General features: G+C 60.9%; 98 protein-coding genes, 1 tRNA gene and 3 pseudogenes (1 of these 102 running past the window's edge). 41 read left to right on the plus strand and 61 right to left on the minus strand.

All coding sequences use genetic code 11. The features are described from left to right. The first annotated feature begins 19 nt into the window (after positions 1-19). A tRNA-Met gene (locus ACQZ6J_RS21175) sits at positions 20-96 on the plus strand. 813 nt (positions 97-909) lie between these two features. On the opposite strand, the gene ACQZ6J_RS21180 is transcribed toward ACQZ6J_RS21175, so the two are convergent. Both ACQZ6J_RS21180 and ACQZ6J_RS21185 read right to left on the minus strand, forming a co-directional pair. After that, positions 910-2,883, minus strand: a complete 1,974-nt coding sequence (locus ACQZ6J_RS21180; protein WP_449085501.1) for a hypothetical protein — start codon at positions 2,881-2,883, stop codon at positions 910-912. A 566-nt stretch (positions 2,884-3,449) separates the two neighbouring features. Next, positions 3,450-4,340 carry an alpha/beta fold hydrolase gene (locus ACQZ6J_RS21185; protein WP_449085502.1) on the minus strand — a complete coding sequence of 297 codons (891 nt, stop codon included), beginning with the start codon at positions 4,338-4,340 and terminating at the stop codon, positions 3,450-3,452. A 181-nt stretch (positions 4,341-4,521) separates the two neighbouring features. Here ACQZ6J_RS21185 and ACQZ6J_RS21190 point away from each other — a divergent pair. Both ACQZ6J_RS21190 and ACQZ6J_RS21195 read left to right on the plus strand, forming a co-directional pair. After that, positions 4,522-4,761 (plus strand): annotated as a pseudogene (locus ACQZ6J_RS21190) (alpha/beta fold hydrolase); the annotation flags it as partial. Next, positions 4,761-5,212: pseudogene (locus ACQZ6J_RS21195) on the plus strand (sensor histidine kinase); the annotation flags it as partial. The pseudogenes ACQZ6J_RS21190 and ACQZ6J_RS21195, both read left to right, overlap by 1 nt. Here the strand turns inward: ACQZ6J_RS21195 and ACQZ6J_RS21200 are convergent. The 6 genes and pseudogenes from ACQZ6J_RS21200 to ACQZ6J_RS21225 all read right to left on the minus strand — a co-directional run bounded on the left by ACQZ6J_RS21200 (position 5,184) and on the right by ACQZ6J_RS21225 (position 9,255). Then, positions 5,184-5,444 (minus strand): transposase, encoded by a 261-nt coding sequence (locus ACQZ6J_RS21200; RefSeq protein ID WP_449085647.1) that lies wholly within the window; start codon positions 5,442-5,444, stop codon positions 5,184-5,186. The pseudogene ACQZ6J_RS21195 and the gene ACQZ6J_RS21200 sit on opposite strands and share 29 nt — an antisense overlap. After that, positions 5,425-6,144, minus strand: a pseudogene (locus tag ACQZ6J_RS21205) (IS630 family transposase); the annotation flags it as partial. The pseudogene ACQZ6J_RS21205 and the gene ACQZ6J_RS21200, both read right to left, overlap by 20 nt. Positions 6,145-6,871: 727 nt before the next feature. Next, a complete protein-coding gene (locus ACQZ6J_RS21210) occupies positions 6,872-7,066 on the minus strand; it encodes a hypothetical protein (protein WP_163993621.1) in 195 nt (64 codons plus the stop codon). 489 nt (positions 7,067-7,555) lie between these two features. Next, on the minus strand, positions 7,556-7,855 hold the full coding sequence (locus ACQZ6J_RS21215) for a hypothetical protein (protein WP_163993623.1): 300 nt from the start codon (positions 7,853-7,855) through the stop codon (positions 7,556-7,558). Positions 7,856-7,947: 92 nt separating this feature from the next. Further along, positions 7,948-8,148 carry a hypothetical protein gene (locus tag ACQZ6J_RS21220; RefSeq protein WP_163993625.1) on the minus strand — a complete coding sequence of 67 codons (201 nt, stop codon included), beginning with the start codon at positions 8,146-8,148 and terminating at the stop codon, positions 7,948-7,950. Positions 8,149-8,232: 84 nt separating this feature from the next. Next, the gene (locus ACQZ6J_RS21225) at positions 8,233-9,255 is read right to left on the minus strand and encodes a LacI family DNA-binding transcriptional regulator (RefSeq protein WP_163993627.1); all 1,023 of its coding nucleotides are present in this window, start codon (positions 9,253-9,255) and stop codon (positions 8,233-8,235) included. A 260-nt stretch (positions 9,256-9,515) separates the two neighbouring features. Here ACQZ6J_RS21225 and ACQZ6J_RS21230 point away from each other — a divergent pair, with 260 nt between their 5' ends. The 9 genes from ACQZ6J_RS21230 to ACQZ6J_RS21270 all read left to right on the plus strand — a co-directional run bounded on the left by ACQZ6J_RS21230 (position 9,516) and on the right by ACQZ6J_RS21270 (position 18,590). Next, positions 9,516-10,850, plus strand: a complete 1,335-nt coding sequence (locus tag ACQZ6J_RS21230) for an ABC transporter substrate-binding protein (protein WP_163993629.1) — start codon at positions 9,516-9,518, stop codon at positions 10,848-10,850. A 101-nt stretch (positions 10,851-10,951) separates the two neighbouring features. Next, a complete protein-coding gene (locus tag ACQZ6J_RS21235) occupies positions 10,952-11,899 on the plus strand; it encodes a carbohydrate ABC transporter permease (protein ID WP_163993631.1) in 948 nt (315 codons plus the stop codon). Continuing rightward, on the plus strand, positions 11,896-12,837 hold the full coding sequence (locus tag ACQZ6J_RS21240) for a carbohydrate ABC transporter permease (RefSeq protein WP_449085503.1): 942 nt from the start codon (positions 11,896-11,898) through the stop codon (positions 12,835-12,837). The genes ACQZ6J_RS21235 and ACQZ6J_RS21240 overlap by 4 nt, the downstream gene beginning before the upstream one ends. After that, positions 12,834-13,022: a hypothetical protein gene (locus ACQZ6J_RS21245; RefSeq protein ID WP_163993635.1), complete on the plus strand. Its 189-nt coding sequence runs from the start codon at positions 12,834-12,836 to the stop codon at positions 13,020-13,022. The genes ACQZ6J_RS21240 and ACQZ6J_RS21245 overlap by 4 nt, the downstream gene beginning before the upstream one ends. Before the next feature lie 3 nt (positions 13,023-13,025). Beyond that, positions 13,026-14,123, plus strand: coding sequence for an ABC transporter ATP-binding protein (locus ACQZ6J_RS21250; RefSeq protein ID WP_449085504.1), 1,098 nt, complete (start codon positions 13,026-13,028; stop codon positions 14,121-14,123). Further along, on the plus strand, positions 14,116-15,111 hold the full coding sequence (locus tag ACQZ6J_RS21255; RefSeq protein WP_449085505.1) for an ABC transporter ATP-binding protein: 996 nt from the start codon (positions 14,116-14,118) through the stop codon (positions 15,109-15,111). The genes ACQZ6J_RS21250 and ACQZ6J_RS21255 overlap by 8 nt, the downstream gene beginning before the upstream one ends. 11 nt (positions 15,112-15,122) lie before the next feature. Continuing rightward, complete coding sequence (locus ACQZ6J_RS21260; RefSeq protein WP_449085506.1) at positions 15,123-16,781, plus strand: dihydroxyacetone kinase subunit DhaK; 1,659 nt, start codon at positions 15,123-15,125, stop codon at positions 16,779-16,781. 516 nt (positions 16,782-17,297) lie between these two features. Beyond that, positions 17,298-18,134, plus strand: coding sequence for a universal stress protein (locus tag ACQZ6J_RS21265; RefSeq protein WP_449085507.1), 837 nt, complete (start codon positions 17,298-17,300; stop codon positions 18,132-18,134). Positions 18,135-18,404: 270 nt separating this feature from the next. Then, entirely contained in the window at positions 18,405-18,590 is a 186-nt protein-coding gene (locus tag ACQZ6J_RS21270) for a hypothetical protein (RefSeq protein ID WP_449085508.1), read from the plus strand. A 46-nt stretch (positions 18,591-18,636) separates the two neighbouring features. Here the strand turns inward: ACQZ6J_RS21270 and ACQZ6J_RS21275 are convergent, their stop codons facing one another. Further along, complete coding sequence (locus ACQZ6J_RS21275) at positions 18,637-19,326, minus strand: CBS domain-containing protein (protein ID WP_449085509.1); 690 nt, start codon at positions 19,324-19,326, stop codon at positions 18,637-18,639. 369 nt (positions 19,327-19,695) lie between these two features. After that, positions 19,696-20,421, minus strand: a complete 726-nt coding sequence (locus tag ACQZ6J_RS21280) for a response regulator (protein ID WP_449085510.1) — start codon at positions 20,419-20,421, stop codon at positions 19,696-19,698. Positions 20,422-20,555: 134 nt separating this feature from the next. Here ACQZ6J_RS21280 and ACQZ6J_RS21285 point away from each other — a divergent pair, with 134 nt between their 5' ends. Continuing rightward, positions 20,556-21,305, plus strand: coding sequence for a Crp/Fnr family transcriptional regulator (locus ACQZ6J_RS21285; RefSeq protein WP_449085511.1), 750 nt, complete (start codon positions 20,556-20,558; stop codon positions 21,303-21,305). 20 nt (positions 21,306-21,325) lie between these two features. Next, positions 21,326-23,248, plus strand: coding sequence for a PAS domain S-box protein (locus ACQZ6J_RS21290; protein ID WP_449085512.1), 1,923 nt, complete (start codon positions 21,326-21,328; stop codon positions 23,246-23,248). 147 nt (positions 23,249-23,395) lie between these two features. On the opposite strand, the gene hemN is transcribed toward ACQZ6J_RS21290, so the two are convergent. Genes hemN through ACQZ6J_RS21305 form a run of 3 tightly spaced genes read right to left on the minus strand, consistent with a single transcriptional unit; the run spans position 23,396 to position 27,938 of the window. Beyond that, complete coding sequence (gene hemN, locus ACQZ6J_RS21295) at positions 23,396-24,742, minus strand: oxygen-independent coproporphyrinogen III oxidase (RefSeq protein WP_163993655.1); 1,347 nt, start codon at positions 24,740-24,742, stop codon at positions 23,396-23,398. Further along, positions 24,739-26,337 carry an ATP-binding cassette domain-containing protein gene (locus ACQZ6J_RS21300; RefSeq protein WP_163993657.1) on the minus strand — a complete coding sequence of 533 codons (1,599 nt, stop codon included), beginning with the start codon at positions 26,335-26,337 and terminating at the stop codon, positions 24,739-24,741. Before ACQZ6J_RS21300 ends, hemN begins: the two co-directional genes overlap by 4 nt. Next, positions 26,334-27,938, minus strand: coding sequence for an ABC transporter transmembrane domain-containing protein (locus ACQZ6J_RS21305; protein WP_163993659.1), 1,605 nt, complete (start codon positions 27,936-27,938; stop codon positions 26,334-26,336). Before ACQZ6J_RS21305 ends, ACQZ6J_RS21300 begins: the two co-directional genes overlap by 4 nt. A 101-nt stretch (positions 27,939-28,039) precedes the next feature. Here ACQZ6J_RS21305 and ACQZ6J_RS21310 point away from each other — a divergent pair, with 101 nt between their 5' ends. Genes ACQZ6J_RS21310 through cydX form a run of 3 tightly spaced genes read left to right on the plus strand, consistent with a single transcriptional unit; the run spans position 28,040 to position 30,953 of the window. Continuing rightward, entirely contained in the window at positions 28,040-29,623 is a 1,584-nt protein-coding gene (locus ACQZ6J_RS21310) for a cytochrome ubiquinol oxidase subunit I (RefSeq protein WP_449085513.1), read from the plus strand. A gap of 23 nt (positions 29,624-29,646) precedes the next feature. Next, complete coding sequence (gene cydB / locus ACQZ6J_RS21315; RefSeq protein ID WP_449085514.1) at positions 29,647-30,801, plus strand: cytochrome d ubiquinol oxidase subunit II; 1,155 nt, start codon at positions 29,647-29,649, stop codon at positions 30,799-30,801. A gap of 20 nt (positions 30,802-30,821) precedes the next feature. Further along, the gene (gene cydX / locus ACQZ6J_RS21320) at positions 30,822-30,953 is read left to right on the plus strand and encodes a cytochrome bd-I oxidase subunit CydX (protein ID WP_163993666.1); all 132 of its coding nucleotides are present in this window, start codon (positions 30,822-30,824) and stop codon (positions 30,951-30,953) included. Positions 30,954-31,126: 173 nt separating this feature from the next. Here cydX and ACQZ6J_RS21325 read toward each other — a convergent pair whose 3' ends face one another. Then, the gene (locus ACQZ6J_RS21325) at positions 31,127-31,711 is read right to left on the minus strand and encodes an IMPACT family protein (protein WP_449085648.1); all 585 of its coding nucleotides are present in this window, start codon (positions 31,709-31,711) and stop codon (positions 31,127-31,129) included. 279 nt (positions 31,712-31,990) lie between these two features. Here ACQZ6J_RS21325 and ACQZ6J_RS21330 point away from each other — a divergent pair, with 279 nt between their 5' ends. Next, positions 31,991-32,137, plus strand: coding sequence for a DUF1127 domain-containing protein (locus tag ACQZ6J_RS21330; RefSeq protein WP_163993672.1), 147 nt, complete (start codon positions 31,991-31,993; stop codon positions 32,135-32,137). A gap of 413 nt (positions 32,138-32,550) precedes the next feature. Here ACQZ6J_RS21330 and ACQZ6J_RS21335 read toward each other — a convergent pair whose 3' ends face one another. From ACQZ6J_RS21335 to ACQZ6J_RS21355, 5 genes are all read right to left on the minus strand, one after another. After that, complete coding sequence (locus ACQZ6J_RS21335) at positions 32,551-33,747, minus strand: amidohydrolase (protein ID WP_449085515.1); 1,197 nt, start codon at positions 33,745-33,747, stop codon at positions 32,551-32,553. A 69-nt stretch (positions 33,748-33,816) separates the two neighbouring features. Further along, positions 33,817-34,596 carry an amino acid ABC transporter ATP-binding protein gene (locus ACQZ6J_RS21340; RefSeq protein ID WP_449085516.1) on the minus strand — a complete coding sequence of 260 codons (780 nt, stop codon included), beginning with the start codon at positions 34,594-34,596 and terminating at the stop codon, positions 33,817-33,819. Continuing rightward, complete coding sequence (locus ACQZ6J_RS21345; protein ID WP_449085517.1) at positions 34,593-35,561, minus strand: amino acid ABC transporter permease; 969 nt, start codon at positions 35,559-35,561, stop codon at positions 34,593-34,595. The genes ACQZ6J_RS21340 and ACQZ6J_RS21345 overlap by 4 nt, the downstream gene beginning before the upstream one ends. 5 nt (positions 35,562-35,566) lie before the next feature. Then, positions 35,567-36,502, minus strand: a complete 936-nt coding sequence (locus ACQZ6J_RS21350) for an ABC transporter substrate-binding protein (RefSeq protein ID WP_449085518.1) — start codon at positions 36,500-36,502, stop codon at positions 35,567-35,569. A 141-nt stretch (positions 36,503-36,643) separates the two neighbouring features. Continuing rightward, the gene (locus ACQZ6J_RS21355) at positions 36,644-36,781 is read right to left on the minus strand and encodes a hypothetical protein (protein ID WP_163993679.1); all 138 of its coding nucleotides are present in this window, start codon (positions 36,779-36,781) and stop codon (positions 36,644-36,646) included. Between the two features lie 28 nt (positions 36,782-36,809). On the opposite strand from ACQZ6J_RS21355, the gene ACQZ6J_RS21360 reads away from it, so the two are divergent. Continuing rightward, positions 36,810-37,643, plus strand: a complete 834-nt coding sequence (locus ACQZ6J_RS21360) for a GntR family transcriptional regulator (protein WP_449085519.1) — start codon at positions 36,810-36,812, stop codon at positions 37,641-37,643. Positions 37,644-37,781: 138 nt separating this feature from the next. Next, on the plus strand, positions 37,782-38,603 hold the full coding sequence (nadE, locus tag ACQZ6J_RS21365) for an ammonia-dependent NAD(+) synthetase (protein WP_449085520.1): 822 nt from the start codon (positions 37,782-37,784) through the stop codon (positions 38,601-38,603). Positions 38,604-38,804: 201 nt separating this feature from the next. Here nadE and ACQZ6J_RS21370 read toward each other — a convergent pair whose 3' ends face one another. Then, positions 38,805-39,605, minus strand: coding sequence for a bestrophin-like domain (locus ACQZ6J_RS21370; RefSeq protein WP_449085521.1), 801 nt, complete (start codon positions 39,603-39,605; stop codon positions 38,805-38,807). A 595-nt stretch (positions 39,606-40,200) separates the two neighbouring features. On the opposite strand from ACQZ6J_RS21370, the gene ACQZ6J_RS21375 reads away from it, so the two are divergent. Then, entirely contained in the window at positions 40,201-40,500 is a 300-nt protein-coding gene (locus tag ACQZ6J_RS21375) for a hypothetical protein (RefSeq protein ID WP_432444428.1), read from the plus strand. A 51-nt stretch (positions 40,501-40,551) separates the two neighbouring features. On the opposite strand, the gene ACQZ6J_RS21380 is transcribed toward ACQZ6J_RS21375, so the two are convergent. From ACQZ6J_RS21380 to ACQZ6J_RS21410, 7 genes are all read right to left on the minus strand, one after another. Beyond that, entirely contained in the window at positions 40,552-41,463 is a 912-nt protein-coding gene (locus tag ACQZ6J_RS21380; protein ID WP_449085522.1) for a hypothetical protein, read from the minus strand. Positions 41,464-41,783: 320 nt separating this feature from the next. Beyond that, positions 41,784-43,229, minus strand: coding sequence for a serine hydrolase domain-containing protein (locus ACQZ6J_RS21385; protein WP_449085523.1), 1,446 nt, complete (start codon positions 43,227-43,229; stop codon positions 41,784-41,786). A gap of 16 nt (positions 43,230-43,245) precedes the next feature. After that, on the minus strand, positions 43,246-44,001 hold the full coding sequence (locus tag ACQZ6J_RS21390; RefSeq protein WP_449085524.1) for an ABC transporter ATP-binding protein: 756 nt from the start codon (positions 43,999-44,001) through the stop codon (positions 43,246-43,248). Continuing rightward, a complete protein-coding gene (locus ACQZ6J_RS21395) occupies positions 43,998-44,969 on the minus strand; it encodes an ABC transporter ATP-binding protein (RefSeq protein WP_449085525.1) in 972 nt (323 codons plus the stop codon). The genes ACQZ6J_RS21390 and ACQZ6J_RS21395 overlap by 4 nt, the downstream gene beginning before the upstream one ends. Next, positions 44,966-45,847: an ABC transporter permease gene (locus ACQZ6J_RS21400; RefSeq protein ID WP_449085526.1), complete on the minus strand. Its 882-nt coding sequence runs from the start codon at positions 45,845-45,847 to the stop codon at positions 44,966-44,968. The genes ACQZ6J_RS21395 and ACQZ6J_RS21400 overlap by 4 nt, the downstream gene beginning before the upstream one ends. Next, positions 45,844-46,779 (minus strand): ABC transporter permease, encoded by a 936-nt coding sequence (locus tag ACQZ6J_RS21405; RefSeq protein WP_449085527.1) that lies wholly within the window; start codon positions 46,777-46,779, stop codon positions 45,844-45,846. The genes ACQZ6J_RS21400 and ACQZ6J_RS21405 overlap by 4 nt, the downstream gene beginning before the upstream one ends. Positions 46,780-46,916: 137 nt before the next feature. After that, positions 46,917-48,464: an ABC transporter substrate-binding protein gene (locus ACQZ6J_RS21410; protein WP_449085528.1), complete on the minus strand. Its 1,548-nt coding sequence runs from the start codon at positions 48,462-48,464 to the stop codon at positions 46,917-46,919. A gap of 929 nt (positions 48,465-49,393) precedes the next feature. On the opposite strand from ACQZ6J_RS21410, the gene ACQZ6J_RS21415 reads away from it, so the two are divergent. Genes ACQZ6J_RS21415 through ACQZ6J_RS21435 form a run of 5 tightly spaced genes read left to right on the plus strand, consistent with a single transcriptional unit; the run spans position 49,394 to position 53,972 of the window. Next, positions 49,394-50,239 (plus strand): transporter substrate-binding domain-containing protein, encoded by an 846-nt coding sequence (locus tag ACQZ6J_RS21415; RefSeq protein WP_163993699.1) that lies wholly within the window; start codon positions 49,394-49,396, stop codon positions 50,237-50,239. Between the two features lie 4 nt (positions 50,240-50,243). Next, positions 50,244-51,362, plus strand: coding sequence for an amino acid ABC transporter permease (locus tag ACQZ6J_RS21420; RefSeq protein WP_449085529.1), 1,119 nt, complete (start codon positions 50,244-50,246; stop codon positions 51,360-51,362). A gap of 6 nt (positions 51,363-51,368) precedes the next feature. Next, on the plus strand, positions 51,369-52,112 hold the full coding sequence (locus ACQZ6J_RS21425; protein ID WP_163993702.1) for an amino acid ABC transporter ATP-binding protein: 744 nt from the start codon (positions 51,369-51,371) through the stop codon (positions 52,110-52,112). Between the two features lie 16 nt (positions 52,113-52,128). After that, positions 52,129-53,166: a DmpA family aminopeptidase gene (locus tag ACQZ6J_RS21430; protein WP_449085530.1), complete on the plus strand. Its 1,038-nt coding sequence runs from the start codon at positions 52,129-52,131 to the stop codon at positions 53,164-53,166. Next, the gene (locus ACQZ6J_RS21435) at positions 53,163-53,972 is read left to right on the plus strand and encodes a M55 family metallopeptidase (protein ID WP_449085531.1); all 810 of its coding nucleotides are present in this window, start codon (positions 53,163-53,165) and stop codon (positions 53,970-53,972) included. Before ACQZ6J_RS21430 ends, ACQZ6J_RS21435 begins: the two co-directional genes overlap by 4 nt. A 33-nt stretch (positions 53,973-54,005) precedes the next feature. Here the strand turns inward: ACQZ6J_RS21435 and ACQZ6J_RS21440 are convergent, their stop codons facing one another. The 4 genes from ACQZ6J_RS21440 to ACQZ6J_RS21455 form a co-directional block, all read right to left on the minus strand. Beyond that, positions 54,006-55,124 (minus strand): ABC transporter permease, encoded by a 1,119-nt coding sequence (locus ACQZ6J_RS21440; RefSeq protein ID WP_449085532.1) that lies wholly within the window; start codon positions 55,122-55,124, stop codon positions 54,006-54,008. After that, positions 55,121-57,895 (minus strand): ribosome-associated ATPase/putative transporter RbbA, encoded by a 2,775-nt coding sequence (rbbA, locus tag ACQZ6J_RS21445; RefSeq protein WP_449085533.1) that lies wholly within the window; start codon positions 57,893-57,895, stop codon positions 55,121-55,123. Before rbbA ends, ACQZ6J_RS21440 begins: the two co-directional genes overlap by 4 nt. Positions 57,896-57,906: 11 nt before the next feature. After that, positions 57,907-58,977 (minus strand): HlyD family secretion protein, encoded by a 1,071-nt coding sequence (locus ACQZ6J_RS21450; RefSeq protein WP_449085534.1) that lies wholly within the window; start codon positions 58,975-58,977, stop codon positions 57,907-57,909. A gap of 98 nt (positions 58,978-59,075) precedes the next feature. Further along, on the minus strand, positions 59,076-60,374 hold the full coding sequence (locus tag ACQZ6J_RS21455) for an MgtC/SapB family protein (protein ID WP_449085535.1): 1,299 nt from the start codon (positions 60,372-60,374) through the stop codon (positions 59,076-59,078). Positions 60,375-61,103: 729 nt separating this feature from the next. Here ACQZ6J_RS21455 and ACQZ6J_RS21460 point away from each other — a divergent pair. From ACQZ6J_RS21460 to ACQZ6J_RS21475, 4 genes are all read left to right on the plus strand, one after another. Then, positions 61,104-67,709 (plus strand): IPT/TIG domain-containing protein, encoded by a 6,606-nt coding sequence (locus ACQZ6J_RS21460; protein WP_449085536.1) that lies wholly within the window; start codon positions 61,104-61,106, stop codon positions 67,707-67,709. A gap of 253 nt (positions 67,710-67,962) precedes the next feature. Continuing rightward, positions 67,963-69,171 carry a DUF3422 domain-containing protein gene (locus tag ACQZ6J_RS21465; RefSeq protein ID WP_449085537.1) on the plus strand — a complete coding sequence of 403 codons (1,209 nt, stop codon included), beginning with the start codon at positions 67,963-67,965 and terminating at the stop codon, positions 69,169-69,171. Between the two features lie 303 nt (positions 69,172-69,474). Beyond that, positions 69,475-70,533 carry an AraC family transcriptional regulator gene (locus ACQZ6J_RS21470; RefSeq protein WP_449085538.1) on the plus strand — a complete coding sequence of 353 codons (1,059 nt, stop codon included), beginning with the start codon at positions 69,475-69,477 and terminating at the stop codon, positions 70,531-70,533. Between the two features lie 133 nt (positions 70,534-70,666). Continuing rightward, on the plus strand, positions 70,667-71,536 hold the full coding sequence (locus tag ACQZ6J_RS21475) for a hypothetical protein (protein WP_449085539.1): 870 nt from the start codon (positions 70,667-70,669) through the stop codon (positions 71,534-71,536). Between the two features lie 71 nt (positions 71,537-71,607). On the opposite strand, the gene ACQZ6J_RS21480 is transcribed toward ACQZ6J_RS21475, so the two are convergent. Then, positions 71,608-73,473, minus strand: coding sequence for a DUF4344 domain-containing metallopeptidase (locus tag ACQZ6J_RS21480; RefSeq protein ID WP_449085540.1), 1,866 nt, complete (start codon positions 73,471-73,473; stop codon positions 71,608-71,610). A 68-nt stretch (positions 73,474-73,541) separates the two neighbouring features. Beyond that, positions 73,542-74,570: a DUF4424 family protein gene (locus ACQZ6J_RS21485; protein WP_449085541.1), complete on the minus strand. Its 1,029-nt coding sequence runs from the start codon at positions 74,568-74,570 to the stop codon at positions 73,542-73,544. Between the two features lie 579 nt (positions 74,571-75,149). Here ACQZ6J_RS21485 and ACQZ6J_RS21490 point away from each other — a divergent pair. Continuing rightward, entirely contained in the window at positions 75,150-76,238 is a 1,089-nt protein-coding gene (locus ACQZ6J_RS21490) for a lysozyme inhibitor LprI family protein (protein WP_449085542.1), read from the plus strand. A gap of 145 nt (positions 76,239-76,383) precedes the next feature. Here ACQZ6J_RS21490 and ACQZ6J_RS21495 read toward each other — a convergent pair whose 3' ends face one another. The 10 genes from ACQZ6J_RS21495 to ACQZ6J_RS21540 form a co-directional block, all read right to left on the minus strand. Beyond that, positions 76,384-76,803 (minus strand): lysozyme inhibitor LprI family protein, encoded by a 420-nt coding sequence (locus ACQZ6J_RS21495; RefSeq protein ID WP_449085543.1) that lies wholly within the window; start codon positions 76,801-76,803, stop codon positions 76,384-76,386. Between the two features lie 25 nt (positions 76,804-76,828). Continuing rightward, on the minus strand, positions 76,829-77,674 hold the full coding sequence (locus ACQZ6J_RS21500) for a lysozyme inhibitor LprI family protein (protein WP_449085544.1): 846 nt from the start codon (positions 77,672-77,674) through the stop codon (positions 76,829-76,831). A gap of 355 nt (positions 77,675-78,029) precedes the next feature. Then, the gene (locus tag ACQZ6J_RS21505; RefSeq protein WP_449085545.1) at positions 78,030-79,343 is read right to left on the minus strand and encodes an ROK family transcriptional regulator; all 1,314 of its coding nucleotides are present in this window, start codon (positions 79,341-79,343) and stop codon (positions 78,030-78,032) included. An 11-nt stretch (positions 79,344-79,354) separates the two neighbouring features. Next, positions 79,355-80,488, minus strand: a complete 1,134-nt coding sequence (locus ACQZ6J_RS21510) for an ABC transporter ATP-binding protein (RefSeq protein WP_449085546.1) — start codon at positions 80,486-80,488, stop codon at positions 79,355-79,357. A gap of 30 nt (positions 80,489-80,518) precedes the next feature. Continuing rightward, positions 80,519-81,340: a carbohydrate ABC transporter permease gene (locus ACQZ6J_RS21515; RefSeq protein WP_449085547.1), complete on the minus strand. Its 822-nt coding sequence runs from the start codon at positions 81,338-81,340 to the stop codon at positions 80,519-80,521. 8 nt (positions 81,341-81,348) lie between these two features. Next, positions 81,349-82,248: a carbohydrate ABC transporter permease gene (locus ACQZ6J_RS21520; protein WP_449085548.1), complete on the minus strand. Its 900-nt coding sequence runs from the start codon at positions 82,246-82,248 to the stop codon at positions 81,349-81,351. Next, on the minus strand, positions 82,245-83,231 hold the full coding sequence (locus ACQZ6J_RS21525; protein WP_449085549.1) for an ROK family protein: 987 nt from the start codon (positions 83,229-83,231) through the stop codon (positions 82,245-82,247). Before ACQZ6J_RS21525 ends, ACQZ6J_RS21520 begins: the two co-directional genes overlap by 4 nt. Then, positions 83,228-84,022: a 6-phosphogluconolactonase gene (locus ACQZ6J_RS21530; RefSeq protein ID WP_449085550.1), complete on the minus strand. Its 795-nt coding sequence runs from the start codon at positions 84,020-84,022 to the stop codon at positions 83,228-83,230. Before ACQZ6J_RS21530 ends, ACQZ6J_RS21525 begins: the two co-directional genes overlap by 4 nt. 50 nt (positions 84,023-84,072) lie before the next feature. Next, positions 84,073-84,945, minus strand: coding sequence for a sugar phosphate isomerase/epimerase family protein (locus ACQZ6J_RS21535; protein WP_449085551.1), 873 nt, complete (start codon positions 84,943-84,945; stop codon positions 84,073-84,075). Between the two features lie 76 nt (positions 84,946-85,021). Then, positions 85,022-86,299, minus strand: a complete 1,278-nt coding sequence (locus ACQZ6J_RS21540; RefSeq protein ID WP_449085552.1) for an ABC transporter substrate-binding protein — start codon at positions 86,297-86,299, stop codon at positions 85,022-85,024. A gap of 202 nt (positions 86,300-86,501) precedes the next feature. Between ACQZ6J_RS21540 and ACQZ6J_RS21545 the strand changes: the two genes are divergently transcribed. Then, positions 86,502-87,590 (plus strand): Gfo/Idh/MocA family protein, encoded by a 1,089-nt coding sequence (locus ACQZ6J_RS21545; RefSeq protein WP_449085553.1) that lies wholly within the window; start codon positions 86,502-86,504, stop codon positions 87,588-87,590. A 143-nt stretch (positions 87,591-87,733) separates the two neighbouring features. On the opposite strand, the gene ACQZ6J_RS21550 is transcribed toward ACQZ6J_RS21545, so the two are convergent. Then, entirely contained in the window at positions 87,734-89,065 is a 1,332-nt protein-coding gene (locus ACQZ6J_RS21550; RefSeq protein WP_449085554.1) for an NAD(P)/FAD-dependent oxidoreductase, read from the minus strand. A 461-nt stretch (positions 89,066-89,526) separates the two neighbouring features. On the opposite strand from ACQZ6J_RS21550, the gene ACQZ6J_RS21555 reads away from it, so the two are divergent. Continuing rightward, entirely contained in the window at positions 89,527-90,420 is an 894-nt protein-coding gene (locus ACQZ6J_RS21555; RefSeq protein WP_449085555.1) for a haloalkane dehalogenase, read from the plus strand. A gap of 163 nt (positions 90,421-90,583) precedes the next feature. Here the strand turns inward: ACQZ6J_RS21555 and ACQZ6J_RS21560 are convergent, their stop codons facing one another. From ACQZ6J_RS21560 to ACQZ6J_RS21600, 9 genes are all read right to left on the minus strand, one after another. After that, the gene (locus ACQZ6J_RS21560) at positions 90,584-91,177 is read right to left on the minus strand and encodes a TetR family transcriptional regulator C-terminal domain-containing protein (RefSeq protein WP_449085556.1); all 594 of its coding nucleotides are present in this window, start codon (positions 91,175-91,177) and stop codon (positions 90,584-90,586) included. Between the two features lie 123 nt (positions 91,178-91,300). Beyond that, positions 91,301-92,095 (minus strand): ABC transporter ATP-binding protein, encoded by a 795-nt coding sequence (locus ACQZ6J_RS21565; RefSeq protein ID WP_163989611.1) that lies wholly within the window; start codon positions 92,093-92,095, stop codon positions 91,301-91,303. After that, the gene (locus tag ACQZ6J_RS21570) at positions 92,092-92,865 is read right to left on the minus strand and encodes an ABC transporter permease (RefSeq protein ID WP_163989609.1); all 774 of its coding nucleotides are present in this window, start codon (positions 92,863-92,865) and stop codon (positions 92,092-92,094) included. Before ACQZ6J_RS21570 ends, ACQZ6J_RS21565 begins: the two co-directional genes overlap by 4 nt. Before the next feature lie 64 nt (positions 92,866-92,929). Next, entirely contained in the window at positions 92,930-93,874 is a 945-nt protein-coding gene (locus ACQZ6J_RS21575) for an ABC transporter substrate-binding protein (RefSeq protein ID WP_449085557.1), read from the minus strand. Positions 93,875-93,933: 59 nt separating this feature from the next. Next, positions 93,934-94,233 carry a hypothetical protein gene (locus tag ACQZ6J_RS21580; protein ID WP_449085558.1) on the minus strand — a complete coding sequence of 100 codons (300 nt, stop codon included), beginning with the start codon at positions 94,231-94,233 and terminating at the stop codon, positions 93,934-93,936. Positions 94,234-94,391: 158 nt separating this feature from the next. Continuing rightward, a complete protein-coding gene (locus tag ACQZ6J_RS21585; protein WP_449085559.1) occupies positions 94,392-96,116 on the minus strand; it encodes a dipeptide ABC transporter ATP-binding protein in 1,725 nt (574 codons plus the stop codon). Further along, positions 96,116-97,015 carry an ABC transporter permease gene (locus tag ACQZ6J_RS21590; RefSeq protein ID WP_163989604.1) on the minus strand — a complete coding sequence of 300 codons (900 nt, stop codon included), beginning with the start codon at positions 97,013-97,015 and terminating at the stop codon, positions 96,116-96,118. Before ACQZ6J_RS21590 ends, ACQZ6J_RS21585 begins: the two co-directional genes overlap by 1 nt. Next, entirely contained in the window at positions 97,015-97,980 is a 966-nt protein-coding gene (locus tag ACQZ6J_RS21595) for an ABC transporter permease (RefSeq protein ID WP_449085560.1), read from the minus strand. Before ACQZ6J_RS21595 ends, ACQZ6J_RS21590 begins: the two co-directional genes overlap by 1 nt. Positions 97,981-98,107: 127 nt before the next feature. After that, entirely contained in the window at positions 98,108-99,679 is a 1,572-nt protein-coding gene (locus ACQZ6J_RS21600) for an ABC transporter substrate-binding protein (RefSeq protein WP_449085561.1), read from the minus strand. A 157-nt stretch (positions 99,680-99,836) separates the two neighbouring features. Between ACQZ6J_RS21600 and ACQZ6J_RS21605 the strand changes: the two genes are divergently transcribed. The 3 genes from ACQZ6J_RS21605 to ACQZ6J_RS21615 all read left to right on the plus strand — a co-directional run bounded on the left by ACQZ6J_RS21605 (position 99,837) and on the right by ACQZ6J_RS21615 (position 103,279). Continuing rightward, positions 99,837-101,201 carry an amidohydrolase family protein gene (locus ACQZ6J_RS21605; RefSeq protein WP_449085562.1) on the plus strand — a complete coding sequence of 455 codons (1,365 nt, stop codon included), beginning with the start codon at positions 99,837-99,839 and terminating at the stop codon, positions 101,199-101,201. Between the two features lie 37 nt (positions 101,202-101,238). Then, complete coding sequence (locus tag ACQZ6J_RS21610; RefSeq protein WP_449085563.1) at positions 101,239-102,435, plus strand: amidohydrolase family protein; 1,197 nt, start codon at positions 101,239-101,241, stop codon at positions 102,433-102,435. Positions 102,436-102,562: 127 nt separating this feature from the next. Next, the gene (locus ACQZ6J_RS21615; protein WP_163989594.1) at positions 102,563-103,279 is read left to right on the plus strand and encodes a GntR family transcriptional regulator; all 717 of its coding nucleotides are present in this window, start codon (positions 102,563-102,565) and stop codon (positions 103,277-103,279) included. A 143-nt stretch (positions 103,280-103,422) separates the two neighbouring features. Here the strand turns inward: ACQZ6J_RS21615 and ACQZ6J_RS21620 are convergent, their stop codons facing one another. Next, on the minus strand, positions 103,423-104,001 hold the full coding sequence (locus tag ACQZ6J_RS21620) for an OmpA family protein (protein WP_432444395.1): 579 nt from the start codon (positions 103,999-104,001) through the stop codon (positions 103,423-103,425). 5 nt (positions 104,002-104,006) lie between these two features. After that, a complete protein-coding gene (locus ACQZ6J_RS21625) occupies positions 104,007-104,429 on the minus strand; it encodes a cysteine rich repeat-containing protein (RefSeq protein WP_449085564.1) in 423 nt (140 codons plus the stop codon). Between the two features lie 642 nt (positions 104,430-105,071). Here ACQZ6J_RS21625 and ACQZ6J_RS21630 point away from each other — a divergent pair. Then, positions 105,072-105,251, plus strand: coding sequence for a hypothetical protein (locus ACQZ6J_RS21630; protein WP_163989589.1), 180 nt, complete (start codon positions 105,072-105,074; stop codon positions 105,249-105,251). A 17-nt stretch (positions 105,252-105,268) separates the two neighbouring features. Here the strand turns inward: ACQZ6J_RS21630 and ACQZ6J_RS21635 are convergent, their stop codons facing one another. The 6 genes from ACQZ6J_RS21635 to ACQZ6J_RS21660 form a co-directional block, all read right to left on the minus strand. After that, entirely contained in the window at positions 105,269-106,036 is a 768-nt protein-coding gene (locus tag ACQZ6J_RS21635; RefSeq protein ID WP_163989587.1) for a DUF2092 domain-containing protein, read from the minus strand. Positions 106,037-106,165: 129 nt separating this feature from the next. Further along, the gene (locus ACQZ6J_RS21640; protein ID WP_449085565.1) at positions 106,166-106,426 is read right to left on the minus strand and encodes a DUF982 domain-containing protein; all 261 of its coding nucleotides are present in this window, start codon (positions 106,424-106,426) and stop codon (positions 106,166-106,168) included. Positions 106,427-106,514: 88 nt separating this feature from the next. Further along, entirely contained in the window at positions 106,515-106,712 is a 198-nt protein-coding gene (locus ACQZ6J_RS21645; protein WP_163989583.1) for a hypothetical protein, read from the minus strand. Between the two features lie 14 nt (positions 106,713-106,726). Beyond that, positions 106,727-107,866, minus strand: coding sequence for a hypothetical protein (locus tag ACQZ6J_RS21650; protein ID WP_449085566.1), 1,140 nt, complete (start codon positions 107,864-107,866; stop codon positions 106,727-106,729). Beyond that, a complete protein-coding gene (locus ACQZ6J_RS21655) occupies positions 107,853-109,787 on the minus strand; it encodes a mechanosensitive ion channel family protein (RefSeq protein ID WP_449085567.1) in 1,935 nt (644 codons plus the stop codon). Before ACQZ6J_RS21655 ends, ACQZ6J_RS21650 begins: the two co-directional genes overlap by 14 nt. A gap of 8 nt (positions 109,788-109,795) precedes the next feature. Then, complete coding sequence (locus ACQZ6J_RS21660; RefSeq protein WP_449085568.1) at positions 109,796-110,590, minus strand: hypothetical protein; 795 nt, start codon at positions 110,588-110,590, stop codon at positions 109,796-109,798. Between the two features lie 193 nt (positions 110,591-110,783). Between ACQZ6J_RS21660 and ACQZ6J_RS21665 the strand changes: the two genes are divergently transcribed. The 4 genes from ACQZ6J_RS21665 to ACQZ6J_RS21680 all read left to right on the plus strand — a co-directional run. Continuing rightward, positions 110,784-111,083 carry a hypothetical protein gene (locus tag ACQZ6J_RS21665; RefSeq protein WP_449085569.1) on the plus strand — a complete coding sequence of 100 codons (300 nt, stop codon included), beginning with the start codon at positions 110,784-110,786 and terminating at the stop codon, positions 111,081-111,083. 139 nt (positions 111,084-111,222) lie between these two features. Then, positions 111,223-114,228: an autotransporter family protein gene (locus tag ACQZ6J_RS21670; protein WP_449085570.1), complete on the plus strand. Its 3,006-nt coding sequence runs from the start codon at positions 111,223-111,225 to the stop codon at positions 114,226-114,228. Between the two features lie 100 nt (positions 114,229-114,328). Then, positions 114,329-114,946 (plus strand): L,D-transpeptidase, encoded by a 618-nt coding sequence (locus ACQZ6J_RS21675; RefSeq protein WP_449085571.1) that lies wholly within the window; start codon positions 114,329-114,331, stop codon positions 114,944-114,946. A 275-nt stretch (positions 114,947-115,221) separates the two neighbouring features. Then, positions 115,222-115,343, plus strand: the 5' portion of a protein-coding gene (locus ACQZ6J_RS21680) for a tetratricopeptide repeat protein (protein WP_449085572.1). Its footprint extends 1,591 nt past the window's final position; the window shows 122 of its 1,713 coding nt (coding positions 1-122); its start codon is at positions 115,222-115,224; its stop codon lies beyond the right edge, outside the window.

The following is a 115,343-nucleotide window of genomic DNA, read 5'->3' on the forward strand; positions in this document are numbered from 1 at the left end:
TTCGGGTTTATGTTGGTAACGCGGGGTGGAGCAGCCCGGTAGCTCGTCAGGCTCATAACCTGAAGGCCGCAGGTTCAAATCCTGCCCCCGCAACCAAATCCAACGCTACACTATCCAAAAATAGCCTAAAACTGCGATCCAGTGCGCTAAAGTGCTACGATCAATAGGGCTAAATCCCCAGCCCAAAACACAAATTCCAAAACCAACAGGTGCAAAGCGGGGCGCACGTTTGCGCGGATCTTGCGGCGTGCCTGCGGGATATATGATGCGGCGGCAGTTCAATGTCGCATCTCTGACAGGCCGAAAGCGCCAATTATGAGCGGATAGAGCAGACAAAGTCTCTGGATGCTGCGAAGTCTTACTGGCTTGGCGAGGTTTTAGAAAAAGGTCGTATGGAAGTGCTTGTTTCGCAGGCCGTCGTAATTGCGTGTGCTGGTGCTGGCCAGGATATTGCCTGACATCGCGAACAATAGGCGATCTAATCGATTTTCTCGCCGGCTATTCGTGCTCCTATTGCGGATCGGTATATCGGCTACCGTGCGCTGGTCAGCTATGCAAGGATAGACCCTACCGATGAGGTCGCGATGTCAATCGCGAAGGCGACCAAAACGACGTGAATGGTCGCGTCTCGAATCAGGGCGGGAAACCAATCATCGGTCTTTATGGTATCGAAGACATACTGGGCTTCTACCGCCAGTGCCTCAACTATGCTTCTTCGTGAAGAGCTCGTATTCGGACGACGGAGCGGTAAGCAAACGCAACGGCTTTAGTCACCATGACTGCGCCAGGTAACGCTCTCCGCCGCGTCCATTTGGAATTCGTTCAAATGCGTCTTCTTCACAAAGAGAGTGTTAGGCCAATACAGATTGCCGGCCGCGGAGACCTAGATTGATCCTCATTAAGCTATCGTCAAAATAGCTTGTGCCCTCCAATGCTGACATGAACATTGCCATTTTTCTGAATCGATACGGTCGGACCGATAGTGCCTGGGGGAGGCGGGATCGTGATCCCGTTTTTATCGACCTTTGGAATCGATTTATCCGCGACAGCCCCGACCATACTCCGGAGATGATCAAGTTGCTGTTTCAAAGAAGCAACAACATCTTTAAGGCGGCCGTTTTCATCCAGCAACGTCTTGATAACGTTTGTAAGATCATCCAATCCGCTTTTGAAATTACTCCAGCTTCGCAATAGTCCCGGGAGGAAATCGGTTATCTGACTTCCCATCAGACCGGCTGGAGGGTTGACGCCATGAAGGACCAAATCCGCAGCAAATATGCAGTCCCAGAACATGGATTGCTTGCCTGCATCGACGCTCACGTCTCTTTCCCAAACCCACTGGTACCGTGCTGTAGTGGAGGCGGGATCATAAGGACATGCATCTCGAATCATGGCTTCGACTTTGGCGGTGTGGCCCTGCGCAAGATAGGCGAAATAGGCGTTGTCCGGTGCCTGCGACGCGAGCTTGAGGGCGGCACCGTCCAGGCCGGGATCGGTTACCTGATATTTTTTCAGTAGAAATATTGCTGTTGCGGCAAGGTGACGGGCAGAGGGTGCCTTCCCGCCGCCCTGACCAGCTCCCGCCACCAACGCGTTTGCGGTAACATTTAGCGACGAAAAAAAATATGCTGCCGCCTTCTCGCCCATGTCAGTCGGAACCAGTAAATCCTGAAGGTTCTGTAACCCGTCAGCAAGGCTTTTTGCTTGTGCCCGCGTATTGGACAAGGTCGGCATTGGCGGAAGGGGATCAGGCGGTACAATATCCAAGCCGATCAGCTTTTGCAGGTTATTTATGCCGGAGTTGTACGCATTGTAATCCGCCACCAGGTGATCATAAGCGGAGAAAACGTTGTCGACGCTGGGTATTGGCGGAATTGGCAGAAGATTTGCAAGAATATCGCCTGGTGGGCATATAGACGCCGCCGCCGCCTGCTCGCCGACAGTCGATCCAACAAGAAAGATGAGCGAGCAATCCTCAGGCTTAAATAGGCAATTGTTGACACCATCATCACGAAGCGAACAGAACCTCTTGGGAATTCCCATGGGTCTGATCCATTCAATCCACTTTCGAAACCTGGTGCCATCATGAGTTTGAAGAACATAAAGGAGGAGGCCCAATACTTGGTCAGAGTTCAGGTTGGGCTGATCTGCTTTATCCTGGCCTCGTTTCATAATGGCAGGCGAACGCCACCATTGACCTGTCGCCGGATTCTGGGAGTCACGAACCGCATCGCACCCCACGTCTTCCCCAACCGCACATAGCAAGCCATTGAAGAGCAGCATATCGCCGTCATCGCATGGTTCCGGCTCCTTATACTTCGTCTCGTCATCATCCACCTTTGTGGGAAAAGCTCCATTCGATTGCGGCACAACGTGCCCCTCGGTGTCGCAGAATTTTACCTGCTTTCTCCAGAGCTCCATTCTTTGGTTGAGGTCCGTCGGGTCAATCGGCGTGGCTGATGGCGCGTTAGCTGACGGCAGAGCCTGACTGCCGGATTTGGCGTGATCTGCTGCTACTTGCTTTTGAGTGCCCCCGGCTGCCAGTTTTCTTTTGGCCAGGAGCCGCTTGTCGGCTTCGGAAAGTGGCCCGCATTTATCAGGATCCAAACCCGCAAGAACTGAATCTTCCCGGCAAGTATGATGCCGAACCCTATTTCTAAGTTCACTTCTTAGAATGCATTGCCCGGCATTCAGGTCCTCTTCACTGCATGTCTTGTTTGGATGCAGCAGGGCCTGCAATGGCATTCTGGTAAAAAGCTCGCAGTATCCGCGTATCCAGTCATCGTAGATGCAAAGAGAATATCCGGGAGGCGGGGCGGCTGTTGCTGATCCCACAGAAAGCAGCATAATAAGAATCGATGCAATAGCTACAAAGGCTCTCATAGAGGCGTCCCCCTTATAACTGGGCCTCTCAAAATATATCGAATATAGGGAGCCGTCCCCCATCAATTATGATTAGTTGCGTTGAGGTATATCTCTGGTAGGCGTATTAGAAGAATGCGCGATCAGCATCTTCGCACGGTGCCTGCAACGAGCATGATGGCCGCCCCACCTATGCGCGTCACTCGCATTCGGTGTGGACAAAAAGCTGGTTGTCATTTGATTAGGGCAAACAACTTAACGACACGACGATCGGAGTAGTCAAAGCTGTCTTCGAGGAGGCGGGAGTCGAATTTATCCCCGCCAACGGGGGATGGGTTGGGGTGCATTTTAAGAAGCCGGAATAATTCGCAAACGCCGGATATGACGCCAGCTGAGCACACTGAGATCTGAGCGCGTGCGGCCCCGCGCAGTGGGCCGCACGTGACAACGTAACTTACTCAATTCCAAAGATTGCGATCGAGCGGCTATGCGCCTCATCTCGGTCGTTCAACGCTGGCATTAAGCAATTCGTGATGCTCGATGCTGGGTCGGACACTTCTTCCGATCGTTCCAACCGGCTCACAAGCTTAACTTTTTTCGATTGCGTTCAAATGGCTATGGAGAAACTGGGCGACGACATCGTGAAATTTCCGTGGCTCCTCGGAGAACACGAAGTGGCCCGAGTGCTCAAATTCAACCAGCTTGCTGTTCGCTATCAGCCTATTCATCGCGCGACTGGCGCGCGGCGGGCAGACCCAATCATGTGCTCCCACTAAAATGAGGGCAGGGACGGCAATATTTGTCAAAGCTTCCCGGAGGTCGTACCCTGAAGCAATCACCGTCATGAAGTGGCGCATCATTTTGACGTCTGGTTTGGTCGCCGCCAGGAGGCGTCTGACAAGGTCCATATTTGCCGGGGCCGCATAATATGGTCCGACGAGCCTAAAGAATGCTTCAATCGTTTCCGCTGTGATTTCGCCCGAAAAGACTCTTCCAGCGGCCTCCAGGGCTTCGGGGGACGCGCGTGCCGCGAGAGACGGAGCTGACATCCCAGGCTCGTCCTGAATAGGAGCGACCGTAGGCGAGCTTCCCGAGAGTATCAATCCGCCCAGTCGGGTCGGATACCGCAACGCCATTTGCAATGCTACAAACCCGCCTGCAGAATGTCCGAGCACGAACGGTTTGCGCAGCCGCAACTGGGCTGAAAGAACTGCAACGTCGTCTGCCATCTGTTCAAGCGTTGCGGTTTCGAGGGGTGGACGTGCCGAGCGACCTTGCCCTCGCAGATCAACATATACGACCTGGGCGATATCTGCGAGTTTGCCGACGCCGTCCCTGAGGTACCCGTGATCAAACCCAAGTCCGCCATGAAGTGCGATGATCGTTGGCAGTTCGGACAGATGGCCATCGATACCTGTTGTCAGCGCACTTCTCTCCATATCGAAATAGAGTTCGGTGCCGTTCACCGTTGCGTGCAAGATGCAGTCTCCTTCGCGTTCAAATGCGCGAGCTGGATACTTGCCGGGTTCAGTAGAATATAGCTTTCAAAAACGATCCCATGAGCTTCAAATGTAATGCCAACTCTTTCGAGACCGACAATGGCCTCGTTGCCGACAGGGGCGCCGTTTGCTCTGGGATGCACCCGCCGGAGCCAAGGCATTTGCTACGATAAAACATATCCATGCAGGCGTAGTCGATGTGGAATATGCCGAGGATGGACCCGCTGACGACACGCCCGTCCTTCTTCTCCACGGCTGGCCTTATGACATCTATAGCTATGCCGAGGTGACGCCCTTGCTGGCTGCCGCGGGTTATCGCGTGATCGTTCCTTATTTTCGCGGCTATGGCGGGACCAAATTCCTCTCCAGCAAAACGGCGAGAAACGGTCAGCAGGCCGCTACGCGAAAAGTGCGCATGGCAGTCCGGAAAGAATAACTCAAATTGACATCCGCTCGTTCGTGGAAAGCCTTGCCTATGACTACCAAGATACAGGTGCCCAGGTGACTTTGACGACTTCGTCTGATTGGACTTTGGCAACACGCCCTTATGCACTGCGGCGCATTTTGCCCAACCTGATCGACAACGCCTTGAAATTTGCCGGGCAAGCGGAACTGGCGATCGAACGAGGTGGCGGAGGCACGCTTTTAATCCGGGTTATTGATCGAGGGCCGGGGATTCCGGAGCATCCCTGGGGCGCGCGTTCCAGCCATTCTTCAGATTGGAACAGTCCCGGAATCGCGACACGGGTGGAACGGGCCTTGGACTGGCGATCGCCCAGCAACTCGCACGTTCAGTCGGCGGGGATCTAAAGCGTGTCGCATTTATTCAGCCTCATAGCCGGCAGCCTTGAAGAAGTTCCTGCATTCGTTGATGGAGAAGAGGCTGATGATATCGCCAAGGGCTTTGGTGATGGCATCGAAGCTGCGTGCGGCTCGCTTTCGCAGAGGCGCCTTGGGTTTTGAGAAGGCCATCTCGATTGGGTTCAGGTCCGGCGAATAGGGCGGCAGGAAGAGGAGCCATGCGCCATGCGCCCTTCGCCTTGACCAGTTGCTCGGCCCTCTGGCTTTTGTGGAAGCCGACATGGTCGAGGATGACGATATCGCCGACCGACAGTGTCGGCACAAGCTGTGTTTCGATCCAGGTTTCGAAGATGCGGCTGCTCATCGGAGCATCGACGATCCATGGCGCGGTCAGGCCATGGCAGCGCAGTCCGGCAATGAAGGTCTGTGTCTTCCATTTCCCGAAGGGGGCATAGGCGGCAAAGCGCCTGCCTTTTTCAGACCATCCAGTGCGTTTCGTCAGGCGTGTGTTCGTTGAGGTCTCATCGATAAAGATGAGCCGCGACAAGGCCTTGTTGAAGAACCGCTTTCGGCGATTGATCCAAAGGTCACGCGCCCTGGCGCTCTCCGGTCTGCGCTGCTTGCTTGCCTTGAGGCTTTTTTTATTGCTCAACCCGAGCCGGTGCAGAAACCGTCCGACCGTGGCGCGGTGGACTTCAATGCCGCGTTCCGCGAGCGCAACGCACAGTTCGTCCAAAGTCGTTTCGCCACGGACGGACATCCGCTCGCGGACCCAATCAGCATGAGCCAGAAGCTTCGCACCACCAGGCGGGTGGCCCTGCCTGGCGGCGGTCAGAGATTCGGATGACCGATGCAGCATCATCATGTTGTTGACGAACCGAGGCGAAACCAGGAAATGCCGAGCCGCTTCGCGATTGCTATGTCCTTCATTCACAAAGGCAACGACACGCTCACGCAACTCGATGGGATGCGGCTTGCCCATGGTGCATCTCCTTCCATGAGCAAAGTGAATCACAGATCAGGCCAAATGGGAATCCTGAATCCGGTCAGTTGCGACACGCTTTAGATTTGGCGATAGAGGCTGCCCGATTGTTTCAGCTTATGAAGCTTACGTTACCCCCGTAACGAAAGTCAGCTATGCCGCGGGGCGTCGCCAAGCCGCGAAAAGTTGGCAGCGTCGGCGTCGGTAGACCGCGTCATGTGTCCACTCGACTGGCCGAAACTTTATTCCATTCAGTCGGGACGTGTTGATCGCCTATTGCCGTTTTGAACCCGAACGCCGGTTACACGCTCCGATTATCACCGTTGCGAAGCATGCGATTGCTTAGAGCAAAACCGAAAATGATGATCGCAGTCTGGAGTACCTCGGGCTCGTACTGAACGCTATGGCGTGATCTGGCGAAGATTTGGCGCGCCGGACGCGATTCGAACGTGTGGTCCCCGCCTTTAGAGGACAGTGTTTAACTTATGCCGCCAGTCGAGGAACAGTCCGCTCAACCAATCGCAGGAATCGGGTGTGGCGAGTCCCCGCAACCAATCCTTTCCAATCCACCAATACAATAGCACTCGCGCCAAGACTTCACCTGCCCAGGCGATCTAGCTCCGCGCTCCAAACCTCACCACCAACGCATCACAACTAAACAAATCGCCAAAAACAAAGAACAAGACACCAAAGACGTGCCGACAATAACTCGACAAGCCAACGCCTTTTAGTTGAGGCGGGCAATCGCGTCGTCGAGGTTGTCGATTGCCAATTGTTCGTGGGCGATCATGCGGTCGATGTCGATATCCCCGGTAGGCTCCTTCGCAGTTGCAGTCCGCATTTTCAGCTCCAGCAACTCGTTGCGATGGGCGAGCTTCTCTTCTCTAATTCTGATGAGCTTCAAGCGAAAATCATCATTCATCTCAGATCCCTCCGTTTGAGGCCAGCTATCTGACGTTCTCAAGCTGGCTCGTTTGCCCCATCGAAATTACTCGTGTCCTTGCCGCGATAGGTGGTTGGCTCGCCGGCCGCCTCATTGCATTGGGCGGGAGCTTCGAGCCACGCTGCCAATCCGGCCGGCACTGCGACATTCCATGCGCCAAGCGCCTCCACCCATGACAGGGGGTATCGCAGCGCGCTCGCCAGATTGATCGGCGTTCAGCGGATGTGCAAGAGGTATTCGGAAAATCGGTCTCTGGTCAGCTATCCGGCAATTTCGGATGCTGCTTTCACGGTGCCTGAGGACGCTTTAAAGTCAGGCAGACTACAATCCAGCCGCTCCCGATAATGGGTAGAGATGGTGAACAATCCTAACTGAAGAGGGTATAAACGGAAAACCGTCCCATCTTTCGGAGCCGTTTCAGCTAAAGAAGGCTTGGAGCAAAGCTTATGATGATAACCATCGGTGGCGTTATTTCGGCTCCGTATTCTCTTTATCCAATGCGGGGACGAAATCCGGTATTATGTCCGTAGCCTGCCGGCTCGCTCTCAAATCGTTTTCGTCAAAAGCGTATCGGCGCAGGAGGGCAAAAAGAGCCTCATTCATTCGAGCGCCGTCTAAAAGATCGGGACTGTCGCAAATGACGTTGATGGTTCGCTGAACGACGCGATCTATAGCCGCATCCGAATCGACAAATTTACTGGCCCACTGGCGAAGAAGGGCGCGAAGTTGAGGATCTTGCGGCAGGTCCGAGCGGCGTGGAAGGGGCATGTTCACTCCTCCTATCCTTGCAGGCGGGAGCTCATACAGGCCCTCGGTCGCCACCGCGCATAGGATGGAGTAGCGGCGACGGATTGATCGTATCAATTGGCGGGCAAGAGTCCAGCGCGAATTGAGCAGTCCAAGGGACGCGCCAGCACGCCTGTGACATCGCCGCTTGCACTTGTTTCGTAGCGCAACTGCTCCAGGGTCGCGCGTCCGTAGAAACGGGCGAGCTTCTCTTTGTCGATATAGCGTAGCACGGCGATTTCACCTTCAAGTCCGGCTGCGCGATGCGGCGACAAGGCCCGATCGGCGGTCACTTGAACAGTCAACGAGTTGAGGGGCGCAACTCAATGGCTGTTTCCAGCCGGTCAATCATGGCGGTCTTACAGGTTTTCCTTGAGAAGGATTTCGATCCTTATCCGCTCCTGCTCAGCCAGAGGTTCCCGCGCGTCCGCGCGAGCCCGCATGATGCGGATCGCGCTCCGCACGGCATGGCCAGGATCCTGCGCGATAACAGCGTCGATACGGTTGTCGCGCAGCGCCTCCTCGCTGAAAGGCGTGCGCTCGTGAACCACCACCGCGAGTTTTTCAAGATCGGTGTTCGCGGCGATTGCCATAAGGGGAACGCGCGCTTCGGAACTTAGAACGTAAACGGCGGTGACACCGCTGTTGTTTTCGAGCACCCGGGCAATGACCTGATTTGCCCGTCGCTCGTCCGCATGCGTCTCCACCGAAGGGAGAGACTTAAGGAAATGAAATTGTTCATTTATTATCGTATCAAAGCCGTGCCGGCGCTGTATGCTGTCCAGTGATTGCATCGTGTCCGCAACAACCATCACCTTGCCCGGCATTCCGCTGGCAAACGTGCCGATCAACTTTCCGGCTGTTGCGCCGGCCGCGAAGTTGTCGACACCGACGAAATCGGCGGCGGTGAGTTTCTCCTGGCCAGACAGAAATTTTACGACCTTGATGCCTCTTTCGAGAAGCCGTGCCAAAGCATCGCGTACTTGAGGCGACTCCGGCGCCATCAGCGCCACGCCGTCGACCTCGTCTTCGCCTATTCCGGCAAGGTATTTCGCGACGCCGTGGGCATCCTCCGTCTGGATTTGAGCATAGTCGATATCCGTCAGGTCAGCCTTCAGGGCCGTCCTCAAATCCTCCACGCGCCGTAACAGTTCCCGAAGATACAGGTCCCCAGACTTGGGCAGGATGAACCTGAACCGATAGCTCTTGTTGCGCGCCAGGCTGACAGCCGCCGGGTTGCGAATAAAGCCAATGCGTTCAATGGCTTCGTGGACGCTTCGAACGGCCTTCTTGCTCACGTTCGGGCGCTCGTTCAATACCCGATCGACAGTGGCGAGACTGACGCCGGCGGCTTCTGCAAGATCTTTTGCTGTAGGCCGCATGAGGGCTCCCAATCACGATTTGAATAGCTGACCTTTCTCCTAAAAATGGAAAAAACGCAAGAATTGATGTGCGCACCTCAAAAAAAGCTTGCATTGAGGTGCGCACCTCAGTTATCTCTTTGCCACGGTCGCCTGAGTGCCAGACCTGAAAGAAAGTCGAGGAACCGGGCCTGAGATGCGTTTTGCAGCGCCTCTCGCCGTGGCGCTTTGATTTGCCCCTCTCGATGGAGGTCGAGAGGTTTAACGGGAGGATACCGATTATGAAGTCTCTTTTGATGAGCTCGGCACTTGCTGCCGGGATATATATTGCCGTGTCCGGAGCCATGGCTTCACATGCGCAGGCCGCCGACCTCACGCTGTGCTGGGCGGCATGGGATCCAGCGAATGCGCTCGTGGAGCTTAGCAAGGATTTCGAGAGCAAGACCGGCAACAAGATGCACTACGAGTTCGTTCCATGGCCGAATTTCGCGGACCGCATGCTGAACGAGCTGAACTCCAGCGGCAAGCTTTGCGACCTGATGATCGGCGACAGCCAGTGGATCGGCGGCGCGGCGGAAAACGGACAATACATCAAGCTCAATGATTTCTTCGACAAGCAAGGAATCAAGATGGACGATTTCATCCCCGCGACCGTTGTCGGATATGCCGAGTGGCCGAAGAACACGCCGAACTACTGGGCAATGCCGGCATTCGCAGACGTCGTCGGATGGACCTATCGCAAGGACTGGTTTTCGCGCCCTGAACTGCAGGCCGAATTCAAGAAGAAGTACAACCGCGATCTCGCCGTTCCGAAGACCTGGGATGAGCTGACGGATATCGCGCAGTTCTTCCAGGGCCGCGTGATCGACGGCAAGAAGATCTACGGGGCTGCCATTTACACGGAGCGCGGCTCCGAAGGCATCACCATGGGCGCCATGAATGCGCTCTACAGCTACGGCTTCCAGTATCAGAATCCGAAGAAGCCCTACGATCTCGAAGGCTTCGTAAATTCGGCCGGAGCGGTCGCGGGTCTCGAAGAATACAAGAAACTCTACGATTGCTGCACGCCGCCCGGTCATTCCGACGCCTACATGACCGAAGACGTTGATGCCTACAAGTCCGGCCAGGTCGCCCTGCAGATGAACTTCACCTTCACTTGGCCGGGCATCAATGCTGACGCGAATGTCGGCGGCGACAAGACCGGCTACTTCCTGAACCCTGCCGGCCCCAATGGCGCGCAGTTCGCTCAGCTGGGGGGGCAGGGTATTTCCGTGGTGGCGGCTTCCGACAAGCAGGCAGAGGCGCTTGCCTACATAAAATGGTTCGGGCAGCCCGAAATCCAGCAGAAATGGTGGAAGCTCGGAGGCTACTCGGCCTTGAAGGCGGTCGTTGACGACCCGAGCTTCCCCACCAGCCAGCCCTATGCCAAGCCGTTCCTGGATTCCATGGCGATTGTCGAGGATTTCTGGGCCGAGCCGTCCTACGCGTCCCTCTTGCAGGCATCGCAGAAGCGTTTCCATGACTATGTGGTTGCAAACCAGGGCAGCGCAAAAGACGCGCTCGACGGGCTTGTGAAGGATTGGAAGGCCGTCTTCGAGGACGATGGCAAATACTGACGCCGACATCGGCTAGATCTTGGCCGTGAGCGTCGCGCAGGGCCGGCCATGTGGATCGAGCCGGCCCTGCCCATTATCATCTTCATGCCAAGGAGACGGATATGCTCCACTCACCGATCGATCGGATCGCCAGTGCGACTCCGCCTGCAATCGCGGCGCGCGTCAGAGGTCTGTCTGATCGCGCCATAGCCTGGCTCTTCGTCGCGCCGTCGATCGTCTTGCTGCTCGCCATCAACATCTTTCCACTGATCTGGACGGTTCGGCTCAGCTTCACCAATTTCCGGGTAAACCGGCCCAATGAACCGATACAGTTTGTGGGCTTCAGGAACTACATCAACATCCTGACGGACAGCGATATCTGGCAGAGCATGCAGGCGACCGCCCATTTTCTGATCTGGACCATCGTCCTGCAGGTGCTGATCGGCTTCTCGCTGGCCTACCTCATCAACAAGAAGTTCCGCGGCAACGACCTCTGGACGACGATCATCGTGCTTCCGATGATGCTCAGTCCCGCCGTCGTCGGCAACTTCTGGACCTTTCTCTACCAGCCCCAAATCGGTCTCTTCAATTATGTGGTCGGCTTCCTGATCGGGAGCGATCCCTCCAGCTTCTCGATGATTGCGAGCACGTCGCTGGCGCCCTGGGCGATCGTCATCGTGGACACATGGATGTGGACGCCTTTCGTGATGCTGATTTGCCTTGCGGGCCTGCGCTCCATTCCAAACAGCATCTACGAGGCTGCCGAATGCGACCGGGCGAGCAAGTGGCGCCAATTCTGGACCATCACCATCCCGATGGTGCTGCCGTTCCTGATGCTGGCTGTCCTTTTCCGCGGCATCGAGAATTTCAAGATGTTCGACCTCGTCGTCCAGCTGACCGGCGGCGGCCCGGGATCGATCACCGAACTGACGTCCATCAACCTGAAGCGTGCCGCTTTCGAGCAATGGCGCACCGGCTACGCATCCGCCTATGCCGTCATTCTTTTCGTCACCGTGTTCGGCCTCGCGTCGATCTACGTCAAAGCCCTGAACAAGGTCAAACAACGATGAGCAGCTATTCCGTAACCGAGCCGTCGGGACGTCAGAAGTGGTTTGCCGGTACTCTGGTCGTTCTCTATTCGGTCATCACACTTCTCCCCCTGTTCTGGATCATTGCGACCGGATTTAAATCGCCGGCCGATGCAATTGCCTATCCACCGAAACTAGTCTTCCAGCCGACGGTTGAGGGATATGTCAATCTTTTCACCACCCGTACCCGCGTGCCCGCGGACCAGATGAAGGCGCTCGGCGAGCCGACGACCTGGTACGACAAGCTGGTTCGCAAGGACGGCGTCATTATTACCGGCGCGTCGCGCTTTGCCGAACGGTTCTACAATTCCGTTATCATCGGCTTCGGCTCGACAGTGCTGTGCATCGTGCTCGGCACGGCGGCGGCCTACGCCTTCTCCCGCTTCAAGGTGCCGTTGAAGGACGACCTGCTATTTTTCATTCTATCGACCCGCATGATGCCGCCGATCGCGGTCGCGATCCCGATCTTCCTGATGTTCCGATCGCTTGGTCTCAGCGACACGCATGCCGGCATGATCCTGCTCTATACGGCGGTCAACCTGTCTCTTTCCGTGTGGCTGCTCAAGGGTTTCATCGACGAAATCCCGATCGAATACGAGGAGGCCGCCCTCATCGACGGCTACACGCGCTTCCAGGCCTTCTACAAGGTCGTCTTGCCTCAAGCCGTCACCGGCATCGCGTCAACGGCGATCTTCTGCCTGATCTTCGCCTGGAATGAATACGCGTTTGCGGTGCTGCTTACCTCCGGCAATGCACAAACGGCGCCGCCCTTCATACCGACAATCATCGGCGTCAGCGGCCAGGACTGGCCGGCGGTCGCGGCCGGTGCAACCATCTTCCTGGTCCCGGTCATGGTTTTCACGATCCTGCTCCGTAAACATCTCTTGCGTGGCATAACCTTCGGAGCGGTCCGCAAATGACGACGTTTCTCAATCGCCTGTTACGCCTGCGGCGCGACGCATGGGAGATGCTGGCGTCGGTCCTGATTGCGCTCGGTGTGGTCATGCTGATGCAGCCCCTGTCGCTATCGCTTTACTCGTACTCTTTCCTCGTGACGCTGGTTGGAACCGTGATGTTCATCATCGTCAGCCATTTTCCGGAGTGAACCATGGCACAGATCAGAATTGAGAATGTGCGCAAGGATTTCGGGGAGTTCAACGCGGTAAAGTCTTCCACTTTCACGGTCGAGGATGGTGAGTTCTTCATGCTTCTCGGTCCGTCCGGGTGCGGGAAGACGACCACCCTGCGGATGATGGCCGGTCTCGAACTTCCAACCAGCGGGAAAATCTACATCGGCGGTGAAGAGGTGGGGATGAAGCGGGCGAGCGAGCGCGACATCGCCTTCGTCTTCCAGATGTTCGCTCTCTACCCGCATATGAATGTGCGCAGGAATATTTCCTATCCCCTGGTGAGCCAAGGCATGAGAAAGGCCGAGGTCGCAGCGCGTGTCGCGGAGGTTGCAAAGATCCTGAGGATCGAAACCATTCTCGACAAGCCGGTCGGCGGCCTTTCCGGTGGTGACCGGCAACGCGTCGCGCTTGGACGCGCCATCGTTCGCAACCCAAAAGCCTTCTTCATGGATGAGCCGCTGGGCGCCCTCGACGCCGAGTTCAGGGAACATATGGCGGAAGAATTGCGGGCTCTGCACGATCGCATGGGCGCCACCACGGTCTATGTAACCCATGACCAGCTGGAGGCCATGCAGATGGGCGACAAGATCGTGGTGATGAACCACGGGGTCGTTGAACAATTCGGCAAACCGCAGCAGATCTACGACTGGCCGGCGACGAAGTTCGTCGCGAAATTCATCGGCTCGCCACCGATGAATTTCCTGGAGTTCGAAGGCTCGGTCAAAGCCGGCAGCGACCATGTCAGCCTCTCCGGGCACATGGTAAAGGTGCCGATGTCTCGTGACGACGGGCTCGGCAAGCTGGCGCTGGGTATCAGGCCCGAGCATATCCGCTTCAAGGACAGCTCTGCTTACAGAGGCCGGGTTATCGCCGTCGAATATCTCGGCACGACGCAGATCGTCACGATCGAGACCGCGCATGGTGAGATCAAGGCCCGGACCCCTTCAAACCAATCCGCACATGTCGGAGAATTGATCGGCCTGGATTTCGATTCCAGAAACCTGACGATCTTTGACTCCGCGACCGGAAACGCGCTTGTTTCCGAGGCTAACGAGGAGGTGTTGAACCGTGGCTGAGGTCATACTGAAAAACATCACAAAATCCTTCGCCGGCCACATGGCACTCGACGGGGTTTCGATGATCGTGCCCGACGGGGCGTTCGTCGTCCTCCTGGGTCCGACAGGCGCTGGCAAGACGACGACCTTGCGGATGGTGTCGGGGCTCGATCATCCCGATGCCGGGGAGGTGATGATTGGCGGCCGGTCCATGCGCGGGCTGACGCCTGCGCAGCGCAACGTTGCAATGGTGTTCCAGCAATATTCGCTCTATCCGCATCTGTCGGTACGCCAGAACCTGGAATTTCCCCTGAGGTCGCCGTTGCTGAAGACACCACAGCGCATGATCGACGAGAAGGTCAATGCGATCGCGGAAATCCTCCAGATCTCTCACAAGCTCGAGAACAAGGCGACGGCGCTTTCGGGCGGCGAGATGCAGCGCGTGTCGATCGGACGCGCGCTGGTAAGAAATCCGCAGATCTATCTGATGGATGAACCGCTGAGCTCACTTGATGCGAAGCTTCGCGCGGATCTGCGCGTCGAACTCAAAAGCATTCAGACCAGATCCGGCGCGACGCTGCTTTATGTCACCCATGACCAGGTCGAGGCGATGACGATGGCAACGCATGTCGGCGTTCTTCACGAAGGCAAGCTTGTCCAGTTCGGCCCATCGCGCGAAATCTACGAACAACCGGTCAGTATCTATGCAGCCACGCGCCTCGGGCAGCCACGCATCAATGTCGTTCCCGCCGAGCTTTTCCCGGGCGCGCCGGCCAAGGCCAGGTCGATAGGCCTGCGCCCGGAACATATCGATCAAGGTGATGGACAGGAGGCCACGGTTACGCGAGTGGAGCATCTGGGCGACCAGACGCGCCTGCATCTTTCGTTCAAGGAACACACTCTAATCACCGTCACCGACGCCCATACCGGGCTGAAGGGTGGCGATGCCATTAAAATCCAGCCAAACAAGCCGCTCTACTTCGACGCGGACGGCATGCGCTTAGTTTAAGGGAGGCGAGAATGTCACAATTTCTCAACAGCAAGGAAAACGCCGTCACCGAAGCAATCGACGGTCTTCTCGCTGCATCCGGCGGCGCGCTCAGCCGTCTCGACGGTTATCCGCATATCCGCGTCGTCGTCCGTTCGGATTGGGACAAGAGCAAGGTTGCGATCGTCTCGGGAGGCGGCTCCGGGCACGAGCCCGCCCATGTCGGCTTCGTCGGCAGGGGGATGCTGACGGCGGCGGTCTGTGGCGATGTATTCGCGTCTCCCAGCGTCGATGCGATCCTGGCCGGCATCTTGGCCGTGACCGGACCGGCCGGTTGCCTTCTCATCGTCAAGAACTATACCGGCGATCGCCTGAACTTCGGTCTGGCGGCCGAGCGCGCCCGGGCTTACGGATTGAACGTCGATATGGTCATCGTCGACGACGACATTGCGCTGCCCGACCTGCCGCAGCCGCGCGGTGTGGCGGGAACGCTCTTCGTTCACAAAGTCGCGGGCGCCTTGGCCGAAGGCGGCGCGGATCTTGTGTCCGTCGCCGAAGCCGCGCGCCGCGTCATTGCCGCCACCAGCACGATCGGAATGTCGCTCGACACCTGCACCGTTCCGGGTTCTCCGAAGGAAAACCGCATTCCCGCAGGCCACGTCGAGATCGGCCTTGGCATTCACGGCGAGGCCGGGGTCGAGCAGATCGAGTATTCCGGTGCGAGAGCGGCAGTCGCCGCGATGGTCGAGCGCCTTGCCGCAACGATGGACGACCGGCCTCATGTCGTCCTTGTGAACAATCTCGGCGGCACCTCGATCCTCGAAATGTCGGTCATCGTTCATGAACTCGTCCAATCGGCGATCGCGGGCAAGATCTCGCACATTGTCGGACCGGCAGCGATGATGACATCCCTCGACATGAAGGGGTTCTCGATCTCGGTCTTTCCGGCCGACAAGACGGAGCTGGGGCTTTTGTCCAGACCGGTCGCGCTTCCGGCATGGCCGGGCGTGACGGCCATCAAATCTGTTGCCGTCCTTTCCCTTCCGGACGGCCTGACGCCGATAGCCCCGCTGGCGTCCAGGCACGAACCGACCCGCCAGTTCCTGACGGATTGCTGCAATCTTCTCATTGACGCGGAACGGGACCTGAACGCACTGGATGCGAAGTCCGGCGATGGCGATACCGGTTCGACGCTGGCCGGTGCCGCCCGCGCGCTTATCGAGGCGCTCGATCGGCTTCCCCTTTCGGATCACACGCAGCTTTTCCGCGCCATGGGGCAGGAGCTCAGCCAGACCATGGGCGGGTCGTCGGGCGTACTTCTCGCGATCTTCTTCGCCGCGGCCGGGGATGGCGCGTCAAGCGGGCTGACCATTCGCGAAGCGCTGAACGCGGGTCTTTTGCGGATGCAGGAGATCGGTGGAGCACGTTTGGGGGATCGAACCATGGTGGACGCTCTGTCCCCCGCCCTCGACGCACTTGATGACGGATTGGCCCAGGCGGCAAAAGCAGCCCGGGCGGGCGCCGATTTGACCGCCACGCTCGTCCATGCCAAGGCGGGGCGCGCTGCCTACATCAATGCGAAGCAGCTGGAGGGTCATGTCGATCCCGGCGCGGAAGCCGTGGCTCGCCTTTTCGAGTATCTTGCCCTACGCACCGACGCAGCCTCGAGCAATTCCAGGAAAAGTGTATAGCGATTTTCCGTCCGGAACTGCGTAAAAACAAAGGGATAGAGCGCCTTCGCGATTCAAGAAAAATCAGAGAGGTTCCATCCATCGTCAGGCATGCACGCGATTGGTGCACGCCTGACGACTTGATCTCGGCGATGGACGTCAGGAATGACATGGGCCTCCCGCTCATCCTTGCACAGTGGAAATTGCAATATTCACGGAGCACATAGCAAGCGTGGTGATCGCGGCGGCGGATCTTCCGGTCGCGGATGCGGCTCATCTGCTTTTTTGGAGTGACGAATCGTGGATTGTGCGCCCAGCATCCAAGCCGGATCTTCAACAACGCAAACGCGGCCCTAGCATCGGGATGCCTGCTCACCCCAGCATGGTCTCTTGTCCGCCTGTCGAGACGGAGGATTGCCACAACGACATCGCGTAACTGATGGTCAAAACCGCAGTAATCTTGACGCCGATCAATGAACGGGAGCCGCGATGTCTTAGGCTTGTGTCGTCCATTACCGGCACAGGAGCTTGCATTTCATGTCCTACAAAACGGTTTTAAGTGTCGTAGCCGCTCGGCACGACGATGACGATCTGCAGACGGCCATCTCGTTTTGCGAAGCGACGAATGCGCACCTCGTTCTGCTTGTCCTCGGCTTTGGCGCCATGCCTCCCTATAGCGGATATGGGGATACGTCCGCCAGCATCTGGGTTAGCGAGCGGGAACGCGAAACGGCCGAACTCACCGCGAGGGTCGCCGCCATCAAGGCAAAGCTCGCGGTCGCCGGCATATCCTCCGAGGTCGAGGAATTCTTCTGCGATTTTCCATGGTCCTCGGACCTTCTGGGGCAGCGCGCGCTTTACGCCGATGTCACGCTGATCGGCGGACGAATGGCGTCCGATGAGAACCTGCGCGGTTTCATCGTCGACGGAGCGCTGTTTCACTCTCCGACACCGGCTCTGGTCGTTCCGCAGGGCAGTCCGCTCGCATGGCCGCCTCGAAAAATCCTGCTGGCCTGGGATTCCGGCGATGATGCCGGCCGCGTCGTTCGTCAGTCGATTGGCCTGCTGAACAGGGCCGAGCGGGTGCATGTAACCATGGTCGATCCGGTCGCCTCGCCCGGACGACAGGGAGAAGAGCCGGGTGCTGACATTGCCGCCTATCTGGCGCGGCATGGGGTCAACGTCGCGGTCGACATCATCGCCGGCGGCAGACGTCCGATCGACGATGTCCTGCGCCAGCATGCGATTGATATCGGTGCGGATCTTCTCGTCATGGGTTGCTATGGTCACTCCCGGTTGCGCGAGCGAATTCTGGGAGGCGTAACCCGCAGCATGCTCGAGCATGCGAACCTGCCCATCTTGATGGGACGCTAGGCATTCGAATTTCGACCATGCTTGTCTCCCGAGGCGTATTCGACCTCAAGCAATCATGGAATCACGCTTGCGCGGCTCGCGAAACGTGACCTCTGGTCCGCGCGGGCCGCCGCCAGCCTTGGCATCATTCGGGATCGGAGCAGACGTAGCGACCGTTTCCTGCTGAAATTTCGCTCGGAATATCTGCAACGGGCAGTGCGCAGGCTGCGCAGCGGCGCTTGATTTCGGCCTTCACGCGCGCCGGATTTTTTCCGCTTTCAATGATTTTCAATGATGGGGATTGGCATCGAGATCGGCATGGCGCTGTTCGAGACAGCGTCTCTCGGCTCGAACTATGCGCTCGCCTGTCACGCAAGAATCCTGCCTCGCCCGATACGCAACAGCAATGTCGAGGAGAACACACGATATCGCTGTACCGCTGCCATAGCCGGCATCGGACGAGGCCCGGACAGGTGACGCCGTGGGGTTTCAGGCGCCACCATGTCGCTCGAAGCGGTTGCGTTCAGATCATGCCGATGTAGGGATCGATATAGACGAGGTTATCGAAGACGGCGCGCACGCCAGGGACGTTTTCCGCGGCGACCTTCGCGGCCAGGCGCTCGCGCTCATCCAGGATGCTGCCGGAAAGTTCGGCAACGCCGTCGGTAACCTTCACCTGGACGGAGCCGCTTCTGCTCCAGCTTTGCGTTGCGAGTTCGTTTATGATTGCTGCCTCGATCTCCCGATCCTTGCCGCCGGCCGCCTGAGAGGGAAGCAGTTCGGCGAGCGCTTTCAGAAGATCGGATCGGGACACGATACCCACCAGTTTGCCGCGCGCGACGACGGGAAGGCGTTTGACGTGATGCTTTTCCATCAGTCCCACCACCTCCTGCAAGGTCGTTGCAGAGGTTACGGAGACGACGGTGGAGCTCATGACCTCCCCGACGGTGCGGCCATGCGTCGAGACATATTCGTCCGCGAGCTTCCCGGGGCTTGTCAGGAACTCCAGCAGCCAGGAGCGTTTGCGTTCGGTCTTGAGTTCGGTCCGTCTGATCAAGTCGCCTTCGCTGACGATGCCGACGAGCCCGCCGTCCGCATCGACGACGGGAAGACCGCTGATGTGATTGTCGAGCATCGTCTTTGCCGCGTCCGCGACGGATGTTTCGGGACGGACGGCTATCGCGGGTGATGTCATGATCGCGTGAACAAGCATGTAGAGCGTACTCCTCTTGAGTAAATCCATGCCATAGGGATCAGCATGTTCGGCTCAGAATAGAGGGCACACGGCTTTTCACTTTGATCACGATCAACGAAAGGTGCGGTATCCTCTCGTTGACGAACCCGCATGGGCCAATCCGCGTTTGTCTGTCCGGCCTGGTCTATCGCCGCCTCAGGTCGGGCGTCCTCGACCGGGCCGGCAAGAAGAAAATAAGGGGATTGAAATGCCATCCATTCGGTGATGACGGGGATCTCGCCAAGCACGAGCCGACGAGGGATGTCGGCGCTGGAAGAGAGGCGCTGTTCGGGCGTCGATTTCTCAATGGATGCAATCACGGCTCGCCCGGCAGCTGGTAAGGCCCGCTCAGTCGAGCTTTCCGGTGAAGACATAGCCGACGCCGCGTACCGCCTTGATGAATTGCGGCTTCTTCGGATCCGTCTCGATCTTGCGGCGCAGCCTTACGATCTGGGCGTCGATCGTGCGGTCGAACGCTTCCAGGTCGCGTCCCCGGGTGAGATCCATCAGGACTTCGCGCGTCAGCACCCTTCCGGCGTTGCGCACGAGGGCCGTCAGCATCTCGAACTCTCCGGTCGTCAGTCCGACGTCCTGTCCCTGGGGATCGAGCACTTGACGCCGACTGATGTTCAGCCGCCATCCCTCGAAACGGATGATGTCCTCGGCGGTCGGTTCCGTGCTCCGGGCGGGAGCCTGGCGGCGACGCAGGATCGACTTGAGGCGGGCATGGACCTCGCGAAGGTGAAAAGGCTTGGCGATATAGTCGTCAGCGCCGATCTCCAGCCCGACGATGCGATCGACGACATCGTCGCGGCCGGTCAGCATCATGATCGGCACGTCCGACGTGGTGCGAATTTCGCGGGCGAGATCAAGCCCGTCCACGCCGCCGGGCAGGACAAGATCGAGCAGAATGGCATCGAAGTTTTGCTGGCGCAGGCGGGCACGCATTTCGTTTCCGTCCGAAGCCGAAGCAACGGTGTAGCCTTCGTCCTCGAAATAGCGCGTCAACATCTGGCGGATGCGCGGGTCGTCGTCGACGACAAGCAGGTGCGCTTCGTGCTGGAGTGCCGCCATCGTCGATCCGGTCAATGTATCAAGCCGCCATTGTTACAGACTGTTACCAAACAGCACCGTCTTTAACACGCACGGCATCCTGGTGTCACCAGCAACGGGTCATCTGTCGTCATCGGCGACACAGAGGATCGGTCATGCTGCAGGCGAACAATATTCATCATCTGAGGGAAGTCACCAGCGCAGCGCTCCTCGGCCCGGAGCCGAATTATCTGCAGGCGCTTTTCAGAAAGCAGCCAGTCGAACATTTCGCCGCCGGCCAGACGCTGTTCTTCGAAGGCGACATCGCAAAACACCTCTTCGAAGTCGTCGAGGGCAGCCTGCGCATCTTCAAGATCATCTCGGACGGCCGTCGCGTCATCACCGGCTTTCTGCATAGCGGCGACATTGTCGGCGTCTCTCTGAAGAGCCACTATCTCTATAGCGCCGAAGCAATCGTCGATACCCGCATACGTCGCTTCTCGCGCAAGGCTTTCGAGGCCGAAGTTGCCAGCTGCCCGGAACTGCGGCCCGAGGTTTTTGCGCGGCTCTGCGACGAAATGGCCGCCGCTCAGGACCAGATGGTGCTTTTGTCGCGCAAGAGCGCCGAGGAGCGGGTCTGCACGTTTCTTCTCAAGCAGATGCCGTGCGAGCCCGGCGAGCGAGGATACAACGCCGTTGTCGATCTGCCGATGACAAGGCTCGACATCGCCGATTATCTCGGTCTCACGATCGAGACCGTCTCGCGCACGATGACGAAGCTCGCGCAAAAGGGCATTGTCTGCCCGGCCGGCCGCCATGCCGTACGGATCATGAAATACGGGCTGCTTGTCCAGCTTTCCGGTGATGGCGAATATTTTGGCGACGAGCGCGGTCAGATCGCTTACGCTGGCGCCAATCGCCATTGATCCGGAATGAAGAAGACCTCATGAGCAGCAAGAATGCCGTCGATATGTCAACCGAAAGCAAGCTGGATGACATCGTGCATCTGCTCGACGGGGTCAACCTCATCGTCCACGACTTCGACGGGGTGATCGTCCGCTGGACCGACGGCTGCGAGGCCCTTTATGGCTGGTCGCGCACGCAGGCTGTGGGAAAGGTGGTCCACGACCTTTTGTCGACGCAATTTCCGACGCCGCTCAAGGATATTCGGGAGGCGGTCCGGCGGGAAGGAGCGTGGGAAGGCGAGGTGGTGCACCGCACCAAGGATGGACGCACGCTTTTCGTCGCCACGCGCTGGGCTCTCGTCAGCCCGGCTGCTGGCGGCACGACGTTGATCATACAGACGAACAACGATGTGAGCGATATGAAGAGAGCTCAAGACGATCTTGCCGAGCGGGAGGCGCATCTGCGCTCGATTCTCGACACCGTGCCCGAGTCGATGATCGTCATCGACGAGGTGGGCACGATCTCCTCTTTCAGCGCCGCAGCGGAAAAGCTGTTCGGTTATACGGCAGCGGAAGTTTGCGGAAAGAACGTGAAGATGCTCATGCCGCAGCCGGATCGCGATGCGCATGACGGCTATATCTCGCGTTATCTGACGACAGGCGAGCGGCGCATCATCGGTTACGGCCGTGTCGTGACCGGACGGCGCAAGGACGGGTCGGTATTCCCCATGGAGCTTTCCGTCGGCGAGGCGGTGACAAAGGGCAAGCGCATCTTTACCGGGTTCATCCGGGATCTGACCAGCCGGCACAAGATCGAGGAAGAGCTGCGTCAGGCGCAGAAGATGGAAGCGATCGGGCAGCTCACCGGCGGGTTGGCGCATGATTTCAACAATCTGCTGACGGTGATCAGCGGCAATCTCGAAATGATCGAGGGCAAGCTGCAGGATGAAAGGCTCCGGCCGTTGCTGCGCGAGGCGCAGGATGCGGCGGAAGACGGCGCCAAGCTGACCGGACAATTGCTCGCCTTCGGCCGACGCCAGCCGCTCAATCCGAAACTCGCCGATATCGGTCAGCTCGTCTCGGGCTTTTCCGATCTCCTCCGGCGTACGCTCGGCGAGGCGATCGAGTTCCGCACCATCGTTTCCGGAGCGGCGAACAGGGCGCTGGTCGATGCGTCGCAATTGCAGAATGCGCTCCTCAATCTCGTTCTCAATGCGCGCGACGCCATGCCGCGCGGCGGGAGGCTTTCGATCGAGATTTCGCGCGTCCAGCTCGACGTCGACTATGCGCAGATGTATCCGCAGGTCCGCACCGGCGACTTCGTGCTGATCGCGGTGACGGACACGGGCCAGGGCATGTCGGCAGACATCAAGCAGCGCGCTTTCGAGCCCTTCTTCACGACCAAGAGCGTCGGTTCCGGTACGGGGCTTGGCCTGTCGATGGTCTATGGCTTTGCCAAGCAGTCGGGCGGTCACGTCCAGCTTTACAGCGAGATAGGACAGGGAACGAGCGTGCGCATCTTCCTGCCTGCGGTGCAGAGAGAGGATGCCGAGGCTGGCGACCGGCAGCCGGAGGAACGCGCCCAGCCCGGCATTCCCGGCGGTTCGGAAAAGATTCTCGTGGTCGAGGACGATCCGCGCGTGCGGCGTGTCGCCGTTTCGCGGCTGGTCGATGCCGGATACCAGGTCGTCGAGGCGGCCAACGGCAAGGACGCGCTTGACCGGCTGGATGAAAATCCCGATGTCGCGCTGCTGTTTACCGACATTGTCATGCCCGGCGGCATGACCGGCGACGAGCTTGCCAACACCGTCCGGGCGCTAAGGCCGGAGGTCAAGATCCTCTTCACATCCGGCTATGCCGAACCCACGATCGCGGGCCGGGAACTTGCGCATTCGGGAAGCTGGTTGAAGAAGCCCTATACGGCGCGCGAACTGGCGGAGCGCCTGCGCGAACTTCTCGACTGACGCATTTGCTGCCGCATCACCCGCGACTTCGCGCCTTTGGTGAACGGAGGGATGAAGCGGTTTCCGGCTCCGGAGGCATCCGCCGGCGCGAAGGCCGACAGCCCTCATCGGCTGCATGGCGCAGACAGCTGCCGGCTTTCGAAGGTGCTATATGGCGGCCGAGTGCCGCGCCTTGCGTGAGCTCAGATAGCTGTCGAAGTGCGCCGCGATCGACCTTGCGAACAGATGGCTGTCGGCCCCGATGGCAAAACGATCCCCGTCCACGACGAAGTGCGGGGATGTTTGTGCCAGCAGAGCCGCTTCCTGCAGGATCATCTCCGCCTCAGTGCCGAACCGGCTCCGCAATGCGGCAGCGGAAAAGCCGAAATCGCACATCAGGCGTTCGATCACCCAGCCGCGTATGCGGTCCTCGTCGGACAGCGAAAGGCCACGGATAACGGCAAGGCTGTCGGCTTCGATCATTCGCCCGTAGGCACCGGTCGACGGCGTATTCTGGGCGTGGCCCTGGCGGAAGCGGCTGATCGACGACGGCCCGAGGCCGATCAGGGTTTCGCAGGGGTCGTCGGTATAGCCCTGAAAATTCCTCGTTAGCCGACCCTCGCGCGCCGCTGCCGCAAGACTATCGGCGGGCAGGGCGAAATGATCGATGCCGATCGGCAGATACCCGGCTTCGCAGATAAGCGTGGCCGCGCCTTGCGCCTGCGCGAGCCTCGCGTCGGGGCCGGGCAGCGTGGCTTCATCGATCATGGTCTGGTGCTTCTTGAACCACGGAACATGCGCATAGCCGAAGATCGCCACGCGGTCCGGCCGCAACGACAGCGACAGCTCGATGGTTTTGCCCAGGGTCGCTAGCGTTTGGAAGGGAAGGCCATACAGAAGGTCCACATTGACGGAGCCGACACCTCGCGTTCTCAAGCCCTCTATGATCCCGCGCGTCGTCTCGAAGCTCTGCTCGCGGTTGATGGCCTTCTGAACGCGTCGATCGAAATCCTGGATGCCGAGGCTTGCGCGCGTGGTTCCGATTTCGGCCAAGGCATCCAGCCGCGCCTCGTCCATGTCGTTGGGGTCGATTTCGACGCTCACGCTCGCGTCGGCGGCAATCGCGAAGCTCTTGCGCAGCCGTCCGAACAGGCTTTTCATGTCCCCGGGCCTGAGCATGGTTGGAGAACCGCCGCCGAGATGGATCGCGCGCACGATGCCGCGTCCCGCCAGGCGGCGGCCGACCATCGCGATCTCGCGGTAAAGCATCGCGAGATAATCGGCGACAGGCGCGTAGCGAAAAGTCTGCTTGGTGTGGCATGCGCAGAACCAGCATAGCCGGTCGCAGTAGGGGATGTGCAGATAGAGCGAGATGGCCTCGTCCGGCTGGATCGCATCGATCCAGCCGGATACCGTTTCGGGCGTCACGCCATCATGGAAATGCGGCGCCGTCGGATAGCTGGTGTAGCGCGGGACATTGGTGTCGATGAGGCGGTGACTGGGGACAGATGTCATGCGGAAAGTTCCAGGATCGTGCTGTTGCGGACCCGAAGGGGGCGATGGGTGGACATGACGACGATGCGGTCTGCGAGGTGATCGGCAAGACGGGTCAGGATTCGCTGGCCCTGTGCGGCATCGAGATGTTCGGTCGGCTCGTCGAGCAGCACGATCGGCGTATGCGCCAGGAACGCGCGGGCCAGGTTGAGCCTCTGCGCCTCGCCGAGCGAGAGCATGTCCTGCCTGATCCACGCATCGAGGCCGCCGGCGGCCCGTATCCGTTCGCTGAGTTCGACGGCCTCGAGCGCATGCCACATCGCCGTGTCGTTGCCGTCGGGATCGAAGAGATTGGCCCGCACGGTGTCGTCCAGAATTGCCGCATCGTGCAGCACCAGGGTCGAGAGTGCGCGCCGGTCCTCAGCCGAGAGGCTTGTGTTGTCTGCATCGAACCTGTCTTCGCCGATCCAGCCGGCAATCTGCTTCAGCAGGCTCGTCTTGCCGGTGCCGCTCGTCCCGACAAGGACCGTCGGCGCACCTGTTCGCAGGCGAAGGTCGATCGGATCGTTGCCGATCAGCGCACCCGAGGGCGAAAGCCGCCTGAGATGCCGGCACTGAAGCTCACGGGGCGTTCCGGCCGATGCAGCGCTTGGCGTCGATGCTTCCCGATGCCCGGTCCAGCGGCCGACATCCGCGACGGCGGCATCCTTGCGCAGCCTGGCAACCACAATTCGCGACGCGCCGTTCATGGTCTCGCCCAGCGCCAGCCATGCGAATCCGAGTGCGAGCGGAAAAAGCAGCGCTTCGCCACGATCGCCGGCCAGCCATGCCGCCGCAACCACGCAAACTCCGGCGAGCGGGCCGAAGAGGGCGGCAATCCCATCGAACCCGGATTGCAGGCGGCGCAGGGTGCGGGTCTCGAGATCCGCTTGGGAAAGGGCGCGCATGGCGGCGTCACTTTCCTCGGCCCAGAGGCGCTCGGCTTTCAGGGAAACGGCGGATGCCATGGCATTCCCCATTCGCTCAGCTCCGTTGCGCCGATGCGTTCTGGCTTCGGCCCATGCCACGGCGCCGTTTCTTGCCAGACGGCGAGCGGCAAAGGCGCCGATCAGCAGCATGAATAGGATCGGCAGCAAGGACAGGGGGGCGACGATAGCGGAGCATACCAGCAGCGCGGCAAGGCCGATGGCGATCGTCAAGGAGGGCAAGCGAGCGCGCAGATGCGCGTATTCGATATCCTCGACATCGTCCAGATAATCGGCAAGCCGTGCCTCGTCGCCGAGCTGCCAACCCGCCTTGCGGATGGAAGGTGCGGCGGCCATGGATGCGAAAAGGCCGACACGATGCGACACCTGATCGGCAAGGGCAGCCTTGTGGCCCAGAAGGCGCTCGCCGTAGCGTGCCGCGGTGCGGCCGATGGCGAACAACCGGATGAATGCGGCCGGAACGTGGAAATTGAAAGTCGCGGCGGCGGCCGTCAGGCCCGCGGTCGCCACGGCGCCCAGGAACCAGGCAGACACGCCACCAAGCAGGATGCCGCAGAAAAGCGCGCAGCAGCCAAGCACGGCGGTCAACCGCCAGGTCTTTCGGGTTGCGGAAACGGGCTTGCTCATCATGCTGCCACCTCGAAGGTTCCGTCATTGCTGAGGTCGATCATCATTCGGCCAGCGGCGGCAAGCTCCCTGTCATGGGTCGCCACGACGACGAGATGCGAATGCGACATCTCGACAAGTGCCTCGCGGACAAGACCGGCAGTGCCGGCGTCGAGCTTCGCGGTCGGTTCGTCGGCAATTACCGTCCGTCCGGCGAGAAGCGCACGCGCCACCGAGATGCGAAGCTTCTGGCCGCCTGAAAGATTGCCGCCGCCACGCGTGAGCCGGGCATCCAGCCCGCCGGGGAGGAGCGCGTCATCCAGCAGGCCCACCGCGTTTGCGGCCTCGCGCAGTTTTTCGCAAGGGAGCACGGGAAGCCTCCAGGCGATCGCTTCGGCAAGCGTCCCTTCGGGGGTAAGACAGTCGGGCGAAACCCAGATGAAATCTGTAAGTTCAGGCTGACCTAATGTCACCGCCTGCTCGATGCCCGCAAGCCGGCGCAGCAAGGTCGATTTGCCGCTGCCGCTGGGCCCGACGATGGCCACGAGGCCGTGGTTGGGCAACGGCGCAAGCGGCCGGTCGAGCGCTGCGATCGCCAATCTTTCCGGTGCATCGACATCGAGCAGGCGGCCGAGGGCCGCCGCTGCGGCAAGGCCCTCGGCTTTGGCGTGGTACTGCTCCGAAAAGCGGCGGAAGGGGGCAAAATAGTCCGGCGCGATCATGAGGATGAAAAGGCTCTGCCAGAGTTCCAGATTGGAAAAGCCGGGAATCATCATCAATTTGAGATGCCCGAGACCGAGAAATACGGCGAGCAGTGCGATCGACAGCGAAGCGAAGAAATCGATGATGCCGGCGTTTATGAAAGCAATGCCGAGAACGCCCATCGTTTCGCGCGCATAGGATTCCAGCCGGCCGGCAAGCTTGGTCTCCTCGCTGGAAAGCGCGTGATTGGCAAGGATGGTCGGCAATGCGCGAATACGATCGGCAAACTGGCCGGCGAGGCGACCAAAGGCGCGTTCCTGCGCGGCTGCGCGGCTGCGGATAATGTCGCCCACCAAGGCGAAGAACAGGATCATGACGGGCGTCAGACAGATGACCAGAACTGCCGCCTGCCATGAAACGAGGAAAAGCGCGGCGGCTGCCGCCAGCGGGCCGACCGCCATCATCATCGAGGCTGCGCGATGGCCTATGACCAGCGATGCGATCGCCTCCGGGTGGCGTTGCATGGCCACGACCAGGGTTCCGACGGGCAATTGCTTCAGCTGCCGTGGCGGCATGGCGTTCAATCGCGCGGATGCGGCCTCGCGGAGGCGGATCGCCACATCCGCCTCCGCGGCGGCCTGTGCCCTGTCGGCAAGGAAGCCGGCGACAGCCGCGCCGACAAGCAGAATGATCGCGAGCGATATCAAAAGCGAATCGACGGGATCGTTCATCACGAGCTTGCCGGCGGCCACGGCGGCCGTCGCCGTGAAGCCGAGCCGCAACGCCATGCGAGCTATCTGTAGTGCCAGCACATGGTGCAGGCCGCGTGCGGCCATCCGCTGGGCGAGGGGGAGGGCGCGACATTCCGCGGCGCCCGCGTCATTGCCGTCAGGATTTGCTGTCGATGCCTTGTCGTCTCTCATGCCGCTCTTTTGGCATCGTTCCTTGTTGCTTCCGTTGATCTAAATCAACTCGCAAAGGGATTTGCGGCGTTAACAGAGGTCGATCAAGAAAGGATGTTTCCATGTTCGACCCCCTCCTTGTCGACTTATCCCGGCTTCAATTTGCCTTGACGGCACTTTATCATTTCCTTTTCGTACCCCTGACACTCGGCCTCTCCATTATGATCGCCATGATGGAAACGGTCTATGTCATGACGCGGCGAACCATCTGGCGCGACATGACCAAGTTCTGGGGCGTGCTCTTCGGCATCAATTTCGCGCTCGGTGTCGCCACGGGCATTACGATGGAGTTCCAGTTCGGCATGAACTGGGCCTATTATTCCCACTACGTCGGTGACGTCTTCGGCGCTCCGCTGGCGATCGAGGGCCTGATGGCCTTCTTTCTCGAGGCGACCTTCGTCGGCCTGTTCTTCTTCGGCTGGGACCGCCTTTCGTCGCGTGCCCATATGATCGTCACCTGGCTGATGGCGCTCGGCACGAACTTCTCGGCCCTTTGGATCCTGATCGCCAACGGCTGGATGCAAAATCCGGTCGGCTCGGCCTTCAATCCCGACACGATGCGGATGGAAGTCACCGACTTTATGGCGGTCCTGTTCAATCCCGTCGCCCAGGCGAAGTTCGTACATACCGTTTCCGCAGGCTATGTATGCGCCGCGACGTTCGTCCTCGGCGTCTCCGCCTGGTATCTGCTGCGAAATCGTCATGTCGCGCTGGCGAAGCGCTCTTTCGTGATCGCGGCGGCATTCGGCGTCGCCTCGGCGCTGTCGGTCATCGTGCTGGGCGACGAAAGTGGCTACGCGCTGACCGATAACCAGAAGATGAAACTCGCGGCCATCGAGGCGATGTGGGAAACGGAACCCGCGCCGGCATCCTTCACGGCCTTCGGCATACCCAGCCTTGCAGACCGCAAGACGCATTATGCCGTCCATATACCCTGGGTCATGGGCCTGATCGGCACACGTTCGATCGACAAGGAAATTCCCGGCATCGACCAGCTGGTGGCAAGGGCCGAGGAGCGCATTCGCAACGGCCTGGGCGCCTATGACGCGCTTGAGACGCTGAAAGTGAACCAGGCCGATGCCACGGCACGTTCCGTATTCGAGGCAAAGTCGCAGGATCTCGGCTATGTCCTGCTTCTGAAGCAATTCGTCGCGGATCCTCGCACGGCCAGCGATCAGCAGATCAAGGACGCCGCATGGTCGGCGGTGCCGCAGGTCCCGTGGCTGTTCTTCTCGTTCCGCATCATGGTGGCCTGCGGCTTTGCGCTGCTCGTCCTCTTCGCCACCTCTCTCTGGTACACGATGCGGGAAAGGGGCGCTCCGCGCTGGCTGTTCAGCCTGGCGGTGCTTGCGTTGCCGCTGCCGTGGATTGCCATCGAGCTTGGATGGTTCGTTGCCGAATTCGGTCGCCAGCCCTGGATCATCGACGGGGTGTTGCCCACCTTCCTCGCGACTTCGGAACTCGGCGTCTACAATCTCATCCTCAGCATTGCAGGCTTCACGCTGGTCTATGGCGTGCTTGCCGTCATCGAGGTGCGGCTGATGCTCGCCGCGATCCGCAAAGGACCGGAAATCGCCGACATGATCACCGGTCGCCCGCCTGTCTCGGGCAGCGAGGCGGCGCCGGCATTGCAGCCAGGCGAATAGCCAGTAATTGAAGGACCAATTCAATGATCGAATTTCTATTCAGCTATGAAACGCTGCGCATCACCTGGTGGATCCTGCTCGGCGTGCTGCTCATCGGATTTGCCGTCATGGACGGCTTCGACATGGGCGTCGGAACCCTGTTGCCCTTCGTCGCGAAGACGGACCTCGAGCGCCGTGTCGCCATCAACACGGTGGGACCGGTCTGGGAGGGCAACCAGGTCTGGTTCATCCTGGGCGGCGGCGCCATTTTCGCGGCATGGCCCGCGCTCTATGCGCTGAGCTTCTCGGGCTTCTACCTTGCCATGTTCCTGGTGCTGCTGGCGCTCATCCTGCGGCCCGTCGCCTTCAAGTATCGCTCGAAGAGGCCGGAGAAAGCCTGGCGCGCGCGCTGGGACGGGGCGCTTTTCATAGGCGGCGCGGTTCCGTCGCTGATCTTCGGCGTGGCCGTCGGCAACGCGCTTCAGGGTGTGCCCTTCCATCTGACCTCGGATCTGCGCCCGATCTACGAAGGCACGCTCCTCGGCTTGCTCAACCCATTGGCGCTCTACTGCGGCCTGGTCTCCCTGTCGATGCTCGTCATGCATGGTGCCGCCTGGCTCGCCTTCAAGGCCGAAGGCATCGTCTCGGAGCGCGCCAAGGCGATCGGATCAAAGGCGGCCATCCTCACCGGCCTGCTGTTTGTCGGCGGCGGTGCGCTGGTCTGGCTCGGGCTGCTCGGCGGCTACCGCGTCACCTCGGCCGTCAAGTGGGATGGTCCCTCCAATCCGTTGTTGAAGAGCGTCACCAAGGATGGCGGCGCATGGCTTGCCAATTTCGAGGCTCATCCCGTTCTCTGGCTGGTCCCCGTCCTCGGTATCATCGGCCCCTTCTTCGTGGCATTGGGTTTCCGCACGCGCCGGGAGGGCCTGACCTTCATCGCATCGAAGCTTTCGGTCGCCATGATTATCGCGACGGTCGGACTTGCCATGTTTCCGGTCATCCTGCCGTCGATCACCAATCCCTCGCATTCGCTGACCGTGTTCGACGCATCGTCCAGCCGCGCGACATTGCGCAACATGCTTCTGGCAACCGTCTTCTTCATGCCGATCATCCTTCTCTACACCGCCTGGGTCTACCGGGTTCTGTGGGGCAAGGTGAGCGAGAAGAGCATCGAGAAGGCCGGGCATTCGGCTTACTGAACAAGGAAAGGAGAGACTTCATGTGGTATTTTGCCTGGGTCCTCGGGCTCGGTCTGGCGGCATCCGTCGGAATCCTCAACGCGCTTTGGTATGAGCTGCGCATGCTGCGCGAGGAACCCACAGACGAAAGCGTATCATTGCCGACGCCGTGATACTGCGTATGGCTTCACTGAAGAGCATGGCCGGGGCTTCGCACGCCTCGGCCATGCAGCCATATCGAGCCTGGGCAGGCAGGAACCCTCCGCACGATTGCAATCGACAATCCGCGGTCTTTCGGCGGCCGGGTCGGCTTTGCGAGAGTGGACAAAAGGTCGCCGGGCGACCTCTATTCCAGCGTTACAGTTGCCCGACCGCTTGTCAGATCCAGGACGGTACCAACGACATCGTCGGCAATCGATGCGATGATCGTGACGTCGAGAACGGCGCCGGAGCCCGTGAAACGCTCGGCGTGAATCTGGACGCCCTCCTGTGCCAGAAGCCGTGCTTTCAACCTTGCAAGGTCGGAAAACTGCACGTCTACGGTCGCCGCTATGGTCGGGAAGACCTCTCGTTTCTCCACGGATTGAAGGCAAATTGCGGCGGTGCCGCCATAGGCCCGGATCAAGCCGCCGCTTCCCAGCAGCGTGCCGCCGAACCAGCGCGTCACCACCACCGCAACCATGTCCAGCTCGGCGCCGTCGATGGCCTGGAGGATCGGTTTGCCGGCAGTGCCGCTCGGCTCGCCATCGTCGCTGAACCGGTAGTTCTGGCCAACCCGCCAGGCCCAGCAATTGTGATTGGCTTCGGCGACCGAGTGCCGCGCCACAAATTCCTTCGCGGCCTCGATGTCCGCGACCGGGCCGGCCGTTGCAAGAAAACGGCTTCGCTTGATGTCCTGGCTGGCGGTCGTGATCGAAACGAGTGCGAACATGGCAATCTCGGCAAATGTCATTGCTGCGCTCACGATATTTCCTGTCGAAGCGCTCAAGGGAAATCCTTCGGCAGCAATGCGAGGTCGGTGGGCCATGCGTCAAGCCACAAATGCCATCCGATTTGCGGGAAGTGCCGATGCAGGATGCCGGCTGAACCATCCGGTCGTCATCGCCGGGCGTGAGCTTTGCAAAAGCAGCATGGCTAACGTGCAGGCATATGCATTTTATTTAGGCGGGTAAATGCATATGTAACAGGCATCAACAAAGGAGATAATACAATGCGAGTTCTTGAGACGATTAAACGCTTTACTGAAAAGCGCAGAGCAATACGTGAGCTTTCTGCCCTGGACGATCATGTTCTTCGTGATCTCGGCATTTCCCGCGCCCATATCCCGTATGCCGTTAACGGAAGCCGCGGCAACTGAATTTTCCCGAGGCGTACGTCTTTTGAGATACGCCTAGGCATGCAGCGCTTGACGGACATGAAGCTATCGTCGCGATAACTCATATCGACGAAAGGCCGCAGTGATAGCCGCTCTTGCGCAATCCCGGATAGGGTGCCTCAACCGAGGCGCCAGTCCGGCATACCACCCCCACTCCACCGATATAGTTGCCCATTCCGAGATCACAGTGGCGAGAATGCTCGCCCCGCATTCGACCGTGGGCTTTTGAAATTCCATTGCCTTTGGCCAGCCTCTTTCGCCATCGCTGCAGTCGGTGAGCGATATCCGTGCGCCGATCGCCATGGTACTCGACCGAATGCGGGCCGGCTGAAACAGCAGAGCCGTTCCAGCGCCCGCCTCCGTCCGTTCAGCTTGCCCGCCGTTTCAGTTTCTATTTAGACCAGCACTTCCCCATTGCGCGCGACGACGTGGCCGCCGGAAATCACCAGCCGCCGCTGCGGGCAGCGCACGAGCACATCGGGAACGTTCTCGGCGTCCAGAAGCACGATATCGGCGCGCGCACCCACCACCAGGTCATGCACGTTGCGCCCGACGAAGTGCGCGCCGCCGCGCGTCGCGAGCTCGACCGCGTTGGTCAGCTTTTCGTCGTGCCGCAGCCCGTGCAGCCTCGCGAACTGGTATGCGATGCGCAGCAGATCGCCGTCGCCGAATGGCGACCAGAGGTCGCGGATCCCGTCGGTGCCGAGTCCCAACGGCACCGAGCGCTGCCGCATCCGCTGCCACGGAAGCGGCGCGGTTCCGCCCATCGCAACGGTTGTCCATGAGACGCCTGCCTCCGCGAGCCCTTCCACGATTTCTTCCTGGACGCTCTGCGGCAGCGTGCCGAGAACGAAGCCGTGCGAGATGTTCACGCGCCCCTGGAGCCCCGCGTCGATCGTGCGCCGCATGACCTGCCGGAATTCGTAGACGCCCAGCGAACCGAAATCGTGCAGGTGCAGGTCAAGTCCGACGCCGCGCGTCACCGCAATGTCGAAGAGCCCATCCAGCTGTCCCTCGACATCGCGATCGATCGTGCCCGGGTCGAGGCCGCCAATATAGTCCGCGCCCGCCTGCGCGGCCTCGTCGAGGAGCTTCAGCACGCCGGGCCGGCGCAACACGCCGTCTTGCGGAAATGCGACCGTCTTCACCTGGATGGCGTCGCCGACCTCTTTCAGCGCGGCTTGCAGGCATTCCAGGCCTCTCAGCCCGACCTCGAGATCCACGTCGATATGCGTGCGTGTTGCCGTCGTTCCATGCCGAAGGAACTCGCGCAGGACCGAAGCTGTCGATGCCGCATTCGGTATGTCATATTTGCCGCGCTGCGCACGCTCGTTGGCGATCCAGCCTTCCACTGTCGGATGGTCGGAATAGGTATAGGAAACCCAGGGCTTGCCCCACCAGCTCTTGTCGACGTGGGAGTGGGTGTTGATGAAACCGGGCACAGCCAGCAGACCGCCGCCGTCGACGTCGCCTGCGCCGGGCGACGCAGTTGCGGGGCGAATGTCCGCAATGCGCTCGCCCTCGATGACGATATCCATCGGGTCGGCACCCCAAGGCCGCACGTTGGTCAATGTGTAGTGGCGATCAGACATGAAAAGACTCCCTCTCTGTCGTCGTTGAGACGAGCAGTGTTTGAAATGAAGATGGGCCTGCTGGCAGGCCTAGCGGACGCGGCGCAGGAATGTCGCGGTGCGCTCGTGTACGGGATTGTCGAGCACGTCGCGGGCCGGTCCGTCCTCGAGAACGCGCCCCTGGTCCATGAACACGACGCGGTCGGCGACCTCGCGGGCAAAGCCGATCTCGTGCGTAACGACGAGCATCGTCATGCCCTCGTCCGCCACCTTGCGCATCGTGGTAAGCACCTCGCCGACAAGCTCGGGATCCAGGGCGCTGGTCGGCTCGTCGAACATCATCAGCCGCGGCTCCATCGCCAGTGCGCGGGCGATGGCGACGCGCTGCTGCTGGCCGCCGGAGAGCTGGCCGGGATGCGCGCCGGCGCGCTCCGACATGCCGACAAGGGCAAGCAGATCCCGCGCCTTGTCGATGCTTTCCTTGCGCGGCCGTTTCAGGATTTTCACCGGACCGTAGATGACATTCTCCAGCGCGGTCATGTGGCCGAACAGGTTGAAATGCTGGAACACCATTCCGATGTGCTGGCGCGCCTTTGCGACCGCCCGTTCGTCCTGCTCGTAGAGAACGCCGTCGCGAAGCTCGTATCCAATGCGCTTGCCCGCCACCTCGATAATGCCGCCGTCGACGGGATCAAGGTGGTTGATGCAGCGCAGCAGCGTGCTCTTGCCCGAGCCCGATGGCCCGAGCACGCACACGATCTCACCGGTGCGCACGGTGATGTCGACGCCCCGCAGAACATGATTGTCGCCAAGCCACTTGTTGACGCCTTCGATCTTGAGCATCGTGCCCGTTGTCGCAGTGCTTCTCATGCCGCACCTCCGTTCGCTGCAGCGGTTGCCCGCTCGCTTTGCAGGCGGGGCACCGTCTTGCGCGCCTGCTGTGGCCTGGTCTGGGAGGCGTTGAAGCGCTTCTCCAGGAAGTGCTGCCCGACGCTGGCCACGGTGACAAGCACCAGGTACCAAAGGACCGCGACGATCAAGAGCGGCAGGATCTTGAAGTTCTGACCGTAGATGAGCTGGACCCTGGTGAGCAGATCGCTGCCGCCGATGACCGAGACAAGAGAGCTCGCCTTCAGCATTCCGATGAACTGATTGCCCGTGGGAGGGATGATGACCCTGATGCTTTGCGGCAGCACGATGCGCCGCAATGCCTGGCCGCGCGTCAGCCCCATGCTCATCGCCGCGTCGGTCTGGCCCGCCGGCACCGACAGGAAGCCGCTGCGGATGATCTCCGCCATGTAGCCGGATTCGGCCAGCGACAGGCCGATAAGGCCGGCCGTGAAACCGGAGATCAGCGCGTTCGTGTCGTATCCGAGGATCGTCGGGAACAGTATGGCGAGATTGTACCAGAGCAGCACCTGCACCAGCATCGGGACGCCGCGGAAGAACCACACGTATACGCGCCCGAGAAGGCTTGCGACTTTGTTCTGGCTCTGGATCATCAAGGCGACGACGAATGCGAGTGCGATGGAAATGAGCATCGCGATCACGGAGAGCTGGATCGTCACGCCCACCCCGCCGAGGACGACCGGGTGGAAAACGTACTGTGCGGTGACGCTCCATTCTATCTTAGGGTTCTTCGCCTGCGAGGCGACGAGCAGCGACAGCAACGCGACAAAGACGAGAGCGGTGACGATCTGGCCGTATTTCATCCGCTGCTTGGCGCGAATTGGCGCGTTCTGCGTCACAGGCTCCTCGCCTGGCCGCCGCACGTAATGGGCGGCGGCCAATGGGGCTCGGCGGGGATCGAGCCCATCGCCGTGGTGGTCCGTCATGGGTATCAATCCTTCGCGAGGTTAATGCCGTAGTCGTCGAGCTTGATGACCTTGACATCCCAGTCGGCCAGGATCTTGTCGTATGTGCCGTCGTCGTGGATAGCCTTCAGCGCCGCGAGGAAAGCATCGCGCAGCCCGCTATCTTCCTTGCTGAAGGTCATCCCCAGATAGACCTTTGGCTCAAAATCGATCGGCATGGAATCGAGCACGTCACCGGCCTGGCGCCTGAGGACGGATATTGCCAGGTCCGGCCATATCATCGCGTCGGTCCGGCCGGAGGTGAGGGCGAGTATCTTGTCGCCGCCCGTCGGGTAGAGCACCAGCTTCGTCGGTTCCTTGCCCTTTGCCGAGCAGGCCGTGACCATCTGGTCGACCAATCGCTGCGCGTCGCTGCCCTTGACGTCGCCGACGGTGATGCCGCAGCCCCCGTCCACCGCGCCGGTTATGCCTTTGGGATTGCCCTTGGCGACCATGAACACCGAGCCGGCCAGCTGGTAGTCGATGAAGTCCACCTGAGCCTGGCGAGCCTTGCGATCCGTCATGCCTGCGATGGCGGCGTCGAACTTATTGCTTTGCATGCCGATGAGGATCTGGTCGAAGGGTACCTTCTCCCACTGGACCGGCAGGCCGAGCTTGGCTGCCATCGCCTCCATGAGGTCGATGTTGTAGCCCTTTATGCCGGTCTCGCCGATGGGTGTGAAGTTTGCCGGCTCGAAATCGGGCTGGGTCGCAACGGTGAGCACGCCCTTCTTCCGATACTGGTCAGGCACAAGCTTGGCCAGTGGCGCGGCGTCGTTGAAACCGGCCTTCACGGTATCTCCCGAGGCTGCCGACGGGCTGGCCGCGACCTGGTAAGCGCCGCCGCCGAACAGGGTCAGGCCCGCGACCACTGTGCCGATTGCCATATAGATACGATGCTTCCAGGGGTGTCGCGATACCATCTTCTTCCTCCATTTGAAGTGTTGTCCGGTCAGCGAGGTGCGACCGAAGCCGTGCTTGTTCGGTTGTTGGTAGTCTGGTGCTGGCGCCATGCTGTCACCCGGCAACGGCAGAGCCGCTGGGAAGGGCGCTGCCATCGGCCGTTACATGCGCTCGCACATCTGGCATTCCGCTATGTCAAGACGTTCGCGAACCGCATCTCCCTTGCGGCGCCCTCCGGCAGCGAACGGCAATCCTCCCTTTTCCTCCTGCAGGTTGGCGTCGTCTTCACGCTCAACCATGGATTATCGATAATCATCGAAATCCTATATGATCCGTAGCAGCATCTTAAATCCGGCGCAACAATTATGTATGTTTGACGAGATCATATATAATGTGGAGTATGATATGGATGTGGTGAGCGAGTCGAACAGCAAAGGCGCTATGGTAATGTCCAAGATGGAAGAGGCGTTCGTGCGGCTCCGGCGCGACATTCTCGACGCACACCTTGCCCCGGAAACCCCATTGACCATTTCCTCGCTCAGCGAGCGCTACGGTCTGGGGATGACGCCGCTGCGTGAGGCCTTGTCGCGGCTCGAGGCCGAACGGCTCGTGACCTTTTCACACAATCGCGGCTATCGCGTTGCCAGCGTCTCGCATGAGGAACTGCTCGACCTGCAGAAGGCGCGCGCGACGGTGGAGACCGAGCTGCTGCGGGAGGCCATCCGGCTCGGCGACGATACGTGGGAGCAGCAACTGGTCGCCGCGCATTATGGTTTTGCCCAAGCAGAGCCGCTATATGCGAACATACCGGAAAAGGAGCTTGCGCGATGGGAGGAACGGCACGATGCGTTTCACCAGGCGCTTTTGAACGGAAGCCCATCGATCTGGCTGAAGCGCTTCGTCGCGCAAATCTATATCCAGCTGCATCGTCATCAGCGAAATCTGTTTTTCTCGCCAAGTCTCGCCGGAAGGGGTCCCAAGCACCTCGACGAACGGCAGTATACGGAACTCCTCAAGAAGGCTTCGAACATGGAGCACCACACCGCCTTGATGGAGGCCGCCCTGGCGCGCGACGAGAAGAAGGCCATTGCCCTTCTCGTCGAGGATATCGGCCTGACCCTGAGCACATATGAAACCGTTCAGCACGAGCCTGTGTCGTGATCGCCGCAAATTGCCGGCGGTAATCCAGTGGGGCGAATATCATGTCGCCGGGAATCGTAAGAGCTTGCAATTCCGCGTGGAACGCGATGTTTTGGCAAGCCGCCCGGAATCGGGCCCTTTTCCAAAAGGAGACGTAAGGTGCAAGACGAGCAAGCCGCCATCATCGAAGAACTGGGCGTCGCGGCGCAATTCGACGCCAAGTCCGAAGCGGAACGCCGCACGACCTTCTTGGCGGACTATCTGCGCGCAAGCGGCGCTCGGACTTACGTGCTGGGCATCAGCGGCGGGATCGACAGTCTCACGGCAGCGCTCCTGGCCCAGGCGGCCGTCCGCAGATTGCGTGATGGCGGGTACGCCGCCGAGTTCATCGCCGTTCGGCTGCCTTATGGGGTTCAGGCCGACGAGGCCGATGCACAGGCCTCCTTGGCGACGATCCGCCCCGACCGCTCGGTGACGGTCAACGTCAAGCCCGCCGCGGATGCCATGCTTTCCGAGGTCAAACGAGAGGCCCCCGACCTTTTCGAGGGCGCGCGCGCGGACTTCCATTTCGGCAACGTGAAGGCGCGCGAACGGATGATCGCACAATACGCGATCGCCGGAGCCGCGCGAGGCCTCGTCATCGGCACGGACCATGCGGCCGAGGCATTGATGGGGTTCTTCACGAAATTCGGTGACGGCGCCTCCGATATCCTGCCGCTTGCCGGGCTCAACAAGCGCCGCGTCAGAGCCGTGGCCAAGGTAATGGGCGCTCCGGATGGTCTGATCTTCAAGGTGCCCACGGCCGATCTGGAAACGAACGCTCCGTTGCGTCCCGACGAGGACGCCTATGGAGTGACCTACGACCAGATCGACGACTTTCTGGAGGGCAAGCCGATCGACGAAGCGGCGCGCGAGCGCATCCTGACCCAATATCGCAGCACCACGCACAAGCGTGCGCTTCCCGTGGTCCCCCTCACGTAAGGCTCTTCTAGCGGTTCTGACGATCCATGTTCCGCGGCTTCGGTGAATATCCGGCGGCGGTATTTCGCGCGGGTCTTCAATTTCGCTGCATGGACGATTGCGACATGACGTTCGGCCCCGGCGCTGAGGCTTGCCTTCCCGTCGCACCCAAGTCTCGTATCCTTGTGGAGGAAAGAAGAGAGCAGGCAAGCAACCGGCGCCTTATTGCGCGAGCATATCGGTGAGCGCATGCCGCATGGATGTACTCGAAATGCCGAAGAACCCGCCGTAGGGAAGATCAAGGTCGAGAATCACGAACATGACGCTCGCGACCGAAATGATGGCGACGGCAACGATAGCGACCGCGAGCGGGTTTCGGGGCGCCTGGAGGCCGAAGCTTAGAAAGACCAGCATCAGCCAGAAAATGAGGACGCCCAGGAATGGCGCCGAGAGCGAGCCATGGGCATCCTCGATGACGGTCCAGCGTCCGACCATGAGATTGCTGAAAAGCTGGCTGCAACGCGTCATCAGAACTTGATGGAAGGGATCGGCCGGTTGCTGGCGGGCGATGGCAAGCCCCACGTCGTTGAGAATTGTCCCCAGTGTCGGCGCTTCTCCGGTCAAGGGTAATTTTGATACGTCCGGAAGCGCCACTCCCGAGGGCGGTGGCTCTTCCGGCCATGTGCTGGCGATGACCGCGGCCGTGTAGCTGCGCAAAAGTTGTCTGTCCGCGTCCAGCGCGGAGCCGTAATTTCTCAGGCAGGTGTCCATTTCGGCGAGACTTGCGGCATAGTGGTTGCGATCATGGGATGCCGTCGTGAATGCCGTGAGTTCCGACGCCAACAGCAAGCTCATCACCAGTGCGGCAAACGTCACAAGCAATGCCGTTACAACCCGAAGAAAGTCGATCGTCTCACTGCCACGATGCGGAGCCGGCAGTCTCGCGCGCAGTATCGAGCCGGCGACGGCGCTCGTCACAAGCAGAACAAACAAAACCAGCGTCCAGATGGCTTCGCGCGGCATCCAAATGTGCTCCCGCCCCATATCGTCATCGATTATGCCATGTCTTCCGGTGGAACGGGAGGTCAAAAACCGTCGTCATCTCCCGGCGCAAAATTCCCTCTCGCTTGCGATTTTTGCCATGATGATCGTTGCCTAGCCGAGCCCGCCGATTGCCCGTGACCGATGCCTTCCGGGCATCGAAGCCCCCGCCATCGACAGAGACGTTCGCCAAAGACGAGCCATGCTTCCGAAACGGTGCTGGGCAGGGCAAGCGGAAGGCCATTTGGGTTCAGATGGCAAAACCGGAAAGAGAGGTGACAAGCACGGGGGGTGGATCGGGTTGCGCGCCGCCGCAAGTTCATTTTCGAACCGAGGCGAAATTCACTGGCCGCTTTACCAGCGCCTGCCAGTCGGCGGTCGTCAGCGCGGAAGTAACGACACACAGGAAAGGAGGTTTTCACTGGAGAAACTCGAAGGAAAATAGGTCCAAATATGGGACGAGAGGGGTATTCAGAAGAGGTCGACTTTCCGCTAAACGATGAAACGGGGCTCCACATAGTATTCATCAAAGGGTAGGGAAATGAAAAAGTTAAACTTTGCTGTCGCAGCGTCTGTAATGACGCTGTGCGCGATCACTCCTGCAAAGGCCGATGATCTCATATTTACGCTCAAGAACGGTACGAATTCGGTACTGACACGCTTCTACACGTCACCGGTTGGAGTGAACGACTGGGAGGATGACGTATTCGGGCGTGACGTACTCAATCCCGGTGAAAGCATGAAGATCACCATTGCCGATGGAAGACGCGTCTGCAAATACGATATGAAGTTTGAATTTGAAGAGAGCTCGGATCTCGACACGACCACAGATACGCAAAATCTCTGCGAAATGGACTCCTATACCATACATGAGTGAAATAGAGGTCGGGAAGTAAATCACTTCCCGACACGCTTCGCCACCTCGGTTTCAGCCATAGGCGCAGCCTGCCTCCCCGCAGGCCGTGTCAAATGCCTGTGAAACCGAGGCAAGTTTAATTGCTTGCCAGAAACGATAAGCGAATACCAATCGAGGAGATATCCAGCATAGGCCACGATTGCTTTTCTTCGCCCAGCCGATCAGACCTGCTTCGCGTGCCGAACACAAAAGCCTGGCGGCGTGGGTTTTGGAGATATGGTAGTGTTGCGCAAAGACATTCGGCGATACGTCTCCTATCCAGATTGGTGAATCCGCATCCAGTACGACGGAAGGAGCGCCTTTCGCCAGGTCATGGAGTATGCTGATTCCAGAATCAGAATGGACGAACCTAGCAATGGTATCCGGAGGATGATACCAATCTTCCCGCGTCAGCAGAAGACGAGCAAAGAGCGGCTGTGCCCTTACGAGCAACAGCGGATTGTCTTGAGACAAGGCATGTCGTTGACATCCATCGATAAGGTCCAGAGCCTTCAAGTGGATATCAAAGTAGCGACGGATAAGTTGCTCGCTCATTTCAGTCGCCCGAAACATATGGCGTCCTCCATCCGTGCTGGCGAGTGGAGTGATAAACCGATAACGCTCCATCTCCGAAAGAAAAGAGTACATGGTATTTCGGCTGGCGATACCTGTATCGGCTATTGCTTTCATCAGAGAACTTGCAGATATCGTCTCGGATTGCGATGGATCGTATCGATGCTCGAAATGCAAGGCTATCGCCGTTTGACTGAGCATCCATCGCTGCAGATCACCGACATACCGCACCTCTTTCGGCAGTGCGCGATGGGTTTCCAGAAGCAAGCTCGCTGCCAGAACCAGACCATCAGGAAAAGCGCTCATGCGGATGAGAGTTTCAGCCGAATACGCTCCTCTGGAAAGCGGTAGCGCATGTGTCGACGCGGTCATGATTACAGGCCTCAAAGCAGCAGAAAGCCGCTTCTATTGTTGAAAGATGAAGATCAACCTATTGATCCGCGTGGATTGCCAGCGAACGCCCAAGGCTCATTCGGAAATCAGTAGATGCATTCACACAGGCTCAGCCGGTAGCATTGGTCGCACACAAGCTCCCCCTGCCGCTCGGACACCGAAACGATGTGGATCACCTCCGATAGTGAAACCCGGCTGTATGATCGAATGTCCGGCCGGAAATAGCGGAGCCATGCGTACGAAGCGACAAGGCAATGGCCTCTCCAATTGCATATGAAGAGGCCCTGAACGCCAGGCAATCACAGTCGCCAGGTAATGGACTGGATCCTCAAAGGCTTCGGCGGACCGCAGAGCACTTTTGCAACGATCTCGCCCGCAGCGCAGGGCAGATGAAGATCGAAGCGCCCGAAACCATTGTCGGCGCCGCCCGGGTCGGCAGCAAGGATCTTCAGCTTGTCGAGAGCCAGCACGCCAGCCCTTTCGCGCAATGCCGCCATTTCGGTTGCGCGTTCGCGATAGGGCCGGTCCATGGCGACGTTCTCCAGGAAGATCGCGTCCGCCACCATGTCGTCCCAGCCTTCCGTCAGCAGGCGTAACAGGCCCTTCGACAAGTCGCGGACGACCGAGGGCGGTGTGTCGTCCGGCCTGCCGATTTCGGACGCGCGGTCGAGCAGCAGGTCGAGCGCCGCCGTCGTCGGTGTCCAGGCTCCCGAATAGGTCGCGTTCTCGAAAGCGACCACGCCAAGGCCGGTCTGCGGATTCCAGCGCATGTGCGAGCTGAAGCCGGGATAGCCGCCCGAGTGACTGACGATCGGACCGAAGCGGATGTGGTGTTCGACAAGGAGACCGAATCCATATCCCTTGAGGCGGATGTCGTCCGCCGGTTCCGGAGCGATCGGGCACTGGATGCGTTGCATTTCCCGTCGGCTCGCGGCCGAGAGCGGTCCTTCTTCGCCGCCGCTCGCGTGATCGAACGCGGCACCAAGCCAGCCTGCCCAGCGGGCGAGGTCATGGGTCGTGGTAACCGCGCCGCCGATGGCGGAAAAGGCACCGGGCCCGGTGAAGGGCAGCGGCAACCAGTTGCCGTCGACATCGCGGAAGCCCGTGGCCATCCGTTCCGGTGCGATCGACAGGGGATCGAAGCCCGTCTCATGCAGGCCGAGCGGCGAAAGCAGGTGATTTGCGACGAAGTCGACATAGCGCTCGCCGCTGACTGTCTCGATCACCTGCCCGAGGAGGGCGTAGCCCAGATTGGAATATTCGTACCGCGTTCCAGGCGCCGTGGCAAAGCGAACGCCGCTCTCGAGTACCGCCATGAAGGCGGCATTGGACAGCGATTCCTGCCTGTCCGCCCAAGGGTCGTCCGTCGGCAGCCCGCCCGCCATCGACAGGAGCATCCGCACCGTCGGCGCTTCCGGCCGCCCTTCCGGCAGCGTTGGCTTCAGCACCGGCACGTAATGGGTGACAGGGGTATCGAGCGACAGCAGCCCGCGATCGCGCAACACCAGAATGGCGGCCGCCGTGAAACTCTTGGTGCAGGAGGCAATGCGGAACCGAGTATGGGATGCAGGCGGACGGCCCGCCGTATCTGCATGCCCATGTCCGCCTTCGAAGGTGATGCCCGTTCGGTCGAATACGGCGAAGCGGATGCCGGGCGTCGCTCTCTGCTCGACCCGTTCGTGAAAGAGCGCATCGATCTTTTCGGCAAGCGCGTCACGCTGCGGAAGGTTTTCGAATACGGGCATGATAGTTCCTTTCGGCTCAGGGCAGGTCGGGTGCGGCGGCAAGCAAGTGACGGGTATAGTCATGCTGCGGCGCATCGAAAATAGCCTCGGTCGATGCCATTTCGACGATCTCGCCACGATAGATCACAGCCACCCTGTCGCAGAGCGACCGGACGACGGCAAGATTGTGCGAGATGAATAGTTGCGACAGCCCCATCATCGCGCGCAGATCGGCAAAGAGATTGATGATCCCCGCCTGCACCGACACATCGAGCGCGGCCGTTGCTTCGTCGGCAACGAGAAACTGCGGATCGATGGCGAGCGCGCGGGCGATGGCGACGCGCTGTCGCTGGCCGCCGGACATGGTCGCCGGGCGGTTGTCGAGCATCGTCAGAGGCAGGTGCACGCGGCGCAGCAGGTCTTCGCATCGCTGGCGGCGATCCTCCCGCCCGCTGCCGATGCCGTGCACGCTCATCAGTTCGTGCAGGAGCTGCCAGACCGTCATGCGCGGATCGAGCGAGGCGTAAGGGTCCTGAAACACCATCTGGATGGCACAGCGCTGTTGCCGCGTGCGGCGCGGATGAATGGTTTCTCCGCCGAACTGCAGCAGGCCGGAATAGCTCTGCTGGAGCCCGACGACCACCCGGCCGAGCGTGGATTTTCCCGATCCGGATTCGCCGACAAGGCCAACGATTTCGCCTGCGCCGACGCGAAGATCGACATTGCGCAGCGCCTGCATCCCGCCAGGAAAGGTGACCGAGACGCCTTCCACCACAAGTTCGTTGCGGGTCATACTTCCTCATCCCTTGCAAAAAAGCGTTCGTCTTCGGCGGTGAAGGGGGCAACCTGGCGCCCCGGCCCGCAGGGTATCAAGGCCTGTGCGGGCGTCTGGTCGCGTTCCGTCAGGGACGGTGCGGAGCTGGCAAGTCCGCGCAGGCGCCTGATCGGCCCCTTGATGCGTGGCACCGCCGCCAGCAGCGCCCGCGTGTAAGGGTGCGCGGGTGCGGCGATCAGCGCGGCCAGGTCGTCGGACTGCTCGACCGTGCGTCCGGCATACATGACGGTCAGCGAATCGCAGAATTCCGCGACCACGCCGAGATCGTGCGTGACATAGAGAAGGCCGGCGCCGAGGTCGGTCTTGAGTGCCTTGAACAGATTGAGGATCTGGGCCTGGATCGTCACGTCGAGCGCGGTGGTCGGCTCGTCGCACAGGATCACCTCCGGCTTGCTGGCAATCGCCGAGGCGATCATGACGCGCTGGCGCATCCCGCCGGAGAGCTGGTGCGGATAGGCATCGACCCAGCGGGCAGGATCCTGGATTCCGACCTGCGCCAGGAGTTCAACGGCCAGTTCGCGGGCCTGGCGGGCGCCGAAGCCCCGCCGCTCTGCGACGCCGTCGACGATCTGCCGCCCGACCTTCATCACCGGATTGAGCGCGATGGCCGGCTCCTGAAACACCATGGCAATGCCGGTTCCGCGGATCGCATGCAGATGCTTGCCGCCATCGGCCAGGAGGTCGCGGCCGTTGAACCGGATCGCACCTGCGGTTACTCGCAGATTTGCAGGCAGAAGGCCCATGACCGCGCGCAGGGTCAGGCTCTTGCCGGAGCCGGATTCGCCCACCAGCCCGCGCGCTTCGCCACGCGCCACGGACAAGGCCACATTGTCGAGCGCCCTGTAGCTTCGATCGCCGATCCAGGCTGCGACGCTCAAGCCTTCGATGTCGAGGGCTGCGTTTGTCTTTGCCGTCCGATGCATCATCGTTTCACCCTCAGCGCAGTTGCAAGCCCGTCGCCGACCAGCGACAGCCCGTAGCTTGTGACGACCACGGCCACGGCGGGGATCAGCATCAGGCTATAGGTGCCGCCGGCGAAGAAGGGTTGTCCTTCCGACATCATGTTGCCCCAGTCCGGGGTCGGCGGCACGACGCCGAGGCCGAAATAGCTCAAGGTGACGATGACGCCGATATTGGCCACGATGTCGCTCATCGCGTAGACGATGGCCTGGCTCAGCACGTTCGGCATCAGATGGCGAAAGACGATACGCGGAACGCCGAGGCCGCCCACATGCAGCGCGTCCATGAAATTGGTCGCGCTCAGCACCATCGCCTCGGCGCGGATGATGCGGGCATAGGCGATCCAGCTGACGATGGAGATCGCAACGATGATGCTCGAGACGCCGTTGCCGAGAATGAAGACCAGGCTGATGACGAGAACGTAGAACGGGAAAGCAACGACGGTATCGGCGATGCGCATGACGATCGTGTCGAACCACCCGCCGAAATAGCCGCAGAGCGCGCCGACGGTTGAGCCGATGACGAAGGGCAGCAGGACCGCGACCGACGCGAGCGCCAGATCGGTGCGCGCGCCATAGAGCAGCCGCGCCCAGATATCGCGCCCGAGATTGTCCGTGCCGAGCAGATGATCCGCACTCGGCCCCTGCAGCGTGGACAGGAAATCCTGCGCGGTGGGGTCGTAGCGGGTGAGCAGCGGTGCGGCGAGCGCCATGAGGACGATTACGCCGACGATCAGCGTGCCGAACAGAAGCTGCGGATTGTCGCGAACAAGCCGCCGGAACGGGCCGGCTGCGGCGGCGCGAGCCGTAGCGGGGGTGGATGCGGTCATCGGAGTCTGGCTCATTTCAGTCTCACCCTCGGATCAAGCAGCGTGTAGGCGATGTCGGTGAGCAGGTAGACGAGCAGCACCAGAAGCGCGAAGACCAGAGCGCTTGCCTGCACCACGGGAAAATCGCGGTTCAAAATGCCCTTCATCAGGAAGGTGCCCATGCCCGGAATGGCGAAGACGTTCTCGACCACCAGCGAACCGCCGGCGAGAAAGCCGATCTGGATGCTGAGAATGCTGAGACCGGAAATGCTGGCGTTCCGCAGCGCGTAATGCAGCCAGATCGTGCTGCTGCGCAGGCCCTTGGCGCGGGCGAAATTGACGTATTCGCTGTTCAGCGCATCGATCAGCGCCGTGCGCAGGCTGCGCATCAGCACGGGCACGATGCCGAGCGCCAGGGACAGCGCGGGCAGAAACAGCGACACGACATGCGTCCACATCGTCTTGCCATATCCGGCCACGGGAAAGATCTTCAGCCGGATGGCGAACATCACGATGAAGACCGTGGCAATGAAGAAGATCGGCGTGCCCTGGAAGATGGCAGTCAGGATTCGCACCACCACGTCGGAGAGGCCGTTGGGTTTCACGGCATTCCAGGCGGCGAGCGGGACGGCGATGACGAGGCTCAAGAGCGCGCTCATCAGCATCAAAAGCAGGGTGGGGGGCAGGCGGGTGGCCAGTAGATCGACGATCGGCTCGCGAAAGAACATCGACTGACCGAGTTCGCCCGTCACCAGATCGCGCAGGAAACGCAGATACTGGATCGCCAGGGGCTGATCGAGGCCCCATTGCTGCTTCAGCGCCGCAATCGCCTCCGGTGTTGCATGTTCGCCCAGATAGGTCCGGGCGGGATCGCCGGGGGTGAGATGCATCAGGAGGAAGGTCAGCGTCGCCGCCCCGAGCACAACGGGTATCAGCAGCATAAGCCGTCGGAATAAAAATCTCAGCATGGAAAACCGATCTCAAAAGGGACGGAGACGGACTGCGCGCTCGCGGGAGGGCGCGCAGTCCGTCGCGTGCCGCCGGATCGAGGCTGGCCTCCGTCCGCCCGGCAAAGGGAAACGGAAGCCTGGCCCCGGCGCGGCGGTTATTCCGACAGCCAGACGTTGGCGAGGTTGTAGTTGCCGGTCACATAGGGATGAAAGCCGTGAACCTTCGTCGAATAGGAGTAGAGTTCGGGCGAGTAGTACAGCGGCACCATCGGCTGATCCTTGTCCCACAGGACCTGGATCTCGTCATAGAGCTTCTTGCGCGCCGCCTGGTCGCTGATGGTTGCGGCCTGCTCGGCCTTCGCGGCGATTTCCTTGTTGTCGTAGAAGGAATACTGCACCTGCGAGCCGCCATCGTAGACCCCGGCAAAACGGATGATCTCGTCCGGATCGACGATGTCAGTGGTGTTGTAGGTAAAGCCCATGTCGTAGTTCTTGGCTTGGCGAGCGTCGCTCAAGGCTGAGGGGTCGAGCACCTGGATGGCCAGCTTGATGCCGATTTTCGCTGCCTGCGCCTGAATGATCTGCGCCATCGTGGCTTCATCTGAATTGCCGCTGCTGACCGTGATCGTGGCGCTGAAGCCATCGGGCACCTTCGATTGCGCAAGTTCCTTTTTCGCGGTTTCGAGATCGAATGGCACGCCCTTGACGTCGGCATTGTGCGACCACGAGCTCGGCGACATGTAGGCGCCTGCCGGATCGCCGTTGCCGAACAGGATGACCTTGATCAGCGCCTGCTTGTCGATCAAAGCGGCGATGGCGCGGCGCACATGCGCATCGTCGAACGGTGCCTTCGTGGTGTTGATCACGACGAAGTCCACGCGGCTCGACGGAAAGACGCCGAGCGCCACGTCGCCGCCGCCGGCCCTTAGCGCCTGCGTGCTGGAATAGGCCGGGAATTCGTTGATTTGTGCCTGGGCGCCCAGCAGCTGATTGGCGCGGGTGTTGCCGTCGGCCACCTCGTTGATGCTGATCGAGTCGAGATAGGGCTTGCCCTTCTGCCAGTATTCCGTATTGCGCAGGAAATGCGCACCGACGCCGACCGTGCGCTCCTCAAGCTTGAAAGGGCCGGTGCCGATCGGTGCCTTGGCGAATTCCTCCGCGGTCTTGCCGCCATAATTGTACGGCACGATGGAATTGGAAAAGATCGCCATGACCGAAGGCAGCGGTGCATAGGGAGCCTTTGTGCGCACGATGACGGTCTGCGCATCGGGCGTTTTCACCTCCGCGATGGACGCGTTGATGAAGCCGAACGGATTGGCCTGGTTCGATGCCTGATCGAGCGAAAACTTTACGTCCTTCGAGGTCATCGGCGTGCCGTCGGAAAACTTCACGTCCGGACGCAATTTGAAGGTCCATTCGAGGCCGTCGGCCGACTGGCTCCATTCGCTGGCGAGCCCCGGCTGCACCCCCTTGCCGTCCTCGGTGGGCAGCAACAGCGTATCGAACATCTCTTCGATAGCCCAGATCGAGCCGTTTTCCGCCGCCAGCGTCGGCATCAGCGTCTGGATGGGATCGGCGCGTACCATCACGAGGTCGCCGCCTTTTTGCGGGGCTTCCTCCGCGAATGCGCTGGTTAAGCTTGTGCCGATCAGCAGGGCCGACACCACGCCCATGCAGGTTCTGGTCCGAAACGAATTGCTCATGGTTCGAAACTCCGTAATGATTTCAACGATATGGATGTGAAGGCGCACGACAGCGGTCGGCCGAACGCTGCCGCTTCAGCGACGCCGCTTGCGGGTGTGCACAACCGCGCAGACAAGAGGTCTGATACGGGCAAGCATGTCCGCAGCCGGTGACTGATCCGGAAATGGAAGATGGAAATTATGCCGACGAGACAGGTCGGGGAGGACGCCGTTTATGCAGCATCACACCGGCGACCGGCGGTTTGCTGTCACTGCGTTCTGGCAACTATAGTTGCCTTGCGTATCGAATTTAGATTGTCAGTCTTTCGATACTATCCAATTATACGGATTTAATACTTGTTCTTTTCTAGCAATGGTCAAGATGACCTCCCCTCTGCTTGCTATTGTTGGCGGCAGCCTAATCTCAGTATGCGGCAGCCGTCAATCGGGTATTTCGGAACGTGCGCGATTTTCTCTGAAACGAAAAAGATCGCGCCAAATACGAAGATGTTCGAAGAAAAATCGCGTGAAATCCGGCTGTTAGGCCCATCCGCGGTCTGAAACCGCTATAGGAAGATCGCGTTCGGCCAGTGTCAATTCAAAAATTCTATTCAGCGGCAAACATCATAACTCATTGTTTTATAATTGTTATGCAATTTTTGCATACTTTGCTGCGCAAAGCGAATTGGTCAAACCTCATCCGCATCAGCAAAGTCTGTTCGTCATCGAAATGGCGAAGAACCGGAAATGCGGATGAGTGGGATTGTCTATTGTGAAGGCCGGTTCGTGTCCGAGGGCGAGGCCCGTATCGGCTTGCTCGATTGCGGCCTCACGCCAGCCAGCCAGCTCCTTCCACATCAAGGCAGCCCGATTGCCCTCGAAGCAGCATAGCTGCCCGAGGATCCCACCCAACTGACCATCAACAACCAAAACCAACAGAGGCGAACGAAATGAAAAACAAGGCGAAAATGCTTGGCACTGTTCTTGGCTCCCTATTGGCGCTCAGCGCGCCGGCCATGGCAAGCGAGGGCTACGGCAACTGCAAGCTTTTCGGAAAGGCCGGCACCGAACATGCGCAGACCGCCGTTCCCGGGCAGTTCACGGTGATCATCAACCTGCCTGCCGTCGGCGAGTTCAACGGCGATACGCCTGAGACCATCACCGGCGGACGCGAGTTCTGCATGGCCGTCAACATCGCCTCACGCCTCGGCATCGACAAGGTCGTCCTGAAGAACGCCTCGTTCGATTCCATCGTCGCCGGGCAGAACAAGGATTTCGATATCGCGCTCGCGCTCATCTCGGTCACCGAAAAGCGCAAGAAGGTGGTGGATTTCTCGACGCCCTACGATCACGGAGCCTTCGGCCTTGCCGCCCGCGCGAAATCCACCGTCGACGAGAAAAGCGTGAAGACCGCGAAGCTCGGCACCCAGGCAGGAACGACCATGGTGCAATGGGCACAGGATACACTGCCCGATACGAAACTTTCCGTCTTCGACGACACGGGTGCCATGTTCACGGCTCTCGCATCGGGCAATGTCGACGTGGTGATGACCGACCTTTCGGTCGTTCTGGGGCAGGTCTCCAACTCCGGCGGCAAGCTGAAGGTCGTCGGACAATATCCGAGCGGCAACGACACGGCCGGCATCTACCCGAAGGGCTCGGCGGAAAAGCCGGTGATCGACAAGATCATCGCGGACATGGCCGCCGACGGCACGCTGAAGGCGCTGGAGGCCGAATATCTGTCGGAGGCTCGCGGCGGCCTGAAGCCCGAGGACGTTCCGGTCTGGAAATATTGATCTGATGACTGATTCTCTCGCTTCGGAATCGCAGAACGAAACTGGGCGCGCCGCCGTATGGCGCGCCCAGGGCGTCACGCGAACCTATCGCGGCCGGACGAGTTTTACGCTCGTCCTTGCCGCCCTGACATTCTGCCTCGTTGCCATTTCCGCGCAGCACATTGGAAGCCAGGCGGCGTCCCAGGGGATCTCCCGGATCGCCGCGACCGTGCCCGGCCTCGTCGCGGCGATCGCGGCGGGCCTGGTGCTGCTGATGGCAATCCGGGCCTTTGCAAAGTCTCTTGCCGCAGGGCGCAGCTCCGACCTGCATGCCGCGCGCGCGCTCGGGGCGGACGCTTCTCTCGGTGCATGGAAGGCGTTGTCCTGGTCAGGCGCTCTGCTGATCGTGACGGGCGCAGCCTGGTTTATGGCGCTCAACGATGCCGCCGTCAGCCGAACCTTCTTCGATCTCGCCCTGATCCGCAGTTCAGCGGGCAAGGTGTTGTGGGCCTTCGGCACCAACGTCGCCATCTTCGCCGTCTCGGCGGTGCTGATCCTCATCTGGTCGCTTCTGGTGGCGATCGCACGGACCATACCGGGCGAGGCGGGGCGACCGCTTCGGTTTCTCGCCATCGCCTATGGCGATCTCTTACGTGGCCTGCCGGCGATCATCACGATCTATCTCATCGGTTTCGGCCTGCCATTGACCGACTTGCCCATCCTGTCGGATTTGAGCTCGACCTCCTATGCGATCATCGCCCTGACGCTGACCTACGGAGCCTATACGTCCGAGGTCTATCGCGCCGGCATCGAAGGCGTGCATCACAGCCAGGTTGCGGCGGCCCGTTCGCTGGGGCTTAGCCATGCGAAAACCATGCGCTACGTCGTGGTGCCGCTTGCGGTGCGCAACATCATTCCGCCGCTGATGAACAACTGCATCAGCCTTCAGAAGGATACCGCCCTGGTCGCGATCATCGGCACCATCGATGCCTTCAACCAGTCGAAAATTATCGCGGCCAACAACTTCAACCTATCGGCGGTGACCACGGTGGCCATCCTGTTCATCGTCATCACCATTCCGCAGGCGCGGCTCGTCGACAGGCTGATCGAGCGCGATCGCCGACGGATACGGGCGGGAGGCTGAGCATCCATGACACTTTTGGAAATAGACCATGTCACCAAGCGCTACGGCGCATTGGAGGTCATCTCGGATCTCTCGTTGGGCGTTGCCGAACATGAGGTCGTCTGCCTGATCGGACCGTCCGGCTGCGGTAAGTCCACCCTTCTGCGCTGCGTGAACCGGCTCGAGGAAATATCGTCCGGCCAGATCCGCATCCATGGCGATCAGATCACCGGACCGGGCGTGGACCTGGACCGGGTGCGCCGCGATATCGGCATCGTGTTTCAGGGATACAACCTGTTTCCCCATATGACCGTTCTGGAAAATACCGTCCTGGCTCCCACCAAGGTCCTCGGCATGAGCCGACGCGAGGCGGAAGAGAAGGCGATGGTCTTCCTGAACCGCATCGGGCTGGCGCACAAGGCCAAGGATTACCCGGATCGCCTCTCCGGAGGCCAGCAGCAGCGCGTCGCCATTGTGCGGGCGCTGATGATGGATCCGATGCTGCTGCTCCTCGACGAGATCACGTCGGCGCTCGATCCGGAGCTGGTCTCCGAGGTGTTGGATATCGTTCGCGACCTTGCGGCACGCGGCATGACCATGATCCTTGCGACCCACGAAATGGGTTTCGCACGGGAGGTTGCCAACCGCATCTGTTTCCTTCAGGCCGGAAAAGTCTATGAACAGGGCCCGCCCGCCGATATTTTCGGCAATCCGCAAGGGGAGCGCACGCAGGCGTTCCTGAAAAGCCTGAAGAAGGCCGGACGTTTGTAGACCAGAGGACATTCAGATGACGACTGCACGCCAATTGGGCCTGTGGGCCGATGGGGAAAACAGCCTGCTTCCCGGGCCGCTGAACGCCATCACCGATGTTGCCGGGATAGCGGTCGGGCACCGCACCCTGTCCGGTGCGGGCCTTGCAACCGGCGTGACGGCAATCGTCCCGCACCAGGGCGATCTCTTTCGCCAGAAGGTGCGGGCCGCCGTCGAGGTGATCAACGGCTTCGGCAAATCCACGGGCCTTGTCCAGATCGCGGAACTCGGGACGATCGAAACGCCGATCCTGCTCACCAATACCTTTGGTGTCGCCGCCTGCACAGAGGCCTTGATCCAGCGCGCCATCGCGGCCAACCCCGACATCGGGCGGAAAACCTCGACCGTCAACGCAGTGGTCTGCGAATGCAATGACGGCTCCATAAACGACATTCAGGCGCTCGCCGTCACGCGCCAGGATGCCTTTGCGGCCCTGGACGCGGCGGCATCCGGCCCTGTCGAGCAGGGGGCTGTCGGTGCGGGCACCGGCATGACCGCCTTCGGCTTCAAGGCGGGGATCGGCACGGCTTCCCGCCGGATGCGCATCGCAGGGCAGGATTTCACGCTTGGCGCACTGGTTCTCGCGAACTTCGGCCGCGCCGGCGACCTGGTTCTGCCTGATGGCCGCAGGCCGCAGCCGCATGGGCTGAGCGCTCCGGAAAAAGGCTCGGTCATCGTCATCCTTGCCACCGACCTGCCGCTTGGCGATCGGCAATTGCAGCGGGTGACGCGACGGGCCGGCGCGGGCCTCGCGCGGCTCGGGGCATTCTGGGGACATGGCTCGGGCGATATTGTCGTGGGCTTCACCACGGCGGATCCGGTGGCGCACGAGGCGCCGCCCTTCCAGGCCGTCCGCTGCCTCGACAACAACCTCATCGACCTGCCGTTTCGCGCTGCTGCGGAAGCTACTCAGGAAGCCGTTCTGAACGCGCTTTGCGCCGCGCCCGCCACATCGGGCAGAACGGGACGGCACTATCCCTCACTGGCCGACTGGGCAAAGGAGATCCAAGAATGAAAGTCTTTCTATCCGCCGATATAGAGGGAACCGCCGGCATCGCTCATTGGGACGAAGCCGAGCGCACGCATGCCGACTATGCGGAGTTTCGCAATCTGATGACTGCGGAAGTCGTCGCGGCGTGCGAGGGTGCGCGCGCGGCAGGCGCGAGCGAAGTCCTGATCAAGGATGCCCATGACAGCGGACGCAACCTTATTCTGGATCGGCTTCCGCCCTATGCGCGGATCATGCGCGGATGGTCCGGTCATCCGGACGGCATGATGTTCGGGTTGAGCTCCGACTTCGCGGCTGCGATCTACACCGGCTATCACTCCAAGGCGGGTTCCGAGGCCAATCCTCTTGCCCATACGACGACGCTTCGCATATCGCGCCTTCTTCTCAACGGAGAGGTGGCCTCGGAATTCACGATCAATGCGCTTTGCGCGGCACGCCATGGCGTTCGCTCGGCTTTTCTCGCTGGAGACGCCGAGATCTGTGCGGATGCCGGAGTGCTCGTTCCCGGCATCCGCACGGTGCCGACCATGGAAGGGTTTGGCCGCGCCGCCCTGTCGATCACGCCGGCGCGCGCGCGCGACGAGATCAGGGAGGGCGTAGAGGCTGCGATCTCCGCCCTTGCCGCCGGACCGACTGCACAATTGCCTTCTCTGGAAGGCCCCTTCGAGGTGGTGATCGAATTCGTCAATGCCACGGACGCCTGGCGAGTTCGCTGGTATCCCGGGGCCTACGCCTCCGGCCCGAGGGCGGTCGGCTTCAAGGCGAAAGATTTCTTCGAGATCCAGCGCGCATTGCGCTTTCTGACGTCGTGACCAGCTTCGCTCTCCGAAGCACGGCCGCGGCGCCTATCTCAGAAATTGCCTGAAGCGCCGCAAAGCAAAGAAAAACAGGACCATGCCGATCGCGAGCAATGACAAAAGCTGCGGCCAGACGACGTCGATGCCGGCGCCTCGGAAGAGAACGGATTGCGCCAGGATCACGAAATGCGTGTTCGGTGCCAGTAGCATGATGTATTGAATGATATCGGGCATGCTCTCGCGCGGCGTCATGGCACCGGACAGGACCTGAAGCGGCAAGAGGACGAGAATGAGGAGCAGGCCGAATTGCGGCATGGAGCCCGCGACGGTCGCCAGGAAGATCCCCATGGCCGTCGTCGCAAAAAGCTGCAGCGCCGTTCCAAGCAGAAAAAGCGTCATCGCCCCTTCGATGGGAACGGCAAGCAGGCCTTTGACAACGACGAAGATCGAGAACGCCGTTGCGACCAGAACCACGAGGCCCATCGACCAGATCTTGCTGACCATGATCTCCAGCGGGGTCACGGGCATGACGAGCAGATGCTCGATCGTCCCGTGTTCCTTTTCCCGGATGAGGGCAGCGCCCGTCAGGACGATCGAAAGCATCGTGATCGAGGTGATGATGTTGTTGATCGATCCGAACCAGGATTTGTTGAGTTGCGGATTGAATCTCGCCCGCAATGTCAGGTCCACCGGCACATTGCTGGCGGCACGATAGCGGTTCATGAACTCGTCGACTTCGCTTGTCACGATCGTCTGGATATAGCCGCTGCCAGTGAACGCCTGGCTCATGCGGGTCGCATCGACATTGAGCTGAAGTGCCGGCTGCTGCCCCGCCATGACCTTTCGCTGAAAATCCGGCGGGATGTTCAGCGCGAACGTGTCCAGGCCCGCATCCATCCGCTGATCCATCTCGGCGATCGAAATCTGCTTGGGCGGCACGAAATACGGAGGGTAGAACGCGGTGCTGATGCGCCCCGACAGAGGCGATTGATCCTCGTCGACGATGGCGACCGCCGCATTGTTCAGCGTTTCGGGCAGGGCGCTGGAGCCGGTATAGATTTGCAGCGAGAACGCATAGACGACGAGCAGAACGAGCATCGGATCGCGCGCCAGTCCGCGCAGTTCCTTGATCCCCAGTTGCAGGATATTGGATAGTGACACTGTCATCCCTCCTGCTTTTTGATGAGAAGCGTACCCAGGACCGAGAGGACGGGGATCGCTATCAGTAGTGGAATGAAAGAGCCATAAAGGCCGGTGAAATCGAGCGCCTTGGAGAACGTGCCGCGCGAAATCGTCATGAAATAGGTGGCCGGATAAATCTTGCCGATCAGGGCGCCGGCCCCCTGCAATGACGAAACCGGGTCAATCATGCCCGAATATTGTGTCGCCGGTATCAGGGTCAGCAGCGCGGTTCCGAAAATCGCTGCAATCTGGCTCTTCATGAAGGCCGAGATGACGATGCCGATCGAGGTCGCGATGACGACATACAAGAGCGCCGCCGTCAGATAGGTCAGATAGCTGCCTGTAAACGGAACCCGGAAGACCAGGGTGGCAAAAGCCGTCAACAACAGGAAATTCAATATCCCCAGCGCGACGTAAGGCAGTTGCTTGCCGAGCAGGAATTCCAGCTTGCTGACCGGCGTGACATAGAGGTTGATGATCGATCCGAGTTCCTTTTCGCGCACGACGCTCAAGGCTGCGAGCATGGCGGGGATCAGCATCAGCAGCAACGGGATAACGGCGGGAACCATCGCCACGAGGCTTTTGACGTCGGGATTATATCGGAAGCGCGTTTCTATGGTGAATGCGCCTTGCGTGGCCGCCGCGCCATAGAGCTCCTTTGCCTTGCGAGCGAGCCATTCGGCATGCATACCCTGAACGTAACCTCTCACCGTTTCGGCCCGTTGCGGCATGGCGCCATCGATCCATGCGCCGATTTCGACATTGTCGCCGCGCAGCACGTTCCTTCCGAAGCTCGGTGGAATCTCGATGGCGAGACTGAGCTCGCCGTCCCGCATGCGCCGATCCATGTCGGCATAGTCCCTGATCGGCGCTTTTTCGATGAAGTAGCGGGAACCGGCGATGTCGAGCACGTAGTCGCGGCTGATGGTCGAATCGTCACGGTCGAGCACGGCAAAGGTCAGATCCTCGACGTCGAGGTTGATGCCATAGCCGATCACGAGCATCAGGATAACGCTTCCAAGAACGGCAAGCGTGCCGCGTATGGGATCCCGCTGCAGCTCCAGCGCTTCCCGGCGCGTATAGCTGAACATGCGCCGAAAATCGAAGAGACGACGGCGCGTGGGCGGTGGAGCGGCCGTATGGGCACCCGCCACGACGACGGGCTTGGCTTCTTCGCCGCGAACGATACCCGCCGCCTCCTCGAGATAGGCGATGAACGCATCTTCGAGCGTTGCTGCGTTGCGGCTCTTGGCAATGGCTGCCGGCGTGTCACTGATCAGCACCTTGCCCGCATGCATCAGCGAGATGCGATCGCAGCGTTCGGCTTCGTTCATGAAGTGGGTCGAGATGAAGATCGTCACATCATCCTTGCGCGACAGGTCGACAAGGATCTGCCAGAAGGCATCGCGGGCGACCGGATCGACGCCGGACGTTGGCTCGTCCAGAATGAGAATATCCGGCGCGTGGATCATCGCGACGGCCAGCGATAGCCGCTGGCGGATGCCGAGCGGCAAGGCGTCCGGCAGGGCTTCCATCACGGTGCCCAATCCAAACCGATCCGTCATCTCGGCGATGCGCCCCGGAATCCGTTCTTCCGGCAACCGGAAAAGACGGGCATGCAGATCGAGGTTCTGGCGAACGGTCAGCTCGCTATAGAGCGAAAAGGCCTGGCTCATATAGCCGACGCGACGCCTGACCGCCATGTCGCTGGCATCGACCTTGCGGCCAAAAAGCTTGGCCTCGCCCTCGCTGGCGGCGAGCAGGCCCGTCAGCATCTTCATCGTCGTGGTCTTGCCGCAGCCATTCGAACCCAGGAAGCCGAATATCTCGCCCTTCGGGATCTGGAAGCTGACATTGTCGACGGCGGTGAAATCACCGAAGCGCATGCTGAGATGGCTTGCCTCGATGGCATAAACACCGTCCGTCGCTTGCGGACGCGGCGGAATGACAATCTCGTGGTAGTCGCGGCGATCCGCCTCCGGCAGCATGGCGATGAAGGCGGCGTCGAGATCCTTGGTCTGGGTCCGCTCAAGAAGCTGTTTCGGGGTGCCGGTATCAAGCACCTTGCCGGCATTCATTGCAATCAGCCAGTCGAAATCGGCGGCTTCCTCCATATAGGCGGTCGCGACGATGACGCTCATTCCGGGCCTGCTTGCCCGAATGCTGCCGATCAGCTCCCAGAACTGCCTGCGGGACAGAGGATCGACGCCAGTCGTCGGCTCGTCGAGAATAAGAAGATCCGGATCATGAATGAGCGCGCAGCACAGCCCGAGCTTCTGCTTCATGCCGCCGGACAATTTTGCCGCGGGGCGCTCTGCAAACGGCCCGAGACCGGTGCTGTCAAGCAACTCGCCGATCCTGGTCTCTCGTTCCTTCTTGTCCTGGCCAAAAAGGCGCCCGAAGAAATCGACATTCTCGAAAACGGACAGCGTCGGGTAGAGATTCTTGCCAAGTCCCTGCGGCATGTAGGCAATTCGCGGGCAGCTCCGGTCGCGATGCCGGGCATCGCTCATGTCGCCGCCGAATACCTCCACGCGTCCCTTCTGAACTGCACGAGCCCCCGAGATCAGCGACAGGAGACTCGATTTGCCGACGCCGTCAGGGCCGATCAGGCCGGTCATCTTGCCCGATGGTATCGCAAGCGTGACCTGATCCAGGCCGATGGCACTCTTATAGACGAGGCTGACATCGGTCAGCCTGGCGACAACGCCGCCATCCTCGTCGTTACTCGTGGTGCGTTCGACGGTTTCGACCATGTCGTCAACCGCTACTTGACGAGGTTGCGTTCGAGATTGTCAGGCCATTGCGCCTGCGGGTCGAGGCGCACATAGGCCATGCCGGGCAGCCCTGTTTTGACGTACTGGATATATTTCTTCAGCAGCTCTTGAGGGATTTGAGCGCGAACGCGGAAGGTGAGCTTCTGCCGCTCTTCTTCCGTCTCGACGGTTTTCGGCGTGAACTGCGCAACGTCGGCGACGAAGGAGACCTTGGCGGGGATCGTATACTGGGGTGCGGCGTCGAGCACGAGGTGGACGTCCGACCCGATCGAGGTGCGGCCGGCTTGCTCCGTCGGAAGGAAGAATGTCATGTAGACATCGCCAAGGTCGACGAGGTTCAGCACGCGGCCGCCGGCTGCCAGCACTTCGCCGGGTTGGGCGATCCGATACTGGATGCGGCCATCCCGTGGCGCCTTGAGCGTGCTGTCCGAAATATCCGTCTCGATGCTTTCGATTTCGGCCTTTGCGGCATCCACGGCGGCTTCCGCGTCGACGACCTGTGCCTTTGCGGCATTGATGGCTGCATCCGACGCCGCCAGTGCGGCGTCTGCGGACGCGAGCGTTGCCCGCGCTGCCTGCTCGTTGGCTTCGCTGTCGTCGACGATTTGCTGCGAGACGGTGTTGCTGCTCAGCAGCTGCCTGTTGCGCGCATTGGTCTTGCTTGCCGAATCCAGCTGGGCTTTCCGCTGCTCTATGACCGCGAGCGCGGACGTCTTTTCCGCCTGGCGCTGGGCAACCACGCTGTGAGCGGTGTCGATCGCGATTTCGGCGCGGCGCAGCTGTGCCTCGGCCTGGCGCTTGCGTGCTTCGAGCTGCGCCGTATCCATCTGTGCGAGCGTCTGGCCGGCGGTGACGAAATCACCTTCGCGGACCATCAGATCCTGCAATCGCCCGGCAGTCTTGGTCGCGATGTCGATCTCGACCGCTTCGATACGACCGTTGCTGGCAGCAAAGCCGCTGGGAAGCCCGCGGTCATTGATGAGCGTCCAGGCATAATAGCCGCCCACCGCAACGATGAGAATGATCGCACCCGCAAGCCAAGTCTTTCGTGAAACAGCCATCGCCTTCTCCATAAGCCACCGACCCGCACGGTATCGGGCCGCATACGCAAACTACTTAAAGCTCTTGATCGCCCGGCGGGCGATCGGCGATCTTGTCGTTATTTCGGCAAGCGTTCCATCACAAGCCACTCCATCAGCGGGGTTGTCTTGAATACGAAGATGCCGGCGAGAAGCGCGGCGGTACTGGCTATAAGGAAGCGACCGCTATAGGCGCGGCCGCCGAGGGCGAAGGCATATGCCATTTTGGCGACCGTATTGGCGATGACGGCTGCTCCAAGAGCCATCGCCGCGAACTCGGCGCTGATAGTATCGAGGATGCCAGCAATCGTAACGGTGATGGCATCAATATCCGCAAGTCCGGAAAGTGTCGAGACGACGAGTAGACCAGACTCCCCAAACCAGGTCGCAGCCGCCCGTGCCAGGAAACCCACGGTAACAAGGAGAAGTGCGGTTTTCAATACGGCAAACAATTCAAACGGGTTTCGTGCAGGGCTTTCGGTATGTTCGGTTGTGCCGTTCCGCGCAAACAGCAGCGAAAAGGCGGCCATCGCAAGAGCGGCGGCAATCAGCGAAGGCCCGAGGCGTCCCGCGATCGACGGTGCAAGGATGGCGATATAGAGAAGGACCTTGAGATACGAGACGGCGTTTGCCGCAGTCGCTCCGGCGACCAGCAGTGCCGCGGATCCTCCGCCAATGCTGAGCCGAGCATTCGTGACGGCCATCGCAGTTGACGATATCAAGCCGTTTACCGCCCCCGCTACGAGTTCGCCGCGTACCTGTCCCAATGCCTTGACGGCGACATATCCAAGAAAGGAGATGCCGGCCAGAAGGACGACCAGTAGCCAGGTGCCGGAGGGGGAAATACCGCCGAACGGGCCGATCGGCGCCGTCGGCAATATCGGCAGGACAATGACGGCCATCGCAAGGAAGACGATGGCCGATCGCAACTCGTTCCAGCTCAGCGTTCGAACGAACCGATGCAATATCTCACGGCTGGCCAGGATGGCCACGAGCGCCACCCCGCCGGCTGCGGCCAACGGCGCGTTGCCGAGCACGGCCAAGGCTCCGAGCGCAAAGGTCGCCATGGCGGTGACGACCGAGGTGGCGCTGTAATTGCCCTCGGCGTTCGATTCCCGGTACTGATAGAGGGCGAAGATCGAACTGAAGATCGCAAACATGGCGATGACGACAAGGCCGTGTCGTGCGGGCGGAGCGGAGAGCGTCTGCTCGATCAGGCCCGAAAGCCCGCCCAGCATGCTGGCGATCATGAAGGTGCGTATTCCCGCGGTCCGCATTCCGGCGCTTTCATCGCGTTCCCGCCAATGGCGTTCGATGCCGATGACCGCTCCGATAGCCAGCGCCAAACCAAGGCGCTCGAAAGGTTCAATGCTCTCCATCCCGATCCCTTGTTCGAAGCGGTTGCGCCCTGGGAGCTGCAAATCACCTCTTCCCGAATTGCCCGACGAAGGTGCATTGTATGTTTCACGGGCAAGATACGGAAGGGGTAAAGGCAATTGCAGGTAGCGTCGTGATTCGCCCCGGTGCGGTGTTTCACATGCCGGCAGGCGCCGAAAACCGGCCGGCAGCCGATTTTTGTGGACGAACGCCCCGGCCGGCAATCACCGAAACAGGCATGATCTCTCACAGGCCTTAAGTTCGGCTCCAAGAATATCCACCGGATCGACCAAGGAACGTCGATTGGCTTTTCGATTGGCCTGGCGTTTTTTTGAATACTGTTTTCCAGGGCGCTTGTTCGGATTTCGCCGGGATGTGTAATCGTCACGAGGCGACTTTGGTTTGTTCGTCTTGAGTTACCAAACCGTGAAGTATTCCGGAAAACCCGCCTCTTCCCCCGGAGCATTTCTTGGCAACGACTACTGAATAATTCATACGAATTTCCCGAGCTTTCCTCCGTTATGCTTGCATCGAGAAACTAAGTATCCCGTATTGGTTGTTGCCAAAAACACACACGTAAGAATATCTGAATTTTCGAACAGGGATGGCATTTCCCAAAGCAATTTCAAACGTATAGTTTGATCGCGCGGATGGGGGAACGGCGCTGATTCAGGCGCCAGCAGATCGTCTTGCAGCTAAATTTCCAGTCTTGACGACCTGTAGGATTTTACATGAGCGTTCGATTTCGCGTGAGAACTGCTGCCCCCTTTTTCCGGAAGGCTTCCAGCGGAACGAGCCGCATTCCAGCTTTTACCCGGATGCTTGCCGGCAGCCTTGTCGCGGCGGCGCTTCAGCTCACCTGCGCATCGCAGTCGTTCGCATCGTCGGGATGTGATGACATCAATGCCTACTGGGGCGGCGGCCAGACATTTTCGGGCGATGCCGGAGAATGGCAGGCTCCACTATCGTTGGATGCCGGTGACAAGATTACGTATGTGGTCACTTCCAGCGGAAGCACCAACAGCAATGCCAATATGGGGTCGGGATTCGCGCTATATACCAGTGAAGGGGCTAGCGACCCTGAGGAAATACCTGTCCAGCAATATGCCGCAATCAATCAAGAGTTGAATTTAAACGGCACCTATACGGCCACCCAGGCTTATCCGGATTTCGTTGTCTATGCCTGGTCGCAAGCGACAGGCGGTACGATTCATGCCTCCGTTACCTGCGCCAGCGCCACGGCGACCATCACGCCGCCAGCATATCCGGTAACGCAGGCCGGAAACATAACCTCCACCCTGAGCATGACGTTGTCTCAGGCTCCGGCCACCGGTTTGACGGTGACCCCGACAGCTGCGGGATTGACCTTCAATCCGCCGTCGATCACGTTTGGGGCCGGCACCACCAGCCAGACCTTTACGGTGACCGCCGCCGCCAATGCGACACCTGGATCGACTGCGATCACCTATGCCTTGAGCGGGCCGAATGCTGCGCAATATACGGCGCCAGCGGCTTCGGCGATGACGGTTCTTGGTGCCATAACGCCGCCGGCATATCCGGTTCTGCTGCAGGGCGATACTTCGTCCATCCTGACGATGACCGCAACGGCCGCAGGCGCCGTGTCGGTGACACCATCCGGCGCGGGTCTGACGTTTACGCCGCCAGTCGTGAATTTCTCAGGTGCCGCAACCCAGGCTTTCGCCGTGACCGCCGCGTCCAATGCGGGACCGGGCCCGGTCGTGGTCAGCTATACGCTTTCGGGCGCGGAAGCGTCTTTCTACGTCACACCGGCATCTGGATCCATTACGGTCAGCTCGCCCGTTCCCATGGTCAGTTCGATTTCGCCGGCGACAGGTCCGACTGGCGGCGGCACATCGGTGACCCTGACAGGTGCGAACTTCACGGGTGCGACGGCGGTCAGGTTCGGCGCGACGGCGGCAACGAGCTTCACCGTCAATTCGGCAACGTCGATCACCGTAACTGCGCCTGCCGGCCCGGCGGGAACGGTCGATGTCACGGTTACGAGCGCCGCCGGCACGAGCGCGACGTCAGCGGCCGATCAGTACACCTACGTTGCTTCTCCGACAGTGACGGGACTCTTGCCAAGCTCCGGTCCGTTGGCTGGTGGTACGACGGTCACCATCATGGGCGCGAATCTAACCAATGTGACGGCTGTTCACTTCGGATCGGTGACGGCGACCTCGCTTACCGTAAACTCCGCGACCTCGATCACGGCGGTTGCACCTGCCAGCGCGGCGGGAACGGTCGATGTCACGGTTACGAGCCCGGGCGGCACGAGTGCGACGTCGATGGCGGATCAGTATACCTATGTTCCCGCGCCGACGGTGTCCTCGATCGGTCCAACGGCCGGTCCTGTCGCCGGCGGCACAGTTGTGACGCTCACGGGCACGGGTTTCAGCGGCGCCACGGCAGTCACGTTCGGGGCGACGGCGGCAACGAGCTTCACCGTCAATTCGGCAACCTCGATCACAGCGGTCACTCCCGCCAATTCGGCCGGAACTGTGGACGTACGCGTGACCACGGCCAACGGCACCAGCGCGACGTCGGCAGCCGATCAGTACACCTATATAGCCGCGCCGACGGTGTCGAGTATCAGCCCTACCGCTGGGCCAAGCGCCGGTGGGACGACCGTGGTGATCCATGGCACCGGTTTTTCCGATACGACCTCGGTGACGTTCGGAGCGACGGCCGCGACGAGCTTTACCATCGATAGTGCCTCGCAAATCACGGCGACGACGCCGGCGGGCACCGGCACGGTCGATATCGTTGTGACGACGGCCGGCGGCACGAGTGCAACATCCGCCGCCGATCAGTTCACTTACCTCGCAGCCCCGGCGGTAACCGGCATCAGTCCGACGTCAGGGCCGAGCATCGGCGGCACGACGATGACGATCACCGGAACCAATTTCACCACGGCGACAGCCGTTACCTTCGGGGCAACAGCCGCTTCCGGCTTTACCGTCAATTCCGCGACCTCGATCACCGCAACCGCGCCTTCCGGCTCCGGGACCGTCGATATCAGGGTGACGACGGCCGGCGGCACGAGTGCGACAGCCGCGTCGGATCAATTCACCTATGTATCTGCTCCGACCGTGAGCTCGGTCAGTCCGAATACCGGTCCCGCCGCGGGAGGGACGACGGTGGTGATCACGGGCACGAACTTTACCGGAGCCTCGGTAGTGACGTTCGGCGCAACCACTGCGACGAGCTTCACCGTCAACAGTGCAACGCAGATTACCGCGACCACTCCGGCTCACGCGGCAGGTCCGGCGGATATCGTGGTCATGACGACTGCAGGTTCCGCGACGTTTACAAGCGGCTTCACCTATCTCGCCGCCATCCCGACAGTGACGGCGATCTCGCCAGGTTCAGGCCCACAGGCAGGCGGGACCTCGGTGACGATCACCGGCACGGACCTGGCGGGCGCGACTGCCGTAACCTTCGGTGGGTCTGCGGCGTCCGGCTTCACCGTCAACAGCGCGACGCAGATCACTGCGACCACTCCGGCTCATGCGGCTGGCGCGGTCGATGTTGCGGTCACCGCGCCGGGTGGTTCGGCGATATTGACCAACGGCTATGCCTTCCTCAATCCGCCGGTCGTCAGCGGCGTTGTGGCGACGGTCGCGCAGAACTCTTCCGCCAACCCGATCACGCTCGCCATCACGGGCGGAGCCGCAACCTCGGTCGCGGTCTCGACGGCGGCGGCCCATGGTACTGCGACGGCCTCCGGCACCGCGATCACCTATACGCCGGCAGCAGGCTACGTCGGATCGGACAGCTTCGCTTACACCGCCACCAATGCCGACGGCACGTCCGCGCCGGCGACCGTCAGTATAGCCGTCTCTGCACCGACGATCTCGATCGGCCCTGCGTCGCTGTCGGCGGGTGCCATCGGCACCTCCTACAACGAGACCGTGACTGCCTCGGGCGGCACCGGCCCCTATATCTTCACGGCAGGCTCACTTCCGGCCGGCCTGACGCTGTCTTCGGGCGGCGTTGTCTCCGGTACACCGACCGCTGGCGGCACCTTCAACTTCACCATCACCGCAACAGACAGTTCGACCGGCACAGGCGCACCCTTCAGCGCATCCCGGGCCTACAGCCTGACCATCGCCGACCCGACGATCAGCATCGCCCCGACGATACTGACCGCGGCTGCCGTCAACACTGCCTATAGCCGGACCATTACCGCGTCGGGTGGGACCGCTGGCTACAGCTATGCCGTGACGGCAGGCTCACTGCCTGCCGGCCTGACACTGTCTTCGGGCGGCACTCTGTCGGGCACGCCGACCGCGTCCGGCAGCTTCAATTTCACCATCACCGCAACGGATAGTTCGACCGGTACGGGACCGTTTACGGGTTCCAGGGCCTACAGCCTTTCAGTTACGGCCAATCCGCCGGTCGCCAACGGCGTTGCGGCGACGGTCGCGCCGAATTCGACGAACAACCCGATCACGCTCGACATCACAGGCGGAGCTGCGACCTCGGTCGCGGTGGCGACAGCCGCCGCCCATGGTACGGCGACCGCATCGGGCACCGCCATCACCTATACGCCCGCGACGGGCTACAGCGGATCCGACAGCTTCACCTATATTGCCATCAATAGCGAGGGCACATCGGCACCCGCGACCGTCAGCGTCACGGTCTCCATCCCGACGATTTCCGTCAGCCCGTCGACCCTGTCAGCGGCCTCGGTCGCTGTTGCCTACAGCCAGACGATCACGGCCTCCGGCGGCACCAGCGCGTATAGCTACGCGATCACGGCCGGCGCACTTCCGTCCGGCCTGACGCTGTCCCCGGCGGGTGCGGTCTCCGGAACGCCGACGGCGGGCGGCAGCTTCAATTTCACCATCACCGCAACGGACAGTTCGACGGGGACGGGCGCGCCGTTCAGCGGCTCCAGAGCCTATAGCTTGACGGTTGCCTCGCCCTCGATCTCGATCGCACCGGCGACGCTTCCGGCCGCGACCGTTGCCACAGCCTATAGCCAGACCGTGACAGCCTCGGGTGGCACCGCTTCCTACAGCTATGCGGTGACGGCGGGCGCGCTGCCAACCGGCCTTACATTGTCTTCGGGGGGCGCGCTCTCAGGCACGCCGACCGCGTCCGGCAGCTTCAATTTTACTATCACCGCAACGGACAGCTCAACGGGGAGCGGACCCTTCAACGGCTCCAGGGCCTATACCCTGACGACCAACGTCCAGCCGCCGATCGCCGGCAGCGTCTCGGCAACCGTCGCCGCCAACTCATCCGCCAATCCGATCACGCTCAATATTACAGGCGGAACGGCGGCCTCCGTGGCCGTCGCGACCGGAGCCGGCCATGGCGCCGCAAGCGCATCGGGAACCGCGATCACCTATACGCCGACGGCAGGCTATAGCGGGCCGGACAGCTTCACCTATACCGCAACGAACGCCTCCGGCACGTCCGCGCCGGCAACCGTCAGCGTGACGGTCAGCGCCCCGACGCTGTCCTTCTCGCCGGCAAGCGGCGCCCTTGCCGCCGGCATGATGAATGCCGCCTACAGCCAGACCGTGACTGCCTCGGGCGGTACCAGCCCCTACAGCTATGCGGTAACCGCGGGCGCGTTGCCGCCCGGCCTTACGCTCAACCACGCGGCGGGGGCGATTACCGGCACGCCGACGACGTCAGGCAATTACAGCGTCTCGATCGGCGCCACCGATGCCAACAACGCCACGACATCGGTCGCCTATACGATCGCGATTGCGCCGCCGCCCACCACATTCGTGTTCACGCCGGCTGGCGGGGCGCTCAGCGAGGCCATGGCGGGCGAGGCCTACAGCCAGCAGATCTCGGCAAGCGGCGGCACCGGTACGAAGCTCTACAGCCTTGCCTCCGGCAGCCTGCCGAACGGCCTGGTGCTCAATATCTCGACCGGCCAGCTGACCGGCCCGCTCGCAGCCGGAACCGAAGGCGACTACAGCTTCGCCATCCAGGTCCGTGACGGCAATGGCGCGACCGCAAGCGCGTCCTATACGCTGAAGGTCAAGGCCCGCGCCATCACCGTCGCAGACAAGGTCATCGACGTGCCGGCCGGCTCGACGCCCGCCGACGTCTATCTCAATGGCGGGGCGACCGGCGGTCCGTTCACTTCGGCCGACCTGGCGTTCGTCGAACCGGCCAATGCCGGCACCGCGACGATCATTCAGGGCCAGCTCGCCGCAGCCGGCCCGGTCGCGACGCCGGTCGGATGGTATCTGCATTATACGCCGAACCCGGCCTATTCCGGCCAGGTGCGCATCGGCTACAAGCTCGTCAGCGCGTTCGGGGCCTCCAATACCGGCACCGTCACCTATAATATCCGCTACGACGCCGGCAAGGTTGCCGAGGATATCGACAATCTCGTGCATGGCTTCGTGCAGTCCCGGCAGAACATGATCGCCAACACGATCGAGGTGCCAGGCCTGCTGCAGCGCCGGCAGATGGAGAAGGCGACGGATCCGGTCACCGGCCGCATGACGCCGTCGGAAGAAGGCATGACGCTTGGCTTCTCCACCAGCCTGTCGCAGATCCGGGCGGCCGGCGGCGATGCGGATGCGGCGTCCGCCCCCTTCAACGTCTGGATCGGCGGCGCTTTCCTCGCCCATAACGACAAGAGCGGAAACGACAGCACCGGCAAGTGGGGCAGTTTCGCCATGATCAACATGGGGGCGGATTATCTGATCTCCGACCATGCGCTGATCGGGCTTTCCTTCCACTATGACCGTATGACGGATCCGACTGATGAGGATGCCAAGCTCACCGGCAACGGCTGGCTTGCCGGACCCTATGCCTCGCTAGAACTCGGCCGTGGCGTGTTCTGGAACGGCAGCCTGCGCTATGGCGGCTCGAGCAACACCATCGACACGCAGTTCTGGGACGGCAGCTTCAGGACGACGCGCTGGATGGCCGATACCTCGATCGAGGGGCAGTGGAACCTCGACGAGGACACGACGGTCTCGCCGAAGCTGCGGGCGATCTACTTCTCCGAAACGGTCGACGACTACACCGTCAAGAACGGTGCCGGCGACGCCCTCACCATCGACGGCTTCGACGAGGAGCAGTTCCGCGTCAGCCTCGGCGCGGAGATCGCCAGGTCGTTCACGCTCGAAAGCGGTGCAAAGCTGACGCCGAAGCTCGGGGTGACCGGCGGTTTCTCCGGTCTCGACGGCGCGGGCGCATTCGGCGCGGTCACGGCCGGCTTGACCCTGCAGACGGCCAATTTCTGGATGCTCGACACCAGCCTCCTCTTCAACATCGAGGGCGACGGCGAGACATCCGTCGGCGCAAAGGTCTCGGCGGCGAAGAAGTTCTAGCCGAGACGGAAAGACGCAAACATCGCCTCCGCATGTCCTTGCGGAGGCCGCTACCGGCTCTACCCGGCCATTCCGCTGTCATCAGGCCGCCGGCGGCAATCGGCGTATGGCTGCGGCCTGGTTCCGGCCCTGCGAGAGACATTCCCGACCTGCCGGAGGGCGTCAGGACATTCTGCCGCACCGAGGTCGGGGATTGATATTTGCGATAATGGCAAGTCTAACGCTATAGCTTCACTGCTTGCCGGGGGGCTAAATGCAAACGATCGCACTCGACTTCAATTCTGAGCTTCATGCGCGGCCGTCGATCTACTTCTCCGGTCCCGCTATTGTCGAGCACATAGCGCTCACGGGTTCCGCGGCCGCGGCTTACAATCCGAGCTATCGCACCGTCGAGGCGGATGAACGATCAGCCGACGCGCCAACGCAAGTCGAGTTTCATACAGAATTCGTCACCGTCACCCGGGTCACCTCGCTGAAGGCCGACGCGCAGGAGTGGCCGAAAGGCACCCTTTCGATCGATGAGGCCGCGCGGCTGGCCGGGCTGTCAGACTGGTCGTTCATCTGCCGACTGGAAATCCTTGTTTGCGGGGCGGCGCCGGCTGAACTTGGGCCTCTCCTCTCGGCGCTCCAATTTGGCGACACCGCGGCGTCCATGATCGGCGGGGGAGCCGCGCTCGTTTGTTCGGATTTTCGTGTCGGGAGCGACAATAGCAGCCGGACCATACTTTTTAACAATGATCTGAATGCCTATCGTCTCGGTCGCATGGTTCGGCGGGTATATGAGATTGAGACCTACCGCGTGATGGCGTTGCTTGGGCTTCCTCAAGCCCGGCAGCTCGGCCCGGTTCTCAGTGGTTATGACCGAAAGCTGGTCGAATTGACCAATCGTCATGTGACGACCTCCGCGGAAGAGCACAAGCGTCTCCTGGACGAGATTTCGCAGCTTTCCGCCGAGGTGATTTCCGCAGCTGCACAGACGCGAAACCGCTTCGGCGCCACCGCCGCCTACGCCAAGATCGTGGAGGAGCGTATCGTTGAATTGCGTGAAACGCATGTGCCGGGCTTCCAGCGTTTTGGCATATTCGTCGCGCGCCGCTTCAAGCCGGCGGTGAGAAGTTGCGAGGCAACGGCGTTGCGTCTTGAGCAGCTCTCACACGCGACGATGCATTTGATCGATCTGCTCCAAACCCGCATCCAGGTGGAAATCGAGGTGCAAAACGCCGTTCAAATCCAGGCGATGGCCGAGCGGGCTGAAACACAGGTCAAGATCCAGCGGGCAGTCGAGGGCTTGTCGATAATCGCCATCAGCTATTATCTTCTGAGCCTTATCAAGGTCGCGTTCGAGACTGCGGACCACGCCGGCCTCCACATCAATCCCGTCTACATGTTGATCTCCATTCCCGTCGTCATCGGCGCGGTCGCCCTTGCGATCCTGAGGGTCAGGCACGCGCTGAAGTCATAGATATGCCAGGGTCGCGGACCTGACGAAATCGGCGGCGCTCCAAGGCACCCTCTGTCGACGGACACGGCTTCGAGCATCGTCTCCATGTCATTGCAGATGACACGCATGCGGGCATCAGGTTCGTGGACTTGGGCCGGCTCCCATATTGGATAGAGCGCGAAGCCATGTCGGGGCTTTGACAGCGGCACAGGTTAGGCTGCGTTCGAATTAACACGCAAGGCGTTCAATTTTGACTATTGCCGCAGGCGAAGGTTGACATATTTAACTTTCGCAGGCCGAGAGGGCCGCGGAATGCATAGGTCAATGGCGCAGATATCTTCCAGTTCTATCTTTCATTTTTCGACGCTCGATCTTCCTGAAAAGGATCGGTTTCACACCTGGGTCAAGGACAATCATTGCGACTGTCGATTGCGGGAATCCGGTTCCGCACCCTTCGATGCCGAAGCGACCGGGGCTGCCCTTGGTCCCCTCATCCTTTCCGGCCGAAAGTGGCTCGGCGAGGGGCGGGCCTCCGCCTACGAGCTTCTGAGATCGGACCGGCTCATTCGAGCCGACGGACATGATTTTTTCCGTTTTACCTTGGTTCTAAGCGGCCGTTTCGTTTATCGGTCGATGGGGACCTCATCCATCAAGACTGCCGGCGACTTGTTCGTTCTGGATGCCGCTCAGGTGAACGACTGTGTGGTCGAAGCCAATGACGTCATTTCGGTTGGTGTTCCAAGAGACCTGCTGCCGAGCCAGACGGCGCTCCTGCATGGGCGCACGCTGACTGCAGGTGTGGCCCGTCTCCTGGCGGATCATCTCGTTTCGCTGTTCCGCAATCTTCCGACGTTGAGAGAGCAGGAGATCCCCTACGTCGTGCAATCCACATTGCAGCTTCTGACGGCCGCGGTTTCCTCCACGTCCGAGGCGATGCAGGAGGCGGCTCGCCCGATCCGCGAACTGTTGCTCGGCCGCGTTTTGCGATACCTCGACGCGCATCTGCTCGAAGCGGATCTGACGCCGGAAAAGGTATGCCGCGATATCGGGGTTTCGCGCGCGAAGCTCTATCAGCTGTTCGAGGCCAATGGGGGTGTTATGCGGCAGATACAGCGCAAGCGGCTGCATCGCGCCTACCAGCTCCTGGCGGACCCGAGCAGGCCGCGCCCCCACATCGCGGAACTTGCCTGGAGTCATGGTTTCTCGAACGAGAAATATTTCTATCGTCTGTTCAAGGCGGAATTCGGCCATACGCCGGGCGAGACGCTGGAGAACATCGCGCGGCGGAATTCGGCAGCGAAGCCCTTGCCCGCTCCTCGGCTCGCGGAAGGCACCGATCGTCCGTCGGGTTGGACATTGCCGTTCGGCGTGCCCGACAATTAGTTCGACAGGCCAGCCTGCGTCGTGTGCGACCGAGATGCGGGAACGAGGTCGGCTCGGCGACTGGCATGCCTCCAAGGGCGGTCAGCCGTCGACAAGGGTCATTGAAGTATCAAGTCATAGGTATCATCCGTTCATGTTTGCACCTCTGTACCGTTCCGCGAGATCAATCCGTCTCGTTCTCCTGGCTTTGGCCTTGACCGCCGTCGGCTCGCTCGTATCGCCTGTCGGCGCGAGCGCGGAGATCGCATTGAAATCCGAAGTGCCGGGCTTGAAGATCACGCGCCTTCAGAAGCTGCCGAAGGCGCCGCAACCGGCTTCCGACGCGACATGCGGCGTGCTGCCCGAGCTGAAAAGCAAGGGCGGCAAGATTGCCGCCGCCCTGGGATGGAGCGTGACAGGCGAGGCGAAATTGGGATCCTATGATGCCGTCAGCTTTGCGGGAGAGTTCGAACAGGCGACCGGTTCGGCCTGCGACATCAGCGAGGGCAATGTCGCGGTCTTTGACGGCTCGCAATTGCTGGCGCTCGTTTATGCCGAGAAGAGCAGCAAGCTGTCGATCGGCAGGATCACTGCGATCAAGGACCATCTGCGCATTCTCGACGGTGATCTTGTTTCGATGCCGGTCGGAGAGATCTGGCTCGAGGGAGATCGGAATGTGGAGGTGAAGCCGCTGGCGGCCGAGGAGCAGGTTTGCGATGGCGCGGCAGTGGTGCCGAATGTTTACGGCAAACCCATCACCGACGCTCGCCAGGCAATCATTGCCAGGGGATGGGAGCCGTTTCGAAGCCCGCCGCCATCCTATCCGGATCCCTTCGGCGACAGCATTCGCAAGATGGGGATCGTGGAAACGACCGATTGCGCCGGCACCGGCTTCGCCTATTGCAGTTACTACTACCGCAAGGGCGACATGGAGCTGGGCGTCATCAGCTTTGGAGACGGAACGCCGACCGTTTCGGGCTACGGCGCCGTCTGCGAACGGTCGAAATGGCATAAGTCGCAGTAGCGGCTGACGGCCTTTTGTGATCCGCCCGCAAGAGGAGGCGTCACCGCGAAAGGCCGCGAGGCAATCGGCATCTACTTGGCGAAGGGATTGGATTTCTTGTCCCATTCGAGCGGATTGTCGCCTGCGGCCGGCTGCTGGGTTGCCGTGGTCTGCTGGCTGGCCCCGCTATCGTCAGACTTCGGCTGGAAGCGTGGCGAGAAGTGCGGCAGTATCAGCCGCGCCCAGGAGCGATTGATCTTGGACGCCTCCTCCGGGCAGCGGGCCGCTCGTTCCTTCGGCAGCATACCGTTCTCTACGATTGCACCATTGCTCTCGGGATCAAGCCCATAGACCATGCAGAGGAGGTTGAAGTAGCGCTGCGCATCGAGCGAATGCTCGTCGGCGAAAGATGCCACATCCGGGGCGCTCGACGATTGGCTGTTGACCTTGAACCAGACGGAGGCCAGCTGAAGAACGCGCGCGATGTCGTTCTTGGTTTCCCGGTCGTCGACATGCGACAGCAGCAGCACCGCCGCGAGCTGGTCGACGGAATCCTCCTCGCGGCCGACGGCGGGAAGGTCCAGCAGATCGATCAAGGCATGTCCGGATTCGTGCAGCAGGATGAAGCGGAGATTGTCCTGAACGAATTCGACCGTCAAAGCCTTCGGATCGGATGCGCCTTTTGAAAGAGCCTCACCCATCTGCAACAGACTGTCGATCATCTCGTAACAGAGAAAGACCGCGCCGTTCTTCCTGTCGTAGAACGCATTGATCGTATTGCACTGCCGGGTGACGTAGTGCAGCGGGCGCGGCGTTACGAAAAGCCCGTCGAGCCCGTCGATCTCGGGAATGTTCAGGAACAGGTGGGTGTCGGCGGCCCACTTGTAGGCATAGTTCAGCTTTGGGTCTTCCGGCGGGAAATAATGGTAGACGAAGCGCAGTCCCTTGCCGTCCGATGTCACCTGCGAGCCGTCGGAGGGCGGCGGCAGCGCTCCGTCCTTCTGTTCGGTAAGCCCCTCGTCCTTGTCGCCGGACTGTGCCGTCTGCGTATCGGCAGGACCATTGCTTTGCTGGGGTTGCGCCTGAGGGGTATTGCCTGAGCCGCTTCCATTCGAGGAGGAGTCTTGTCCGCCGGCGCCCGCCATGTCGGCAAGTTTCGCCAATGTCGGATAGCTCGGATCGCCGTCGGACGGATTTTCCCCGAACGGATAGAAGCCGTTGGAGATCAACACCGAGATATTTTCCACGACCTTGCTGTTCTTGTCGGCATTCCAGCTGAGATCGTAGCCCCGGATCTCGTTGCCCCTCTGCTCGAAACGAGAATAGAACTTACGATCGCCGGCATTGCCGGAGACGATGAACCAGCTCGACCGCTTGAGCTGGTAGGTGATCGTACTGCCTTGCTCGTTCAGGAGGTTCTGATAGAGCGTATCGAGCTGGCTTGGGCCGCTATTGGTGAAGCGGGCCGTCTTCAACGAGATCGCCCCATCCTCTGTCTGCAGGTTTTCGCCGCCGAGCGTATTGTCCTTCCGTTGTGTCAGCAGGCCGGCGGGATAGGAGATCGTCATTCCCGCGATGGAATTGTCGAGCGAGCTCCATTGCAGCTGTTTGCGCAGGTCGAGCGCCGTTCCTCCCAGCTCCAGGGCGTCCCGGGCCGAAAGCTTGCCGGTGGCAGGCCTGTTGTGATCACGCTGGTAGCTCGCGATGCCGTTGCGGCCGCTCGGGCCGAAAGAGCCGTCGGCAAAGCCGTTGTAGTAGCCGAGAAGGATAAGCCCTTCCTGGGTGAGCCGTCGCTCCCATATGTTGAGGTTTCCCTCGATCGAATCCGAACCATCCAGCTCCACTTGAGCCGATGTCTGGGCCAGGGCCGGCTGGGTGCAGACCGGTCCGGAAACGGCAAACAGCAGAGCCAGCGCAAGGAGTGCTTTGCTGGAAGAAGGTCTCGAGGCGAAGTTCATGGGGGAAGAGCTCCGGAGGATGTCGATGGTCTATTCGGCGTGAACTGGATCTTTTGGAGAAAGCGCGGTCATTGAACGGGGACGGTTCGCAGAAGCAGGACGTCGATGTCGCGGTCAGGCGTGTAGTTCCTGATGTCCATTTCAAACTGGGTCGGGCCGATCTTCTTCACGCCATTGCCGCAGAAAGAGACCAGCGTCTTCGGGTCTCCCTTGTCCACGACCAGCTTGAAACTGCCGATCGGTCCTGCCCAGTTGCCACCGGACATGATGACGTAGGACAAATACTGCTCGAAGGACTGGAAGGTCTTCGCATTATCGTCAGCGGCTTTTTTGTAGAGCGCGCCGGCGGCCTTGAGAAAGCTTGCGTCCGTGCAGAATTTTTCCTGGTAGGCCTTCAGGCTGTCCGGATCCATGTCCGGAGAGCCAAGCGACAGGCTGGAGAGGCTGCCGACGACGGGCACATAGGTCTGCTGAACCGTGACGTCTTTCCCCGCAGGAAAGGTCTGGTCGCGCCAGTATTTGGATCTCAGGGTCCAAAGGGGGTAGAGCGGTACGCGCTGGCCCGTATAGTCGCTTTCCTCGCCGGGGTCGACGATATCGGCATCCGCCAGGTTCTTGCGCTGCTCGTTCGTCAGGCGCCCGATTGCCGCCTGCGTGGCCTCGACGGTCGGGACAAGCGGAATGTGCAGCGCCCGCAGCTTTTCGGTGATCTCGACGTCCGGCTTGCCCTCCTCCGTGATGAAGGCGCGCTGCTCGAGCTGCGAGGCGATCGGCTTGCCATCCACGACGGTTTGAAACTTCATGAAGTTGTCGCTCGCCGGATCCGGAACCACAGTCGTGGAGTTCGAACCCCCGCCCGGGAAGTCGGGCATCGGAAAGGCGATGGTCGTGGCGTAGTCGGCGTTCGTCAGGTTGTGAAAGCGATAGGAGATGCGCACGCCCGTGGGCGACAGGTACAAGTCCTCCGAAACGAGGGCGATCTTGTCCGTCTTCTGAAGGACGAGACCTCCGGTTCCGAGCGTCGCCGAACTGTCGTCGGCAAGGGCCGGCATGGACAAAAGCGTCAGGCCAACACAGGCAAATAGATGAATGCGCATCGTAAATTCTTTCCGGATGGGGGAAGGGCCAGCGGGGTAAAAATCGCCGACGATCCAAGGGTGCAATACGCCTCGTCGCCGGATGTACAGGTGTCTGTCCCCCTCCTCGTGTCTCAGCCGCAGACCTGCGCCCGGAGCTCTATGCATCCCTGAGGCCGCCTGCCATCGGCGTGCGAAGCCCCGCTTTCAGGCCGGGCCTGGAGCGGTCGGCCGTCGTTTAGAACGCAAATCCGACATGCCCCGTCGCCACGCTCGTCAGACCGTGCCGCCGCCCAGGGCCGAAGACGCTTATCAGACTGCGTTCGACGCGCCGATATCTTTGCGTCCGGCAGAAGTGCACATGCGTCTATATTTATCAAAGCGTGTACCGGCTTCTGGTCAGCAATTCCTGAGTGGCGTAGAGCTGCGGGCGAACTGCCATTGCAAGCGGGCCGCAATCATGACGGATACGGCCCGCTTGCGCGGTTGCCCTGATCGACATCCGTAGCGATCCGTATTTCGGGGAGGAGCTGAAGGAGATTCTCCACCCCGGAGACTCTATCGGCTTTGAAAGCACCGTCTCATTGGAAGGATAACAGCATGAGTTCCTGGCTTGGCACCTTTAGCCGTCTGACACTTGCGGCTCTGGCGGTGTCTATTCCCGTTGTCGTCAACGCCGCGGAGCAGAAAAAGGACTGCTTCGGCTTCGATGCGGTGGATGACGATCCGCTGGCGGCGCGCCTCTATGAAGTCCAGCCGGGCGACAAGGTCGAATTCCAATGCCCCGAGCGATCCGTTGTCTGCAAGAAAGGTGCGTTCCTGCTGCCGGGCGATCAGGTGATCGTCAGCCGTGTGGATGGGAACAAGGCTTGTGCCGAATATCACAGCCCGGCGAAACGCCCCGACAACGATGAAACGGCAGGCTGGCTGCCACTGGACCGATTGGCTGAAAAATCGCCTGCCCCCGACTGGGTCGGACGCTGGGGCGACAGTGAGACGAGGATCACGGCAAAGCAGCAGAAGGACAAGGTCCGCATCGATGCCGAGGCCAACCTGCAATTCGGCAACGGCGAGCAGGGTGGGCAGTTCGCCGCCCTCATCGATGGCGCACAGGCCCAGGCGAAATTCGGATACGAGTCGGGCGGGGAGAGGAAAGACGAAAAGCTGCTCCCCTATCAGGACAAGTCCTCTCCCGGCGTATGCCAGGTCAAGATGAGCCAGCTCGGACGCTATCTCGTGGTCGGCGACAATCACATGTGCGGCGGGATCAATGTCAGCTTTTCCCGGGTCTATCGGCGGGCCGACGAGAAGGCCTCCGCCGGTGAAGCCGAGGCGCAGGTGTCGAAGCCGGCTGAGAGCGGCAAGCAGCCGGACGGCATTCGCCCGTCCTACAAGTCCTGCCTGGATAAATCCGGTGGCGTCACCATCGCCATGCGGAATTGCGCCGCCTCGGAGTACAAGTATCAGGACGGTCGCCTCAATGACGTCTACCGTGCACTGCGCTCCAGGCTGGACAAGGCTGCTGCGGCACAATTGCGCGACGAGCAGAGAGGCTGGATCGGCGAGCGCGACAAGCGGTGCGAGGTCGACAAGAATAGCGGCACCGCCGCATTGATCGTTTCCGATGACTGCTCCGTGGAAACGACGGCCAAGCGCGCCGCGGAGTTGGAAAGCCGGCTGTCCCGGTAGAGACACGGTCATTCCGCCATCGATCCGTCAGGTTGCTCCACTGGCGGATCGGTTCAAGTTCCGGAAGCGGATAGCTTCTTTATCGCCGCGCGGAGGAAGACCGGACCGGACCCGCCACGCAGCCTTGCGGCAGATCGAAGAATCCTCATTGATCGGCGGGATCCAGAGCCTCGGCCCAGTTCTTTCGCATGGCGGACAAACGGGTTTTGTAGGCCGTTTTGAGGCAGGCGGTGTCCTTGCATTTGTCGCGCACCGTCGTGCGCCAAAGGGTTTGCTCCTTGCCGACCGGATCGACGACCTTTCCCGTCTCGCCATCGTGCCCGGCTGTCTCGCCCTGGATCTTGTCGAACAATACGTTCATCTCGCCGTCCAGCTTGGAAAGGCCCGGATCTGCGCAAATCAGCTTTTCCACGCGGCTCTTGGCAAGCCTGCAATCAAAGCCGGCGCCGATGGCAATGGTCGACGTCGCGAGCAGGCCGGGCACAAGCAGAGCGCCGAAGCCGAGGCCGACGACAAGGATGCGACATGCGCCGGCCCTGAATGAGAATGCTGGGTGACTGGTCATATGTTCTGTCCTCGGAATAGGCCACTTACTGCGCCGGCGGATAGCTCGGACTGGTAAGGCATTGATCGAACCATGTGGCATCGCTCTCCTCCAGCGGCCAAATGCCTTCGACATCCAGCTTGGGAAGGCCTGTTTTGGCCGAAGGGAACTGACCGTCTTTTTCAGGATTGAGCGACCAGGCGGATTCTGCGCCCGCATCCTTGTCCTTGCCGCAGATATTGCCGGACTGATCGTTGCACACTGCCGTTAGTTTGGCGGTATCGCCCTCGATGGCGCTAACCCCGTAGTCCTCCGAGAGAGACCATGTGGCCCATTCCGTGTTGGCGCTGCAAAGCCGCGCCTTGTTCTGAACGTGCATTGCGCCGAAGCACTGATAGGAGAAGCTCGTCTGATCCCGGTCGTTGGGAATGAACTCGCAGCTCGTGTCGAAGCCGGAAAAGGCGCCGCCGGTATATTTTGCCAGGAAGCGGCGCTGGGCTTCCGCTTGAGCGACCAGCCCTTTGCCGGAGCGGTCGTCCAAGCGTTTGGTTCGTTCGTCGATTGCCTTTCGCAGTTCGCTGACCGGCAGCGGCGCTCCTTCCGAATTGGTATTCAATCCTTCGTTGCGAGCGGCGATCCAGCGACGCTGGCTGTTGACCAGCATGGAACGGACGTCGGCATCCGGCGCGGTCTTGATCAGCGCGCTGTAGGCTTTGCCCATGGCTGCATCCGCCGCCTTGAGGTCCGCATTGCCGCAGATTCTCTTGTCGATAGGGTCGCTTGCCTTGCTGCAGTCGATCGCCCAGGCCGGCGCCGCTAGGCCCACTCCGAAGCCCGCGATCAGGGCAGTCATCGCAAGGCGCGGGAGGGTGGGTGGTCGAATGCTGAACATCAATCTGCTTCCTCGATACTGTCTTTGCGATCAAGCGGCGAATACACGCCGCGCAGAAACCGTGAATCCGAATTTGCGCCCGCGACAACGCGATGTGATCGCAGGCAAAAGTCCGGATCCCGCAATTAGCCGGAGAGTGCTGCCAGTTGTAGGCGTTTTCCGAAATCTGAACGGGCGTACACTTGTTATGGACGCTGTTATACCGACCGCGCGCATCATGCGGCTTGGCCGTGAGGCGATGAAGCGGCGAGCGCCAAAAGTTTGGAGAGCCGGTAATCGGTGCTGCTCCCGATCGGCCGGCTCACACTTGGCGATTATTCCGAAGGCGCTGAACCGGGATGGGAAACCGAACCTTTTAACCCCTTGTCGGTTGCTCGAAGGGGCGTTGTTCGTCACCGAGCTGGCGAATGTAGAGATGCCGGAAGTTCGGGTTCGTGTTGACAAAGATGGGGAGGCTGGCCGCGCCGATAACCGGTGCATCGTCGGTCAGCTGGCCGACGACGAGCCGGGGCGAGAGCCTGTCCTTGCGTTCGCTGAGCGAGCGATGCAGCGGATAGGCCCGTTCCACCAGGGCCGTGACGATCGAGGGCGGCAGTGAGCCGCCGACCGTAATGAATTCGGGGTCGATCGTGCTTTCGAGGATGGCCGTGAGAAAGCGCAGACAAAGGCCGGCTTCCTCCATCCATTCGGAAAGCCGCGGGTCGCGCTGGCTATGGAGATCGGCAAGGATGGAAACGTCGGCCGCGGCCGCGTCGGCATCCTCGATCGTCCAGTCGAGTGCTTTGGCAATACCGCTGAGCGAGAGAACGGAATCAATGATCGGCGGCTCGCCGTCTTCACGCATTCGCCGGGGTTGAAAGGGCAGCAACCCGAGCTCGCCGGCATTGCCCCAGACGCCCTTCAAGGGCATGCCGTCGATGATCATGCCGGCACCGACGCCGTACCCGATATAGAGATGGGCGAAGTTGCGCTTGTCCTTGTCGCTGCGCGCGAAATGCTCGCCGATGGCAGCGGCGGTCGCATCGTTTTCGACGAGGACGGTCAGCCCGCACAGATCTTTCAGGCGCTGGGCGACCGGGACATTCGCCCAGGCATCCCATCCGGGCTGCTTGGTGGCGAAGTCGTAGATGTCGTCATCGAGCGTCGGCAGGACCAGGCCGATGCTCCAGATCTTGTCGCGCGGCACGGATGCCTCGTCGATCAGGACATCGGTAAGGACGGCAATGGTCTTCAGTGTCGAATCCGGATCGCGGGTGTCGCCCGTCCAGGTTTTCCGGCCGATGACGTCGAGCAGCAGGTTGCACACCACCATGACGACACGGTTGCGATCGAGATGGATGCCGATGGAGAAGCCCGCGATCGGGTTAGGCCCCAGATAGATCTGCGGCTGACCGCGCTGGCCCTGCGAGCGGCCGGTCTCGATAATGAACTGCTGGTCCAGCAGTTCCCGCGTGATGCCCGAGACGGTCTGCGGCGTCAGCCCGACCCGCTTGGCGATGTCGATCCGGCTGAGCGGGCCGGATTGGTATAGTGCCTCGAAGATGAGGCGGCGGTTGAAAATACGGGAATGTTCGAGATTGGTGCCGGTGACGTCGGGCAGCCTTTGCCGTCCTCCGGCAAGCTTGGTCAACTTGGGCGATCCCGACCCAGTCTTTGGCGTATCGGTCATTCCGTTTCCATTCAGCGTGCCCGGAATTCCTGGCCGAGAATGCCATAAGCCGGGCTTGAGCGACGCCCGAGCATAGCTTGTCCCGCATCGTTGAAAAGATGTACCGCCGCGACAGGGGCCTCGGCCGCGAAGCGATCGCCGGCCTTGCAGAAAATATCGCCGGGATAGCGGACGGTGAGCATCTGTCCATCGGCAAGCCTCAGATAGATGATGCTGGTCTCGCCGAGATGCTCAACCAGATCCACGGTGCCTTCGATCTTCATCGATGGCCCGTCGCCGGGGATCCAGTGCTCGGGTCGAATGCCGATGGTGACCTTGGCGCCTGGCGCGACCGTGGCCCCGGAATAGGGAAGGCTCGTCTGTTGCTCGCCGACCGCGAGCCGCAGATTGCCGTCCGCAAGGGAGATGACCCGAGCTTCGATCAGGTTCATTGCGGGTGATCCGATGAAGCCGGCAACGAAGAGGTTTGCGGGTGCATGGTAGAGATCGAGCGGCGTTCCCACCTGCTCGATGCGGCCGCTATTGAGCACGACGATCTTGTCGGCCAATGTCATCGCCTCGACCTGGTCATGCGTCACATAGATCATCGTCGCGCCGAGTTCGCGGTGCAGCTTGGCGATCTCGATGCGTGTATTGACCCTGAGGGCTGCGTCGAGGTTCGACAGGGGTTCGTCGAACAGGAAGATTTTCGGCTGGCGGACGATGGCGCGGCCGATGGCGACGCGCTGGCGCTGGCCGCCCGAAAGGGCGCCCGGCTTGCGGTCGAGAACGGCGTCCAGCTTCAGGATCGATGCCGCCTTGCGGACCCGCCGATCGATCTCATCCTTGGGAATCTTTGCGAACTTCAGGCCGAAGGCCATGTTCCGATAGACATCCATATGCGGATAGAGCGCATAGGACTGGAACACCATGGCGATCTGCCGTTCTGCGGGGGCAACATGGTTGACCACCTGGCCGCCGATGCGGATATCGCCGCCGCTGATATCCTCCAGCCCGGCGATGGCCCGAAGCAGGGTGGACTTGCCGCAGCCGGACGGGCCGACGAAGACGACCAGCTCGCCGTCTTCGATCGTAAGGTCGATCCCATGCAGCACCGTCAGGGCGCCGAACGCCTTGCGCACATTGGTCAGGGACAGGTCAGCCATCGATGTTTCTTTCCTTGGTAGCAGAGCGCATCATTTTACCGCTCCCGCCGTCAGGCCGGAGACGATGCGGCGCTGGAAGATCAAAACCAGCAGGATCAGGGGTACGGTGACGATGACGGAGGCCGCCATGATCGTTCCGAAGGGGAGCTCGAAGCGGCTCGATCCGGAAATCAGCGCCAGGCCGACCGGAACGGTGCGGACCGTATCGCTGAGCGTGAAGGTGAGGGCGAAGAGGAATTCGTTCCACGAGGCAATGAAGGCGAGCAGGCCGGTGCTGGCCAGCGCCGGCGCCAGCAGCGGGAAATAGATCTGCCAGATCATCGCCCACGTCGAGCACCCGTCCATGCGAGCCGCGTCTTCCAGTTCGGCCGGAATCTGCCGGATGAAGCTGGTCATCACCCAGACGGTGAAAGGCAGGCTGAAGATCATGTAGGAGAGAACGAGGCTGCCGAGGCTGTTATAAAGCCCGAGCCAGCGGATCGTTCCGAACAGGCCCGAGAGCACGACGATCTGCGGAAACATCGAAGCGCCGAGGATCCCCGCCAGCACGACCCCGCGGCCGCGAAACTTCAATTTCCCAAGCGCGTAGGCCGAGGTGATGGCAAAGATCAGCGACAGCGTCACGACCGATACCGCGACGATTGCGGAATTCAGGATGTTGCGCAGGAAATTGCCGTTGGTCAGCAGGTCGCTGTAGTTGCTGAGGTCGATCGCCGGGAAGAAGTCGACCGAGAACAGGGCCGACCCTGTTTTGAACGACGAGACGATCGCCCAGTAGAACGGGAAGACCGTGTAGAACACGACGACGATCTTGAGGAGGGTCAGCGCGATGGTTTTGGCAAGGCGTTTCATCGGCATCCTCACTCGCTGATCAATCGGATCTTGGTCAGCTGGATATAAACCGCTGCCACCAGGGAGATCATCAGGAACACCAGCATCGCCACCGCCGAGCCGTAGCCGACATCCTGGAAGTCGACGAGCTGCTGGCGGGCATAGATCGAGATGGTCGCCGTTTCCCGGCTCTTCGAGCTGAGCACATAGGCAAGGTCGAACATGCGCACGGCGTCCAGAAGGCGAAAGAGGATGGCGACGGCAAGGGTCGGCCAGAGCAAGGGCAGGGTGATGTAGAAGAACTGCGCCCAGCCGGGAGCGCCATCGACCTTGGCCGCCTCGTAGAGATCGCGAGGAATGATCTGCAGGCCGGCAAGGATCAGCAGCACCATGAAGGGCGTCGTCTGCCAGACATCGACGGCGATGATCGCCGCCATCGCCGTGCCGGTTCCGGCCGTCCATGCAATGCCATGGCTGATGAAGCCAAGCTTGATGAGGAGCGCGTTGACGACACCATACTGGTCATGCAGCATCCATTGCCACATCTGCGCGGAAACCACCGTCGGGATCGCCCAGGGGATCAGCATGACGGCGCGCAAAGCGCCGCGACCCTTGATCTGGCTGTCGATCAGAAGGGCGATGCCGACGCCGGCGAGCGTTTCGAGCGTCACGGACGTCGCCGCGAAGAAAGCGGTGTTGCGCACGGCATGCCACCAGTCGCCATCCTTCATCAGCGCCAGATAATTGCCGAAGCCGACGAATCGCGGCAGGTCGCCGGCATCGAGCGACGCGTGCATGAAGGAGAGATATGCCGTGCGGGCAAGCGGCCATGCGGTGACCGTTGCCAGCACGATCAGCATCGGGGCAAGCAGAAGCCATGGTTCGATACGCTTGGTCCAGCTGGATTGGAGAGCTGTCTGCGCCGTCATGCCGTAACCCTGATTGTTTGCCGGCTGTTGCCGGGCGGTGTTGCAAGGGCGGCGCCGACAACGCCGGCGTTCTCGCCGAGCGCTGCGTGAAGCAGCGGGATCGACCGGCATCGCTCCGCCCAGATGTTCTCGCGCATGTATTGTTCCAGTTTCGTGCGATATCGGCCGGTCGAACAGCCAAGTCCGCCGCCGAGTACCACCGCCTCGGGATCGATCATGTTGACCATCTGCGCCATCAGCCGGCCGGTCACTTCCGCCGCCTCGTCGATCACGCGCGTGCTGACGGGATCGCCTTCGGCGCTCAAGGATTCCAGCGTGCGGACGCCGTCTTCGGGCGCCAGTCCACTACGGCGGGCAAAGGAAAGCTGCATGCCCTTGCCGGAGGCGAAATCCTCGGCGTTTGCAACGGTCAAGCCGGTGTCATCCTCCTTGGGAAGCGCCAGCGGCGAGCTGGCGAAGTGGATGGCAAAGCCGTTGGCGCCGGACCACGGCTGGCCATCGATGACGAGCGAGTAGCTCATGCCCGTGCCGAGCGACACATAGACGAAACTGCGATGCAGCGCGCCGGCTCCAAAGCGGGCTTCGGCATGAGCGGCGGCGCGCACGTCGCTGTCGACCATCGCCGGGATGCCGAGCATATTTTCGACCTGCGTGCGGATCGTCTCGATCGAGAAGTTCCAGTCGCTGCAGACGCGGCCTTCGAGATCGACAAGCTCGGGGACGGCGATACCGATCGATGTCGGAACCCTGTCCTCGGCATTTGCCAGGGCGATGATTTCGGCGGCGATATCGGCGACATCGCGGATGATGGCGGCAGGGCCTGCATCAACGGGGGTTGGCCTGCGCCGGAAATGGGTTACGGCACCTGTTTCGATATCCACCAGGCCGGCGGCGATCTTGGTGCCGCCGAGATCGATGCCGATACGGTAGTCCGCGCCCTGACGCGCTGGAATTGAAGATTCCTCGATACCGCGGCCTGTCATATTTTCCCCGCCGCCGCGGTATCGAGCAGGATGCGAACTTGCTTGCAGCGATGAATGATGGTGGCCGGCCATTGCGGATCGAAACTGTCGCTTTGCGTCAGGCGGCTGGCAGCCTCCCTCTTATGGGCGCCGTGGATGACCATGGCGACGGCTTTCGAGAGATTGGAGATGGTGCCGAGGCCGACGGTGAGGCCGTGATGCGGCACGGCATCGAGCGAGGGGAAATCGGGGAAGGTGCCGAGATTGTCGCGGCGCGTTTCCTCGGCAAGCTTGACGATACAGCTTGGGCCATCGGCCGGGCTGCCCGGCGGATTGAAGGCGACGTGGCCGTCCGTCGCGCCGGATGCGAGGATGAAGAGGTCGACGCCGCCCGCCGCCTGGATGCGGGCGTCATAGGCACCCGGATCCGTTGCGTCCGGAAACCAGACATGTTCTTTGGGAACCTGATGCGCGGTCTCGATCCCGGCATTCAGCCGCTGGCGGATATCGTGTTCGGCAAACCGGCGGCAGCTGTTATGCGCGTCCGGCGGGCAAAGGCCTAGACCGTCTTCGCCGCCGCCGAGATACTCGTCCATCATGACCAGGACGAGATTGGACAGATCGAGATTGCCGGCAGCGGCCTTGTCGGCCATTGCGTCATAGACCGGCTTTGGCGATCGTCCGCTCGGGCAGCCCAGCAGAAACAGTTTGCCTTCGGCGCGTGCTGCGGCAATTCCGGCTAGAATGTCGGTGGCCAGCACGTCGCCGATCTCGGCGGGCGTGTTCAGGATTTCAGCGGAATGCGCGCGCAAGTTTGTCCTCCAGTCAGATCGTATGCGGCCGGTGGCCATGCTGCCCGGCCTTAAAGGCCGAGCGTCCTCAGATAATCGCGATTGTGCTTGGCGATCGGAAAGGGCTTTTCCGGCGGGCAGGGATACATGTCCTGCTCGACGACGGCGAAACCGTCATAGTTCCTGGCTTCGAGGAATTTCACCACCTCGGCGAAATCGATGACGCCTTTGTCGAGTTCGCACATCACGCCCATCTGGAAGGCGTCCATGAAGGGAATGTTCTCGTCGGTGATGCGCTGGCGCAACGCGCCGTCCATGTTCTTGAAGTGATAATAGGGAATGCGGTCGGCATGGCGGGCCATGAAGGCGAGCGGATCGGCACCGGTATAGATGTGGTGGCCGAGATCGAAGCAGAGCCCGACATGCTCCGGCAGCGTATCGGCCAGAAGCCGCTCGATTTCCGCTTCCGTCTCGATACAGGTACCGACATGCGGATGGAAGACGAACTTCATGCCATATTCCTCGACGACGCGCTTGGCGGTCGCGCTGACGATGGCGATCATCTTGGCCCACGCCTGGTCATCGAGCAGGCGATCGCCGGGTGCGGCATAGGATTCGGATTCGTCCATCAGCACGAACCATTCGGCACCCGCCGCCTTCAAGAGCGCGCAGATCGGCCCGACGCGGGCGGCGAGCGTTTCGTCGGAATCGGCAAGCGACAGCGGGTGGACAACGCCGGTGCCGCAGAGCCTGATATCGCGGCGTCCGAGTTCCGAAAGCAGCGTTTCGGGATCGGTCGGCAGATAGCCCCAGGGGCCGAGTTCGGTCCAGCCGTAGCCGGCCTTCTGCACCTCGTCGAGATAGCGTTCCCAACCGACCTGCTTTTCGTCCTTCGGATACCAGACGCCCCAGGAGTCCGGCGCTGTCGCCACTTTGATCGTCATTATCTGTCACCTAGTATTTGGAATGGGCGGTCCGCGCCGCCGTTTCACCGGTGCGGACCGTAATTGTCGGAACGTGTTACCAGCCGCCGCGCGACTTCAGCGCATCAAGCTTCGATGCCAGGTCGTCGATGGAGGCATCGCTTGCCGAGGGATCCGCCAGAGCCGCATGGAGGGCGTTGGAAATCTCGGTCGAGACGCGCGGGTAGTCGCTGCCGGTCACGCTGGTCGGACGGGTGACGACATTCTCGAAGGCTGCCTTGGCGGTCGTCAGGAAGGGAATGGCCTTCAGGACATCGGCGTCGGAAAAGAGCGACGAGATGCTCGGAATATAGGAGCCTGCCAATGCCCGGCGCTTTTCTTCCTTCTCCCCGGCGAGATAGGCGACGAGCGCTGCTGCTTCCTTCGGATGGGTCGAGTATTTCGACACGCCGAGATAGGCGGCCCCGTCGATGCCGACATGCTGGCCGTTCGCGCCCTTCGGCAGCGGCGCAACCCCGACCTTGTCCTTGATGGCGCTGTCGGCGCCGTTGGCGAGCGACCAGGCATAGGCCCAGTTGCGCATGAAGACGGCATCGCCGTTCTGGAAGACGCCGCGCGAACCCTCTTCGTCATAGTTGAGGACGCCCTGGGGCGAGATCGTTCCGGCCCAGCCGGCCGCCGTCTTCAATGTTTCCTTGGCAGCCGGCGAGCCGATGGTGATCTTGCCGTCCGCATCGATGAAGGTGCCGGCACCGCTGCTGGCGAACCATTCGGTGGCATTGCAGACGAGGCCTTCATAGGCGCGGCCCTGCCAGACATAGCCCCACATCTTGTCGTTGCCGGCCTTGCGTTCGCCGTCCTGGACAAGCTGCGCCGTCGTGGTCAGGTCAGCCCAGGTTTCCGGAACCTTGGCGCCGTATTTGTCGAGCAGATCCTTGCGATAGAAGAGCAGGCCGGTGTCCATGTACCATGGCATGGCCACGAATTTGCCGTTGACCGTGCCTGCCGCGACGGCCGAGGGGAAGTATTTGTCGACGCTGCCGGCGGGCAGGGCGTCCTTCAGATCAAGCAGGTGGCTCTTCAGCGGGCCGACCCAGACGCCATCCAGGATCATCACATCGACATCGGTCGATTGTGCCGAAAGCAATTGCTGGTAGAGCGACAGCACGTCGTCCCAGTTTGCCGGCATCGTGGTGATCTTCACCTCGTTGCCGCTTTCCTTGGCCCAGGCTTCGGAGCCTTCCTTGCACAATTGCAGTTCAATGCCGGAGGACGAGCAGAAGATGTTGATGGTTTCGGCCTGCGAGATGGCCGGATAGGCGGCCGTGAACCCGAGTGCCGCGATACCGAATGCGAATGCCTTGCTAATGGTCATGACATACTCCCCTTTTATTAAATCCAGATTATGGATCATAATACCGAGAAGCTTACGGCTGTAAATGGAATATTCCGGCGTTTTGGCAAAAAAGATCGAATATTTATTCTATTTTGCGCTTGAGCTGCCGTTTCGCTTTCGCTAATTAAATGCATTGTTCGAATTTAATTGGCGTTTTTAAAGCGCAACATAGGAGTTGGATATGCGATTGAAGGTTGGTCTGGTTGGGCTTGGAGAAGTGGCGCAACTGATGCACATTCCGACGCTTCACAAATTGCAGGATCGGTTCGAGCTCGCCGCCGTCCACGACGTCTCGCCTTCGGTGCTGGCGCAGGTGGCCGACCATTGGAAGATCGAGAAACGCTACGGCACGGTGGCGGCGCTATTTGCCGATCCCGAGATCGATGCCGTGCTGATCCTCAGCCCCGACCAGCACCACGGCGAGCAGGCAAGGGCGGCGATCGCCGCCGGCAAGCATGTGTTCATCGAAAAGCCGGCCTGCCTGACGGCTGCAGATCTGGAGACGCTCGTGGCGGCCGAAGCCGCCTCCGATCGTGTCGTCATGGTCGGCTACATGCGCCGCTTCGCGCCGGCCTTCGTGGCCGCCAAGCAGGAACTGGAAAACTTCGGACCGATCTCCTATGTCCGCGTCCGCGACGTGATCTGCGAAGGGCCATGGTTCTTCAACCAGACCGACACGGTCGTCACGCCGGACGGCGATATTCCGGCGGCGCTGATCGACGAGAGCCGGGCGCTTCGCAAGGCGATGATGGACGCCATGTGCGGAGCCGATGCGCCGGCGATCGTCAGGCGAGGCTATGAAGTCATGACCGGACTGTGCTCGCATTCGCTGTCTGCCATGCGCGACCTCCTGGGCAGTTCGCCGAAGCGGGTGATCGGTGCGCAACTGTCGCAGAATGGCGAGCAGCTCACGGCCATGTTCGACTATGGCAGCTTCACCGCCATCTACGAATGCCTTATCGACGATATCGCGCGCTTCGATGCTGAGATCGAGGTGTTTTCGAAGAACAAGCGTCTGCACTTCCGTTACAACACACCGTATCTGCGCAATCTGCCCATGACGCTGGAAGTGCAGGAAAGCACCGCCGACAGCAATCTCGTGCGCACCCTTGGGCCCTTCCACACGGATGCGTTCCAGATCGAGCTCGAGGCCTTTCATTCCTCCATCACCAAGGGGGCGCCGAACCGCACGCCCCCGTCCGATTCGAAAGAGGATATCGAGCTTTTCTCGAAGATCCTGGCCGTAGCGAAGTCGACCCTGGCCGGGTGAGAACCGGGATATCTGCTCTATGCAGACGCCCGGCTCGCCGGTGAGCGAGCCGGCGAACTGAGATAAACCCGATCGGCGTGAGGGACGCTTCCTCACGCTGATCGGGCTGAAGATTGCGCATTGCGACAGGGCGGGTTTTGCGATCAGAATCCGCTGATCAGCTCGATCTTCGTGCCGTCGCTAAATCGCCTGAAGCGAAAATCCTTCGGATCGACGATCGGTGTGTGGCCTGTGACGAGGTCGGCCATGAGGCGTCCGGCTGCCGGGCCAATGCCGAAGCCATGACCTGAGAAGCCCGTCGCGACATGGAAGCCGGGGATCGTATCGACGGCGTCGATGACGGGAACGGCATCGGGCGTCACGTCGATCATTCCCGCCCAGCGTTGGGATATCTCCGCCTTTTCGAAAACCGGGAAAGCCTTCCGCAGCTCGGCCAGCGCGCTCGCCGTTATCGCCTTGGAGGGAACGGGATCAAGAACGCGATTATATTCGAAGGGAGAGGGCTCATCCAGCGACCACCGGCGTGGCATGCGCAGATCATCGAAATAGCGGGCGCCAAGATGGAAGCTCAACGATCGCCATTCGTGCCTGAAAGCCGGAAGGAATTGCAGGGCATAGCGAAAGGACGCAGGCACGATGTCGACGATGTTCCGCATGCCGTCGGCAATCGTGTAGCCGCCATCCATGCGTTTGCGGATTGCAAAACCGCTTGCCCATATCGCTTCCTCCGGGCCGCCCTCGAGCGGCTTGGTGCGCAGGACCGAGTTCATGACCTTCAACTGCGGCAGGTCGAGAGCATGGTTGCCCAGGAACAGGCTGGACCATGCCCCGCCGGCCAGAACGGCGGCCTTGCAGGCGATCTCACCGCGCTCCGTGACGACGCCCGATACGCGCCCGCCGGACAATTGCAGTCCCCTGACCGCACATTCCGTGAGGATATGCGCACCGCGGTCTCGGGCAGCTTCGGCGATGGCGGGGGCTGCCCTTTGCGGCTCCGCCCGGCAATCGCCGGCGGTATAGAGCGCGCCGGCAATCTTGAGGTTGGAGCCCGGATACTTGTCCTTGAATTCCGCCGCGCTCAGCATGCGGCTTTCGATCTGGTAGCCCTCGAGGTTTCGGTTCCAGCGCCGGTTCTCTTCGAACTCCTCTTCCGTCGTGCAGGTAAAGAGGATGCCCGCGCGTTTGAAGCCGGTTTCGCGACCTGTCCGACGATTGAGATCGGCCCAGATGCGCAAGGATTCCGCCATCAACGGCACCTCGCGCGGATCGCGTCTTGAAATCCTGACCCAGCCCCAGTTTCGGCTGGATTGTTCATGGCCGATTCCGCCCTTTTCGCAAAGGGCGACCCTGAGACCCCGCTCGACGAGTTCCAGCGCCGTCGAGGCGCCGATGATACCGCCGCCGATGACCACCACATCCACTTCCTTCGGCAATTCGGCATCGCCATGGACGGGAACGACGTATGGGCCAGGCATTGGCAGCTACTCCTTGAAGGGTAATGGACGGGACGTCGATGCCAAAACGGATTGAACCGGCGTGGCCCGAGCTGGGTGCCCGATTTGTCAATGTTTCGCCGGCGCTCTTCAGCCTCCGGCGCCCATGGGATAATCCACGCGACGCTGCATTGCAAACAGCTTCCGAGGCTCTTGCGGCAAGATCCTTGAGCCGGTGTCGGAAGGGTATTCGATTGGCAATCTGGATCGCGAGACCATGAGGGACAATCGGCCTCATATCGGTGAGAGGCGTCTGAGCATCTGTGCGCCTGTCGGCGGCCCTTTGCTGGCCGAGGATCGACGCCGGAAGGGGTTTCCCGACGTCGCGCAGGCCTCTGGTATAGGGCTATTGACAATAATACGGTCGTACGTATTCTGATAATCGACGCTTTACGAGAGCGGTCGAAACCGAAGTTTTCCCGATGTCTTGCAGGATGAGCCCAATGAGAACCGATATCAGACTACCAGTCGTTCCCGTGCTTGAGTCTCAAATGGCATTTCGCGAAGAAGGGGGGCGTGACAGCCCGGTTGCCATCTTTCTCCATGGCAATCCCACGTCGTCGTATATATGGCGCAATATCATTCCGCTCGTCGCGGGCGAGGCGCGTTGCATCGCTCCGGATCTGATCGGGTTCGGACAATCCGGCAAGCCGGACATAGAATATCGTTTCGACGATCATGTTCGCTATCTCGATGCCTTCATCGATCGGATGGAAATCGAAAATGCCTATCTCGTTGCCCAGGATTGGGGAACGGCGCTTGCCTTTCATCTCGCGGCGCGCCGTCCCGACTTTGTTCGCGGTCTCGTCTTCATGGAATTCACGCGACCGTTTCCGACCTGGGACGAATTTCTGGGAGATAAGACGGAACGCGAGATTTTTCGGAAATTCCGCACGGCCGGCGAGGGGGAGAGGCTGATCCTGGAGGAGAACGCGTTTGTCGAGGGCGTGCTGCCGGGGGCAACGGTGCGAAAATTCAGCGAGGAGGAGATGGCAATCTATCGCGCGCCGTTTCCGACGCCGGCATCGAGAAAACCTACGTGGCGTTTTCCCAATGAACTGCCGATTGCGGGCGAACCGGCGGATGTCTATTCCACGATCGAGAAGGCGCATGAGGCATTGGCCGCGTCGCGATATCCGAAACTCCTTTTCTCCGGAGATCCGGGCGCGCTTGTCTCGCCCCGCGTCGCCGAGGATTTTGCTCGAAGACTTCATGACTGCAGGCTGGTCAAGCTGGGATCCGGTCTTCACTACCTGCAGGAGGATCACGCGGAGATCATCGGGGAAACCACCGCGCAGTTTATTTCCGAAGTCGAAGCGGCAAACACTGCTCCCTGAGCAGGGGATACGCATTTCCTTCGGGAGTTTGTTGCCGCCGTCGTCGGGACGGCGGCTTCGGCGTATGGGCATTCGCACGGCCGCTCCCGCGCGGCACCTGATCCAATCATCTCGGGGTTCCGAGCGGAACTGGCCGGGTCGATCCCGACGTCCGTACTTGATCCTACCGGGCCCCGTCGTTGAAAACGATCGAAAGCATGATCGTCTTGAAGCGCTCCAGTGGCTTGGCGTCGCGAGAAACCTTCATCCGCAAAATTGCGCCTTCCCAGCCGCCGAGAAGAAATTCCGCGAGGTCGTCAGGAGGGAAGGTGGAGGCTATGTCTCCGGATTTTTGACCTTCGGCGATGCAAGCCGCAAAGGGCGCCGACCACTCGGTGAAAATCTCCAGCAGTCGCTCCCGAAGCAGATCGCTCTGCGGTGCTGCTTCCAGGCTGAAGTCTCCGATGAGACATCCACGGCTGAAACCATCGCCGGCCAAACGCTCCGTAATGATGTCGAGATAGCGGGCAATCCGGTCGCGGGGCGTAAGCCTCATATCTCCCAAGGCCTCGTCTATCGCAGTTTTGAGGTCTCCAAAATAGAGGTCGAGCACCTCCCTGGCGAACTCCTCTTTGGACTGGAAGTGGTTGGTGAACGATCCCTGGGGGACGCCCGCTTCGGCAACGATGTCGCGAACCCCGGCACCGACATAGCCTTTGCGGAGCATGACCTTTCGGCCGGCTTTCAGAATAGTGTCGCGATGAGAAGGTTTCGGCATAGGCCTATAATATGTACGACCATATTTTTGTCAATGAAGCGGCGGCTCGCGCGAAACGAAACGGGCATGGAGCGGCCACGATTGCCGCCGCCCCACACTTAATCCGCTTTCGTCGCGTGTTTTTCAGCCGTGCGAGGCTGCGGCGATGGCTTCGCCGCGGATCTCTTCCGTCAGCTTCAGCCGAAGTGCCGAGAATTCCGGGCTCGCCTTGATGGTGTAGTGGCGCGGATGGGGCAGATCGACCGGCGTGATCGATTTGATGCGGCCCGGGCGCGCCGTCATCGTCACCACGCGCGATGCCATGAAAACCGCTTCCTCGATGTCGTGGGTGACGAAGACCACCGTCTTCTGCTCGCGTTCCCAGATGCCGAGCAGCAGCTCCTGCATCAGCCCGCGGGTCTGATTGTCAAGCGCGCCGAAAGGCTCGTCGAGCAGGAGAATTTTCGGATCGTTGGCGAGCGCGCGGGCAATCGCCGTGCGCTGCTGCATGCCCCCGGACAATTGCTTCGGCCAATGGTCCTCAAAGCCGCGCAGTCCGACCTTGTCGATATAGCTGGCGACGATGTCGTCCCGTTCTCTTTCGGCGACGCCGCGTTCGCGCAGGCCGAAGGCAACGTTCTGGCGTATCGTCAGCCATGGAAACAGTGTGTAGGACTGGAACACCATGCCGCGATCGGCGCTAGGGCCGGTCACTTCCTTGCCATCCAGGGTCACTGTCCCTGTCGTCGGCCGGTCGAGGCCGGCGATGATCCGCAGCAGCGTGGACTTGCCGCAGCCGGAGGGCCCGAGGATGGTAACGAAGTCGTTGCGGGGAATGTCGAGTGTCGTCGGCTGCAGGGCCAGGGTCGGCGTGCCGCCCCGCACGCCGGGAAAGGTGCGGCTGACATCCTTGATGCGAAGTTCGCCGGGAACGCTCATGCAAACCTCCATGCGAACAGCTTGCGGTTCACGAACTTGAAAGCGAAGTCTGAAACGAGGCCGATCAGGCCGATGACGATGATGCCGAAGATGATCTGGCCCGTGGCGAGGAGCGCCTGACTGTTGATGATCATGTAGCCGATGCCCGAAGACGCGCCGATCAGTTCGGCGACGATGACATAGGTCCAGGCCCAGCCGAGAACGAGCCGCAGCGTTTCGCCGATATCGGGGGCGGCCGCGGGGATCAACACGCGCCGGACAACGCCCCGGTCGGTGGCGCCCAGAGTATAAGCCGCTTCTACCAGATCCCGTCGCGTACCGGACACAGAAACCGCCACCATCAGAATGATCTGGAACACGGCGCCGATGAAGATGACGAGCAGCTTCTGCGTTTCTCCGATACCGGCCCAAAGGATGAGCAATGGTACGAAGGCCGAAGCAGGCAGATAGCGGGCAAAGGAGACGAACGGTTCGAGGAGCGCCTCGATGGGCTTGTAGGCTCCCATGAGGATGCCGAGCGGCACGGCGATCAGCGCCGACAGGATAAAGCCGCCGAGCACGCGCCAGATCGTCATGCCGATATCGAAGAGAAAGCCCTGATTGACGAGGAGATCGTAGCCGTCCGTCGCCATGGTGATGGGGTCGGCAAGAAAGGTCTTGGAGACAAAGCCGCCGAGCGTCAGGCAACCCCAGCCGATGAAGAAAAGAATGAAGAAGAGCATGCCGTACAGGAGCCGGCTGCCGGGACTGATGGGTTCTAGCGGGCGCATCGTGTCTCTTGTCGTGGAGGGAGGCGTGTCGAGAGCTCGACACGCCCGAGGAGCGTTTCGGGCCTTACTCGATGAAGGATGGATCGGCCAGCTTCGAAAGATCCGGCTTGGTCTTGATGACGCCGGCATCGAGAAGGATCTTGGCGGCCTCCTCGTTGAAGCTCTTGAAGGTCGAGCCGAAGAACTTTTTCGCGGCCGCCTTGTCCTGCCATTCCAGATAGGCTGCCGATTCGCCGAATTCCTTGCCGGACTGCTTTACGTCCTTGCCCATGATTTCGAAGGACTTGTCCTTGTCTTTGTTGATCATTTCAAGCGCGTCGTAATAGCTCGCGGCCAGTGCTTTGGCGGCATCCGGATGCTCCTTCAGGAAGGCCGTCGTGCAGCCGAACGTATCCATGACGGCCGGATAATCGAGCGTGGTTGCGATGATCTTGCCCTTGTCCGGCGCGGCGCGCACGGCCGACAGATAGGGCTCATAGGTCACGGCCGCATCGTTCTGGCCTGCGAGCAGCGCCTGGGCGGCAGGGCCCGGCTCCATGTTGACGATCTTGACGTCCTTCATGGTCATGCCGTTCTTGGCAAGGATGTAGGCGAGAAGGAAGTATGGCGAAGTTCCCGGCGCGGATGCGGCCACGGCCTTGCCCTTGAGGCCGGCGACATTCTCGATTCCCGGCTTGGCGGCAATGCCGTCGGCGCCATGCGAGACGTCGAGCTGGAATATCTGCGTTGTCGCCACGCCCGCGGCATTCCAGACGATCCAGGTTTCCACGGTGGTCGCCGCGCATTGGATGTCGCCGGAGGCAAGTGCCAGATGGCGGCTGGCCTGCGGCACCTTCGGCAGCGTGACGTCAAGCCCGTGCTTCTTGAAGATACCGGCCTCCTTGGCCAGCGTCAGCGGTGCGAAGCCGGTCCAGCCGGAGATGCCGATCGCCACCTTCGTGTCGGCCGCTTGCGCATGACTAAAGCCAGCCAACGCGACGGAGGCTGCGAGAAACAATGCCTTTTTCATGATGTGAAGTTCCCTGCTCGTTGTTAAGGCAGTTGACGTTACTGCCGTTTTTATCAGCACTATATTGCGCACGCGACGTTTTCTTGTCTAGACAAAATAGCTCGCTCCACGTCATAATTAAAGTGGATGCGGGAACGTCGACGCTGCTGGATTTGGATTGAAAAAATCGGCAGACTCGGGCGCACGGTCGCGATGACAACGGTCGCGCGGCTGCTGATATCGCGCACGCTTTTCCCATCTACGTCGGAATAAATCGGACCGCCCTTGCGGATCGCGAAATGATTGCCGCCGTGCCAGAATTCCGGTGTGCGGCGGCGGCACTGGCCAGCAGGCGGCGCACCGGAGACTATTCCGACCATCGTTGTCCTGATCGGCAATTTCAGGCACGCGGCGGGTATGGGCCTGTCTATCGACGAAGCCTGTCAGGGCGCCTGCGGCGCCATCGGGAATGAGCGGCTGCCTGATCCTCGACGGCGCCGACCGCGCCGTCGAGGATCAGTGTATTTCCGTCCAGGCCTCAAGCAGTCGGAGCTGCTTGCTCCTTGGAGAAAATGCGGTCGAGCGAGGGTGCAAGGCTCAGAAGCTCGCGCGTGTACGTATGTTGCGGTGCCGAAAACAGCGTTTCCGTGTCCGCCAGCTCGACGATCTCGCCCGCTTTCATCACTGCGACGCGGTCGCACATCTGGCGGATCACCGCCAGGTCATGGCTGATGAACAGGACCGACAGGCCGGCGAGATCGCGCAGATCCTTGAGAAGATTGAGGATCTGGGCCTGGACGGAGACATCGAGGGCCGATGTCGGCTCGTCGCAGATCAGCATCGTCGGCCGTGGCCCGAGCGCCCTGGCGATGGCGATACGCTGACGCTGACCGCCGGAGAAGGCATGTGCGAAGCGTTGGCCGGCGTCGCCCGGCAGGCCGACGGCCTCCAGCAGCGTCCTTGCGTCGAACTGCGCCTGCTCTGCATTCGCGGCGAGTTTGTAGAAAAGGATCGGCTCGGCGATTGCCGAATTGATCCGCAGTCGCGGGTTGAGCGCCGAATAGGGATCCTGAAACACCATCTGCATCGATCGGCGAACCGATTGCTCGCGGTTGCCGGCAAGCGACGTTCCCTGGAAATCGATGCTGCCCGAAGTCTGTGTCACGAGCCCGGCGATGGTGTTGGCGACGGTCGTCTTGCCGCAGCCGGATTCGCCGACAAGGCCGAAGATCTCGCCGCGGCGCACATCGAACGACACGTCCTTCACGGCCTTGAAGACCGACGCCTTTCGGCCCGGGAGGAGCGATCGCTTGCCATATTCGACGCAGATGTTGCGCACGTTCAGTACGACATCGTCCGTGGCTGCCGCACGAATCTCGACGCTCTTCCTGCGTACGGCCTCGCGGGCCTCGAGCGTGACCTTGGTCTCCTCGCTCGGAACCGGCAGGCGATCGAGCCTGACGTCGATCGGCGGAACGGCGGCAATCAGCGTTCGGGCATAGGGCGCCTTCGGCGCGGTCAGCACCTCGCGCGTCGGCCCGCTCTCGACCACGCGCCCGTTCTGCATGATCGTCACGCGGTCCGCGATTTCGGCGACGACGCCCATGTTGTGCGTTACGAGCAGGACGCCGACCCGCCGCGCATTGGCGAGATCGCGGATGAGCTTGAGGATCTGCGCCTGCACCGACACATCGAGCGCCGTCGTCGGTTCATCGGCGACGATCAGCTTGGGGTCGCAGGCGAGCGCCGTCGCGATGACGACACGCTGTCGCTGGCCGCCCGACAGCTGATGCGGATAGTTGCCAAGCCGCCGCTCCGGTTCCGGAATGCCGACGGCCTTCATCAGTTCGAGTGCGCGGGCGCGGGCCTCGCGGCGGTCGATCTTCAGATGCGCCAGCATGCCTTCGCACAACTGGCTTTCCACAGTGAATAGCGGGTTGAGGCTGGTCATGGGGTCTTGAAAGATCGCGCCGACGTCGCGGCCGGGAATGATGCCTTCCGTGCGGCCGGTGCGCACGTCGATGGGCTTGCCGGCGATCATGATCGACCCCGCGGCAATCCGCCCCGGCGCCTGTAAGAGGCCCATGAGCGCGTTGCCGACCGTGGTCTTGCCGGCGCCGGATTCGCCGACGAGCGCATGGATCTCGCCGGGGGCGATGGTCAGGTTGACGTCGTCGACCGCCGCCAGCGTTTCGCCGTTGGCGAGCGGATATTCCACCCGCAGGTTCCTGATGTCGAGGACAGGTGTCGGTGCGTGTATCATCAGCGTGCCATCAGTTTGGGGTTGAAGCGATCGCGGAGATAATCGCCGATCACGTTGACGGCGAGAACGAGTATCACCAGAACGGCAGCCGGCATCACGGCGATCCACCAGAGGCCGGAGAACAGGAACTCGTTGCCGATCCGGATCAGCGTGCCGAGCGAGGGATAGGTCGGAGGCATGCCGGCGCCGAGGAACGACAGCGTCGCCTCGGTAAGGATGGCGCCAGCAAGGTTGATGGTGGCAATGACCATCACCGCGCTTATCACGTTCGGCAGGATGTGCCGGATCATGATGCGGCGTGACGGCAGCCCGATCACCTTTGCCGCTCGCACATAGTCTCTGGAGACCTCGACCATGGTGGAGGCCCGCACGGTGCGCGCATATTGCACCCACTCGTTGGCGGCGATCGCAAAGACCAGGATGGCGGGCGCCCATGTGAGGACCGTGTCGGAGCTGAGCTGCGCCTTGGCGACACCGCTGATGAGGAGCGCCACCAGGATCGTCGGGAAGCTGACGAGCACATCGGCGACGCGCATCACCACATTGTCGACGCGGCCGCCGAAAAAGCCGGCGATCAGACCGAGAAGAACACCCATTGTCGCGGCAAAGAGCACGGCTCCGATACCGATCAGCACGGATATGCGCAGGCCGAACAGGATCACCGAGACGAGGTCTCGCCCCTGGTTGTCCGTGCCGAGCAGGAAGCGCGCGTCGCCGCCATCCATGAAGACGGGCGGGATTTCCGCGTCGATGAGCGAATAGGACGAGACGTCGCGGGGATCCATGGGCGCGATCATCGGCGCAAAGATCACCAGCACCAGCATCGTCGCGAGCACCAGGCCGGCGATCATGACGGAAACCGGCGGAAGTCGTTGAATCAGTCGAGCTTGCCTGGCCATTATCTTGTCCTCAGCCGGGGATCGATGAAGGTGTAGAGAATGTCGACGATCGTGTTGATAAGAACGAACAGGAAGCCGACGAACAGGAGATAGGCCGAAAGAACCGGTATATCCGGGTAGCCGACCGCATTGGTGAAGAGCAGGCCCATGCCCGGCCACTGAAAGACCGTTTCAGTGACGATGGCGAAGGCAATAAGCTGGCCGATCTGCAGACCCGTCACGGTGACGACGGGCATCAGCGCATTGCGCAGAGCCAGACGCCCATAGACATAAGGGCGGGGCAGGCCGCGCGCGAAAGCGAAGCGGATATAGTCCGACGACAGGACGTCGATCATTTCCGAGCGCACCAACCGCATGATCAGCGTCAACTGGAAGAGCGCAAGCGTGATCGAAGGCAGGATGAGCGACTTCAATCCGGAGATCGTCAGGAAGCCCGTCTGCCAGAAGCCGAGATCGACAACGTCACCACGACCGGAAGACGGCAGCCATCGCAGATTGACGGCGAAGACGAGGATCAACAGCAGCCCGGTAACGAAGGTGGGCATCGAAATGCCGACGAGCGTCAGCGACTGCGTAAGTCGCGAAAGCGCTCCATTGGGCTTCAGCGCGCAGACGACGCCGAGCGGAATGCCGACCGCAAGCGATATGATCGTGGCGACGATCACCAGTTCCAGCGTGGCGGGAAGCCGGCTCATCAGCAGGTTGGCGACGGGTTGCTGATAGCGGAAGCTCGTGCCGAGATTGCCATGCAGCACCCGGCCGACAAATTCGAGAAACTGGACAACGAGCGGCTTGTCGAGGCCAAGCGCAGCGCGAAGAGCGTCTTTTTCGCTCTGGGTGGCGCCCTCCCGCACCATGGCGGCAATCGGGTCGCCGACAAATCGGAACATGATGAAGGCGATGGCCGTTACGGCAACCATCACGAGGATGGCCTGCAGTAGCCTTGTCGTTAGAATCCTGATCATCGGAATATACCTTGCAGGGGCGCGGCGAGAATCTGGAACCTCAAAAACGCGCTGCTTTGCTGCCTTGCCTTGAGGACGATCCCGAACGTCCTGTCCGGGATCGCACAGCAATGCAGGGCTATCGGGTTCACTTCATCTGGGCGAACCAGGGACGTACGTATTCGTCAGCGAACTGAGGAATATCGACCTTGTCGCTCATTGCCCAGGCAACCGGCTGCTGGTGCAGCGGCAGGTAGAGTGCCTGATCGTGGGCGATGCGGAAGGCGTCTTTCAGCATTTGGACGCGCTTGCCTTCGTCGAGTTCGGTCGATGCCGAACGCGCAAGAGCATCGATCTTCGGGTCCGAAAGACCGTTCGGGTTGCTGCCGCCATAGGTGCCGTCATTGGTGGCAAGCAGGGACTGCAGGACGCTGTAGCCATCCATCGGCGGCAGCGATGCCCAGCCGAGCATGTAGATGTCGAAGTCACCATTGTCCTGGTGCGGGAAGTAGGTCGTCTTGCTCTCGACGCCGACATTGGCCTTGACGCCGATCTTGGCCCACATGGAGGCAATCGCCAGGCAGATCTGCTCGTCGGCGATGTAGCGGTCGTTCGGGCAATTCAGGCCGACCTGGAAGCCGTCGGCGTATCCGGCCTGCTCCATCAGCGATTTCGCGGTTTTCAGGTCGTAGGCAAGGGGCTCGTCGATGGTCTTGTCGTAACCGGTGACCTCGGGTGCGACCAGCATACCCGACGTGCGGGACTTGCCGCGCATCAGCCGCTTCTGAATGGTATTCAGGTCGATGGCATGCCACAGCGCCTGGCGTACCTTTACGTCCAGAAGCGGGTTGGGCTTGCCCGGCATGGCATGAAGCTGCGGGCGGAAGTTGAAGCCGAGGAAGATTTCGCGGAGCGATGGGTTTTCGACCACCTTCAGTCCCGGCGTGTTGCTGACACGGTCGATGTCCTGCAAGGGGATGGGCGCGATCATATCGAGCTCGCCGGAGAGAAGCGCCGCAACGCGCGTGGCATCCGAGGCGATCGGGCGGTATTCCACGCCCGTCAGATTGTGCTGGGGCTTGTCCCACCAGCTCTCATTGACGGCGAAAACCGATTTTGCGTCCGGCTCATAGCTGACGAGCTTGAACGGGCCGGTGCCGTTGGCATGGTTGCTGGCATAGGTGGTGACGCCGGTCGACGCGTTGCCCGGCTTCAGGGCGTCATGCTCCACCATCCACGGCTTGCTCATGATGTAGACGGCGGCGAGGTCGTTGAGAAGCAGCGGATAGGGGCCGCGAAGAATGATGTCGACGGTGTAGTCGTCGACCTTTTCGGCGCCGATGACGGCCGGCAGGTTCTCGCGGTTGCGCGAGCCCGGATCGATCTCACGCAGGATCGTGGCGACGACGTCGTCGGCGTTGAAGGGCTGGCCCTCATGGAACTTGACGCCCTGACGCAGCTTGAAGCGCCAGCGTGTCGGCGAGATCACCTCCCAGGAGGTCGCAAGCGCCGGCTCGAGCTGCAGGTTCTTGTTACGGCGCACCAGCGGATCGAACACCATGTGATGAACGCTCTGGGTGAAGCTGTCGACCTGGGCGTTCGGGTCGTACGAGATGACGTCGCCGGACGACGACCAGCGTAGTGTCTTTGCGAACGACGGCGTCGTCAGCGGTATGATGATGGCTAGCCCTGCCAGCAGGGTCTTCAGATAGGTTTTCACTTGTATCTCCCTTTGCGTATGCATTGCGAATAATTCAATGGATACGATTTACTCCCTTAATCAGTATGCATATATTGTATACAATAGCAAGGCGCAAAGACTCGCTTTTACCGGTTTGACGAATGGAGCGCCGATCGCTCAAGGGAGGAATGAGATGATGAAATCACTGTTGATCACGAACGGCGTGGTCATCACCCTGGATGCGGATCGCCGCATTCTTGAGAACGGACACGTCTTGATTGAGGATGGCCGCATTGCCGCCGTCTTCGATCAGCCGCCGGAAATCGACGCGGCGATCGAGCGCATCGATGCCGCCGGCATGGCGGTCATGCCCGGATTCGTCGATACGCACGCGCACGCCGGACATATGCTGACCAAGGGGTTAGGCAGCGATTCCACCGAATGGATGGATACCACCGGCCATATCTATGCCACTGCCACGGATACCGAATTCTGGGCGGCCGAGGCCGCCTTGTCGGCGCTCGAGCGCATAAAATGCGGCACGACGACCGCCGCGCTGCTGTTCGGGGGCGGACCGGACATCATGCGCACCGAAGCGCCGGACGCGGCGCAAGCCCATCTCGCCGCTGTTGCTGAAATGGGGGTGCGCGAGGTGCTTGCCGTCGGACCGAACCGACCGACCGTGCCGCACACTTATCGCAACTACACGCAAAAATCGTATACAGATATTGTCGTGGATCCTCGCACGCAATTGGATGTGTGCGCCGGGCTTGTCGATGCGTGGACGGCTGTGAACGATCGCCTGACGGTCGCGCTCTCGCTTCCCGTCTTTGATGTTCAAGAATTGAAAAGTGATATCGTATACAATCTGTCCCAGCAGATACGCGACCTTGCGCGTAAAAAAGGCGTGCTGCTTGTTCAGGATGGCCATCGCGAGGGATCCATCGCCGCCAATGCCGCGCGGCTCGATCTGTTCGACCGCCGGTCGCTGCTGGCGCATTGCATCGAACTGACCGATGAGGATATCGCCGTGTTGAAGCGCACCGGCGCCAAGGTCGCTCATAATCCGAGCGCCCTGATGTCGGTATCCGGCCGCTGCCCCGCGACGGAGTTGATGGAGGGCGGCGTGACGGTCTCGCTTGGCACGGATGCCGCCGCTCCCGACCGGTCTTTCGACATGTTCCGCAACATGTTTCAGGCACATCGCTATCACGCGCGGCATTTCCGGGACGATAGCATTCTGCCACCGATGCAGCTTCTGGAAATGGCGACCATCGATGGAGCGCGGGCGCTCTCGATGGAGCAGGAAATCGGCTCGCTCGAGCCGGGCAAACGTGCTGATATCATTCTCGTCAACATGCGGCAGCCGCATCTCTGGCCGCCGGCTCATCCCGTCCAGCGGCTCGCGCGCTTCGCCAATGGCGCGGACGTCGACACGACCATTGTCGGCGGCCGGGTCCTAATGCGCGCGCGCCGGCTCGTGGATCATGATGAAGACGCGATCCTCGACCGCGCCGAGCGCGCCTTCCACCTGATGATGGAACGGGCGGGGCTGGCATGAACCGCATGTCAATTTCGACAATGGACAGGAGTACCAGGTGATGAACGATATTCTCATCCGCAACGTCAGGCCGTTCGGCGGCGAGGCGACGGATCTCTACATTCTGAACGGTCGTTTTGCCGATGGCCATGGCGAAAGCGCGGCAGTCGAGATCGATGGCAGCGGCCATGTCGCCCTGCCGGGATTGGTCGAGGCGCATACCCACCTCGACAAGACTCTGATCGGCATGGACTGGTTCGAGAACCATGTCGGGCCGACGCGCAACGACCGTATCCTGGCCGACAGGCAGGCGAAGCGGGAGCTCGACATCGACGCCCGCCGGCAGTCGGCACGGCAGATCCTGCAGACGCTTGCCCTCGGCGTGCTGCATATCCGTAGTCACGTCGATGTCGACACGGAAATCGGCATTTCCAATATCGAGGGTGTCATCGAGACGCGAGAGGCCCTTCGCGATCTGGTTGATGTTCAGATCGTCGCCTTTCCGCAGAGCGGCATGCTCGTGCGCGAGGGGACGCTCGAGCTGATGGAAGCAGCGCTGAAGGCGGGCGCCGACATCGTCGGTGGCATCGACCCGGCAAGCATAGATCGCAATCCCGTCCATCATCTTGACGCGATCTTCGGGCTTGCCGAGCGCTATGGAAAGCCGATTGATATCCACCTGCACGAGCCGGGCGAGCTTGGCGCCTTCTGTCTCGAACTAATCGTCGAACGAACCCGGGCCCTGTCCATGCAGGGCAAGGTGATGGTGAGCCACGCCTATTGCCTCGGCATGCTGGACGCGCCGAGGCAGCGCGCGCTTGTCGATGCTCTCGCCGCCGAAAGCATCGCGGTCATGACGGTCGGCAGCCCCTCCGGGCCTGCATTGCCGCTGCGGGCAATGCGCCAGGCGGGCATTGTTCTCGCATCCGGTTCCGACGGCATCCAGGGCACTTGGGAGCCCTGGGGCAATGGCGACATGCTGGAACGGGCAAAGTACCTGGCGCAGCGCAACGGCATGACCAACGATGCCGATCTCGCGGAAACGGCGCGGATCTGCACCTTCGGCGGCGCCGAGGGCATCGCTCTTGCCGACTACGGCTTGTCGAGCGGCTGCCACGGCGACGTGGTGCTCGTGCCGGCCCGAACTCTCGCCGAGGCGGTCGCGCTGACGCCGCAGCGCCGAACGGTCATTCGCCGCGGCCGGATCGTGGTGCGCGACGGCGTGCCAAGCGAGGCGCTACCGCATATCGGCTAGCCGCACCGACAGGCGACGCAACGAGCGAGCCGGCCAGGGCGGCCGGCTCGCATCGGGCGAACGTCTTGCCTCCCCGACGTGCGAAGCTTCCCTTTGTTGCATTCTTGGATATTAGGTCAGGACGATCATGGCACCCAATTCCAGCGATAAGAATCAGAAATCTGCCGTCTCCAAATCCGATGCTGTCTACCGCATCCTGAAGCGCGCGATCCTCGATCAGGTTCTGGCGGCGGGAGCGAAGCTTCCTGAGGATTCGATCGGCGATCGGCTCGGCGTGAGCAGGACGATCGTCCGGCAGGCGCTCGCCCGGCTCAACGGCGAAGGCCTAATCGAGCTGCGTCCGCACAAGGGCGCCTGCGTCGCTCAGCCGAGCCTCGAAGATGGCCGCAGCATCCTGGCCGTGCGCCGGGTGCTCGAGGCGCTGGTGGTGGATACGCTGGCCGGCAAGCTGACGTCGCAGCAGATCCGCCAGCTTGAAGCCCATGTCGATGCGGAGGACAATGCAAAGGTCAACAACGCGTCCGCCTCGATCCAGCTTTCCGGCGAATTCCATGTGCTGCTCGCGACGCTTACCGAAAACGACGTGCTGTCGCGCTACGTGACGGAGCTCGTGTCCCGGTCATCGCTCATCCTGTCGCTCTACGGCCGCCCGCATTCCCCGGACTGTGCCGTTTCCGAGCACCGGGAACTGATCGTCGCCCTCGCGCAGGCAGACCGCGACAAGGCGCGCGCCCTGATGATCGATCATATCGAAGCCATCACCACCCGCGCATTGTTGAAAGCAACGCCCGAGAAGGATTTTCGCGACCTGCTGGCGGCATATGCCAGGGAGGAAGGGCTGTAGAGCGTATCTGCGGTCCCTGTCGCGCTGAAGCTTCCAAATAGAGACCGCGAGACCCAAGCGGCGGATGGACATGCTCCCTGGCGACGGCAGGCGTGCCGGGGAGCATGTCGTGATTGAGTGGAATCAGGAATTGTTTTCGATTCTCAAGGCTTTCGCGTCAGGAGACCGAGGTTGAAGAGCTGAACGCGGCGATTGTCAGCCGCCTCCGACTTTGTGCCGGCGATGGGGAAATACTTGCCGACGCCGACCGCAAAGAGGCGATCCGGTGAAACGGCGAAGGTGGTCGCGAGGATTTCCTTGATTGCGTCCGCGCGCTGCTGGCTGAGATCGAGGTTGTGCTGATCGCTTCCCGTCGAACTGGTGTGACCGACGACCAGGAATTTGTAGTCCCAGAGGTTCGGGTGGTGGAGGGCGTCGGCGATCAACCCCAATGTGCGATAGGATTCCGGTTCGATCGCAACGGAGTCGTTCTGGAAATCGACTTCCACGACCATTTGCGGGAGGTGGGCGACCTTGCTCCAATTGGGAAGCCCGGCCATGTCCTTTCCGGAGGCGCTCATAGCCTCCTGGCGCAGAAGTTCGACATCGACGATCGGCGCTGCGCCTGTAAGTTTACCGAGGCCGGAGACGATGCGCTGTTCCGACACTTGCTGCGCCGTCGCATAGGCTGGAATGACCAGCGCGAATGCCAAGGCGGTCATGATGCTTGCTTTGACGTTCATGGGTCTCATCTCCATCCCGCATCGGTGATTGCCTGGTTGCATTTGTTGCCGACCAGACGCTGTGTCTTTATCAGGCAGGCAAGTATGTAGCCGTCTCCCTTGATGCCTCGGCAATGCTGAGCCATGTCATGGGCGCAAACCTTTTCATAGGCCGTCTGCGCATCCTCGCGTTGCTGGATCGAGGTCGTGACATTGGAAAGAGATGCGGTGCAGGTCGGTGAGACCTTCGCTGCATTCTGCTTCAGGCAATCGGCAACGCGGCCGCTGCCGAGGTTGACCCCCTTGCAGAGTTTCTTGATGTCGGCGCCACAATCCTTCGCCAGTGTCGTGACCGCATCCGCATAGCTGATTGTCTCGGCTCTCGCGATGCCTGCGGAGACCATCCCCGCCAATAAGAATCCACAAAATAATCTGCCGGTCTTCCTCATCCTCATCTCCTTTGCTTCCGAGGGGCAGTGATCTGGCGCCTTCCGGACAGGCTCGTCGTATAGCTGTCGACATTCCGGCTGTTTGCCATGGGTATCGATGTAAATGCTTACCTGTCACGTCCGTCGTTGTGCCGAACTGCTGCGATGCCGCGGTGATGTGCGCCGTCACCGCGTTGGGCGTTCCTATCCGGGATCCTTGACCGCGACATAAACGACGGCATGACCGTTATATTGCGGTTCGAACCAATTCCCGCCGCAGTCCTGATAGGACACGCCATTCACGACGACCGCGGAGCATGCGGGCGGGAGCGTGGCAATAACGGATCCAACCGCGACAGCCGTTGCTGCTCCCCAGACGGCAGCCGGCCCGGGACCCCAATATCCGGGCCAATAGGGACCGGGTGGCGGAGGAAGTGGTGCGTAAGGCACAGGATGCGGGCCAGGGAATGGCCCCGGTCCCGGATATGGATGTGGCCCCGGATAGGGATGTGGACCGGGATGCGGGTTTGGATGGGGTGTCGGCGTCGGCGGATGAGGGTGAAGCCCGGACGGGTTCGGATGCGGCGCGGGGTGTGGGGCCGGATGAGGAGCCGGGTGCGGCGCCGGTCGCGGTCCATGGGCCGGGTGGGGATTGCCGCCCGGATGAAAACGGGGTTGGAAATGTGTTGGCGCATTGAAGCCGCGAAAGTTGCCGCCGCCGGGATGAACGCCTCCGTGGAAGCCGCCGCCACCAAAATTCATGCGCGGCACCCGGCCGCCGAAGCCGCCTCTCGCCTCGGCGACATGCGGGGCAACCAAGGCGGTGACGAGAAGTGCGCATAGGAACGTGCCGGGCTTCTTCATTTCTTGTCTCCCTCGCCCAGGAACTTGATTTTCTGTGCGCCTTCCGCCGGCGTGTAGACGAAGGTATCGTCGGGGATCGTGGCGTTTTCCGTCCATTCCAGGATAGAGGTGATCCGCGGCCGGGTGAGGTCTTCCCGATCGACCAGTGAAATCTTCAGGGGAAGCGGGCTGCCTTCCGCAGCGATCCAGATTTCGGCGTCCTGATCAGGGCCCCGGTAGGCCCAGTGATTGGTTTCCTTGCCGTTGATATAGGCATGGCCGACGAAGAAACCCTCGTGGATCAGGTTGATCGGCGCGTCAGACGTTCCCCAGGAGAAGAGATCCGCCAGTGGGAAAGCCAGATGATATTTCTGCGCCGCCTCTTCCAGGGTCGCTTTGATGGTGGCTGGGGCCGGGACCTGAGCGTAGACATGCTGGTCGGGCGAGGCATAGACAAGTGTCTTGCCGTCATAGACCAGTTCACCATGGACGACATCGGTGGTGAGATCGATGCGCAGATGGTCGGGCCGCCTTACCTCGTAAGTCGCGGTGCCGCCGATTTCCAGCTTCTGATCGGTGTCGAGGACGACTTCAGAGGTCGTCGTTGCCTTCAGGCTGAAAGTCTGCAGCGATTGCAGATGTTCGCCCATCGTCTTGAGCGCTTGAATGGATTCCGGCTCGATGCGGGGCTCCTTGGAATGCCTCTCCTGGGCGAGCACGCCCCCGGCGGCAATGAGAAGCGTCACCGTCGCAAGCATGAGGCGCGACCATCTGAGATGCGGCATCGCTTTGCCTTCCTTTCTCCCGCATAGACCGGGACAAGGTAAGGCTAGGCGCGCATGGTCATCCTGAGGAAGTACGCAACGGTAAATGTGCCCGTAAACGCCCGCGGACTGCGCAGTCCGAACGTCGTGTTACATCGGTTGAACGGTGGTCACATATCCGGCAGCCCTTGCCGCTGCCAGGAATGCCTCTCGCGCCTCCTGCGGGCTTGCGCCGCCCTCGAAGACCTCCAGGCAGATGCGAAGCGCTTCGTCACGCTCGAAACTGCAGTCCGGTTCTGGCCATCTGTCCATCAGAGAATCGGCTGCCTCTCTTACGCTGCCGATTCTCTGGGCCCCGTCCGGGAAAGGCAGGACGATGACAATGGGCGCTTGCCATTTCATGTCGTACATTTTGGCTTCCTCTATGCACTACGATCCAGAATCGTACGGGAGAAAGCGGCGGAAAGTTGCACCGACGTTGAGCTGGGCAGGGCAGGCCTCAGGATTTGTCCTTTCTGACGCCCAGGCGTCTTAGAAATCCCGGCGCGTAAATGACGCATGCGATGGATGCAGCCAGCATCAGAAGCGAAATTGCCAGTTGGACCACGTTGTACCGGAGCGAGCCCTCGGCAAAGAACCAGCCCGAAATGATGCCCGCAATGGCAAATGGGATACGTACGACGATGGGGAACCACATGGGACAATCCTTTTCTAAAGAAGCAGCAGGCGCTTCACCACCGGCCCGAGCTGTGAGTACGGCAGGAAGGCAGCCCCCGCGGCAAGCAGCGGCAAGAGTGCAGGAACAAGCAACACTACCATGTTTTTCCGGTTGATCAGCAGACCCGATGTCCTCAGCGCAGCAGTCCAGATCGGCTTTATATCGTGAAGCTCGGCGAATTGCTCCTCCTGCAGATCGTCGCACATGTTGCTGCCGAGTGTCGTCCGCTCGTTCCACCTCTCGTAGTCGGTCGCCTTGGCCATTGCGAGCAGAATGGTTTTCTTCTTCAACTCGACGATCTTGGCCCCAGGCTTGAGAAGCGGCAAGACGTAATAGAGCGTCACGACGACCAGCCACGCGGCGCATATGATTGTAAAGAGCGTCGGGGTCAGTGGCTGGCGCTCCATGACATGGCCAATGGCTGCCGCCGCCACGCAGCTGACCGCCAGCGTGAAGAGGCCGTAGCCTGCCGGATAGAAGCCCAGGAAGCCCAATCCCGCATGATCGTCCGGATGGGTTACGACAAGCCGCAGGCGGCAGTCGGAGATGTCTGAAAGAAACGCTGCCCAGACGAGGTGCTTCCAGATCAGCCTCGAAAGGAGAAACCAGTAGATCGTATTGCTGACGGCCAGGCACCAAACGCCGGCAAGCGTCTGTGAGGCCGCAGAGGAAGCCCACGAGGGAGCGTTGCCGCCAAGGAAGCTGGCGGCATTCGCGCCGGAGGCGGCGAATGCCAGCAGCAGGCATATCGCTTCGGGTATGGTCGCGACAGTCCGTTCCCGGGCGCGCTCGAGTGCCTTGCGGCCCTCGGTGCGCGACACGGAAGCAAGCAGCGGCACGCGAAAAACAAGCGACGTGCATTCGTCGATCGCGAAAGCGATCGGCTTTTCGGAGAGGGCCAGCAGTACCGGAGCGATGAGGAACTTCGCCCAGGCGCCCCAATCCTGAAGAAACAGGCCTGCAAGGTAGGCGCCGCCGGTCGATAGCAGCATCAGGACGGGGACGACCCAAGCCAGCAGGGCAAGGCACAAGGCACGCCATCCCCGTTTGCGCAGCCCCAGCCATGACATCAGTTCATAGAAGGGGCCGCCATGCATGATCCGGATTCTGCTTTCCTCGTCATCCACCGTCACTTGCGGCCTCCGTGGACGCGGCCAGCTTGTTCCGTCGAACAAGTGCGGAGGCCGGCGCGGCACCGCTGGCCTTTTCGTCACCGCCGACGTTGACGGTCGGTTGGGCGAAATCGATGCCATTTGCCTTGAAAGCTTCGCGAATCTTCAGATACGCCTTGCGGCGGATGTAGGTCTGCATTCCCGGCACCGTCATCATCCCGAAGCTTAGCACGATGCCGTAATCGCCAAACTCTTCCACGCCCTTCAGTTTCAATGGTTGAAGAAACAGCGGACCAAGTTCGGGATCCTGCGTGAGCTCCGCGCCGATCTGTTTCGTGAGCTTGCGCGCCTTTTCCACATCCGTGTCGAACCCGACGGTAATGCGAAACTTGTCGATCACCCAGTCGCGGCTCATGTTTTGCACCGCGCCGAGCTCGCCGAACGGCACGGTGAAGACGGGGCCGCGATGGTGGCGCAGCCGCACGGAGCGCAAGCTGAAGCCCTCGACGGTTCCCTTGTAGTTCTTGGCCTGAATATACTCGCCCACGCGGAATGCGTCGTCGAACATATAGAAGACGCCGCTGATGATATCCTTGACCAGCGTTTGCGAACCGAACCCCAGGGCGACGCCGAATATTCCGGCGCCGGCGATCAGGGGGCCGATCTGTACGCCGAATTCGGAAAGCACGATCAGGCCCGCCATGACCGCCACGATGACGGCAAGCGCGTTTCGCAGGATCGGCAACAGGGTGCGGAATCGCGCCTGGCGAGCGGCGTCGGCCGGCGGGAGGCTCGATGTGTCCAAAGACGCAGCCAGCGTGCGATCGATCCAGTTCCGCGCAAGTTGCCAAGCCAGATCGGCAAGCAGGAGGATGACGACGCTTTTCAGGAGCCCGTAGAAAATGGCCGTCACGACCGGATTGCTGTGGCCGAGCCCCTCGGGGTTCAGTCGCCAGACGATGGCGAGCCAGCCGGCCGCGGCGGCGATGACGATGGCGCGAGCGCCTCGAACCACGAGTACCCGCCTGATACCGGAGGTGTCGTTCCCGGCGAAACGTTCGGCGGCGCGTCCGATCCCGGACAGAAGCCCGGGAAGTCCGACCGCATAAAGCCCCAGCCAGAACAGCGATTTGAGACCGAAGGCCCAGAAGCACCAGACAATGACCAGCAGGAGCGTCAAGGCCGCCTTCGAATTTTTCGTGCGCTGCGGCGACGACGACCAGATGGCCTCGATCGCGAGCGCGAGAATCACGATCGAAAAGCCGACCGCAATCGCATCGGCGACGGCCGACGGCAATTCGAGCGGCTGCGCCAAAGCGGCACTGGCGATGGCGATGATGACGACGGCAAGAAGGATGCGGCATCTCAGGCGCAGCGAGCGGTGAGAAACGGCAAAGCCGACCAGCACGGAGCCGGCGCGAAAGACGATGAAGCCTGCGAGATAGGCAAGGAGGACGATACGGGCGAGAGGTGGCCATTCGACCGCGAAGAAGACCACTGCGATGCCCAGGGCAAACACGCAGATGGGGGCAAGCTGCGCCATCAGGCTTCCCGTGGAGGATCGGATGCGCCGATATATCCATTCGGCGGCCAGGCCCAGCGCCACCAGGCCGGCAAAGATCAGGAAGACGGGTGCGAATCCATGGCTGATCGCGTCCTGGCGCACGCGCAGCGAGGCCGAAAGAAGCTCCGATGGAATCGATGGAATTGCAGAGACAATCTCGTGGATGTGGGCCCGGGTGGTTGCTTCCCAATTCGCCAGGCCGCCGGACGCGAGCCCTGCGGGAGCGGTGGGCGCGCCGGCGGCTTGTGACCGTGCCGTCAGCCATGTGCGAATGTCCGGGTCCTCGAGAAGCTTGACGAACTCGTCGATCTTCTGTTGCCGACCGGGCCCTGCTGTCGCTTCCGTCTGGATGCCGGCGGCCAGGAATATACGTGCCATGATCCAGCTCATTGCGATGGCTTTCTGATCGGGAACTGGAAGTTCAGGCCTGCGAAGATCTGCCATCGCGGTGCGCCGGGCCCGTCGTGCCAGACGGTATATTGCGGTTCGACAAAGGCGTTCATCGTAATGCCGTTCTCCAGGGGGACCACCTTGCCCAGGCCGAGGCCCGCAGGGATGTAGCTGCTGCCGTTTTCCAGATTGAAATTCCAGGTCGCCGACGACCGGACGTACCAGCCGTCCTTGAGATTGAAGTTGACGATAGGCTGCACCGTCAGGAGGTTGACGTCTTCACGGTCTTCCTTGCCGGCGAACGAGGTCTGGTAGGTGAGCAGTCCGCCCAGCAGCCCCCATTGCTGGGGAACGACGGCCACGCCCGCTGCGCCAACCTGCCATTTTCCACTTCCAAGCGACGTATCGGTCGCGGTCGGCAGCACCACCAGCGGCCCCGCGCCGAAGGTAATGTCGCCCTTCTTCGGTAGAATGAAGAGATCCATCAGCGTGAGGTCGCCGAGACCCGTCACATAGCCGGTCGGCACGTCGGGCGATGTGGCTATGGGCAAGGTGAATCGGAACAGTTGCGGCGCGCCTCCGAGGTCGGAGGGGATCAAGCCGCGCAGCAGGAACTGGTTTGCCTTCGGATGGCCGGGCGTGTCGATGAAGCTCGGAACGTAATAGTCCTGCAGATTGATCGTAATCTTGGGCGTCAGAGGGTTATTGGCCTCGTTGACGTCAGAATGCTCCTGAGCGGCAGCCGTTCCCGCACAAAGGATAGTTGCGATCAGCCAGGCTTTCATTTGCATTCTTGCGGCCTCCGGGCAAATTGCCGTCATGAAGCCACGTTCGCCACGCGCATGCGAGTACGCAACAGTAAACAGTCCCGTAAACGATCCGTGCGCCGCCGAGATGTCGGGCCATTTACGGTAACGTACTTACGTTTCATCTAAAACATCCCATACTCGGTCGATCACCTCGATGGGGGAAGGTCGTCGTTAGATGGATAGGCGAGGCGGCGAAGCGAGCAGGACAAGCAAGGCGGCACAGCGCGGACTTTGGCGTCTGATGTTGAAGCTGCCCGCCTTGCGGGGCCGGCTTCAGATTCTCGCGGTCAGAAGCCGGCGGCTGGACGACCTCTTCGAGGCATACGAGGAGGCGAGTCTCGCGCTTGAACGATTTCAGAAAGACGGAGGCGGCAGCGGCGGCCCCCTCGTCGAAGAGTACGAGGCCGTCTGCCGCGATATCGAAGCCGATGTCATCCAATTCATTCTGCAAAGCGGGTCAAGCTTTGCGGAATGAACCGTGTTTTCCACCTCAAAAGTTGGGAGAAATAGAGATGGTCCACGACGCGGGCTCTCAGGCATTTCAACGGTCTTCGCTTCCGCCAAATCTGCTGGCCTGGACCGGTACTTTGCTTGTTGCATGCGCTTCTCCAGCCATGGCCGACAACTATACCAATCTTGTCGTGCCCCCCAATTCCTCGTTCGTGCTGTCGAGCGGCGACACCGTCACCGGCACGAACAACACCGCACTCAGGATTCAGCGCAACTCGACCGTGACCCTGTCCAACGGGCCGGTGGCCGGGCCGATCAACATCAACTCGTCCGGCACCAACGGGCACGGCATTTGGACGACGACCGATGGCTCAGGGAGCATTACCGGAACGTCATTGACCTTCGGATCCGGTGTTACGACCAATATCTCGACAAACGGCAATCTTTCCTATGGCATTCATCTCGGCGCCGGAGCCCAGACCCATCTGGTCTTCGAGCAGGGATCGACGACCAACATCCGCGCCTATCTTGGAATGATGCTCGGGGCATCGGCCGCGGCGACGCCGGCCCTGACCAACGATGTTGTCCTGAGGCCCAACTCCATCGTCAATATCGACGCATACCAGCAGCCGGGGATATTCCAGGGCATCAGCATGAGCGGCGGCGCATCGCTGCATCTGGACGCAGGCAGCCAGCTTTCGGTCCATGTCGCGGATGGCGGGACGACGGGCTACGACAGGGGCATTCTCGTGTCGCAGAACGTCAATACGGGGCTCGGCGGTATTCTGACATCCGATGCCGGTTCTCTGCTGACGATCGATACGCACTCGAACAATCAGTCGGATGGCCTCTACACCATCAATACCGGACGTAGCGATCTCAGGGGCGTCACGCAGATCACGACCTCAGGCGATCTTAGCGCCGGCGCGTTTCTATATGCAGACCCCGACATGACACGGCTCACAATATCGGCCGAAGGGCCCGGGCGATCGAGCATCAGTACCTCGGGCACCGAGAGCGAGGGATTGTTCATCTATCGGGGGCACGCGCTCATCGGTCGTACGGATGTATCGACAACAGGGGACACCTCCGCGGGAGCCTTCGTCTATGGACCCGAGAGCAGTCTGGTGACGGAAGATTCGACCATAACGACGGTCGGAAGCGGCTCCGACGGGGTTGTCGTCCACTCCGGAGCGACCGTTTCCGGCAGCGACACGGACATCGCGGTGAGTGGCGCCGGCTCCACTGGCCTGTTCCTGACGGGCAGCGGAACGGAACAGACCGCCAGCTTCAGTGGCGGCTCCATTGCCAGCAACGGCACGGCGATCGGTGTCGGCGGCGGCACGGGAGTTGTCAGCCTCGATGGCGTTACCGTCAAGGGGATCGACTGGCTCGACGTCAAGAGTGCAAGCGCGTTTCGGGCACTTCCGACGGTCAGCTTCGGGATCGATCAGGTCGCCGACGACGGCACGCTCGTTCGCACCTCGCTGTCTCCCGTTGCGGTCGTTGCTGCCGGGTCGACTACCGCCAACGTAACGGCGCGCAACTCGACGCTGACCGGCGCCGCCTTCACCGAGCCGGGAAGCGTCTCGAACGTGACGCTCGTCGATACGTTGTGGACGATGACCGGAAGCTCCAACCTGACGAACCTGATCAATGATCCGAGCCTTATCCAATACACGCCTCCGGTCGGCGATCCGACGGTGCTGGCGAGCTACAAGACGCTGACCGTCGCCAATTACGTCGGCCAAGGCGGCGAGATCGGTCTGAACACCTATCTGGGCGCCGACGGATCTCCCTCGGACAGGCTGATCGTGGACGGGGGTACGATCACCGGCAACTCGACGCTTGCCGTGAAAAACACGACGGGTCCCGGCGCCCTGACCACCGGTGACGGCATCCTCGTCGTCGACACTGTCAACGGGGCAACCTCGGTGCCGACCGCCTTCACGCTGGCGAGCGACTATGTGACGGAGCAGGGTGAGCCGGCGGTCGTCGGCGGCGCCTACGCATATACGCTTCATTACGGAGGGGTCGGCGCGAATGCGACCGACAACAACTGGTATCTTCGCTCCGATGCGCCATCCTCGACACCTGGTTCGCCCGAGCCGCTCTACCAGCCCGGCGACCCTGTCTACCAGGTCTATCCGCAGGTTCTGATGGCTCTGCAGTCCCTGCCGACGATGCAGCAGCGCGTCGGAAATCGCTATTGGACGGAGCCCGCCGTTCCAGAGCAGGTGTTCTGCAAGGATCCGACGCAGAACTTCCGATGCACGGTCGCCCCCGAGCAGGCGAGCTATTACGGAGACGGGAAGGCGACAATCGAAAGCAACGCCATCTGGACCAGAATTGACGGGCTTCATGGCCACTACGAGCCTCGCACGGCGACCGCCTCCATGGACTACGACATGGACATATGGCGGCTGCAGGCCGGCCTCGACGGATTGCTGTACGACGCCAAGGACGGGGCGAAACTTGTCGGCGGGGTGTCGTTTCACTACGGCCGGGCCGTCACCGACGTTTCGTCGGTGTTTGGCGACGGCAGTCTTCGAACGGACGGCTACGGATTCGGCGGTACGCTGACATGGCTCGATAGCACCGGCTTCTATGTCGACGGTCAGGCATCCCTGAGCTGGTTCGAAAGCGATCTTTTCTCCGACGCCGCTCATCGCGATCTCCAGGACAACAACGGCGGCTTTGGCTATGCGCTGTCTGTGGAGACCGGCAAGAAGATCGAGCTGCATGACGACTGGACGGTCACTCCCCAGATTCAGCTCGCCTATTCAAACGTCCGCTTCGACAGTTTCACGGACACGTTCGGCGCCAGAATATCGTCGGGCGGCAACGACAGCCTTCTCGGCCGGCTTGGCGTCTCCGCCGACAAGGATGCAAATTGGAAGGACGAGGCCGGCAAGACGCGACGCAGCCACCTCTATGGCATCGCCAATCTCTACTACGAGTTCCTGGATCCGTCCGTGGTCGAGGTCTCCGGGGTCGGTTTCGAGACCGGCAACGAACGGCTATGGGGTGGCTTGGGCGTGGGCGGCAGCTATAATTGGAATGACGACAAGTATTCCGTGTATGCGGAGCTTTCCGCCAATACCAGCCTCAAGTCGTTTGGCGACAGCTACTCCCTCAACGGCACGGCCGGATTTCGCGTCAAATGGTGAGGCGTTCGAGAAAACCGGGCTGGCGAGAACCATGTCCTATCGATCGGCGACGGCTTTGCGACAGGATTCATAGGGCGACGACAGGCGCGGGGTATGCAGCTTGACGTTTGTCCGTCGCCTCGCTCCCCTCTTATGTGCCGGCGCGCTCGGCCTTCTTGTCTCCTGCGGGCATCAAGATGTCGATGGCGCGCCGAAGTCCGCGGAAATTCGGCCCTATGCCGATGAACCATACAATGTCAGGCCGATCGACAGAAGCAAGTTTGCCTCGCGGTTCCGCCCGGCGACCGTGACGGCCCCAGTGGGTTACGCGCCGGGAACCATTGTCGTCGATACCTCCGCAAGGCAGCTCTATTTCATACTGGGTGACGGAAAGGCGCGCCGCTATGGGATTGCCGTCGGCGCGGCGGGCCATGCCTGGTCGGGGGTTGCAACCATTGGAAGGATGGCGAAATGGCCGGCCTGGTATCCGACGGACGACATGCGCAGCGATGCTCCGGAACTGCCGCATCGGATTGAGCCGGGGCCGGGCAACCCCCTGGGTGCGCGCGCGCTCTATCTTTACAAGAACGGGGTCGACACCCTTTACCGCATTCACGGCACCTCGGAACCCTGGACGATCGGCAATGAAGTCTCTTCCGGCTGCATCAGAATGGTGAACGAAGACGTGATGGAGCTTTACGCCCATGTGTCAAAGGGCACCGTTGTCTTCGTTCTGTAACGCATTTGTCGGCCGCAAGTGTCACATTGGCGCGCATTGAAGCTTTGCCGCTTTTCCTCGCCGGGCAAAAGAGGGGAAGCTGGAAGACGGCCCGTGCGGAAAACGTCTCGGATCGATACCATGGTCGCATCGAAATTGATCACGTATTAGTTTTATTTAGCGCTTTCGATACAACTCCAAATTTTTGTCTGTGACTTGCTGCGCACCCCATGATATGTGGGGGTAATTAATAATATTATACATTAGTCGATTTGCGCATGCGGGGGAGCTGCGAAATGGCTGTCGAAACATCTGAGATCAGGTCGGGAGAGGTCTCTCTTGAGAAGGCGAGACTGGAGCTTGAGCGTCTGCTGTCGGACGACCGCTTCCGGGTATCCGACCGGCAGCGCGATATCCT

Source organism: Rhizobium sp. A37_96, from assembly GCF_053521765.1.

Excerpts from the sequence above, each read along its gene's own strand:
- ACQZ6J_RS21180 (WP_449085501.1), bottom strand. The coding sequence starts at position 2,883 with ATGAGAGCCTTTGTAGCTATTGCATCGATTCTTATTATGCTGCTTTCT.
- ACQZ6J_RS21200 (WP_449085647.1), bottom strand. The coding sequence starts at position 5,444 with ATGTCGGCTTCCACAAAAGCCAGAGGGCCGAGCAACTGGTCAAGGCGA.
- ACQZ6J_RS21210 (WP_163993621.1), bottom strand. The coding sequence starts at position 7,066 with ATGAATGATGATTTTCGCTTGAAGCTCATCAGAATTAGAGAAGAGAAG.
- ACQZ6J_RS21215 (WP_163993623.1), bottom strand. The coding sequence starts at position 7,855 with ATGCCCCTTCCACGCCGCTCGGACCTGCCGCAAGATCCTCAACTTCGC.
- ACQZ6J_RS21225 (WP_163993627.1), bottom strand. The coding sequence starts at position 9,255 with ATGCGGCCTACAGCAAAAGATCTTGCAGAAGCCGCCGGCGTCAGTCTC.
- ACQZ6J_RS21230 (WP_163993629.1), top strand. The coding sequence starts at position 9,516 with ATGAAGTCTCTTTTGATGAGCTCGGCACTTGCTGCCGGGATATATATT.
- ACQZ6J_RS21235 (WP_163993631.1), top strand. The coding sequence starts at position 10,952 with ATGCTCCACTCACCGATCGATCGGATCGCCAGTGCGACTCCGCCTGCA.
- ACQZ6J_RS21240 (WP_449085503.1), top strand. The coding sequence starts at position 11,896 with ATGAGCAGCTATTCCGTAACCGAGCCGTCGGGACGTCAGAAGTGGTTT.
- ACQZ6J_RS21245 (WP_163993635.1), top strand. The coding sequence starts at position 12,834 with ATGACGACGTTTCTCAATCGCCTGTTACGCCTGCGGCGCGACGCATGG.
- ACQZ6J_RS21250 (WP_449085504.1), top strand. The coding sequence starts at position 13,026 with ATGGCACAGATCAGAATTGAGAATGTGCGCAAGGATTTCGGGGAGTTC.
- ACQZ6J_RS21260 (WP_449085506.1), top strand. The coding sequence starts at position 15,123 with ATGTCACAATTTCTCAACAGCAAGGAAAACGCCGTCACCGAAGCAATC.
- ACQZ6J_RS21265 (WP_449085507.1), top strand. The coding sequence starts at position 17,298 with ATGTCCTACAAAACGGTTTTAAGTGTCGTAGCCGCTCGGCACGACGAT.
- ACQZ6J_RS21270 (WP_449085508.1), top strand. The coding sequence starts at position 18,405 with ATGATGGGGATTGGCATCGAGATCGGCATGGCGCTGTTCGAGACAGCG.
- ACQZ6J_RS21275 (WP_449085509.1), bottom strand. The coding sequence starts at position 19,326 with ATGCTTGTTCACGCGATCATGACATCACCCGCGATAGCCGTCCGTCCC.
- ACQZ6J_RS21280 (WP_449085510.1), bottom strand. The coding sequence starts at position 20,421 with ATGGCGGCACTCCAGCACGAAGCGCACCTGCTTGTCGTCGACGACGAC.
- ACQZ6J_RS21285 (WP_449085511.1), top strand. The coding sequence starts at position 20,556 with ATGCTGCAGGCGAACAATATTCATCATCTGAGGGAAGTCACCAGCGCA.
- ACQZ6J_RS21290 (WP_449085512.1), top strand. The coding sequence starts at position 21,326 with ATGAGCAGCAAGAATGCCGTCGATATGTCAACCGAAAGCAAGCTGGAT.
- hemN (WP_163993655.1), bottom strand. The coding sequence starts at position 24,742 with ATGACATCTGTCCCCAGTCACCGCCTCATCGACACCAATGTCCCGCGC.
- ACQZ6J_RS21300 (WP_163993657.1), bottom strand. The coding sequence starts at position 26,337 with ATGATGAGCAAGCCCGTTTCCGCAACCCGAAAGACCTGGCGGTTGACC.
- ACQZ6J_RS21305 (WP_163993659.1), bottom strand. The coding sequence starts at position 27,938 with ATGAGAGACGACAAGGCATCGACAGCAAATCCTGACGGCAATGACGCG.
- ACQZ6J_RS21310 (WP_449085513.1), top strand. The coding sequence starts at position 28,040 with ATGTTCGACCCCCTCCTTGTCGACTTATCCCGGCTTCAATTTGCCTTG.
- cydB (WP_449085514.1), top strand. The coding sequence starts at position 29,647 with ATGATCGAATTTCTATTCAGCTATGAAACGCTGCGCATCACCTGGTGG.
- cydX (WP_163993666.1), top strand. The coding sequence starts at position 30,822 with ATGTGGTATTTTGCCTGGGTCCTCGGGCTCGGTCTGGCGGCATCCGTC.
- ACQZ6J_RS21325 (WP_449085648.1), bottom strand. The coding sequence starts at position 31,711 with ATGTTCGCACTCGTTTCGATCACGACCGCCAGCCAGGACATCAAGCGA.
- ACQZ6J_RS21330 (WP_163993672.1), top strand. The coding sequence starts at position 31,991 with ATGCGAGTTCTTGAGACGATTAAACGCTTTACTGAAAAGCGCAGAGCA.
- ACQZ6J_RS21335 (WP_449085515.1), bottom strand. The coding sequence starts at position 33,747 with ATGTCTGATCGCCACTACACATTGACCAACGTGCGGCCTTGGGGTGCC.
- ACQZ6J_RS21340 (WP_449085516.1), bottom strand. The coding sequence starts at position 34,596 with ATGAGAAGCACTGCGACAACGGGCACGATGCTCAAGATCGAAGGCGTC.
- ACQZ6J_RS21345 (WP_449085517.1), bottom strand. The coding sequence starts at position 35,561 with ATGACGGACCACCACGGCGATGGGCTCGATCCCCGCCGAGCCCCATTG.
- ACQZ6J_RS21350 (WP_449085518.1), bottom strand. The coding sequence starts at position 36,502 with ATGGTATCGCGACACCCCTGGAAGCATCGTATCTATATGGCAATCGGC.
- ACQZ6J_RS21355 (WP_163993679.1), bottom strand. The coding sequence starts at position 36,781 with ATGGTTGAGCGTGAAGACGACGCCAACCTGCAGGAGGAAAAGGGAGGA.
- ACQZ6J_RS21360 (WP_449085519.1), top strand. The coding sequence starts at position 36,810 with ATGATCCGTAGCAGCATCTTAAATCCGGCGCAACAATTATGTATGTTT.
- ACQZ6J_RS21370 (WP_449085521.1), bottom strand. The coding sequence starts at position 39,605 with ATGCCGCGCGAAGCCATCTGGACGCTGGTTTTGTTTGTTCTGCTTGTG.
- ACQZ6J_RS21375 (WP_432444428.1), top strand. The coding sequence starts at position 40,201 with ATGACGCTGTGCGCGATCACTCCTGCAAAGGCCGATGATCTCATATTT.
- ACQZ6J_RS21380 (WP_449085522.1), bottom strand. The coding sequence starts at position 41,463 with ATGACCGCGTCGACACATGCGCTACCGCTTTCCAGAGGAGCGTATTCG.
- ACQZ6J_RS21385 (WP_449085523.1), bottom strand. The coding sequence starts at position 43,229 with ATGCCCGTATTCGAAAACCTTCCGCAGCGTGACGCGCTTGCCGAAAAG.
- ACQZ6J_RS21390 (WP_449085524.1), bottom strand. The coding sequence starts at position 44,001 with ATGACCCGCAACGAACTTGTGGTGGAAGGCGTCTCGGTCACCTTTCCT.
- ACQZ6J_RS21395 (WP_449085525.1), bottom strand. The coding sequence starts at position 44,969 with ATGATGCATCGGACGGCAAAGACAAACGCAGCCCTCGACATCGAAGGC.
- ACQZ6J_RS21400 (WP_449085526.1), bottom strand. The coding sequence starts at position 45,847 with ATGAGCCAGACTCCGATGACCGCATCCACCCCCGCTACGGCTCGCGCC.
- ACQZ6J_RS21405 (WP_449085527.1), bottom strand. The coding sequence starts at position 46,779 with ATGCTGAGATTTTTATTCCGACGGCTTATGCTGCTGATACCCGTTGTG.
- ACQZ6J_RS21410 (WP_449085528.1), bottom strand. The coding sequence starts at position 48,464 with ATGAGCAATTCGTTTCGGACCAGAACCTGCATGGGCGTGGTGTCGGCC.
- ACQZ6J_RS21415 (WP_163993699.1), top strand. The coding sequence starts at position 49,394 with ATGAAAAACAAGGCGAAAATGCTTGGCACTGTTCTTGGCTCCCTATTG.
- ACQZ6J_RS21420 (WP_449085529.1), top strand. The coding sequence starts at position 50,244 with ATGACTGATTCTCTCGCTTCGGAATCGCAGAACGAAACTGGGCGCGCC.
- ACQZ6J_RS21425 (WP_163993702.1), top strand. The coding sequence starts at position 51,369 with ATGACACTTTTGGAAATAGACCATGTCACCAAGCGCTACGGCGCATTG.
- ACQZ6J_RS21430 (WP_449085530.1), top strand. The coding sequence starts at position 52,129 with ATGACGACTGCACGCCAATTGGGCCTGTGGGCCGATGGGGAAAACAGC.
- ACQZ6J_RS21435 (WP_449085531.1), top strand. The coding sequence starts at position 53,163 with ATGAAAGTCTTTCTATCCGCCGATATAGAGGGAACCGCCGGCATCGCT.
- ACQZ6J_RS21440 (WP_449085532.1), bottom strand. The coding sequence starts at position 55,124 with ATGACAGTGTCACTATCCAATATCCTGCAACTGGGGATCAAGGAACTG.
- rbbA (WP_449085533.1), bottom strand. The coding sequence starts at position 57,895 with ATGGTCGAAACCGTCGAACGCACCACGAGTAACGACGAGGATGGCGGC.
- ACQZ6J_RS21450 (WP_449085534.1), bottom strand. The coding sequence starts at position 58,977 with ATGGCTGTTTCACGAAAGACTTGGCTTGCGGGTGCGATCATTCTCATC.
- ACQZ6J_RS21455 (WP_449085535.1), bottom strand. The coding sequence starts at position 60,374 with ATGGAGAGCATTGAACCTTTCGAGCGCCTTGGTTTGGCGCTGGCTATC.
- ACQZ6J_RS21460 (WP_449085536.1), top strand. The coding sequence starts at position 61,104 with ATGAGCGTTCGATTTCGCGTGAGAACTGCTGCCCCCTTTTTCCGGAAG.
- ACQZ6J_RS21465 (WP_449085537.1), top strand. The coding sequence starts at position 67,963 with ATGCAAACGATCGCACTCGACTTCAATTCTGAGCTTCATGCGCGGCCG.
- ACQZ6J_RS21470 (WP_449085538.1), top strand. The coding sequence starts at position 69,475 with ATGGCGCAGATATCTTCCAGTTCTATCTTTCATTTTTCGACGCTCGAT.
- ACQZ6J_RS21475 (WP_449085539.1), top strand. The coding sequence starts at position 70,667 with ATGTTTGCACCTCTGTACCGTTCCGCGAGATCAATCCGTCTCGTTCTC.
- ACQZ6J_RS21480 (WP_449085540.1), bottom strand. The coding sequence starts at position 73,473 with ATGAACTTCGCCTCGAGACCTTCTTCCAGCAAAGCACTCCTTGCGCTG.
- ACQZ6J_RS21485 (WP_449085541.1), bottom strand. The coding sequence starts at position 74,570 with ATGCGCATTCATCTATTTGCCTGTGTTGGCCTGACGCTTTTGTCCATG.
- ACQZ6J_RS21490 (WP_449085542.1), top strand. The coding sequence starts at position 75,150 with ATGAGTTCCTGGCTTGGCACCTTTAGCCGTCTGACACTTGCGGCTCTG.
- ACQZ6J_RS21495 (WP_449085543.1), bottom strand. The coding sequence starts at position 76,803 with ATGACCAGTCACCCAGCATTCTCATTCAGGGCCGGCGCATGTCGCATC.
- ACQZ6J_RS21500 (WP_449085544.1), bottom strand. The coding sequence starts at position 77,674 with ATGTTCAGCATTCGACCACCCACCCTCCCGCGCCTTGCGATGACTGCC.
- ACQZ6J_RS21505 (WP_449085545.1), bottom strand. The coding sequence starts at position 79,343 with ATGACCGATACGCCAAAGACTGGGTCGGGATCGCCCAAGTTGACCAAG.
- ACQZ6J_RS21510 (WP_449085546.1), bottom strand. The coding sequence starts at position 80,488 with ATGGCTGACCTGTCCCTGACCAATGTGCGCAAGGCGTTCGGCGCCCTG.
- ACQZ6J_RS21515 (WP_449085547.1), bottom strand. The coding sequence starts at position 81,340 with ATGAAACGCCTTGCCAAAACCATCGCGCTGACCCTCCTCAAGATCGTC.
- ACQZ6J_RS21520 (WP_449085548.1), bottom strand. The coding sequence starts at position 82,248 with ATGACGGCGCAGACAGCTCTCCAATCCAGCTGGACCAAGCGTATCGAA.
- ACQZ6J_RS21525 (WP_449085549.1), bottom strand. The coding sequence starts at position 83,231 with ATGACAGGCCGCGGTATCGAGGAATCTTCAATTCCAGCGCGTCAGGGC.
- ACQZ6J_RS21535 (WP_449085551.1), bottom strand. The coding sequence starts at position 84,945 with ATGACGATCAAAGTGGCGACAGCGCCGGACTCCTGGGGCGTCTGGTAT.
- ACQZ6J_RS21540 (WP_449085552.1), bottom strand. The coding sequence starts at position 86,299 with ATGACCATTAGCAAGGCATTCGCATTCGGTATCGCGGCACTCGGGTTC.
- ACQZ6J_RS21545 (WP_449085553.1), top strand. The coding sequence starts at position 86,502 with ATGCGATTGAAGGTTGGTCTGGTTGGGCTTGGAGAAGTGGCGCAACTG.
- ACQZ6J_RS21550 (WP_449085554.1), bottom strand. The coding sequence starts at position 89,065 with ATGCCTGGCCCATACGTCGTTCCCGTCCATGGCGATGCCGAATTGCCG.
- ACQZ6J_RS21555 (WP_449085555.1), top strand. The coding sequence starts at position 89,527 with ATGAGAACCGATATCAGACTACCAGTCGTTCCCGTGCTTGAGTCTCAA.
- ACQZ6J_RS21560 (WP_449085556.1), bottom strand. The coding sequence starts at position 91,177 with ATGCCGAAACCTTCTCATCGCGACACTATTCTGAAAGCCGGCCGAAAG.
- ACQZ6J_RS21565 (WP_163989611.1), bottom strand. The coding sequence starts at position 92,095 with ATGAGCGTTCCCGGCGAACTTCGCATCAAGGATGTCAGCCGCACCTTT.
- ACQZ6J_RS21570 (WP_163989609.1), bottom strand. The coding sequence starts at position 92,865 with ATGCGCCCGCTAGAACCCATCAGTCCCGGCAGCCGGCTCCTGTACGGC.
- ACQZ6J_RS21575 (WP_449085557.1), bottom strand. The coding sequence starts at position 93,874 with ATGAAAAAGGCATTGTTTCTCGCAGCCTCCGTCGCGTTGGCTGGCTTT.
- ACQZ6J_RS21580 (WP_449085558.1), bottom strand. The coding sequence starts at position 94,233 with ATGGTCGGAATAGTCTCCGGTGCGCCGCCTGCTGGCCAGTGCCGCCGC.
- ACQZ6J_RS21585 (WP_449085559.1), bottom strand. The coding sequence starts at position 96,116 with ATGATACACGCACCGACACCTGTCCTCGACATCAGGAACCTGCGGGTG.
- ACQZ6J_RS21590 (WP_163989604.1), bottom strand. The coding sequence starts at position 97,015 with ATGGCCAGGCAAGCTCGACTGATTCAACGACTTCCGCCGGTTTCCGTC.
- ACQZ6J_RS21595 (WP_449085560.1), bottom strand. The coding sequence starts at position 97,980 with ATGATCAGGATTCTAACGACAAGGCTACTGCAGGCCATCCTCGTGATG.
- ACQZ6J_RS21605 (WP_449085562.1), top strand. The coding sequence starts at position 99,837 with ATGAAATCACTGTTGATCACGAACGGCGTGGTCATCACCCTGGATGCG.
- ACQZ6J_RS21615 (WP_163989594.1), top strand. The coding sequence starts at position 102,563 with ATGGCACCCAATTCCAGCGATAAGAATCAGAAATCTGCCGTCTCCAAA.
- ACQZ6J_RS21620 (WP_432444395.1), bottom strand. The coding sequence starts at position 104,001 with ATGAACGTCAAAGCAAGCATCATGACCGCCTTGGCATTCGCGCTGGTC.
- ACQZ6J_RS21625 (WP_449085564.1), bottom strand. The coding sequence starts at position 104,429 with ATGAGGAAGACCGGCAGATTATTTTGTGGATTCTTATTGGCGGGGATG.
- ACQZ6J_RS21630 (WP_163989589.1), top strand. The coding sequence starts at position 105,072 with ATGAAAACGGGGTTGGAAATGTGTTGGCGCATTGAAGCCGCGAAAGTT.
- ACQZ6J_RS21635 (WP_163989587.1), bottom strand. The coding sequence starts at position 106,036 with ATGCCGCATCTCAGATGGTCGCGCCTCATGCTTGCGACGGTGACGCTT.
- ACQZ6J_RS21640 (WP_449085565.1), bottom strand. The coding sequence starts at position 106,426 with ATGTACGACATGAAATGGCAAGCGCCCATTGTCATCGTCCTGCCTTTC.
- ACQZ6J_RS21645 (WP_163989583.1), bottom strand. The coding sequence starts at position 106,712 with ATGTGGTTCCCCATCGTCGTACGTATCCCATTTGCCATTGCGGGCATC.
- ACQZ6J_RS21655 (WP_449085567.1), bottom strand. The coding sequence starts at position 109,787 with ATGGCACGTATATTCCTGGCCGCCGGCATCCAGACGGAAGCGACAGCA.
- ACQZ6J_RS21660 (WP_449085568.1), bottom strand. The coding sequence starts at position 110,590 with ATGCAAATGAAAGCCTGGCTGATCGCAACTATCCTTTGTGCGGGAACG.
- ACQZ6J_RS21665 (WP_449085569.1), top strand. The coding sequence starts at position 110,784 with ATGGATAGGCGAGGCGGCGAAGCGAGCAGGACAAGCAAGGCGGCACAG.
- ACQZ6J_RS21670 (WP_449085570.1), top strand. The coding sequence starts at position 111,223 with ATGGCCGACAACTATACCAATCTTGTCGTGCCCCCCAATTCCTCGTTC.